This window comes from Pseudoalteromonas sp. SWYJZ12 (assembly GCF_015864395.1).
Lineage (GTDB): Bacteria > Pseudomonadota > Gammaproteobacteria > Enterobacterales > Alteromonadaceae > Pseudoalteromonas > Pseudoalteromonas arctica.
In genome coordinates this window covers 1-115,343 of sequence record NZ_JADYXH010000005.1, presented here as the reverse complement: position 1 = coordinate 115,343, position 115,343 = coordinate 1, and the positions used below count along the sequence as shown (strand labels likewise).

The following is a 115,343-nucleotide window of genomic DNA, read 5'->3' as shown; positions in this document are numbered from 1 at the left end:
CAAAAACAACAGAATAAAAATGATCAAGCTTTGGTTATTTTACAGTCGCTAGACGGACAACTGACTCAACCTGAGCATTTTGCTTGGCATCAGTTTTTAACGGCCAGCATTTACGCATCGCAAAATTTTCCTAAAAAAGCTGCACCCTACTTTTTTAGAGCCTCTGAAACAGCAACAAAAAATAATATAGAAATCCCTCAACTTAATCAAAATTTGTGGGATAACTTAAAGCAACTTTCTTCTTACGCGCTTGAACGCTTTAACCGTGGTTCCGTTATTCAGCAAGGGTGGGCTAACCTAGCGTTATATCATCAAGTATATGCAAGTAGTGGCGTAGAGTTAGATCAAGCGATCAACAATTGGCGCAGACGCTATATTGGGCATCCGGCTTTTACTGTATTACCTGAACAAGATGAAATGCTTACTGAACTTGCTCCTATCAATATAGAGCGCTTAGTTGTGCTGTTTCCACAATCGGGCCCTAACGAACGTTTAGGTGATGCCCTTAAAGCTGGCGTATTAGCTGCACTTGATACGCAAAATATCAACGACACTATTTTTATTGATGAAAACCTAAGTACAGAAGAAATTGCAGCGCAACTTGAAGAAATAAAGCCTGACTTTGTAATTGGTCCTCTACTTAAAGCAAATATTGATAAACTTGCCAATGCACAAACTCTTATTGATACTCCGGTACTACATTTAAACACCTTTGATGGTGAGCGCATTTCGCTTCAGCATTATTACTTTGCACTAAACCCTGAGCACGAAGTACAACAAGCCTTAGAACACTTTTTAACTAAGGGCTATCAAAAACCTATGTTGCTTGCACCAAATAACGCAAATGGCCAACGCTTGGTTGATTACTTTAACTTACAGTGGCAACGCTATAGCGAAACCAAGCCGCAAATAGGTTTTTATAACGATAAAAAAGATATGCCTAATACAATTACCAGCTTGTTAGAAGTTGATAAATCAAAAGAGCGCATAAAAACGATTAAAGCACTATTTAAACAGGAAGTAGAAAACGAAACCCGTTCGCGTAGTGATATAGACGTTATTTATATTTTGGGTGATGCAATAGAAACACGCTTAATTAAACCCTACCTTGATGTAAACGTAAGTACATTTGCAGATCGTATTCCACTTTATGCCAGCTCTAAAAGTCATAGTAAACAAATTGACAGTACTGACAAAGGCGACTTAGACGGCCTATACTTCACTGAATTGCCGTGGATGCTCGATTCGCAAATTAAACAACATAACTTACGCCAGCAGTATGATTCGTTATGGCCAGAGCAAGTAGATATTAGCCAACGCTTATTTGCAATGGCGTACGATGCTGTATCAATATTACATGACATCAGGCAGTTAAGCGTAATGCCAGGCAATCAATATAGTGGTTTAAGCGGTAAGTTATCTGTTAATACCAGCGGCCATATAGAACGCACGCTCGACTGGGCTCAATATACAAACCGTCGCATTAAGCCTGTGCAATTAGAAACACAACGCCCTGTACCATTGTTTATGCAATCAGCGGGTGACATACAAACTATCAATTAAACTTAATTAAGGGGGCGGCATGTCGTGGTTTAAAGAGCTGTGGCACAATAGTCGCGAAAAAGGCCAGTATTATGAGCTTGAAGCGCAAAAATACTTAGTTACTCAAGGGCTAACACCCATAGAACGTAATTATTACTGCCCCTTTGGTGAGCTTGATGTCATTATGAAAGAAGGCGATACCCTTGTATTCGTTGAGGTTAAGTTTCGCAAAAATAATGCTCGTGGCGGTGCCAACTATGCGCTTAGTCCACAAAAACAAGCTCGATTAAAACGTAGTATTTATCATTACTTAGCAGCTAAAAATTTAACTAACCAAGCTCTAAGAATTGATTATGTAGCCATTACAGGAGAAGCATCTCCTAATATTAATTGGCTTAAAAATGTATTTTAAACGCAAATACAAAGATAAATTATTGGTAGGCTATGCAAGACACAATTAAAGAAATTTTTACAGAAAGCATTCAAGTTCAAATCGCTGCTGGTGAAGTGCTACCTAGTGCGCTTGAGTCAGCTGCATTTACTATTGCACAAAGTCTGATCAACGGAAATAAACTCATTTGCTGCGGTACTGCAAATTGCCACATGCTCGCTCAGCATATGGCGGGTGTGTTGGTTAATCATTATGAAACCGAACGTCCCTGCTTACCTGCAATTGCTCTATCGCAAGAAAACGTTAATCTGGGGCAAAGTACTCAAGTGGACGATCACGATACATTTGCTCGCCAAGTCCGCGCTTTTGCCCAACAAGGTGATTTATTGCTTGTACTGGCTATAAACGGTAACGAAAAACATGTTATTTCTGCCGTTGAAGCTGCACTAACTAAAGATATGAAGGTCATAGTTATGGTTGGTGATGATGGTGGCGAGTTGGTAGGCCTACTTGGACCTAACGATGTTGAAATTAGATCGCCATCTAAACGCCCTAGCCGCATTATCGAATCCCATTTAGTTAACTTACATTGTTTAAGCGAACTTGTTGATTTAACGCTTTTCCCTCAGGATGAAAATTATGTTTAAACGCTCTCTTATTGTTTTAGGTACTGTTGTATTACTGCAAGGCTGCGCAGCCGCTGTTGTTGCAGGTACAGCCAGTGCAGTAACTGCAGCGAACGACCGCCGTACTATTGGCTCTCAAATTGACGATAACAATATTGAAATAAAAGCCAGTATTGCACTTAGCGAAGTAGAACGTCTTGAAAAGTTTGCCAATATAAGCGCTGTAAGCGTTAACGGTATTGTTTTACTTGTTGGCCAAGTATCTAACGAAGAAATGAGAAACGAAGCGCAGCGCACCATTGAGGGCGTTTCAGGTATTCGTAAAATACATAACCAAATTCGTATTGGCTCAAATACTGGCATTACTACACAAACTCACGACTCTTGGCTAACTTCTAAAGTCAAAGCCCAGCTACTAACAGCAAAAGACATTAGCAGTAATAACATTAAAGTAGTGACAGAAAATGCTGAAGTTTTTTTAATGGGCTTAGTATCTGACTCTGAGTCAACTCAAGCTGTAAATATTGCCCGCAATGTTTCTGGCGTAGAGCGTGTAATTAAAGTATTTGAATACTTGTAAACACAAAATACAGACATAAAAAAACCGCTTATTCAGCGGTTTTTTTTGGCATTTACTTATTATTTAATAACGCGTAAATGAGAGCCTTTTTTCTTCTCAGGCTTTTCTGGTGGTGTTTCATCAATAAACTCAGCTGATGAATCAACACTTTCAAGCTCTGGCACAAAATCGTCTTCGTCCTCTAAAAACTCATCTGCGGTAAAGACTGTTCCTTCGCCATTTTCACGCGCGTATATTGCAAGCACAGCACCTAGAGGTACATACACTTGCATTGGCTGACCACCAAAGCGCGCACTGAAGCTAAGTTGGGTTAAGTCTAACGAAAACTGTGTGACCGCTGATGGACTTATGTTTAAAACAATTTGTCCGTCTTGAACAAATTGTGTTGGCACTTGTACATTTGCAAATCCAGCGTCTACCACTAAATGCGGTGTACACTCGTTATCGACTATCCAATCAAAAAAAGCACGTAATAAATAAGGACGATTAGGCGTCATTATAAACGGATCTCACGCTCAGCTTCAGTTAAAGAGGCCTGGAATGACTCACGTTCAAATAAACGGATCATGTACTCTTTAAGCTCTTTAGAACCTGCACCATTAAGCTCAATACCAAACTCTGGTAAACGCCATAATAGTGGAGCTAAATAACAGTCTACTAAGCTAAACTCTTCACTCATAAAGTAAGGTGCTTCGCTAAAAATAGGTGCTACAGCAAGCAATGCTTCTGTTAGCTCTTTACGAGCTTGAGCAGCGTCTGACGTGTTGTTACTGATTTTGTCAGCTAGGCTGTACCAATCAGTATCAATACGATGCATCATTAAGCGGCTACGACCACGCATTACCGGGTAAACAGGCATTAGTGGAGGATGAGGAAAACGTTCATCAAGATATTCCATGATGATGTTTGCCTGGTATAAACCAAGCTCACGGTCAATCAGTGTTGGCACTGTACCGTAAGGGTTAATTTCGTGAAGTGCTTCTGGCAAGTTATCTTTTTCAGCCAAATGAATATCTACACTTACACCTTTTTCCGCAAGTACAATACGTACTTGGTGGCTATACATACAGTTAGCACCAGAAAAAAGGGTCATTACAGGGCGCTTATTGGCAGCTACGGCCATGCCTATACCTCCATTAAATAACTAAAACAGCAAAAGGGGCTTAAGCCCCTATTGCAAAATTACCTTTAAAAATGTTCAACCTAATGAACATCTCTCCAGTATTCTTTCTTAAGCATAAATGCCAAGATAAACAGGATAATTAAAAATCCTATTACCTTAATACCTAGCGCTTCCGATTCAAGACGCGAAGGTTCACCCACGTACTCAAGGAAGTTTGTTAAATCACGAGCCGCTTGGTCGTATTCATCTATGCTTAATTCGCCCGTACCATCTGTTTCAGTAGCAATAACTTTAGTCACAGTGTGACCATGCTCTTGTACTTCTTTAGTGATAGGTGTTGGTAAACCTTGTAGTTCCTGAAGAACGTGAGGCATACCTACCGATGGGAAAACAATGTTGTTAACCCCAAACGGGCGAGATTCATCTTTATAAAACGATTTTAAGTACGTGTAAATATAATCTGGTGATTTTACACGAGCAATTAGAGTTAAATCCGGCGGAGCCGCACCAAACCATTTTGCTGCATCGTCTTTTGTAATCGCGTTAGTAATATGACTACCAACTTTAGAACCGTCAAAAATCAACTGCTCTAAACCAACCTCTGTTGGGATACCGATATCACGAAAAGTACGTTCATAACGTTGATACTGCATTTGGTGACAACCAAGACAGTAGTTCATGAACAACTTTGCACCGCGTTGTAAAGATGGTTGATCAGTAAGGTCGTTGTTCGCTTCCATTAAAGGAACCGATGGACCCGCTGCCATAACCATGTTCGGCAACAAGTTTACTGATAAAGCAAATAAACCAATAATAAGCTTCTTCATCATTTCGTTAACCTCTCTGGCAATGGCTTAGTTTTTTCGTTCTTACTGTATACAAACAACAGTACGAAGAACATAAAGTAAGTCACAGTACAGATTTGAGAAATAATCGTTTTCATATCAGTTTGTGGAGTTGCGCCCACCCAACCTAGAAGAACGAAAGTTACAACAAAACCTGCAATGTTCCATTTATGGAAACCACAACGGTAACGAACCGATTTAACTCTACCACGGTCTACCCAAGGTAGTAACGCAAGTACCACAATCGATGCACCCATCGCCGCAACACCGATTAACTTATCAGGGATTGCACGTAAGATTGCATAGAATGGCGTAAAGTACCAAACCGGGAAAATATGCTCAGGTGTTTTAAGTGGGTTAGCTGCCTCGAAGTTTGGACCTTCTAAAAAGAAGCCATTCATCGCTGGCATAAAGAACACAACCCAACAGAACAATATTAAGAAACCAACCACACCCACAATATCTTTAACTGTGTAGTAAGGGTGGAATGGTATCGCATCAACAATATCTTTCTTGTCAGTGTAATACTCATGAAATTTAAATTTAGGCTTATCTTCTTCAGCTACTGAGCCTTTCTTACGTTTAATCTCAATACCTTCAGGGTTATTTGAACCCACTTCATGTAGAGCAACAATGTGTAAGAAAACTAAGATTACGATAACCAATGGTAGTGCAATTACATGTAATGCAAAGAAGCGGTTAAGCGTTGCACCTGATATTACATAGTCACCACGGATCCAAAGTGTTAAGTCATCACCAATAACCGGAATAGCCCCGAATAAGGAGATGATTACCTGTGCACCCCAGAACGACATTTGCCCCCATGGTAATAAATACCCCATGAATGCTTCAGCCATTAGCGCTAAGAAAATAAACATACCAAATAACCACAGTAACTCACGTGGTTTTTGATAAGAACCGTAGATCATGCCACGGAACATATGCATATATACAACGATGAAAAACGCTGATGCACCGGTTGAGTGCAAGTAACGTAATAACCAGCCATATTCTACATCACGCATGATGTATTCTACTGAAGCGAATGCGCCTTCAGAAGACGGAACAAAGTTCATCGTTAACCAAATACCTGTTAGGATTTGGTTTACTAGTACCAACATGGCTAATGAGCCAAAAAAGTACCAGAAGTTAAAGTTTTTAGGTGCTGGATACTGTGCAATGTGCATGTTCCAAACACGTGTCATTGGGATACGGTCGTCTATCCAACCAATAATCTTACCAAACATTAGGCTGCCCCTTTTTCTTCGCCCACTAAAATAGTGGTCTCATCAAGAAAAGTATAAGGTGGTATCTCTAAGTTTAATGGAGCAGGTACCGATTGAAATACACGGCCAGCCATATCAAATTTAGAACCATGACATGGGCAATAGAAGCCATCATCGGTTCCTTCAACTTTCTCACTAAAGTTACCTTGGAAAAAGCCAGGTGAACACCCTAAATGCGTACAAATACCTACAGCCAGAAAGATTTCTGGACGTAATGAACGGTAATCATTTGTTGATGATTCTAATTGTTGTGGCTCTTGCGAATGCGGATCACGAAGTTGACCTTCATGTTCTTTCATTTGCTCAAGCATTTTTGGGGTCCGTGATACAACCCATACAGGTTTACCACGCCACTCGACACGTATTAATTGTCCCGGTTCAAGTTTGCTGATATCTACTTCTACAGGCGCACCCGCAGATTTAGCTCGCTCACTTGGATTCCAAGACGCAATAAAAGGAACAGCAGCCCCAGCCGCACCAACACCACCTACAACAGAGGTAGCTATGGTTAAAAAGCGACGTCGGCCATTGTCTACAGGCGCATTGCTCATCCACTTATCTCCACTATGATTCTCAACACTTGCTATATTGAGAACATCAGTTACAGCAGGTTAATTATTCGAATTTTTAAAATAGAAGCGATCATAATTAAAACCCTTGATTAAAACAAGGTTATTCAAAGCCCTATGCTCGAATAAAACTAACTTGATCAAAATTTGATTAAGTAAGCTCGAGAATAAAGCCGAACGACTATAATAACGCTTCTGTAAAAACAATATACTGACCAAGATCAACACCACTAAGAGGAAACAGTAAAAACTGTACATAGTGCGGTTAAACTCACTCATTTTACTTCAATGCCAATTGTAGCAAAAAATTCCACCAATTAACTGATGGATTTAAACTAATTACGATAATTATTTAACTTTTTTGCAGCTATCTGAGTGTTTTTTAACTTTCGTTTGATTAATACGCAGTTATTAATCAATTTGATCATCATTAATTGCTGCAATCACCCAGTATCACCGTCGATATAAATAACTTTATATTAAGTTGCAAATGTAAACATTTTGATTTGAAAACAAAAAACCCAGCATAAGCTGGGTTTTTGAATTCTTGATAACGTATAGATTAACGTTTTGAGAACTGTGGACGCTTACGCGCTTTCTTAAGACCCACTTTCTTACGTTCAACTTTACGTGCATCACGTGTAACAAAACCTGCTTTACGAAGTTGTGAACGTAATGATTCGTCAAACTCCATAAGTGCACGAGTGATACCATGACGGATAGCACCAGCTTGACCAGTTGTACCACCACCAGAAACGGTGATGTAAAGGTCAAATTTTTCAGTCATATCAACTAGCTCAAGAGCTTGATGAACAACCATGCGTGCTGTTTCGCGACCAAAATACTCTTCTAGAGAGCGTTTGTTGATTACGATGTTACCAGTGCCTGGGCGTAAGAATACGCGAGCACTTGAACTTTTACGACGACCTGTACCGTAGTATTGATTTGCCATGATGGTGCTCCTTAAATGTCTAGAACCTGAGGCTGTTGTGCAGCATGGTTGTGCTCAGTACCTGTGTAAACTTTAAGTTTACGGTACATAGCGCGGCCTAAAGGACCACGTGGCAACATGCCCTTAACAGCCTTCTCGATGATCATTTCAGGCTTTGCAGCTTGAAGTTTATCAAAAGTAGTAGACTTAAGACCACCTGGAAAACCAGAGTGTGAATAGTACACTTTGTTTTTGAATTTGTTACCAGTTACAGTAACTTTTTCAGCGTTGATAACGATGATATAATCACCAGTATCTACGTGCGGTGTATATTCAACTTTATGCTTACCGCGTAAGCGATGAGCGATTTCAGTAGCGATGCGACCTAAAGTTTTACCTTCAGCGTCAACTACGTACCAGTCACGTTTTACTGTTTCTGGTTTAGCAACAAACGTTTTCATTTATAAAAATCCAATGTTTTTCAATTAAAACCACAAGTAGTTAATATTAACTACTGCTCTAAGTTTGCTATAACCCCTTCGAGTTTTAGACTTTTGCGCCGCTCACAAGTGGCTAGACTATATGAGGGCATAGAACGCAACGTGGCAGACGCGGGAGTATACCAGCACTTAAAACACATTGCTACTCGCCGGTTGTTTTTTCCACAAGAAATTTTAGAAATAAGAAGTACTATATATGCACCTCTTATTTTTAATGGCTAACCTATTATACTTTTACCTACTTATTTAAACCAAATGCTCTCTAGCTAAATACTCTAGAGACTGCATTTCTTGCAAACGGCTTATACAGCGCTTAAATTCAAAGTTTAAATTACCTTGGGTATAAAGTTCGGTAATAGGTTTTTCAGCCGATATAATTAAAGTTACATGGCGCTCGTAAAATTCATCCACTAAAGCAATAAAGCGTCTAGCAGCATCATCATTAGTTTGCCCAAGCTGTTTTACGTTAGAAATAATCACCGTGTTATATAAGCGGCTAATCTCCATGTAATCAACCTGACTACGCGCTGTTTCGCACAATTCACTAAACTCAAACATCACCACGCATTTGGCTACTTTTCGCGTTTTGATTAAACGACCTTCTATCTCTATCGGCTCATCTAATTGTCCAGGCTCTGACGATAGCTTATCGAAGTATTCAAATAGGTTTTTATCCGCTTCTTTATCTAACGGACTATGAAAAATTTCGGCTTGCTCTAAGGTACGCAACCGATAATCAATACCTGAGTCTACATTAACTATTTCTGTATTGAGCTTAACCAGTTCTATAGCAGGGACAAAGCGGGCACGCTGCAAGCCATTTCTGTAAAGCTCATCAGGCACTATATTAGATGTAGCAACAAGTACTATACCCCGTGCAAATAGCGCTTCCATTAAGCCACCTAGCAACATAGCATCGGTAATGTCTTGAACAAAAAACTCATCAAAACAAATTATGTCTGTTTCTGCTTTGAAAGTGTCGGCTATTTTTTCTAATGGATTAGCCGTATTGTTTAGTTTTTTAAGCTCATTATGCACTCGGTGCATAAATCGATGAAAGTGCACGCGCATTTTACGTGTGCCCGGTAGTGATTCGTAAAAAGTGTCAACTAAATAAGTTTTACCACGCCCTACTCCACCCCAAAAGTACAAACCTTTTATAGGCGCAGGTTCATCTTTACTAAATAACTTAGCAAAAAAACCTTTTTGTTTTGGCTTTGCCTGAGTTAGGTCATCGTATAGACGTTGTAAATGGCGCACAGCATTTTCTTGTGCTGCGTCGTGTACAAAGTCATCTCGCTTTAAGTCTTGTTGGTATGTTTGCCAAGGAGTCATATCTATTTACAGTTAAAACACAGTTTAATTTGCAAAGTATATTAACACGCATCATAACTCGGGGTATATTACACTTAGTATGATTTATAATTGAATCAAGCATTCGTTAGTTATTTCCCAAAGGGGTAGTTTTTATGGGCACAGTTATGTGGGTAGGTTTGATTGTTATTGTTGCTGTTGTAGCATTTTTTATTGGCGCATTTGTTACTAAAAAACAATTCAAACAAGATGAATTAAAAGAGCAGGCAGAGCAAGCTGAAAATGCGTTAGAGCAGTATCGTCAAGATGTAGCTGATCATTTAGCGAATACTGGCAAGCTCGTAAATAAAATGAAAGAAAACTATGACCAACTGCTTAGTCACGTTGAAGAAACAAACCAACTTCTTTTAGAAGATAGAAATAAAGCACCAGCAGAACCTTATTTTTCTAAAGAAACAACAGAACAACTACAAGCGTCTTTAAAAGAGCGTCGTTCAGATCGTTCTTCAGCCGCAGCACAACCAGCTGATTATGTATCGGGTGAATCTGGTTTATTTGCTGGTCAAAATAAAGTTTCAGAACATTCTAAAGTATCTTGATGAACTTTTTTTAGACCCCATAGTCTTTAGATATAACAGCTTTGTTGTTTTATCTTAATAAACCAAAAAGGGCTGCTTTTAAAGTAGCCCTTTTTGTTTTTGCTTTATCTTAAGTGGAGTTACCCCTGACTATGAAAATGAAATTATCACTTATCAGCGCAGCTATTTTATCTACAAGCTTATTAATGAACCCTGTAGCGTCTTATGCAAAAATGCCAATTGCAGTAAATGGTCAACAACTACCCACTCTTGCGCCCATGCTAGAGAAAATATCTCCTGGTGTTGTAAGTATCCAAGTTTCAGGCTCTAAAGAAGTACGCCGCCGCGCAGATCCTCTCGAATACTTTTTTGGACAGCAACAGCCTCGTAGTCAAAAACGCCAATTTAGTGGATTAGGTTCTGGGGTCATTATTGATGCTGATGAGGGCTATGTAGTGACTAATAACCACGTAATCCAAGACGCCGAAAAAATGGTAGTTACTCTCGAAGACGGCCGTGAATTTGAAGCAACTAAAATTGGTACTGACACAGAATCAGACATCGCTCTTTTACAAATAGACGCTGATGACTTAACTGAAATCAAACTCGCCAACTCAGATAATTTACGAGTGGGTGACTTTGCGGTTGCGATTGGTAACCCGTTTGGCCTTAGCCATACAGTTACCTCTGGTATTGTTAGTGCCCTTGGTCGAAGTGGTTTAAACATTGAGGGCTACGAAGATTTCATTCAAACCGACGCAGCTATTAACCAAGGTAATTCTGGCGGTGCCTTAGTTAACCTTAATGGTGAGTTGATTGGTATTAATACCGCTATTTTAGGTGCTTCTGGCGGCAACGTGGGCATTGGTTTTGCGATTCCATCTAATATGATGAAAAATCTAGTCGATCAAATTATTGAACATGGTGAAGTGCGTCGAGGCTCGTTAGGCATTTCTGGTCGTCCACTTGATGCTGGACTTGCAAAAGCACAGCAACTTGATGTCAAACAAGGTGCTTATGTAATGCAAGTAATGGACGACACTGCCGCAAGTAAGGCTGGAATTGAAGCTGGTGACGTTATTGTTAGCATAAACGGTGGCGACATTAGTGGCTTTCATGAACTACGCAGCAAAATTGCTACGCTAGGTGAAGGCCGTGAGATAAAACTAGGCATTTACCGCGATGGTAAAATTAAAACAGTGAAAGTAACCCTTGATGGTGCATCAGGTGTTACAGCGACCGGTGAAGAGCTGCATCCTGCATTCCAAGGCGCGACACTTGAAAATGTACAAAAGAATAGTAATAAAGGTGTTGAGGTTACTTCTGTAGACCCTCGCTCACCGTCTGCCCGTGTTGGCCTTGAAGAAGGTGATATTATTATGCAAGTGAATCGTCAACGAGTTGAAACGATTCGCGACATGAATAAAATCATCGACAGTACAAAAGGTAATATAGTACTTGGCGTGCAACGTGGTCGTGAGTCTATATTTATTTTAATTCAGTAATAAATAGCACTATTAATGTAATAAAAATAACAGTGGCACTTGCCGCTGTTATTTTTTTTATGTCATCATAAAGAGATTGCTCACTTACATAATAAGAAAATCGTGCTGAAACTAATAAAATTTATTCTTCCCCCTTTATTTGCAGGCCTAAGTATTGCTTTTTTAGTGGTTTTTTTCAGCCCTAATATGCGAGCGGCTTTACTTCCAAATGTTCCCCTACCAAGCGCAATGAGTTCGAGTCACCTGAGTTTTTCTGATGCAGTTAAACGAGCAGCTCCTTCTGTGGTTACTATTTTTTCAGAAAGTATTTCCAAAGAACCTCGTTATAAAAGAAAAAACACGGTACAAGAGCTAGGCTCTGGCGTCATCATGTCGCAAGACGGTTACATTCTTACCAACTACCATGTTGTTAATAATGCAGATCAAATTATGGTTATTCTAACCGATGGCAGACGCTTTTTTGATGTACAGCTAATTGGTTTTGATACTATTACTGATTTAGCCTTACTTAAAATAAATGCAGATCACCTTCCGGTAATTCCTGTAAATGATAGCTATGTATCCAGTGTAGGCGATGTTGTACTTGCCATAGGTAACCCGCTTAATTTAGGCCAAACAATCACGCAAGGCATTATTAGCGCAACGGGTAAGCAAAAAATTACAGACAGTCCGTACAATAACTTATTGCAAATGGATGCGGCTATTAATGTGGGCAACTCTGGCGGCGCATTAGTTAACTCCAATGGTGATTTAGTCGGTATTACTTCTGCGCAGTTTAAAACGCGTGAGAACTTGAATATTCAAGGAATATTCTTTGCGGTTCCTTACTCACTTGCTAAAAAAGTAATGGGTAAGCTCATTCGTCATGGTCGCGTTGTGCGCGGCTATTTAGGCTTTGAGGGCACAGCAGTAGATAGTACCGGCAAGGAAGTAAACGACAGCCTAACCCCAGTTACTGGCATGCGTATTACTAATTTAGACCCTTTGGGACCAGCATGGCAAGCGGGTATTGAAGAGCAAGATATTGTTATTAAAATTGCAGGGCTTTCGGTAGCAAATCCACAAAAAGTGCTGGAAGAAATAGGTAATACAGAACCAGGTAAAGAAATAGAATTTGAGCTTTACCGGAATGGTAAAATAGAAAAAATCATGGTGGTGGTAGCTGAGCTTGAAACAAAGCTTTAATAAAGAATAATACCAACTTTCATAAATCGTCAATAAAAAGGTCGGATAGCAATTTGCGTATCCGACCTTTTTAAAATAGCTTAGCTAGTTAAATATCTACTTAACTACTTCGACGTTTAATATTTGCACCCAACGCACTTAGCTTATCTTCAATGCGCTGATAGCCTCTATCAACGTGATAAATACGGTCAACAACCGTTTCACCCTGTGCCACTATACCCGTTAAGATTAAGCTAGCTGAAGCGCGTAGGTCGGTTGCCATCACTTGCGCGCCCGTTAGGCTCTCAGTCTCACCACAAATTGCGGTATGCCCTTCTAAACGAATATTAGCACCCATACGCTGTAACTCAGGTACATGCATAAAACGGTTTTCAAAAATCGTTTCCGTAATCGTTGCACTACCATTTGCTACTACATTTAATGCTGTAAACTGAGCTTGCATATCCGTAGGAAAACCTGGGTGTGGAGCTGTTTTAATATTCACGGCTCTCAGTTCTCGGCCACGCATATCAAGATAAATACTGTCGTTATGTACTTCTAAGTGTGCATTTGTTGCGCGTAGCTTTTCAATCACAGGCTCAAGAGAATGAAAGTCAGTGTTTTTACAAAGTACTTCACCTCCTGCCATTGCTGCAGCGACTAAAAATGTACCTGTTTCTATTCTGTCTGGTAAAATGCTGTGCTCACAGCCTGCTAAACGCTCAACGCCTTCAACTTCAATGCGGCTAGTGCCTGCACCCGTAATTTTAGCGCCCATAGCAATTAAGCAGTTAGCTAAATCAATTATTTCGGGCTCGCGTGCAGCATTATCAAGTATGGTTTTACCATCAGCGAGGGCTGCTGCCATCAATAGATTTTCGGTAGCGCCTACGCTTACCATTTCCATAAAGATTTCAGCGCCTTTTAAGCGACCGTTTACCTTGGCATTAATATAACCATTTTCAACGTTTATTTGTGCGCCCATGCGTTCCAAACCTTGAATATGTATATCAACAGGGCGAGCACCAATAGCACACCCACCAGGTAAAGACACTTGAGCTTCACCAAAACGTGCAACTAAAGGGCCTAATGCAAGTACAGAGGCACGCATTTGCTTAACTAAGTCGTATGGCGCTAATGTTTTATTGACCGTTGCGCCGTCAATCACTAGCGTATCGCCGTGCCAATTAACTTCAGCGCCTAGAGTTTTTAATAAGGCTTCTGTGGTCACTATATCGCGAAGACGCGGTACATTAGTAAATGTACTTTTTCCATCAGCTAATAATGAAGCAAACAAAATAGGAAGTGCGGCATTTTTAGCGCCAGAAATAGTCACTTCACCAGCAAGTGAAGTACCACCTTGAATTACAAATTGATCCATTAAGAGGCCCTATTTATTGCGGTAAAATAAATTTTTGTTCACGCTTCCACTCTACAGGAGTAAATGCACGAATAGATACTGCGTGAATTGTGCCATCTGAAATTGTATTCATTAATGGGCCATAAACTAGCTGCTGCTTTTTAACTCGGCTTAAACCGTCAAAGCATTCACCTACTGCAACAACTTCATAATGACTACCATTGGCTTTTACATGTACTTCAGCTAATTGAAGTTCTTCGCGTAATAATGTTTCGACTTGGCTAGTTTCCATAACTCTCACTCAAATAGGGTTGTAACCTGACCCAATTGCATTAAATTTTGCAATTGCTCAGGTAGGTTTTGCAATTCAAGGCGAATGCCTTGCTGCTTTAATTCTGCAAAAGAGTGAATTAACCAAGCTAAGCCCGCTGTGTCAACCCTAGATACACCACTTAGGTCGAAATAGATGATTTTATGCTTGGTTAATAGCTTGTTGTTCAGAAGCTGTTCATCGCCAATTGAATTTCGAGTAAGCTCACCGTTTACTCGAAAATGTTGTCCATCAACTTGGCTTATTGCCAATTTAGTCATTCGAGTTACTGCCTCTAAACTGAACTGGTAGCTGACTCTTTTGCTCTAAAAGGTTACTTACATTATCAATACCTTGCTGACGCAAAATACCTTGTAGCTCACTTTGTTTTGCGTCTAGTAAACTAATACCTTCAGCAATCATATCGTACGCGCGCCATTCACCATCACGGTCTTCGCGTACTTTAAAATCGATTCTGATATCAGGTTTACCATCTTCAATAATTTTAGTTTTAACGACAACGACATCTTTGCCTTTAAATGCTTGTTCTGCACCAAACTCAACTTTCTGGTTTGTATATTGAGTGAATACACCTGCATAAGTAGCAACTAAATACTCTCTAAACACACCAATAAAGCGTTGAATTTCTTTAATTGCTTTGGCTTTTTCAGCTTCGTCGGTAATTGCACGTACTTTAGATACTTCACTACCTAGTACGCGAAGTGCTGCATATTTGTAGTCGATATAAGGCATTAATTCTTCTTCAACGATTACGCGAAGATGCTCTTGATTTTTAACAATTAATGGCTGATCTTTTTTAATACGTGCAAATGTATTATCGGCAACTTGGCGTACCATTTTATTTGGATCGATTAATTTCACATCTGCTGCACTTACGCTTTGAGTTAGCGTCATTGTGCCAATTGCTACAATAGCTAAAAACTTTTTCAACATAATAATTACTCACTACCTTGGTTGAATAAAAACTGCCCGATTAATTCTTCAAGTACAATGGCAGACTTAGTGTCAGTAATTGAATCGCCATCACCTAGTGCTTTGCTTTCCACACCAAATAAATCGTCAATTGCTTCATCTTGCTTGTTCTCAGTCACTGTTTCGCCTAAACAACGTTGCTTAGCCGAATCTGGAGAAATGACAGGGTGAATACCTAAGTACTGCTCACCTAAAATACCCGACGTTAAAATAGAGATTGAGCTTGTGTCTGAAAAGCGACATAAATACTGTGCATCAATGGTCATGTTTACCACTGGTAAAAACTCTTGTGGGTGTACATAAATTGATTCAACACGACCAATTACAACACCACCTACTTTTACCGGCGCACGCGCTTTTAATGAGCCAATATTTTCAAACTTGGCATTAAGCGTATATGTTTCGCCAGAGCCACTAATACCTGAATTGGCAACTTTAAGTGCGAGCATCGCAAAAGCTAAAATGCCAAGTGCTACAAAAAAACCAACTAAAATTTCTAATTTCCGTGAATTCATTATCTATACCCTATTAGCTGGTAAACATTACCGCTGTCAAAATAAAGTCAAAACCTAAAACTGCTAATGACGAATGAACAACCGTTTCGGTGGTTGCTTTGCTGATCCCTTCTGAGGTCGGCACACAGTCATATCCTTTATAAAGCGCAATCCAGGTCACCACTATGGCGAATACAAAACTCTTAATAATACCGTTTAGTATGTCTTGCTGAAACGACACTTGTGATTGCATGATTGACCAAAAACTACCTGTATCAACCCCCAGCCAATCTACACCCACTAAATGAGCGCCTATGATTGCTACGGCTGAAAATATCAATGCAAGCAATGGCATGCTTATAAAACCCGCCCAAAAGCGCGGTGCAATAATACGTTTTAGCGGATCGATTGCCATCATCTCAAGTGATGAAAGTTGCTCTGTTGCTTTCATTAAGCCAATTTCAGCAGTCAATGCGCTACCTGCGCGTCCTGCAAATAGTAATGCAGTAACAACCGGGCCCAGTTCTCGCAATAAACTCAGTGCCACTAACGGCCCTAAACTATCCTCAGCGCCATAACCAACTAATACGGTGTAACCTTGTAGAGCCAACACCATGCCGATAAACAAACCCGACACCATAATAATCAGCAACGATTGCGAACCGACCATATAAAGTTGGCGAACAAGTAACGGTGTGCCTTTTTTAAAATTAGGAACATGCGCAAGCGCACTAAATAGCATATAAGCCGAACGGCCAAGAGCCGCAAAACGTCCTAGCGTTTTATGCCCTAGCTTTTGAAATAAATCCAACATTATGCTTTTTCTCCAAGCAGTTCATCTGCATAAGCTTGAGCCGGAAAATGAAATGGTACTGGACCATCCGACAAGCCTTTTAAAAACTGTTGAACTAAAGGAGATTCATGATTGCGCATTTCATCAGGAGTACCACAACCAATTACACCTTGATCGGCGATAATTATAACGTGATCGGCAATACTCATTACCTCTGTCACATCGTGTGTAACAATTAAAGACGATAAACCCAATACTTCGTTAAGCGACTTAATTAGCTTAACCAATACGCCCATCGAAATAGGATCTTGTCCTGCAAATGGTTCATCGTACATGATTAGCTCTGGATCAAGTGCTATAGCGCGCGCAAGTGCAGCACGTCTTGCCATACCGCCCGATAACTCAGAGGGCATTAAATCTTTAGCGCCACGTAGCCCAACCGCTTGCAATTTCATTAATACAACTAATCGGATAAGGTCTTCACTTAGCTTTGTGTGCTCTCTTATAGGAAACGCAATATTGTCAAATACCGACATATCAGTAAACAGCGCACCACTTTGAAAAAGCATGCTCATTTTAGTACGTGCTTCGTATAACTCTTTACGAGACATTTTAGGAATGCTGCCACCTTCAAATAAAATATCACCTGAATCTGGTTTAAGCTGACCACCAATTAAACGCAACATAGTGGTTTTGCCAATTCCGCTTGGCCCCATGATCGCAGTAATTTTACCTTTAGGAACGCTAAAACTCATATTTTTATATATAGTTCTATTGCCTCTCGAAAAGCTAACATCCTTGACTTCTACTATTGATTGCGACAAGTCGCTCTCCATAAAAATGTTCACTAGTGCACCTATTTTAAAGCTTTTTTGTCAAAGATGGAAAAAACAATTCGTAAGATTTTGTAATACACCCATGAAAAGGATTATAAGACTCGCTCAAAACAGCTTAACCCCGGCTTAAATTTTTAAATTAGCTGTTTAAAAGCAGTATTGTTACGTAGTTGACCTTACTCTTTTATTTATACTTTCATCTTGGCTTTTGTTACTATTCGCGCCATCCGTATTTTGTATAACTGGCTTAACACAATGGTTACCTCGTTTGTTATTTTAATTCTTGGTTTTGCAGCTCTTGTTTGGAGTGCAGACAGGTTTGTTTATGGCGCTGCGGCTCTTGCTAAAAACTTTGGTGTACCTACACTTATTGTTGGTCTAACCGTGGTAGCTATGGGCTCTTCAGCACCCGAAATGATGGTTTCTGCCTCTGCCGCTCTGGCTAATAAAACCGACACAGCGGTTGGCAATGCTGTTGGCTCTAATATTACAAACATTTTACTTGTGTTAGGTATCACTGCTCTATTTCGCCCTCTTTCAGTTTCATCTAGTACGTTAAAACGTGAAATGCCATTAGTGATGCTCGTATCTTTAGTTACTTGGTATGTGTTCTCAGATAACTACTTTTCATTTAATGAAGGTGTTGCACTTTTGGTTGGCTTTATCGTATTCATCGGTGGGTTAATTATTGTATCTATGCGTGCGAAAAACCAAGATGATCCATTTGTCTCAGAAGCCTGCGACGACGTACCTAACGATGTACCTACGAAAAAAGCGGTATTTTGGTTAGTTGTCGGCATGATACTCCTACCTGTTAGCTCTCATTTTTTAATAGGTTCGGCTGTCGATATTGCTAAATACTTCGGCTTAAGCGACCTAGTCATTGGCTTAACAATTATTGCCATCGGTACTAGTTTGCCTGAACTTGCCGCTTCGGTTGCAGGTGTACTTAAAAATGAAGATGATTTAGCACTAGGTAATATTGTTGGCTCAAACATATTTAATATTCTAGCGGTATTACCACTTGCCGGTATTATTAACCCTTCTGCCATTGACCCATCATTAGTAAGCCGAGACGTATTAATTATGATTGGCGCAACACTTGCTCTTATTATTATGTCATTGAACTTTAGAGGCACCCAACGTATCAATAGAGTAGAAGGCGGCTTATTGCTAATAGCGTTTTTGGGTTACCAAGGGTATATTTTTAGTCAAGTAGGGTAAATGATGGCAACGCTAAATTTTATTGAACAAGGCCTTCGCGTTTTAGATGTTGAGCGCCAAGCACTTAGTGATATTGCACAATATGTAGATGAAAACTTTCATAACGCGTGCCAATTAATGTACGACTGCGAAGGCCGTATTATTGTCATTGGTATGGGTAAGTCAGGTCATATTGGCAATAAAATAGCGGCAACCCTTGCAAGTACTGGCAGTCCAGCATTTTTTGTTCACCCTGGTGAAGCAAGTCATGGTGATTTAGGTATGATCACTAAAAATGACGTGGTTATGCTTATTTCCAATTCAGGGGAGACCAGCGAAGTTTTAAATATCATTCCGGTTTTAAAACGACTTGGTGCCAAAATGATAGCGATGACTGGCAATACGCAATCAACCATGGCGACCCTTGCTAATGTACATGTGTGTATTAAAGTAGAAAAAGAAGCCTGTTCATTGGGTCTAGCTCCTACATCAAGTACCACTGCAACGCTTGCGATGGGCGATGCCATGGCAGTTGCATTATTAGAAGCTCGCGGGTTTACAGCTGATGACTTCGCGCTATCTCACCCAGGTGGTAGTTTAGGCAAGCGTTTATTACTTACTTTAAAAGATGTTATGCACAGCGGCGCAAATACACCTATTATTAGCGTTTCACAAACAGTTAAAGACGCCCTCATTGAAATGTCTGCTAAAGGTTTAGGTATGACAGCCATTGTTGATGAAAATCAGCAGCTCGTGGGATTATTTACCGATGGCGATTTGCGTCGTATTTTAGAGCAAAGAATTGATATTCATACAACACAAATAGATGTTGTTATGACTAAGTCATGTACTACGGCTACACAAGATATTTTAGCCGCTGAAGCGCTTAACATTATGGAACACAAACGTATAAATGGCTTAATCGTCGTCAATGAGAAAAACCAACCTATTGGCGCATTAAACATGCAAGACCTATTAAAAGCAGGAGTATTATAAATGCAATTTGAAGAACTCTATCAACCGCTGAGCGATGATGCAAAAGCACGCGCTAAAAAAGTAAAGCTACTTATATGCGATATTGATGGTGTATTTTCTGATGGCCGTATTTATCTTGGTAATCAAGGTGAAGAGCTAAAAGCATTTAATACAAAAGATGGTTTTGGCATTAAAGCGCTTATAAACAGTGGCTTTGAAGTGGCTGTAATTACTGGTCGTCTTTCACAAATAGTGCAACAACGTATGAGCAGCTTAACCGTACAGCATATTTATCAAGGCCAAGAAAATAAGCTCATTGCCTATCAAGAATTAAAAGACAAACTCAACCTTAGCGATGAACAAATTGCTTATATCGGTGATGATGGTCCTGACATGCCCGTTATGGAATTAGTCGGCTTTGCTGTTGCAGTAAATGATGCCCATCCACTTATTAAACGTTTATCACACTATGTAACGCAAATGCCTGGCGGCTTTGGTGCAGTAAGAGAGCTCACCGACTTACTTATGCTTGAAAATGGTAAAGCATTGACTACACAAGGCACTAGTTCATGAATGCAGCGCGCATAATATTAAGCGTTTTATTCATTAGCTGTATGGTTTGGCTTTGGTACCCTTATTTTACACAAACAAATATTGTGCCTCAGACTGAGCCTGAAGTTATTGCCAAGCCTGATTACATAGCCATTGAACTCAAACAAACAGCCTATGACGAACAAGGTAAAATTAGCCACAAAGTCACTGCGGCTAAAATGGAGCTATATCAACAATTAGGTTTTACGTTTTTTGAAAAACCTATTTTTACTTTATATAACGAAAAGCAAACGTGGCAAATAAATGCAGACGAAGCAACATTATACGAAGACAAACAATTAATTTTAGAAGGCAATGTGGTTGCCAAAAACTTAACCGATAACGCCATGATAGACAAAATCAATGCTGATAATATTCAGGTAGATATAAAGCTATTAACAATGCGTTCGGAGCAACCCGTTATCATCACTGGACCCAATTTAAAAATCACTGGTAAAGGCCTAGAAGCCGACTTAAAAACCGAAGTGATAAAACTAATTAACCATACGCGAACCATATATTATGACCAATAAAATATTAAAATCACTTATTATTCCTACACTTATACTAGCGTTTAATAGTAGTGCTGCCGAGCAAAACACGCAACCGACTGCAAATCAAATTTCAATAAGCGCCGATAAGCAAGAAGGTCAATTAAAAGCTAATGTCGGGATTTTTGAGAAAAATGTTGAAATTATTCACGGTAATCGCCGTATCACAGCCGACCGCTTAGAAGTACATAAACGCGATGAACTTGGTGATAATAAACAATTATTAATTGCTACAGGTAGCCCTGCGCACTTTGAAGAAAAGCAATCAGATGGCACGACTATGAGCGCCAGTGCTGACGAAGTACGTTATGATGTATCTAAGCGTTTTTTAACGCTTGTTGGTAATGCACAAGTATCGCAAGCGGGACAAAAAATAAATGCTAAAAGCATTACCTACGATATAGAGCAGCAGCTAATCAGTGCCGAAAAAGATGAAAACTCAACTGACCGCGTTCACACAATTTTAGTGCCAATCGAGACTAAAAAAAGTAAAAAAAGCGACAAAGGTCAACCATGAGCACATTAAAAGCAGAGCTATTAGCAAAGAGCTATAAAGGCCGTGAAGTTGTAAAAAACGTCGGCCTTGAAGTCAAAGCTGGCAGTATTGTTGGCTTACTTGGCCCTAACGGCGCAGGTAAAACCACCACGTTTTATATGATAGTAGGACTTGTACCTAGCGACAAAGGTAAAATATCGATAGACGATAACGATATTACTCTTTTACCTATGCATAGTCGTGCTAGATTAGGCATTGGCTACTTACCGCAAGAGTCTTCAATATTCAGAAAGCTGACTGTTTATCAAAACTTAATGGCCATTTTAGAAACGCGCAAAGAGTTAAATAAACAAGCTAGAGAAGACACTCTCGATAAATTATTAGATGAATTTAGCATACAACACATTCGTGATAGCCAAGGTATGGCATTGTCGGGTGGCGAACGTCGTCGTGTGGAAATAGCACGTGCGCTGGCAGCAGATCCTAAATTTATATTACTAGATGAACCATTTGCAGGTGTTGACCCGATTTCGGTATTAGACATAAAGAAAATAATAGAACATCTCAAAAATCGTGGGATTGGTGTATTAATTACCGATCATAACGTAAGAGAAACCCTTGATGTTTGTGAAAAAGCCTACATTGTTTCTCATGGGGAGCTGATTGCATCAGGTACTCCAGAACACGTATTAAATGATAAAACAGTACGCGATGTTTACTTAGGCGAGCAATTTAGGCTGTAACATTTACGCCATGTCTTTAAGCATCTGCTAGTATTAATTATAACAACATAAAAGGATTGTTAGAGATACATGAGGCAATCACTACAGCTGCGCATGGGCCAGCAACTTACAATGACTCCACAGTTGCAACAAGCTATTCGTTTGTTGCAACTCAGTACATTGGATCTCCAGCAAGAAATACAAGAAGCTCTCGACAGCAACCCGCTATTAGAGGTTGAAGAAGCAGACTATTCCGAAGACGCTGCAGGTAAAAACGAGCAAAAAGCAGATACAGATGACATAACTGTTAGCGCATCTGCCGATGATGCTCCAAGCGAATATGAACAAGATAGTGGTGAAGCACTTGCAAAAGACACGCTAAGTGACGACATGGCTATGGATGTTAGTTGGGATGAGTACATGAGTGCCGCCCCAGCAGCATCATCGGGTCCGATGCCTGAAGACGAATCAATATACCAAGGTGCCTCTACTGAAACGCTCCATGAGTATTTAATGTGGCAGTTACAACTAACGCCATTTAGCCCTACAGACGAAGCTATTGCTATTGCTATTGTAGAAGCCGTCGATGATTCAGGTATTTTAACACTAAGCTGCGAAGAGATTTTAGAAAGCTTTAATCAAGAAAACGAAGATGATAACGAAGTCGAACTTGATGAAATTGAAGCTGTATTAAAACGCATCCAACTGTTTGATCCTGTTGGTATTGCTGCACGTAGTTTACAAGAGTGTTTGTGTATTCAGCTTAACCAGTTTGATAAAGAAACACCTTACATTAATGAAACAAAAATGATTTTAACCGAGCATATTGATTTATTAGCTGCTCGTGACTATCGTACATTAATGAAGAAAACTAAGCTCAAAGAAGAAGAGCTTAAAGAAGTAATGACATTAATACATACTCTTAGCCCTAAACCTGCAGATACTATTGTAAGAGAAGAATCTGAGTATGTTATTCCTGATGTGTCAGTTAAAAAAATTAAAGGCCGCTGGGTTGTTGAGTTAAACCCAGATAGCATGCCTAAAATTCGTGTTAATAGCCAATACGCGGCAATGTCTCGCACTGTAAAATCCAGTGGTGACAGCCAGTTTATTCGCTCGCATTTACAAGAAGCTAAATGGTTTATTAAAAGCTTAGAAAGTAGAAACGACACGCTATTAAAAGTAACAAATTGTATTGTTAAGCAACAACAAGGCTTTTTTGAACACGGTCCTGAAGCCATGAAACCAATGGTTTTAAATGATGTTGCTGAAATGGTAGAAATGCACGAATCAACAATTTCGCGCGTAACAACCCAAAAGTATATGCACACACCCCGTGGTATATTTGAGCTTAAATATTTTTTCTCAAGCCATGTAAGCACCGAAAACGGTGGTGAATGTTCATCTACAGCAATCCGTGCGCTTATCCGAAAATTAATCGCAGCAGAAAACTCAGCAAAACCATTGAGTGATAGCAAAATAGCGGATATATTGGCTGAGCAAGGAATTAAAGTAGCGAGACGTACAATCGCAAAATACCGCGAATCTCTGGCTATTCCACCGTCAAATCAACGTAAAAGTTTGATTTAAGACGCAAAAAAAGAGGGTAATGCTTATGCAACTAAACTTAACTGGTCGTCACGTAGAATTAACCGATTCACTAAGAGACTATATTAATACCAAATTTGCGAAGCTAGAAAGACACTCTGATCATATTAATAATGTTCATGTCATTCTCGATGTAGAAAAATTAAATCAAAAAGCAGAAGCCACCATACACGTAAGCGGTGCTGAGCTATTTGCCTCTACAGAACATCAAGATATGTATGCCGCCATTGACTCGTTGATCGACAAGCTCGATCGACAAGTAATTAAACACAAAGAGAAGCTTGCTCGACACTAATATGATGAAATTAAGCTCACTTATATGCCAGGACTGCAGCAAAGCTGCGGTCCTTTTTAATAGCAAAAAAAGAATTTTAGAGTTCATTAGCGAACTTGCTCACGACAAACTTCCGTATTTACCGCAACAAGATATTCTTAATGCTTTAATGAGCAGAGAGAAACTCGGTAGTACAGGTATAGGGCGTGGCATTGCCATTCCTCATGGAAGAATGAGCGGTGCAGAAGAGCCTTTGGCTTTAGTACTCGTTAGCGAAACTCCAATAAATTTTGATGCAATCGATAATCGCCCTGTTGATATTTTCGTCGCACTCATCGTACCAGATGGCGATAACCAGCAGCACTTAAAGACTCTAGCAACCATTGCTGATAAACTAAACAACAAAGATTTTTGTAAACAGTTACGCAGTGCAAAATCAGATACTGAGCTTTACCAAGTTATTGTCAATCAATCATAGTTTTATAAAGGGTGTTAAATGGAGTTAATTATCATAAGCGGCCGTTCTGGTTCTGGAAAGTCGGTTGCTTTACGCGTTGTAGAAGATTTAGGTTATTATTGCGTAGATAATATTCCAGTTAACTTGCTTCCTTCATTAGTTCGCAGTGTGTCTGATAGCTACGATAAAATTGCTGTTAGCATTGATGTGCGTAACATCCCTAAACAACAAGATGAATTTAACGATATTCTTGAATACTTGCCTGGCTTTGCAAAACCTACGTTATTTTATTTAGATAGCGACGATCAAACATTGATCAAACGTTTTTCTGAAACTCGTAGATTACACCCACTATCAATTGACTCGTTGCCTCTTGATTTAGCCATCAAAAAAGAAAAAGAATTACTTGATGTATTAATCACCCGCGCCGACTTTATGATAGACACGACTGATTTGAGTGTTCATCAACTTGCTGAATCTATTCGTGAAAAGATTTTAGGTAAAAAAGATAAGCAACTGATTGTCACGTTTGAATCGTTTGGTTTTAAATACGGTATACCAAAAGAAGCAGATTACGTATTTGATGCACGCTTTTTACCCAATCCACATTGGGAACCTGAATTAAAACCTTTAAATGGGTTAGATCAACCTGTTAAAGATTATTTGGCCAATCACAGCATAGTGCAAAAATTCACATGGCAAATTCAAACATTTGTACAAACATGGTTACCGCACTTAGAGCGAAATAACCGCAGTTATTTAACCATTGCTATTGGGTGTACAGGCGGACAACATCGCTCTGTATATTTAGCGCAAACTATTGGTGAAAGTTTTGCAATGACACATCCCAATGTGAAAATTCGCCATCGCGAACAAGAAAAATAATATAGCTGAATAATCACCTGTTCAGCTTAGGTAGAGTAAGTTATGCATTGTGAAGACACTTTTTTAATAAAAAACAAATTAGGATTGCACGCCAGAGCAGCCACCGTGCTTGCCCAATTGGCAGTGCAGTTTGATGCGACAATTACATTATTTCAAGATGACAAAGAAGCTGCAGGCGATAGCGTACTTGCACTAATGTTACTTGAAAGTAGCCAAGGCAAAGAAGTAAAAGTTGTATGTAAAGGCCCCGATTCTGAGCAAGCTTTACATGCTGTTGGAGAATTAATAGCACAACGTTTTAATGAACAAGAATAAACAGTTATAAAAATAATGCTCGCATTACTAATGCCCCAACTAAAACAGATATATAAAATAAATACGGTTAGTGACGCCAGTTAACTCACCTCTCCCCATAAAGTAATATAAAAATTTATAAAGGACGCCAATGCCTGAAGCTTTTGAACAAGATTACCCACTACAGCAACTAAAACAGGTGACTAAGTCACTCAATAGTGGTCAATTTGTTCAAGTTAGGCGCATGCTCGCAAAAACAGCTCCTTGTGATACCGCATTATTATTAGAATCATCACCACATAAAATTCGCCGACTCCTTTGGCAGTTGGTTGATCCTGATGTGCAAGGTGATGTTCTTGAAGAACTCTCAGAAGATGTTCGTTTAGGCATTATTGCCCAAATGGAACCTAAGCACATTGCAGCCGCAACAGAAGATATGGGCCACGATGACTTAGGTGAAGTATTACGTAGTCTGCCAGACACCGTCTATAAAGACGTTGTTAGCGCGATGGACATTCAAGACCGTGAACGTGCAACACAAGCACTTTCGTATCAAGAGCGTTCTGCTGGCGCGCTAATGAACACCGATACGGTGACCATTCGCCCTGACGTTACGCTTGATGTTGTACTTAGATATATTAGGCTACGTGGCGAGTTACCAGAAGGTACCGATGACTTGTACGTTGTTGATAAGCATAACTGCTTTATAGGCGCTTTATCGCTAAGTACATTATTAACTAACCCGCCAGAAAAAATTGTTCGCGATTTAATGGATGAAGATTGTGAATCAATTCCAATCTCAATGGATGAAAGTGAAGTCGCGCAATTATTTGAACGTCATAATTGGATATCGGCCCCCGTAGTTGATGATAACGATCAGCTCCTTGGTCGTGTCACTATCGATGACATCGTTGACGTAATCCGAGAAGATGCTGAGCATAGTTTATTGGGCTTAGCCGGCCTTGATGATGAAGAAGATACCTTTGCGCCAGTACTAAAAAGCTCTAAAAAACGCTCAGTTTGGTTAGGTGTCAACTTACTAACTGCACTTGCAGCTGCTTTTGTAGCTAGCTTTTTTGAAGGCACTTTAGATGTTTTACCTATTTTAGCTGTACTTAACGGTATTGTCCCTTCTATGGGCGGTGTTGCAGGTAGCCAATCATTAACGCTTGTTATTCGTGGTATTGCGGTAGGTCATATAAATCAAACAAACCAACGTTTCTTGATGATGAAAGAGCTTGCTATTGGCGCGTTAAACGGTGTTTTGTGGTCGTTGTTAATAGCAGGTGTTATTGCCCTATGGCAGTGGGACTTTATGCTTGGTGGCGTACTCGCCTTCGCTATGTTTATGAACTTAGTGGTGGCAGGTGTTGCTGGTGCGAGTATCCCTATTATTCTTAAAAGAATGAATATAGACCCAGCACTTGCAGGGAGTGTGGTGCTAACCACGGTGACAGATATTGTGGGTATATTCGCCTTTTTAGGTACTGCTACTTGGTTGCTGGTTTAAATTAGAAACCTTTGCAAATAACTAAAGTAAAAAACACTTAGGGTAAAGCTGCAACTATGACAACGGATACCAAAAATAAAAAAGACACACCTAACAAAACGCCAAAACAAAAAGGCCTATCAATATTAAAAAGTGTGTTGATATATGGTTTCATATTTTTCGTAATTTATAACGCTGTCAATTGGTGGCGACAACCTGTTATGCCAGCAAATCCTCAATTACAATTAATAGATTATAAAGGGCAAAACATTGATTTAGCAGCAATGAGCCAAGATAAACCAACACTTGTCTATTTTTGGGGAACTTGGTGCCCTATTTGTAGTATTACCTCCCCTGCCATAAACGAACTCGCAAACGAGAATAACTACCCTATCGTGAGCATCGCAGTAAAATCAGGTTCGGATCAAAAGCTACATGAGTATCTAAATGATCATGGCTACAGTTTTATCACTGTCAACGATCAACACGGTGAGATATTTGCCGATTGGCAAGGGCAAGTCACGCCATCTTATATAATCTTAAAAGATAATAAAATGACGCAAGGGCTAACAGGCATTCAGCCGTTATGGTCACTTAAATTACGTTTGTGGTTATCATCAACGTTTTAAGAAAAAACTAACTGCAAGTATATAGACACTAAATACGTGCTATCTCAAGAGGGGTTTCTAAAAGCTCGCTCTTTATCACCTACAATAATATAGATAATAAAGAGCAAGGTTTACTTAATTTACGCATGAAAAGGGCTTAAAAACCCTTGGCGTAATTAAACTAATCTACTAGTTATTAATAGATTGAATCACTAACGTGTACTTTGACGATTACCGCCTACTTTTGGTTTAGTGTTTGCCTTTTTAAATTGGCTAAAACCGGTATGTCGCGTTAGTGCCGGACGTCCGCCTTTACTGCCACCTTTACCTGCTTTTTCATCACGCCCTTCTTCAGGCACTAAACAGTTAGGCCCTTTACCAATTAAATTAGCTTTACCCAGTTTACGCAGTGCTTCACGTATCATCGGCCAACCTGCTGCATCATGGTAACGTAAAATAGCTTTATGTAATCTACGTTGGCGAGCACCTTTAGGTACTGGAACAACTTCTGTATTGTTTTTTATATTACGTAAAGAGTTCATTTCTGTGTGGTAAATAGTCGTCGCATTAGCCATCGGTGATGGGTAAAAATTTTGTACCTGATCAAGCTTAAAGTCGTTTGATTTAAGCCATAAAGCCATGTTTACCATGTCTTCATCTTTTGTCCCTGGGTGAGCAGATATAAAGTAAGGAATTAAATACTGCTTTTTACCGGCTTCTTTAGAATACTTATCAAATAATTCTTTAAATTGATCGTACGCCCCCATACCTGGTTTCATCATTTTTGATAATGGACCATCCTCTGTATGCTCTGGCGCTATTTTTAAGTAGCCACCTACATGATGCGTTACTAATTCTTTAACGTAACGCGGGTCGCGTACAGCTAAGTCGTAACGAACTCCAGAAGCAATCAATACCTTTTTGATACCCTTAACTTCACGTGCTTTTTTATATAAGTCTATTGTTGGCGTATGATCTGTATCCATATGCTTACAAATTTCAGGATACACACATGATAAACGTCTACAGGTACTTTCTGCCTTTTTGCTCGTACAACGCAGTTTATACATATTTGCAGTTGGACCACCTAAATCAGAAATAACACCAGTAAAACCGGGTACTTTATCTCTAATCTGTTCAATTTCTTCAATAATTGATTCTTGCGAACGGCTTTGAATAATACGCCCTTCATGCTCCGTAATTGAGCAAAACGAACACCCACCAAAACAACCGCGCATAATATTAACTGACGTTTTTATCATGTCGTAAGCAGGAATTTTAGAGTCGCCGTAACTTGGGTGAGGAATACGCTGATACGGTAAACCAAACACAGCATCCATCTCATGTGTTTCTAATGGGTATGCTGGCGGGTTTACCCAAATAGAACGATCGCCGTGTCGCTGAAACAGTGCTCTTGCACAACCAGGATTTGTTTCTTGATGTAGAATACGCGAAGCGTGGGCGTATAAAGGTTTGTTAACACTTACTTGCTCATAAGCAGGTAACTTAACGTAAGTTTTTTCCCATGGCTTAGGTCGCGCAGGCTGAACCATAATTGGTTTTGCAGCTTCTGCTTTTAAATCTATACCGGCTTGTTTAAATTCAGATTTACTACAGCCAACATCATCCGCGCCGTATGGATTTGGAATTGGGTCGATTTTACCAATTTTATCTATAGCCGTAGAGTCACTTCCACGCCAACCTGGTAAAGGTTCTCTTCTGATAACAGCCGTGCCGCGAATATCTTGAATAGTATCCATTGTTTCGCCTGCGGCAATACGGTGTGCAACTTCAACTAACGGACGCTCTGCGTTACCGTAAATTAAAATATCAGCTTTTGCATCAAACAAAATACTACGACGTACTTTTTCTTGCCAATAGTCGTAATGAGCTATACGACGAAGGCTGGCTTCAATACCGCCAATAACAATTGGGATACCTTTGTATGCTTCACGGCATTTTTGCGAGTAAATCATTACGGCGCGATCTGGACGTTTACCACCTACGTTATCTGGCGTGTAAGCATCATCGTGGCGCATACGCTTTTCAGCTGTATAGCGATTGATCATCGAATCCATGTTGCCAGCTGTTACACCAAAAAATAAATTCGGTCTGCCTAGTTCCATAAATGCATCTTTAGAGTCCCATGCTGGCTGGGCAATAATACCCACTCTAAAGCCTTGCGCTTCAAGTACACGGCCAATTACCGCCATACCAAAACTAGGATGATCGACGTACGCGTCGCCACTAATTATTATTATGTCGCAGCTATCCCAGCCAAGTGCATCCATTTCTTCACGTGTAGTTGGTAAAAATGGCGCGGTGCCATAACATTCAGCCCAGTATTTAGGGTATGAAAATAAGGCGCGCTTAGCTTTGAGTGTGCTCATAATTGTGGCCGTAGAATAACAAAAGGCGCGAATTATACCCTACTAAATTGTTTATATATACAAAGTAGTCAAAGCATATCGCGCCTTAAATTCTAAATCGTTCATTATCTTGAATAATAAAAATAGCCTTTGTTAAGCGTTTATTTATAAGTTCGATTTTTAAAATAAGTATGCATACATAAAACACTCCCCAAATCTTTAAGTAATTTTACTGATTCTATGCTTCACATCTTATTGGTTCATTTTACAAAACCAAGAAATGTAGAATCAAAACTTTCAACAAGTGTATTTATTTCATAGCTTCATTAAAAATATAGCTCTAACAGTATTCATGCAACTAAGTAACAATTAATAAATTATTTTTGGTTTATAATCTAATTCATACTATAGTCCATTAATAAAAGTTGTTGTATTTTAGCTCAAAAAACGAATAAAGGTGTGCTTATTAAGCTATTAAAAATATTAATTAAAGGCGTACTGTTATTACTATTAGTACTCGTACTGATAGGGCTGATACTCCCTCAAAGCTATAGTGTGAATAAAACAATTGAAATCAATGCAAATATAGAAGTAGTAAAGCCGCTTGTCACCGACTTTAGTCAATGGCAAAAATGGTCTCCGTGGGAAAAAGTAGACTCCAGCATACGCTTTACTTTGGGCGAACCCAGTTCTGGCTTAGGGGCTCATCAGTCTTGGAAAGGGAAATGGGGTTATGGTGAAATGATCATAACTTCGGTAAGCCAAAATAAGGTCAGCTTTAACATACTTTTAAATGCTGAACATATTATCAGAGGAACATTTAATTTTAGTGAGCAAAACGGTATTGTTACTTTAATATGTAATATTGAAGGGCAAACAACCACTCCTTTAATATCTGGCTACACCGCAATTTTGAGCGAGTATGTGCTGCGCAATACAGTGTCTCTGGGATTAAATAACCTTAAAACTGTTGCTCAGCTTAGTCATTCACAAAGGACAATGCACAGCCATGACAATCAAAACAGCACAGGCGAGAATTAATCTTGCCAACATCATCGAATCCTTACTTGGTTACCCTATAACAAAAGTAGGTAATAACGGTGTACTACCTACTAATGAGCAAAGTTACGATATTAAGGGCCAAATTAAGCCGCTTTATCATATTAACAGTGAAAACTCTGTTTTAGCTCGCGCTCAAAAACGCCAAGATTTATTACTTATCAAACAACAACAAAATATAGAGTCAATTTTAGCAATGGCTATGGGGTTTTGCCCTGATGTAGCAAGTAGTAAACAGCCCGATGTTGATTGGGTAGAGCATTTTATAGCGCTGTGTGAAGATACTTCTAATGAATCAATGCAAATTTTATGGGCAAAAATTTTAACAGGAGAAACACTTAACCCTGGTACGTTTTCAATTAAAAGCCTACAAACTTTAAAACATATGACACAGCGAGAAGCAGACTCTTTGCAAAAATGTGTGTCGCTCTCAGGCTATAACGAAAAAGACGACAGCCACTTTATATTACTCGGCTTTTACAAAAAACCGTCCTTGTTTGATTTGCTACGAAAAGGAAATAAAGTATCTTTAAATTTAGGAAAAACGGGTATTAGCTTTCCTGATATTTTAACGCTCATGGATCTTAATTTACTGTATAGAAAAGAAATTGAATCTGCAGTGCTTAAAGCGGGGCAAGAGCTTACCCTTTCATTTTTATCGCAAAAAGTAACGTTAAAAGCAAAGAGTAGTGATTTGGTATTAAGCTATTACAAATTTACTCAAACAGGTGATGAGCTATCTAAACTCATTACTTTTCCTGTCAATAAGGTCTATAAGCAGTTGATTAATAATGCGCTAGAGGGAGAGTTTGATTTAGCGTGGCACGCAATAAAATAATATGCCACGCTTTGTTTAATTAGAAAATACTAATTAAAAATGAACCTGAATACCCGCAAATGGGCCAGATGCATCAATATCAGTAGTAATATCATCTACATCATCAAGTTCTAATACCATAGAGCGGTAACCGGCTTTAACAGCAACATCTACTGCCAAGTTATCAATAAGTTCCCATGCTACGCCTACTTGGTAATCTTGTACTTTACTGTCGTCAATAGCCAAAAAGCTACCTTCAAAAAACACACTTAAACCAGTAAATGGTAAGCCAGCTTCGGCACGGCCGTATGCAAGAGGAACAAAACCAGAGAAGTCTTTTGTTTCTCTTTGAGGAAAATCATCATCCTCGTATTCTACTGTAATTTCACCGTCGAACTGCTTAACATTTAAACCTAAGTCAATTGAGATTAAATCGTTATCAAAAATTTCGTAGTAAAAGATATAATCAATATGCGTTAAATCACTTACAGTATCTACCGTAGTACCTATTGTATATTTAGAACCATTAAAGCTAAATGTATCTGTAAGCAGCGCTGAACCATTTAGCTCAAGCTCTGTATACTTTAATTTAATGTTTGGAACTAGTGGCACAGGGTGCTCAAGCGCCGCGTAGTAACTTACAAAAGTCTCATCTTCAAAATCAAAATCTTGTGATGCTTTGTCTTTATAAGAAAATTGGCCATCGTTATCTGACTTCCATCCATCAACACCTACGTATAAACCTAGTAGAGTGTCAGCTTGCGCCGCTGGTGCTAAACATGCCATTGAAAGGGCTGCTGCTAAACAATACTTTTTCATTTTTTATCCTTGAGCTAGTAGTTCGCTAAGTTCGATTAAAGCCGCATTGGCTCTAGAAATATAATTTGCCATAACTAAAGAGTGGTTAGCAACATAGCCAAAACCATTCCCGTTTAAAATAAGTGGGCTCCATACTGTTTCTTGAGTTGCCTCAAGTTCACGTATGATTTGTTGAACGCTTACACGTGCATTTTTCTTTTCAAGTACATCATTAAAGTCATACTCTATCGCTTGTAAAAAGTGTAGTAACGCCCAAGTAGCACCGCGCGACTCGTAAAACACGTCGTCGATTTCTAACCACGGCGTTCTTACTTGTTGCTGCAGTGGAGCAAGGGTTGCTTGTTTATTAGATGAATTACCTGCTAAATCGGTATTCACTTTTTCTTGGCCTACACTGGCGCTTAAACGCTGGCTTAAACTACCTAAACGTTTTTCAGCTTCTTTAAGCCAACTACGTAAGTTATCTGCTCGTGCATAAAATTGACTATCACGCTCATGCTCGTTAGCAATTTGTCCACGATATACCATTAAGTAGTCAATACCTTTTTGGTACTCACCTTCAGCACTTGGCCATGCCCATGCTTCAGAGCTTATATTAAACTGTGGCTGCGCCTTTTTAAGTGCTTCATGTTCCGTAGACTGTGATTGCGAACGGCTAAAATCTTTTCGCATAGAAAGCGATAAATCACGCACCATTTCTAGCGCGCCATATTCCCACGCCGGCATATCATCCATAATAATACTTGGTGGTATTACATCATTTGATAAGTAGCCACCGGGTTTATCTAGTAAGGTATTTGCTACTGTAATTAATGTAGAAGTAGTTACGTAACCCGTAACTATTTTTTCATTACGAAGCTGCGCTTGCTCTTTGGCGTTTGCAACAACATCAAAACGTGAAGGCTCAGTACTCCAATAAACAGCAATTGCGTAAAATATGATAAGCAGTAAAACAACTATTCCTGCTATTTTTCCTTTGTGTTGCGACATGTGTACTCCTAGTGATGAGCGTGTTGAGTAGATGGTTTTGACTGCGTAGCTTGCGCTTCAAGCGACACGACTTGAGCATTAGTGAACAAGCGATTACCGTCACTAAAATATAGCGTGAGTTTGCGTTCTTGCCCTACTTTTAATGGCTCTTGTGGTTCAAATACCATTAAATGATAACCGCCAGGTTGAAAACTGACACTTTCGTGCGCTTTAATTTCAACTGATTCAACTTGTTGCATTTTCATCATGCCGTCTACATGTGAATGCTCGTGTATTTCAACACGCCCTAAGCCATCAATAGTTGCCTTAGTTAAAGTTGCTGCGGCTCCACTGTGATTTATTAGCGTTAAATAACCTACAGTTGAAGTACTGCCAGGTAAAAACTCTCTAACTTGCGCGTTAGTTACTTCGAGCACAGCCACATCAGAACCATGATCGTGCCCTGAGTGCGCCGCCAACGATGACGAAAAAAAACTAAATATTAATGCAGAAGCCATCGAAAAACATAGTTTCGTCATCATTCTTATCCTTATGAGAACTTAAAATTACAGGCTAAATTTAACATAGTTAACCTATAATAGTCAGTCAAATTAAGGATTAAGAGGCTACTTTTTTGTTATCGGCAACAAGCCAACACAACACTGCAACAAATAGTAACGGCCATGCAATCATTATAGATCCGAATAAAAGCGCTAAAACAGTCCCTGCTAATGCCACTACACCCGCACCAACTAATCCCATAGTAATTAAAGCCACTACAGCAACTACAGCAACAATTGCGGCCAAAGCACCTACAAGCTCAAGCCCAGCCCAGCTAATATCAGCAATCCATAACGGCAACTGCCAAGAATCAATCTGCACAAACGTTATTAAATCAGTAAACAGTAATAAATAGATAATTACACATACTGCCAAAGCTTTCATAGTAATTCTCCTTATACCAACCGGCTTATATATGAGGTCTATTTAACGATAAGAAATTGCGCTATAACTAGGCAAAAATTTTTATATCTAGTTGTTCTAAATGAAAATTTTCAACAACGTTATAGAGTGATTTAATTCGTTAAATTGTTCAAATATTTATGCCTGTTGGTATTAATACTCTTTATTTTCAAGGCAGCAATGCGCTATAAAATAACCAAGTGCAATTGCAAACGGAAAACTCAAAAACAACAAAATAGTAACTACGCGTGTTGCCCATACCGGAAAGTCCAATCTACGAGCTAAACCACTACAAACACCCGATATTTTTTTATTTAGAGTATCTTTATACCAACCTCGTTGACGGTTAAAGCTGTTCATAGCAATCTCCTAAGCAGTGTGTTTTAAATTAGTATTTAAGTTCGCCTTTAAGCGAGCCAACTCAGCATCAATTTTTTCATTTTTAACTAACGACTCAATTTGGGCACTGGTAGAGCTTGCTGTATCAGTCAGCTCATAAGCCTCTACTTGAGCTTCAATACCTTCAACACGCTGCTCTATTTGTTCAAAACGAGACAACGCATGAGCTACTTTATCGCTTTGTAGTTGCGTACTGATTCGCCCTCTAGCAATGGCAACATTATGGCGTTGCATTAACTGAGCTTGCTTAGTTTTAGCCATAGCCATTTTTTGCTGCAAGCGCTCACAATCAGACTTAATTTTTCCAATAGACTCTTGCAATGTTTCTAGTTGAGTTTGCTTATTTTCAATGCTTTCGTTAACGCGCTGCTTTTCAAGTAAGGCAGACTTAGCAAGGTCATCACTGCCCTTCTCAACCGCACGTTCTGCTTTAATTTGCCAAGCTGCTAATTCTGTTTTTTTAGTATCAATTTGGCGATTAATTACTTTCTCTTCACACAATAAAGCGGCTGCTGTACTACGGGACTCATTCAATGCATCTTGCATCTCGGTAAGCATTAGGTTTAAAAGCTTTTCTGGATCTTCTGCTTTATCAAGCATGGCGACAATGTTTGATTGAATTACATCATTTACGCGGTTAAATATTCCCATGGTATTCTCCTGTTGATTTTTAATTAATTTCAACAAGGAGATTCCAAGAGTTGTGCCAAGTTCATAAAAACAAGAATAAAGCATTTAAAATCATTATATTAAATAAAAACCACTCTAAATTTTAGTGACTTTAAGCTGAACAGCATAGAGTGTAATTGGCCAATAAATTATGATTTTGACTAATTTTTAGGATCAAAAAAGCCACTCGAAAGTGGCTAAAATTTAGAATTTTTAAAGCTTAGCTTTATTCTGGTACAAAGCTTAATGCTTTATCCATTACCGATAAATCAGCTTGCTTACCGTGACCACTTTCAGAAAGATGGCGTCTAAAACCTCGCGCACCAGGCTGCCCCTGAAAAATACCGAGCATGTGACGTGCAATATGCCAAAAATTAGCACCCAAACGCATTTCTTCTTCAATGTAGCTGTACATTGAGCGCACTACGTCGTGGCGTGATTGCGTGTTTGCAGCATCACCATAAATTCTCTCATCAACGTCATTGAGCATAAATGGGTTACTGTAAGCTTCACGCCCAATCATTACACCATCAATATGTTGTAGATGTTCTAGGCTCTGCTCAATTGTTTTAACACCGCCATTTAGGCTTAAGTCTAGCTGCGGATAATCTTTTTTAAGTTGATAAACACGTGGGTAATCAAGCGGTGGGACTTCACGATTTTCTTTTGGGCTTAAACCATTAAGCCATGCTTTACGAGCATGAATAATAAAATCATCACACCCTACTTTATGAGACGCTTCAATAAGCGCACATAAAAACTCATACGAATCTTGCTCATCAATACCAATACGCGTTTTAACAGTTACAGGAATACTTACTTCGCTTTTCATTGCTGCAACACACTCAGCAACTAATTGAGGCTCAGCCATTAAGCATGCGCCAAATCGACCATTTTGAACTCTGTCTGACGGGCAACCTACATTTAAATTTATTTCGTCATAACCACGCTCACCTGCGAGCTTTGCACATTGCGCAAGCGCTTTAGGATCAGAGCCACCAAGTTGCAGTGCAACTGGGCCTTCGTGTTTATTAAAATGTAAGTAGTCGCCTCGACCAAATAAAATAGCCCCTGTGGTTATCATTTCAGTATAAAGCACAGTATGTTTAGTCATTTTGCGATGAAAAGTACGACAATGGCGATCAGTCCAATCAAGCATGGGGGCCACAGAAAAGCGTCTATCCAAAGTACATTTATTCAAAGCAAACCTCAGGGTATTAAAGTTATTAAGCACAGCTTAAAAGGCGCTGCATTTTACACAAAAGCCTGGCAGGCATCAATGTTAAGAGAATACCTGCAAGCCAAAATAATGGGCTATGCCATTTAAAATATTGGTAACCGCAACCGAGCTTAAAATAAGCCCCATAATTCTACTTATTATACTTGCACCACTATCACCAATTAATTTATGTACATGCGTTGCAAGCAGTAACAAAACCAGTACAACCGCTAATACAGCAAGCATCATTGAAGACGTTAGTAATTGCTCAACCCAGGTATATTCTTCATTACGAGTCATTAATACGGCGCCTAACATAGCGCCAGGGCTCGCGATAGACGGAATCGCAAGCGGAAAAATAGCGGTTTCAGTGCTGTCGCGTACACTTTTAATCTCGGCTTCAGGCTTACTTTCACCAAATATCATTGAAAGCGCAAAAATAAGTAATATGATACCGCCGGCTATTTGAAAAGCCGAAAGTGGAATTTCAATTGCGTTAAGTAATTGCTCACCTGCGAGTACAAAAAATAAGAGCACTAATGCAGATACGCCTACCGCTTTAAATATAACTTTACGTTTAAATTTCTCATCATCACCACGTGTGACTGCAATAAATACAGGTACAGTGCCAATGGGGTCAATAACCGCAAAAAAGAAAATAAATATAGCCAATAGTTCGTGCATTACTGGGTTTCCTAGGTAAAAAGCGCTTAATAAAAACGCTGCAACTACAACACAGTATGTTAGTATATCACGGTAGCATAAGGATAAGAGTAATGATGAATATAGAATCACTCGTAAGTAAAGCAAAACAAGTTTGTGACAACCGTGGTGCGCGTTTTACGCCTATCCGCGAGAAGGTATTTCGTCTATTAGCCAGTGCACAAGGTGGTGTTGGTGCATACGATTTGCTTGAGCAATTAAAAGTAACTGAAACAGGTGCTAAACCTGCAACTATTTATCGTGCATTAGACTTTTTAGCTGAACTAGGTTTTATTCATAAAATTGAAAGCACAAATGCATTTATGCTGTGCCATCATTTTGATCATATTCACCCGGTACAATTATTAATTTGCGATACATGTGGCTTTGTTAAAGAATTACACTCGAGTGTAATTTCGCATGAGCTTAATAATCTAGCTGCCGAAGGTGGCTTTGTCGTATCAGGGCAAACAATAGAAGCACATGGTAAATGTGAATCTTGTAGAGCATCATAATCCTTCAAAGTTATCCTTAGTGACTATACTCAAACTATATAGTCATTTCACAGAACAAATTTAAGAGTAGCCACTATGAATGTAGAATTCATCAATCCTTTTTTATCTTCTTTAATTAATGTTTTAAGCACTATGGCTCAAACTCAATTGAAGCCGGGTAAACCTCGCATTAAAACTGATGAGATAGCCTGTGGTGATGTATCAGGTTTGATTGGTATGGTTGGCCCGCAAACGCGTGGATCATTTTCAATTACATTTGATGAAGGATTAGCATTAACCATCATGGAGCGTATGCTTGGCGAACGCCCTGATACCATAGATGAAGAAGTTACCGATATGGTTGGCGAAATAACCAACATGGTAACTGGTGGTGCTAAAAATTTACTTGGCGAGAAAGGTTTCGACTTTGATATGGCAACGCCTATTGTGGTATCGGGTAAAGGTCATACAATTACTCATAAAAGCCAAGGTAAAAAAATCATCATGCCATTTAGCTGTGACGCAGGAAATGCAAACATCGAAGTTAGTTTCGATAAACTATGAGTTGGCAGCAAAAGCAAATTATATTAAAGCCTCGCCAGCGAGGTTTTCATATAATTGATGACGAAATATTATCTCAACTTCCTGAACTGGCGAGTTACAAAATAGGCTTGTTACATTTATTTGTTCAGCATACCTCAGCGAGCCTTACAATAAACGAAAATGCAGATCCCACTGTTCGTATGGACATGGAAAGCCATTTCAATAAATTCGTTCCTGAGCGTCAACCTTATTATCGCCACGATTATGAAGGTGACGACGACATGCCTGCACACATAAAAACCAGTACGTTAGGCTGCGAGCTAAGTATTCCTATTTCAAATGGTTATTTAGCGTTAGGTACATGGCAAGGCATTTATTTAGGTGAACATCGTGATTCTGGTGGCTCTAGACGAGTTATAGCAACTATTCAGGGGGAGCTATTTTAACAACAGCTTCAGGTTTCAAAGTATTAACTCTTCTGTACCTCACTCATATCTCATAACTTCAAAGTACGACACCTTTCTTGTAGGCGAAGCGATAGCTTCTAACAACCAAAACTTCAATGCTGAATATTGCACATAGAATAAAGTAGATAAGAGGGATTTTAAATTATAATTTTATTTATGATTTTTAATACAGAAAATTTTGAAAGGATATAAAAAGATTGGAGCGGTACACGAGGCTCGAACTCGTGACCTCGACCTTGGCAAGGTCGCGCTCTACCAACTGAGCTAGTACCGCATTTTTATTTCTGTAGTTATTTACGTTGGTGCGCGACATGTCGCGTTCAACATTCTAGCAACTGAGCTAGTACCGCATTATATTTTCATTCAACACTACAATTTCTTTTGGTTAGAAATTGGAGCGGTACACGAGGCTCGAACTCGTGACCTCGACCTTGGCAAGGTCGCGCTCTACCAACTGAGCTAGTACCGCATTTTTCAGTTATTTTATTGATGCGCAATAAATTGCGTTCAACATCCTAGCAACTGAGCTAGCTTTTATTCACTTCAATTTCTTTTGGTTGGAAATTGGAGCGGTACACGAGGCTCGAACTCGTGACCTCGACCTTGGCAAGGTCGCGCTCTACCAACTGAGCTAGTACCGCATTTTTTATTTCTTCAGTTATTTTACGTTGGTGCGCGACAGGTCGCGTTCAACATTCTAGCAACTGAGCTAGTACCGCATTTTCACTTCTTCAGTTATTTTACGCTTAAGCGCGACAGGTCGCGTTCAACATTCTAGCAACTGAGCTAGTACCGCATTTATTGATGGTAATTCAATCACTCAAACACACTAACCCCGCGTGGGTTATCGTCTTGAGCGGGGCAGGATTCTACAATAATACAGTCTGTTTGCAAGTGTTTTTTACAAATTAAAGAAATTTTCTCTATAGACTTTTAATTCCATAATCGAATCTTTAATGTCATCCAAAGCAAGGTGTGAGCCTTTTTTGTTCACTTTTGCAAGCACTTCTGGTTTCCAGCGACGTGCTAATTCTTTAATAGTACTCACATCAAGATTTCTGTAATGAAAGAAGTCTTCAAGCTCGCGCATATATTTATTCATAAAGCGGCGGTCTTGACCAATTGAATTACCACACATTGGCGAAGTGCCTGCTGGTACCCACTGCTTTAAAAACGCTAAAGTTTGCTCTACAGCATAGGCCTCATCAAAGGTACTTGCTTTGCAGCGTGCTGTTAAACCCGACTTACCATGTTGAGTAGTACACCACTCGTCCATGCCATTTAGTAATTCATCACTTTGATGAATAGCTATAGTTGGCCCTTCGGCTAATATATTCAGGTCTGCGTCAGTGACAACCGTCGCAATTTCGAGTATTTTATCGGTCTCTGGTTCGAGCCCTGTCATTTCAAGATCGAGCCAAATTAAATTTGATTTATTAATAGTCATAATTACCTAAGCGGTGCTTTCCTTTAGATCCAACGCATTTCGATATATCATATTAGCATCAACCGTCGAGCTAAAGCTTTTTTTAGGAAAAGCGACATTTAACTAAGGTTATAGGCCTCCAGTGGCAAAACAAAAAAAATTAAGTAAAGGCCAATCGCGTCAGATCAAGGCCAATCACCAAAAGCGCATTAATAGCGCAGACTCAAGACCGGCTAAAAAAGGGGCGCAAGAATGGCAAACCGATAACTTAGGTCAGGTCGAGAGCGCAATTGTGATCAGTCGTTTTGGCCAACACGCCGATGTCGAAACTGAAAATGGCGATGTACTTCGCTGTAATATACGCCGTACTGTGTCTAATTTAGTATGTGGTGATGAAGTATTATTTCGCCGTGCCAAAGTAAGTGAAGGTGATTTAGCCGGTGTAATTGAAGCCACGCAAGAGCGTCGCTCGCAACTTACCCGCCCTGATTTTTACGACGGTGTTAAAGTTATTGCAGCCAACATTGATCAAATACTCATGGTATCGGCGGTATTACCCGAATTTACACCCAGTATTATCGACCGTTATTTAATAGCCTGTGAAGATATGGGCATTGAGCCAATTTTAGTGCTCAATAAAACCGATTTAATTGACGAAGCAGGCCTTAACGAAATACAAAAAGTTCTCGATATCTATCGTAAACTTGATTACCAAGTACTCCTTGTTAGTAATATATCAGGCGATGGTATTAATAAATTAAAAGAAGTACTTGTTGATAAAAATAATATTTTTGTTGGCCAAAGTGGTGTGGGTAAATCAACCCTCGTTAATACTGTATTGCCTAACGCTGAAATATTAACTAAAGAAGTATCTGAAAACAGCGGCTTAGGCCAGCACACAACAACTGTTTCACGCCTTCACCATTTACCAAGTGGCGGTAACCTAATCGACTCGCCAGGTATTCGTGAGTTTGGTTTGTGGCATTTAGATGTTGAGCGTGTAACGTGGTGTTTTAAAGAATTTAGAGAATTTATAGGCGGATGCCGCTTTAGAGACTGTAAACATTTAAACGACCCGGGTTGCATCGTTAAAGAAGCAGTAGCCGATGGAAGAATTTCTCAATTGCGCTTTGACAGCTACCACCGAATTTTAGAAACAATGGCCGATGGCCGTGCAGGCGCCCGTGCGCCTCGCGTATAATTTAGGAAAAATACTGTGAGTTTAGACAAATTTAAAATCGCAATGCAGTACGCAATGCCAAAACATTTTATTTCACGCGTAGTCGGAAAATTAGCTGCTGCAAAAGCGGGTGCTTTAACAACTACTTTAATTAAACTATTTATTAAGCAATATAAAGTAGATATGAGCGAAGCCCAATACCCAGATCCGGCTCATTATAAAAGCTTTAATGAATTTTTTACTCGCCCTTTAAAAGACGGCATGCGCCCAATGGTAGAAGATAGCAATATCATCATTCATCCAGTGGATGGCGCAATCAGCCAGCTAGGCGATATTGTTGACGGACAGCTAATACAAGCTAAAGGCCACGATTACAGCTTACAAGCGCTACTAGGCGGCTCACAAGATGATACAACACCATTTTTAGGCGGTAAGTTTGCCACTATTTATTTAGCACCTAAAGATTACCACCGTATTCATATGCCAGTTGATGGCACACTAAGCAAAATGATTTACGTGCCAGGTGATTTATTTTCAGTAAACCCGCTTACAGCGCAAAATGTGCCTAACTTGTTTGCACGTAACGAACGGGTAGTCGCAATTTTTGAAACTGAAATTGGTCCGCTTGCAATGGTACTTGTTGGCGCAACAATTGTAGCCAGCATAGAAACTATTTGGGCAGGTACTGTCACGCCACCAGCAGGTAGCGATGTATTTAGTTGGAAATACCCAACCACTGGCGATAACGCTATCACGCTTAAAAAGGGTGAAGAGATGGGTCGCTTCAAATTAGGCTCTACTGTGGTACTAGCATGGGGTGCTGATAAAGCTGAAATACTGGACGATCAACTACCAGAAGTAGTTACTCGCTTAGGTACTGCGTTTGCAAAAATTAACGACTAAAATAAATCGTTAATTAGAAATTAAAAAAACCGCGTTTAATTAACGCGGTTTTTTATTTTTGAAGGCGTAAAGCCTGCTCACGCGAAAAGGGCCGCTTTTAATATTTATAACTGATACTTTATTTACTTATTGGCTTCTCTAAAGCGCAGCACCCTCTTAACCTCTTTGTGAATAAATCACTTAAGATCTTATTGCACAAAGAGAAGCAAAAGAGATGTAAATGAGAAGACACCAAAGCATAGAAATTACGATCTTTGCTCGTCACGCCAGCAAGCTGTGCGTATACAAGTTTGGTGCAGAAGTTTGATATGTTGTAGGCGTGAAGCTTGCTCACGCGAAAAGCGCAGCTTTTAATTCTTTAACGCCACATGTAATAACAGGCACAAGCCCCTCAAAAACCTATTTACCACACTCTTTACACTCTGAATCTTTAATCACTTTAAAGTGCTGCTGCTTTAAAGTAAGCGCATCAAACGTTATAAATACACATCCCTCTGCATGCCCCATTAATAAGTTGAGCGTAAGTTGCGCCTGCATAGAGCCAATTACACCCAGTAGCGGGCTAATCACTCCTGCGTTACTGCAATTGATAACTGGTGTAGCTTCGCTTTGTGGAAAAACACAGCCATAACATGGGCTATCACTTTGCCTAAAATCAAAGCCCATTAACTGCCCTTTAGTTGCCAATGCAGCACCCGAAATTAACGGTGTTTTATTAGCAATACAATAACGATTAACGCAATAGCGAGTGCTAAAGTTATCAGAGCAATCAAGTACGATGTCAGCACCTTTTAGCATGTTAACTGCATTACTCTCATCTAACTTTTGGCAATGCGTTACTATGTCTATTTGATTATTCAGGCTCGCTAATACTTTACCTGCTGCAGCGACCTTGTTTTGCCCTAAGTGATTTATTTTATAAAGCACTTGGCGCTGTAAATTTGAAAGCTCAACCTCATCATCGTCAATTAAAATAAGCGTTCCAATGCCCGCCGCAGCTAAATACAAAAGTGCTGGGCTACCTAAACCACCAGCCCCCACTACTGCAACCGTTGAGGATTTAAGTGCTAACTGCCCTTCAAGCCCAACTTCTTCAAGCAACAAATGGCGGCTATAACGAAGGGTTTCTTTTTCGCTTAGCTCATTCACGTTTACCGGCCTTGTTAGTATTGCCCTTGTTAATATTAATGTGCACCTCTTATGGCCACTTGCAGAGCACTTATAGCCTCTACGTAATTATCAGCCTCGGTAATCGCACGCACTACGGCAACACTACCCACGCCAGTTTTCGCTACCTGCTTTGCACGGCTTAAATCAATACCGCCTATTGCTACCGTTGGATAGCTTTGCATAAGCGGTACAAATTTGATCAGCTTTTCAAGACCTTGTATTTGCCCTGTCATGTCTTTTGTTGTGGTTGGGTAAATAGCACCAAATGCCATATAACTAGGGCGATAATTATGCGCACGCAGCATTTCATAAAAACCATGAGTAGAAAGCCCAAGCCTTAACCCAGCGTCTTTAATTGCCGCTAAATTGGCAATCTCTAAATCCTCTTGCCCTAAATGCACACCATACGCACCATGCTTAATAGCTAGCTGCCAGTAATCGTTTATAAATACCTGTGCGTTGTATTGCTTGCCCAGCTCAACAGCTTGCTTAATGAGCGCATCAAGCTCGTCTTGCGTTTTATTTTTAACACGTAACTGCGCTGTTTTAATGCCTTGTTGTAAGCATTTTTCTAACCAATCTGTGCTATCTACAACCGCATATAAGCCAAGCGATTGTGTTTCACACGGTGCAAAATCAGCAGCCATATTAAAATCAAGCGGCACATCAAAATCAAGCTCATCACCCAGCCAGCTACCTGGCTCAATTACTTGTGGGTAGTCAGCTAAATTAATGGGGAACGAGGTCTGAGCAACTGGCCCAATCCCTTCGCCGTAGCGTACTGACTGTTTTAGCCCTTGGTTTATATATGCTTTAGCTAAAATAAAGGCATCTTTTAATGGGTAGTCTTTAGCTAAACACGCAGCAATTACCGAAGCCATGCTACACCCGGTGCCGTGGTTATGCGGTGTTTGTATTTTTTGATTGCCTAACCAATATTCTTCACCACTTTGCGTATTACTATCAATACAATAATCAATGCAGTAGCCACTTGGGTAATCCCAATGTCCGCCTTTAATAACAACGGCTTTTGCGCCCCAGCTTAATAGCTTATTAGCCGCTTCTTTTATTGCAGCCGGGCCAATTAAATACACGCCGGTTAATAACTGTGTTTCGTGGGTGTTTGGGGTTATTACATCCACCAGCGGCAGTAAACATTCTTTTATTGCGCTTACCGTGTCTTCTTCTGTTAGTAAGTCACCGCTTGAGGCAATAGCGACAGGATCATATACAATAACGGGAGGCACAGGCCACTTAGCTTTATAGTGGCTTATATGTTCGCTGATCAGCTGAATTTGCTGCACATTGGCAAGCATGCCAATTTTTATCACTTTGGCTTTTATGTCTTTTTCAAGCGCTAGTAACTGCGATTCAATAATATCGGTAGACACTGCATTAATGGCCTCTACGCCTAAACTATTTTGTGCAGTAAGCGCCGTAATTGCCGTGCAGCCATGTACACCAAAACTTTGCATTGCTTTTATATCTGCTTGAATACCTGCACCGCCGCCAGAATCAGATCCGGCAATTGTCCACACTACGTTATTCATATTCTTTCCTTCACTGCTGATGCCAAAATGGCATACCCATTGTTGGGGTTGATGGGGCTGCAACGTCTTTTTCTGGCATCGCCTTTGCTTTGTATGCAAAGCGCCCTGCTTCTACTGAAGCTTTAAATGCGCGGCTCATAGTAATTGGGCAACCCGCCCCTGCAATGGCTGAATTTAATAATACCGCATCATACCCCATTTCGAGTGCTTGGCAGGCATGCGATGGCAAACCTAAACCTGCATCTACTATTAATGTGGTATCGGGTAAGCGCTCTCGAATAGTTTTTAAATTATAGCTATTTAACAATCCCTTACCGGTGCCTATTGGTGCCCCCCATGGCATAAGCACCTCACACCCTAGCTCATTTAAGCGCTGGCAAAGTACTAAGTCATCGGTGCAATAAGGCAATACTTTAAAGCCATCATTAATTAATATTTTTGTGGCTTCAAGTAGCGCAAAAGGGTCAGGCTGTAAATTGTAATCATCGCCAATCAGCTCTAGCTTAATCCAGTCGGTGGCAAATACTTCTCGGCACATTTTTGCAAGCGTTATCGCTTCTTTAACACTGTGGCACCCTGCAGTATTAGGGAGTATTTTTAAACCGGTATTTTTTATTAACTGCCAAAAATCATCACCTGCCGCTGCACTTTGTTGGCGCCTAAGCGACACGGTTACAATTTCAGCGCCAGAGGCGATTATCGATTGGGTCATAATGTCGGGCGACGGATAAAGCGCAGAGCCTATTAATAAACGACTCTTTATTTGCTCTCCATAAATAGTTAAACAGTCTTTAGTTTGCATGAGCTTTATCCGCCTTGAATGGGTGATAGCAACTCAACACTGTCGCCTTCATTAAGTACATAGTTACTGTGCCGACTTTGTGGAATAAATTCGCCATTAACAGCCACAGCAAAAGGCGCGACTGCACCAAAACTTTGAAGTACCTCAACGAGTGCTTTGCTATTAACATTAAGTAGCTCGCCATTAATTGTAATATTCATTCTACTCTCACTCTATTAGTGAAACTGCTTGCGCCACTAATGCCGGCGCCAACATATAACCATGTCGATACAAACCGTTAATGCTAATTACATTACCAACTTGTGATACTTCTGGGCGGTTATCGCTAAATGCAGGGCGTAATCCGGTTTGAATACTAAGTAGTCGTGCTTCGGCAAACCCGCTGTGTACGGTATAAGCCGCTGAAAGTAACTCAAGAGTTGAGCGTACGGTTGCGGCACCATTGTCTTGTGACTCTATTTCAGTCGCACCAATTACATATTCATGATTAGGTTTAGGCGCTATATAAATTGGGTAACGCGGGTGCATTAAACGCACGGGCCTGATTAAACTTACCTCTGGTGCGTATAACCTTGCTACTTCGCCGCGCACACCTCTAAGCGGTTTATCATCTTGAGTATTTTTAGCACCAAGCCCACGGCAATCAATAATATAATCGAATGGTCGATTGTTTATTTTGTTGTCGCTAATGGTTACGCGCTGATTAAATACAAATTTTACTTTGCGTTTGTTGAGCTGTGCAAAGCTGGCTTTATAAAATGCTTGGTTATCAATTTGCCCCTCGCAGGGTAAAAATAAGCCTTGATTAAAGCGCCCTGCCAGTTCAGGTTCAAGCATTGTAATTTGTTGAGCATTTATATGCTCGGCAGTGTGATCAGCTAGCGGTTTTATACGCTGTGCAAAGCTTTGTAAATCGCCTTTGTCCTGCTGGTGCGCAATGACCAAAGTGCCTTGCTGCTGAAAAAAAACGTCACTTTCAAGCTCGGCAATAATGCTGGGCCAGCGCTTCATTGAATCAAGACCCATTAAAGCTAAATCAGCCTCACATAACACCGACTCAGCAAGCGGGGCAAGCATTGCTGCTGCCACTTTACCTGCGCTATTTTGAGTATGCTCGTCATCTGCTTCAAAAACAGTGACATGGTGCTGTTTACTCAGCGTAAGCGCAGCTAACCTGCCCGCTAAACCAAACCCAACCACCGCAATGTTATAAGACACGAAAACCTCCAAAGCAGTTATTAGTAGGTGCGAATTTACTTCGCACTTCTTCAACTTTTAAAGAAGCGAGGTATAAAACCTCACCTACGTCTGCATCTAACTTCTAGCGATAATTACTTTATACCGCTTTATGGTAAATCTCTGAGCCTGTTTGCTTAAACTCAGCTGACTTAGCTTTCATTTCGGCTTCTACATCAACCATTTTTATTTCAATAGCGTCGCCAGCGTTATTAGGATCAATACCACGTGTTTCTAAATCTTTAGCGTAATCGCGTACTTCTTGGCTAATTTTCATAGAGCAAAATTTAGGACCACACATAGAGCAAAAGTGAGCCACTTTACCTGATTCTTGCGGCAGGGTTTCGTCGTGATACTCGCGAGCTCGGTCTGGATCTAAACCAATATTAAATTGGTCATGCCATCTAAACTCAAAGCGTGCTTTTGATAAGGCGTTATCGCGCTCTTGCGCGCCAGGATGCCCTTTTGCTAAATCGGCGGCATGTGCAGCTATTTTGTAGGTAATTAAGCCTTCTTTAACATCTTCTTTATTTGGCAGACCTAAATGCTCTTTAGGTGTTACATAGCAAAGCATTGCACAGCCGTACCATGCTATTTGAGCGGCACCAATACCAGAAGTAATATGGTCATACCCTGGTGCAATATCGGTCGTTAACGGGCCTAAAGTATAAAATGGCGCTTCGTCGCAATGCTTTAATTGCTCGTCCATATTGGCTTTAATCATGTGCATTGGCACATGTCCAGGGCCTTCAATAAATACTTGTACGTCGTGCTTCCACGCAATTTTAGTCAGTTCACCTAATGTGCGCAGCTCACTAAACTGTGCTTCATCGTTGGCATCAGCAATCGAACCAGGGCGAAGTCCATCACCGAGTGAAAAACACACATCGTATTGTTTTAAAATTTCGCAAATATCTTCAAAGTGCGTGTATAAAAAGTTTTCTTTATGATGCGCTAAACACCACTTAGCCATAATTGAGCCACCGCGCGACACAATACCGGTTACACGTTTAGCGGTCATTGGTACGTAACGAAGCAGTACACCGGCATGAATAGTAAAGTAATCAACACCCTGCTCGGCTTGTTCAATAAGCGTATCGCGGAAAATCTCCCACGTTAAATCCTCAGCCACACCATTTACTTTTTCAAGCGCTTGATAAATCGGTACTGTGCCAATAGGTACAGGCGAGTTACGTACAACCCATTCACGCGTTTCGTGAATGTAACGTCCCGTTGATAAGTCCATCACGGTGTCTGCGCCCCAGCGGGTAGACCACACCATTTTTTCTACTTCTTCTTCAATAGATGAACTAACCGATGAGTTACCAATATTAGCGTTAACTTTAACTAAAAAGTTACGCCCTACAATCATAGGCTCTGTTTCTGGATGGTTTATATTATTTGGTAAAATAGCGCGACCACGGGCTATTTCATCGCGTACAAATTCTGGGGTAATAAATTCAGGAATACTCGCACCAAACGACTCGCCTTTATGCTGCGCTGCAAGTAATTCTTTACGAATTTCTGCACGTCCCATATTTTCGCGAACGGCTACGTATTCCATTTCAGGAGTAATAATCCCTTGGCGTGCGTAGTGCATTTGCGTTACGTTTTTACCAGCGACACCACGGCGAATTTTTGGAAGGTGATCAAAGCGAATATGATCTAACCCTTCATCTGCCATGCGTTGCTGCGAAAATTGCGACGTCACTGATTCTAAAATTTCAGTGTCACCACGGCTTTCAATCCATTGTTCACGAAATTTTGGTAAGCCTTTGCGTACATCTAGTTCAAAATTAGGATCGGTATACGGGCCCGACGTATCGTAAACACGTAGCGGATCGTTTGACTCATAAACAGGGTTTTCATCTGTACCGCCAATAAACGTATCACTTAATGTGATTTCACGCATACCAACGCGCACGCCAGGTTGAGTGCCTTCAACGTATACTTTATGAGAATTTGGGAACGGTTGACCCGTTAAGTTATAAATATATTCAGACGCGGCAGCACGAGTTTCTCGGCGTGACGCTTTATTTGTAGTATTTGACATGACTTGCCTCATTGCTTAAGGGTTGTCTTGTCAGATATTCCGAGGAATAGAGAAAGATCGTAAAGTAGCGTACATGCTACTTTGCAGCCTAAAATAAACAAAATCACTTTATTGTGCGCATAAAAAAAGACGCACAAGCGTCCCATTTTAGGCAGCTTGTTCCCTACGCAGGTATTAACCTGATCAGGTTCACGGATCCCGCTTTCGCGATCTCAGCCAAAAACTAATTACTTAGCTTTGGCACTCCGACAAGTATTGATATATAAATTCTGTTCGTTAATTTGAAGGTGTTATCCATCAAATCTGCGCTGAGTGTACGTCAGTTAAAAACTGCCCGCAAGGGGCTGTTTTTCAAAAACTTAAAATTATTTAGGGATAAACACAAATGTTTGCTCGCCTTGCATGACTAATTGCTGGTCTTGCATTTTAAGCTCTGCACCTTGCTTTAAGGCTTGTAATAACTGCTGCTCAAACTCATCGAGGTCTTCGCCGCACGACTTGCGCGTCATTCCTAATTTACTTACGGTAAGGTTACTTTCTTCAAGCGAGCCTTCACCAAAAAATTTGTTACAGCCAGCAAAACCGTTTACTTGCAGTGCTTCAATAAAGCTCATTGATGCATTAAACGAAGGTGGAATTGCTAAACCATCAACACGTGATAATTGCCATTGGGTGTATTTAAGCTGCTCACTGGTAACCGTCCCTGTTGATGCGCAACCAACACATAAACCGACTATAAGCATCGGTATTGCTGCTAATTTCATGCTACTACTAACTAATTGTCTAATTAATGTAATTGTAACAATATTTATGCCCTTTATCCGTTAAAAATGCATGTTTTAAATGTAAATTTTTGTTCTATGATAGTTCAAAAGTTATGCGATTAACTACTAAGTTGCAGTTTTAAATACGTTATCTATTTGCTCAGGTAAAAAAGGTCTACCTTTTTCATTAACAGACGTTCCTATAACCAGTGCATTAAGCATTACTTTTTCATCCCTTTTACGTATAACCGTTTGCTTAAACGCAAATTTTAAACGACTAATACGCTGCGGCTCCACAGCCACATAAAATTCATCACCTGGTAATAGTGAATGTTTATAGTCCATTTCGCTGCGCATCACGACTAGGTTAATTTTATCTTTCGCTAATTGAGCAAAATCAATACCGTGTGCGTACAAAAATTCATGGCGAGCATGCTCTAAATAATTAAAATAAACACTGTTATTTACGATACCTTGTAAGTCACATTCGTAATCACGTACTTTGAAGTCAACTTTAAAGGTCATATTAGTAATCCTGATTATTTAACGTATAATTGCCGCGTTTATAGCACATGTGTTTAAATAATTGCTACCATACGAGTCCCTAAAATGGAGTTAAGTAACCCAATGAACTTACGTTTGTCTTTAATTACTGCCGCACTTTTACCGCTGCTTGGTGCACCAATTGCAGCTAACGCTGATGATAGCGACCTAGAAAGAATTGTTGTAACAGGCGATTTTCAGCGCGAAAGCATTCAAACTTTAAGCGCGAGTGCGAGCTTATTCAGCGAAGATGAAATTAATCAACGTGGTGCAAGTTACTTAGACGAAATGTTAGGCAGTGCCGCCAATGTAAATTTTGCATCTGGTGCGTCGCGTGGTCGTTACATCCAAATTCGTGGCGTGGGACTTCGCTCACAATTTGTAGACCCTATTAATCCATCTGTAGGCTTAGTTATTGATGGTATTAACTATTCTGGTCTTGGTGGCAGCTCATTATTATTTGATATAGACCAAGTAGAAATTTATCGTGGCCCACAAGGTACACGCTTTGGCGCAGACGGTATGGCTGGTATGATCCAAATGGGTTCAGCTAAAGCCACGAGCGATCCAAGTTTAAAATTACAAGTAGGTGCTGGCACGTACAACACCCGCGAAGCAGGTATTGCAGCAAGCACTGGTTTAACAGATGACACTAGCGCACGCGTTAGCTACTTTCGCAGAAAGTCAGACGGTTACGTAGATAACTTGTACTTAAATGACGAAACACAAAATCAAGACGAACAAGTAGCCCGCTTTAAAATAAACAGTCAGCTTACAAAGCATTTAAATACTGAGTTAAACCTTCACTATATTGACATAAACAATGGTTACGATGCGTTTACGCTTGATAACAGCCGCAACAGTGTTGCCGATGAACCAGGCCAAGATAATCAAGAAAGCTACGCAATAGGTATTAAGAATACTTACACGGGTTTTGACGCTTTTGATGTAAATCTAAACCTATCGGCTATTGATACCGAATTACTTTACAGCTTTGACGAAGACTGGGTATGTAACGATACAAGTGAGCCAAAGTTATGTGCTGCTGGCTTACATCCAGATGGATACAGCTCAACTGATTTATACAGCCGCGATCGCGACGATCAGTCTGTAGATTTACAGTTTAATTCTAAAACGGGTAACTGGGTTGCGGGTATTTATTACCAAAACCGTGACGTTGATTTAGAGCGCCAATACACATGGTTAGCAAGCCCGTTTTCTTCAACTTACGAAACGAGTAACGTTGCAGTATATGGTCAAGTAGCGACTCCAATTGGCCCTAAAACAACATTAATTACAGGTTTACGTGTAGAGCAATACCAAGGCGACTACACCGATAGCAATGGCTTTATACAAGACACTGACGACGTAATGGTTGGCGGTAAAATAGCACTTGAATATCAAGTGATTGATCGCACTATGATCTACACCAGCATTACGCGTGGCTACAAAGCCGGTGGTATTAACTCAGAAGCGCTTGCTAAAGCCAAAGATGAAGGCTTAAACCTAAGCGCTGATTTTTTCCAGCAACACACCAGTTTCGACCCTGAATATTTATGGAGTGGCGAATTTGGTGTTAAAGGTTCATCACTTGATGACAAATTTACGCTTCGCTTAGCTGCATTTTACATGCACCGCGACGATATTCAGTTAAAAGCATGGCAAGTAGAAGGTCAGCAATTTACCGGTTATGTTGATAACGCAAGTTCTGGTAGCAACTACGGATTAGAAGTTGAAGGTAGTTACCAACTAACTGATAATCTATTTTTAACGGGTAGTGCTGGTTACTTAAACACTGAAATAGATGACTTTGTAACGCAGTCTGGCTTAAACCAAGACGGTCGTGAGCAAGCACAGTCACCTAAATACCAGTATGCGTTTACTGCTCGCTATAACTTTACAAGTGAGCTTTACGGTATGATTGGTGTTGAAGGTAAAGACGACTACTACTTCTCAGATAGTCATAACTCACAGGCACCAAGCAGCAACTTAGTTAACTTAAGCTTTGGCTACGAAGCAGACATGTGGGCAGTTCGCGCATGGGCTCGTAACGTGTTTGACGAGACAGTCCCTACACGTGGTTTTGAGTTTGGTAACGATCCACAAGATGGTTACGCAACGCATACCTACACACAATTAGGTGAGCCTCGCGTAGCAGGTGTTACGTTTACGCTTAATCTGTAAAGCACAGCCGTTGGCTTTCAAATGAAAGCTACAGCAAGCAAATAAAAACACCGCGTTTAATTTAAACGCGGTGTTTTTATTTGTAGGTGAGGTTTTATACCTCGCTTTTTATAAAGTTAAATTACATGAGCGCGAAATAAATTCGCACCTACAGGCTAAGCATTACGCTCTTTGCACATCAAACGCTATTACGTCTTTAATTTTTTCTTTATTTGTTGCGAGCATTACAAGCCTATCTATACCCAAAGCCACCCCTGCGCACTGTGGTAATCCATGCTCCAGCGCTTTAATTAAACGCGTATCCATTGGCACTTGGTTTAAACCGTTTTCAGCGCGATATGCGTTATCTTCATTAAAACGTTTAGCTTGCTCGCTGGCATTTGTTAGTTCGTTAAAGCCGTTAGCCAATTCCATATTTTTGTAATAAAGCTCAAAGCGCCCTGCTACGCGTGCATCATGTTCACAAATTTGTGCAAGTGCTGCTTGAGAAGCTGGAAAATGATACACAAAGCATGGCTTATCTTGTCCTATTGTTGGCTCTACTTTCATACAAAATAATAATTGCAGTAAAGTATCTTTACGCGTTTCATTTTTGGCTATATCAGCAAATCCTTGCTCACACGCTAGTTGCTTTAATTGCTCTATGCTTGCTGTTAACGGATCGAGGCCGAGTGCTTTTTCAAACGCTTGCTGATAGGTAAGTCTAGTTGCCGGCGCGACACCTAAAACAAGCTGCATTAGCTCATCCATTTCATCCATAAGTGCAAATTCATCAAAGCCTGGGCGATACCATTCCAGCATAGTAAATTCGGGATTATGATGGCTACCCGCTTCTTCATTTCTAAATGCTTTACAAAGCTGAAAAATAGCGCCTGAGCCTGCTGCTAACAAGCGTTTCATAGCAAACTCTGGAGATGTTTGTAAAAACAGAGGAAGCCCACCAGCATGCCCTGGACCTACAAATTTGGTATTAAAACTAGCTAAGTGCACATCGGTTACACTGGCAGCACTTAAGCTTGGCGTTTCTACTTCTAAAACATCACGTGCATAAAAAAATTCACGGATGCTACGTAATATCGCTGCGCGTTGTTTTAGTGTTTCAATGCTTGCGCTTGGGGCCCAAAGATCTGCTGACATATTTTCTCCAAAAAAAATCCCAGCGTAAGCTGGGATTTTATAAACAATGTTAAAGCTTACTTAACACGGCTTACGTATTCACCATTACGAGTGTCTACTTTAATTACTTCGCCAATTTGTACGAATAATGGAACTCGTACCACAGCGCCTGTGCTAAGCGTTGCTGGTTTACCACCAGTACCCGCTGTATCGCCTTTAAGGCCAGGATCTGTTTCAGTGATCTCAAGCTCAACAAAGTTAGGTGGTGTAACAGCAATAGGGCTGCCGTTCCATAATGTAATTGTGCATAAATCATTTTCAACTAACCATTTTACTGAATCGCCTAGTGCTTTTTCGTCAGCAGCAATTTGCTCAAATGTTTCGTTGTTCATGAAATGCCAAAATTCGCCGTCTGTGTATAGATACGCTAAATCAGTATCCATTACATCAGCACCTTCAACTGATTCACCCGATTTAAAGGTTTTTTCAAGCACCTTACCAGAGATAAGTTTACGGATACGAACACGGTTAAACGCCTGGCCTTTACCAGGTTTTACCATTTCATTTTCTAAGATACTGCAAGGCTCGCCGTCCATCATAATTTTTAGGCCGCCCTTGAACTCGTTGGTGCTATAATTCGCCATCGTTTCCTCTATTTATATTTTTTCGAGTAATCTACATGCCAATGATACAAAGAAATGAAGCAAATTTGCATAAAAACTGGCAAAAAGAATTAGCAAATGTAGTTACCTGCCCAAAAACCTTGCTTGAAATGGTCGGTTTATCGAGCCAAGTCCATGAAAACGACCTAAAAGCCCGTAGTTTATTTCCGGTACGCGTGCCCATCCCTTTTATAAAAAAAATACGCAAAGGCGATCCAAACGATCCTCTATTGCTACAAGTTATGCCACGCCATCAAGAATTTTTGACTAAATCGGGTTTTAATAAAGATCCCCTACTTGAGCAAGATAACGACCAACCAGGCCTTTTACATAAGTACAAATCGCGTGTTTTGGTGATGTTTAAAACCGGCTGTGCTGTAAATTGTCGTTATTGCTTTAGAAGGCATTTCCCGTATCAAGAAAACCAACTCAATAAAAAAAGTCTGCTTGAAACACTGAGCTATATAAAATCAGATAGCAATATAAACGAAGTGATTTTAAGTGGTGGCGATCCACTGATGGCCAAAGACGATGCAATAAGCTGGTTTTTGGATAAGCTTGAGCAATTACCACAAATAAAACGAATGCGAATTCATAGCCGTTTGCCAGTAGTTATACCGGCGCGAGTTACCGATGAGTTATGTGAACGATTAGCAAAATCGCCATTAAAAATTATTTTTATTAATCACATAAACCACGCCAACGAAATAGACGCTGATTTTAAAGCTGCTATGCAAAAGCTTAAACAAGCAAACGTAACGCTTCTAAACCAAGCTGTAATTTTAAAAGATGTGAACGATACGGTTGATGCGCAAATAAATTTAAGCGAAGCGTTATTTGACGCAGACGTATTGCCGTATTATTTGTATTTGCTAGATAAAGTTGAAGGGGCGAGCCACTTTGATATTAATGAAGCGCAAGCAATTGAAATAATAGCAGAGCTATTAAAAGCTCTGCCTGGATTTTTAGTGCCTAAATTAGTAAGAGAAATCGGTGGTCAAAAAAGCAAAACACCTATCGATCTTAAGCTAATTTAAAACAGCATTTAAACGTATATATTTACGTTGTTACCCAATGATGCTGTTACCGATTTAGCCGGTGTTTGCGCACTTGACGATTGTGCAGCACCTTCAATAAGTGCAAGAGCCGCCGCGCCATCTGCTAACTGCTGCTTTTTAGATAAAGCAGCGCTGTAAAGCTCACTGCCTTGGCCTGAGCCAGAAACAGCGGGTAAACTTGTGCCTGATATATTCATATAACAAACCTGACTTTTAAATGTAATCCAAGTATTATGTCGGCAATGCAGTGCAAAGCTTTAGGAAAACCATGGATTCTATTATTGAACAACTCAATGCCAACTTAAAAATTGTTTACCGTCAGGCACTTGATGCTGACAAAAAACTCGACGAGCTTCAACAGCAAGGTCACGGTAAGTTTAAAGCCTTATTTACTGCCGATTCTGGCTTTAGCTTTGAAGCTAAACGTTTTAAGCCTTACGTACTTGACGTAGCCGCTGATGTTGAAAGCTTATCTAACGATGGTTTTGAAGAAGAAAAACTGAAAACAACCGTTATTAAGTTACAACAAATACTCACGTTGTTAGCTACTTTTAAGTAAAGCTTAAAAATAAAAATGCCGCTATTTAGCGGCATTTTTATTTTCAGTTAATCTAAACTTGGTAATATTTGTTCACCAAACCACTCTGTTAATAAGCGTTTTTCGTAATAAAATGATTCGTCGCGGCCCATTTTAATTTTATCCATAAAGCCCATATCTTTAAGCTCCACATCAGTATCTTTACTTAGCACTGTACCGTCGTTATCGGTTAACGAATAATTTAGCTTAATGCGTGGAAAATAAATTGGTTTTACTACACGAATTTCGTCCATACCACCATAACGCACATCACCTGCTAAATCTAAATCTGTAAACTCTACGTTTAATTTATAATCTTTTGGCAATTGCTCGGCTAGTTTAGCCATATGCTTTTCGAAGCTTGCTGCCACACTTTTGTGATATGAGCTCTTTGTTTGGTTTGACGCTCGCACATCACGATAATCATTAAAGTCATGCCATTTAACAACAGACTCACCAGCATGGGCAAGCGCAGGTAATGCGATACACATTGTTGTTGCTATTTTTTTAACTAAATTCATATCTTTCTCCAAAGAGGTAGACCAATCACAAAAGTGTAGATTGGAGTAAACCTAGCATTAGCTATTACTAGGCTCATTTTAGCACTTGTTTATTAACTATAACTTAATCTTACGTATAAAGTGTTACTTGTACTGAGTAAAATGTAATCAAAAGTACTTAATTTACCGTTATTAAAAAAAGATGTTGTTTAAACTATAGAAATTACAGATAAAGCATGTAAATCACCTCTATTTATGGTGAAATTAACTCAATTGATAAAAGGTACCCACGGAGCTTTCATGACTATTTTAGTAACCGGTGGCGCTGGCTATATTGGCTCGCACACTGTTTTAGAACTTTTACAGCAAGGTAACGATGTTGTTGTTATTGATAATTTAAGTAACTCATCACAAGAATCACTTGCGCGCGTAAAGAATATTACAGGCAAAGAGGCCACTTTTTACCAAGGCGATATTCTCGATAAATTCTTTTTAGATTCAGTATTTGCAAAACATACGGTTGATAGTGTTATACATTTTGCGGGCTTAAAATCAGTAGGCGAGTCGGTAGCAAAGCCCATTGAGTACTATCAAAACAATGTACAAGGTACGCTTACGCTTGTTGATGCAATGCGCGATGCTGGTGTATTTAAATTAGTATTTAGCTCGTCAGCCACAGTATACGGCGACCCTGCAAGCTTACCAATTAAAGAAGACTTTCCTGTAGGCGGTACTACTAACCCCTACGGCACATCTAAGCTGATGGTTGAGATGATGCTACAAGATATCGCTAAATCAGATGAGCGCTTTGCGTTTGCTATTTTGCGTTACTTTAACCCAGTGGGTGCACATGAGTCGGGCTTAATTGGTGAAGATCCTAATGGTATTCCAAATAACCTTTTACCGTTTATCGCACAAGTAGCGGTAGGTAAATTAAAGCAGCTCGCTGTATTTGGTGATGACTACGACACAGTTGATGGCACAGGTGTACGCGACTATATACACGTTGTAGATTTAGCTATTGGTCATTTAAAAGCGCTTGATAAAATTGCCAGCAGTACGGGTGCATTAGTTTATAATCTAGGTACTGGTAACGGTTACTCTGTACTACAAATGGTTAATGCATTTATTAAAGCAAGCGATCAGGCTGTGCCTTATCAGGTTTCACCTCGCCGCCCGGGTGATATTGCAGCGTGTTATGCAGCGCCAGAAAAAGCACTTAATGAACTTGGCTGGGAAGCAGTGCGCGGTATTGATGAAATGATGCAAGATACATGGCGTTGGCAGTCAAATAACCCTAACGGTTATAAAGGATAAGTAAAACAAGCTCCGAGCTTACTATAAGTGCGCGGCATCAAGCCGCGCATACCGAGTATTTTAAACACCGAATTCAATTTTATGGCTGCGTCGTAGGCGTAGAGCTTGCTCACGCGAAGAGCGCAGCTTTTAATTACTAATATTTAATTACTTATATCCAATATTTAATATCGAGCATCTTCGTTATGTCTGCGCCCACTGTCTTAGCAAGTTATGATAAACCCCCGTCAATTGAATAATCTCTGGGCTATCTTCTACCTTGCTGCGCAAACTTTGAATCGACATATCTAAATCAAAGAGTAAACCACGTTTTTCGTCGCTGTTAATCATGCTCTGTAACCAAAAAAATGAGGCTAATCTACGCCCACTCGTTACTGGCATTACACGATGTAAACTCGTTGAAGGGTACAACACCATACTGCCTGCTGGCAGCTTTACACTATGTGAGCCATAAGTGTCTTCAATAACAAGTTCACCGCCCTCATAGTCTTCGGGGTCATTAATAAATAACGTCATTGATACATCTGTACGAATTTTTACTGGCGTACCCGGCACCTGTCTAATCGCATTATCTACATGCACACCAAACGATTGACCACCTTGATAACAGTTAAAAAGCGGAGGAAAAATTTTTGCAGGAAGTGCAGCCGACATAAACAAATTACTACGCGCAAGTGCTGCCATAATAATGTCGCCAAGCTCTTGGCATTCAGGGCTATTTTCAGGTAGCTGTAAGTTATTTTTTGCTTTGGTTGATTGATGCCCTGCGGTAATACTGCCATCGGCCCACTGCGCTTTAAGCAAAACCTCATGACAATACGCCACTTCTTCTTTCGTTAGTAGCTCTGGAATTTTAACTAGCATGTGCGCCCTCTCACATTTTCATCAAATAATTAAGGGCAGAGTTAACTCTGCCCTTTTATGCCGTACTTATTTTACTCTTAGAAAGAGTAGCTCGCTGTTAAGCTAAACTTACGACCATCACCTGGTACAAAGTGTCCACCACCTAACTGATCAACGTAATCTTTATCACCTAAGTTTTCACCATTAAACTGCAGGCTCAAATCTTTTGATATGTCATACGCAACCATCAGGTCAAAAATAGTATAACCTGGCGCACGAGAGCGTGTTGACGTAGTCCCGTTGTAACGCTCACCTACATATTGCGCACCTAAACCAAACGATAATTTATCCGACATATCGTACGTAGTCCAAACACTCGCGCTATTTTTAGGCGTACGTGCAAGCTCGTTACCAATTTGAGTTGCGTCGTCGCCTAATGCTTTAGTTACTTCGCTATCTTGGTAAGTGTATGAAGCAATTACAGTCCACTCTTTAGTAATTAGTCCAGTTGCTGAAAGCTCTAAACCTTGTACACGCTGTTCACCACCGAGTATTTCGTCACTTGAGCTATCTGCAAATGGGTCATCAGTACGGGCATTGGTTTTTTCAGTACGGAAAAGTGCAGCATTAGTTTGCAGGCGACCATCCATTAGGCTCCATTTAGTTCCTAATTCATAACTGCGGCTTTCTTCTGCGTCTAAATCAGCTGCATTTGAACGCGTAGATACCGTTAGGCTTTCCGCTGATGGATTGAATGAATTACCTGCGCCTAAATATACACTGCCGTTTTCTGTAGGTTTATAAACTACAGCTGCATTCCAGCTAAATAAGTCGTCACTTGTAGAAATTAAAGCGCTTGGGTCATTGTAATCGTTGTGATAATCCGTAGTGAAGCTATCAAAGCGAATTCCGCCTGTAACTTCCCATTGCTTGTTAAGTGTCACTGTATCAAATGCATAAATAGCTTGGTTTTTAGCTTTAGCTTCAATGCTTGTACCGTCACGGCCGTACACACCCGTAAATGCAATTGTTGCATCAGGATTGTATAAGTCGTTGCGTATTCCATCTTCAATTAGGTTATCAGGCGTAGTTGCAACAAAGTTATGGCGTGTAAACGTTTCGTTTGCAAGTTCAACACCCACTACAACATCGTGAGTAAAGCCAGCAAATTCATAGTTACCAATTAAATCAACTTGAAGTGCAGCAAGTGAATTTTCTGTATCACGTGTTTTTTCATCTGCAAAGGTAATGTCAGTGTCTGTTGTAACAGAGAAGTAACGCGGTGCAGTTGTTACTGATTCACGTTTTACTTTACCTAAACGACCTTGAACACGTAACGTAGTATTTTGAGAAAAATCATACTCATAACGAGCTGTTGTTGAGTAGGCTTCAATATCTTCGTAATCACGATAAATATTACCGTAAAAGTTATCAAAATCGACAGGAGAAGGTGAGCGCGCGCTATCTGCAAGTTCAGCTACTGGCGTATCACTGTAAACCCACGGAATGCCGTAATCTGGTAAATTGTCTTGGCGTTGATACTCTAGGTTTAAATCAAAACGGCTGTTTGTACCAAGCCCTGTTGCAAATGCAAACGCAACAGCATTTGTTTCGTTTTCAACATGGTCACGACCTGCAACATCACCTTTATCAGTAAGAAGGTTTATACGTAGTGCGCTTGTGTCGTTTACTTGAATGTTAGTATCAAAACGACCACGGTAATCGTTTTCTGTGCCTAAACGTAGCGAAACGTCGTTAAAGTTGTCTAACTTCGCCTTTTTACTTTCTAAATTAACACTACCACCTGTTGCGCCACGACCAGAAACTGCTGAACCTGGGCCTTTTGCAACTTCAACGGCTTCAATGTTGTAAATATCACGTGTGTAACCTGCAACATCACGAATACCATCTACAAAAATATCATTTGTAGCACTAAAACCACGAATCGACATGCTATCACCAGTAGGTGAACCACCCTCACCTGCTGCTAAAGAAATACCAGACACATTGCGTAAAGCATCACGTAAACTATCTACGTTTCTATCTTTCATTACCGCTTGGTTAATTACCGTTACAGTTTTAGCTGTATCGAGTAGCGGTTGAGTGTATTTATGCGACGTTGATTTTTCAACAACATAGCTAGACTCAGTTACCGTTTGTGCTTTTACTACAGCCAGCTCTTGAACATCTTGTGCACTTGCCCAAGTTGAAAGCGTTGCTGTAACAACCGCTGCAATTGGCTTCACGTAGGTATTTACTTTATTCGATGGCTTACTCATGGTTACTCCGTAGTTTTTATTAAGCACTTAACTATTGTTAATTTAAGGTACATATTTAATTTCGGCGAAATCCTACCACTCAAACAACGCAATGTAAACGATAACTGTTATCAATTGCATTGTTATGTGAATTCCTATATTGTATACACACTCAAAAATTAACAGTAATTACGTCCCTGTAATTGCTTGTCGTAACTTTCAGGATTGTTGTTAAGTAATGCGAAGCTTAATTAAACCAATTAGCGTAGTTATCGCGCTTTGTAGCACCATGGCAGTAAAAGCCGACACTGTTAGTGAGCTAGAACAACTCGTTAATAAATGGCTACAAATAGAAAATCAAAACACAGAATTAAATACTCATTGGCTTGAACAAAAAAGCAGTATGGAGCAAACCTTAACGCTTCTTAATGCCGAGCAGCAGCAACTTAGCGAGCTTAATCAGCGTAGAAAAAAAAGCACCAGTGAGCTTGCCCAAAAACGCGAACAGCTTGTAACTCAGCAATCAGAACTTGAAAATGATCAACAGCAATTAAATGATCAACTAGCACGTATTTCTCAGCAATTACTTTCATTACAAGTGCAACTCCCCCCGCCACTTTTAAGTAGTTGGAAAAACACTGGTGATTTAAGCGACTCACAAATCAGTACAACTGACAAATTACAAACAGCGCTAAAAATGCTGACTCTACTTAATGATTTTCAACAACGTATTTCAATTCACGAAATGGCTATTAAGCATCCTGACGGGCAAGAAATATGGGTAAAGCAGCTTTATTTAGGTGCAGCACAAGCATGGTTTGTAAGCGAAGATTTAAGTTACGTAGGTATTGGTTTTCCAAGTGACTTAGGTTGGCAGTGGGAATTTGATTCAAGCATTAATGCTGAGCAAGTTGCACTGGGTATTGCGGTACAGCAAAAAAAGCGCGCTGCTGATTGGGTAACACTCCCAATATTAAGTTATGTAAATAAAAACCAGCAAGGGGCTAAATAATGGCTACTAACAGCATAATTAAAGTATTTAGCGCCACAGTGTTACTTTTAAGTGCAAACATTTCTTTTGCAGCTAGCAGTGATGATGCTAAACAAAGTATTTTAAGTGATATAAAAACAGCGCAACGTACTCTAAATAAAACTCAAAATAGTATTTCAAAAGAGCAAGCGACCCTTGCAAAGCAAATTTTTACCAAGCAGCAATCGCTCAGTAAATTACGCGAACAAGCCGCAGTTAATCGCCGCCTAGCTGACGAAAACACATTAAGCCTCGATCAGTTACAAACCCGACTAGACACTTGGCAACAGCAGCAGCAATACCAATTAAACTTACTTAGCCGTTTTGTACGCCAAAATACCAGCAATAGTGCGAGCAGTAACGAGTCGGCTAATAGCCAAAACGAGTTATTAAACCGTGTTGTATCGCAAATTAATAATCAAGAACAGGCACTTTATCCACAGTTTAAAAAGCAATCGGTTGTGCTAAGTAATGGCGAATTAAGCCAAGCTAATACCCTTCAAGTCGGGCCTGTTGCATGGTTTAGTACGCAAACACCTAAACTTATGGGTTTATTAAATTTGGATGATGAATCTAATGCATTAAAAGTAGCGTTAGTACAATCTACAAGTGACGATAACCCACTCGATAATACTTTAAAGCAAAACGGTGTAGGCTCAACATTACTTACTTTTGATCCTAGTTTAACGCACTTAGTGACTAGCCAAGCCCAACAAGAAAGTCCGCTTGAACACCTAGAGAAAGGCGGTTTATGGGCTATCCCTATTATTTTATTTGCCTGCTTTGCACTAACCATTGCGCTATTAAAAGCCGCGCAACTACTGCGTTTAAGTAAAATTAAAATGCACTCTCAAATGCAATTACAGCAATTTTTTAAAGCTGAAAATAGCAGTGAATTTGCAGGCATGCAGCAGCAGTTATTTAACTTAACGCTGCAAAGCGAAAAAGGCCAAGTACGAGACGATCAATTATTTAATCAGTTAATTCATGATAAGCATAAACTCGATAACTTTATTGGCGCTATTGCCGTTACGGCTGCAGTAGCCCCACTACTTGGGTTATTAGGCACTGTTAGCGGCATGATCGAAACATTTAAAATGATGACCTTGTTTGGCTCAGGTGACCCAGAAGTTGTATCGGGCGGTATCGCACAAGCACTTATAACAACCGAATTGGGTTTAGTCGTTGCCATCCCTGCATTGGTATTAAATGCATTGCTATCACGTAAAGCAAAAGCGTACTACAGCCAGCTCGAAGGCTTTGCATTACAGCTAAGTCAACTAGAAAAAGGAGAGACCAATGTTTGAAAAAATCGTTAGTAACCCTATTTGCTGGTGTATTCTTTTACTCGCTTTATTTGTATACCAGCTGATTTTTCATGACTTACTGCACCTTAAACAATACCAAGCGCAGCGTAAAGGTTACTGGCAAGAGGTAAGCTCTATTTTAACTGCAGCGCTTCCGCTACTTGGTTTATTAGGCACTATTGTTGGTTTGCTTGATACATTTAAAGTAATGGCGCTGGGGCAAAACGAGTTAATGAGTGCAGCCATTGGTGATGCATTGCTAACAACTCAATTGGGCCTTGTGTGCGCTATTCCTGCATGGTTAATGCAAGCGTATTTAGCGTATTCGCAGCGTAATCCTAAATTACATACGTTAAGTAAACAGTTAGGGTAACACTATGCAATCACGATTAAAGCACAAGCTAGAGCAAGAAGCGGGGCAACATATCGATATGTCGCCGCTACTTGATGTGGTATTTATATTGCTAATATTTTTTATTGTTACAACCGTATTTGTACGCGAAAGCGGTGTTGAGGTTGATAAACCACAAGCCGTATCGGCCAGCCGCCTTGAGCAGCAAGTTATATTTTTAGCAATAACCGACTCTCAACAAGTATTTTTTGATGGCAGCCAAATTGGTGTTGCTGGCGTGCGTAGTAGTGTCGAGCAAATGTTAAAACAGCAACAACGCCCTGTGGTTATTCAAGCTGATAAAACAGTACCTACTGAGTTACTTGTTCAAGTAATTGACGAAGCAAAGCTGGCAGGTGCGGCGAAAGTTAACTTAGCTACGAAGCAATAATATGCACACGATTGACTCGTCTCAAAAAACAAAAAACAATCGCCATCCACTTTTTGCATTTGGCCTTAGCCTCATTGTACTTAGTGCTGCATTACTGCTTTTATGGCTTGGACAACTTGCAGAGCATCATATACAAGACAAAGTGGTTGTACGTGAGATTGCCATGGTGGCACTGCCACCTCCTCCTCCGCCATCAATATCGCAACAGCAAACAAGTGAGCCAATGCAAAGCTTAGCGGTAGAAGGTGCAGGCGCGTCTATTCAAGCCGTAAAAATTAAGATCAACAGCAATTTAAGTATTGTAAAACCCGATACATCTAGCGTAAAAGTAAGCGCGCCACAATGGCAATCAATGAGTGTAAATTGGGATGCATTTAGCTTAAATCAACTCGATGGTCTCCCCACTTTGCTTACTCCCGTCAAGGCCGTTTTACCAAAAAGCTTAACCCGCCGAGGTGTTGATGTATTTACTGTAAAACTCGATGTATTTATTGATGAAAGTGGCAAGGTAAGTTTAATTGAGGTAGTACAAAACCCATACCCTGAACTTAAACCAGCTATCGACAAAATTATTAAACAAAGCCGCTTTAGTGCACCTAAAAAAGAAGGTGAAACCGTACGCGCTCGCTTTATTTGGCCAATCGAATTTAAACCTTAAGCCTATTAAAATGAAAAACATGAATATATTTAAAACGCTAAAACCATTAACTTCCGCACTGTTGACGACTGTAATGTGTTCATTACCTTTAGTAAGTGCAAGTAGCGTACATGCAAGCGCTGCCAGTGATACTAATGCGCCACTAAAAGTAACGTTATCGCCTAGCGATCCAACATGGCAGTTGGCTATAAATAATAAATTACTGGGTCCTACAGAGGTCCTTATTGAGCCGACCGAGCGCGGTTTTGCTCGCCAAGTGCAACCACTGTTACAAGCAGGTAATTACAGTGAAGTCGCTGCGCTATTTAAAGGCCGTGATATAAGCCAAGATAGCACTGCTTTAAACTTGTTACGTGCACAAGTTTTGCTTTCAACAAAAGACTTTAATAACGCTGAACAAGCTTACTTAGCGTGTTTAAAAGCTTCACCTGATTTAGTAAAAGCACACCAAGGTTTGAGCCTTTTATACATGCAACAAGCAAAGTATGACAAAGCACAAACACACTTAGTACGCACTATTGAACTTGGTCAGGCTGATGCACAAAGTTATGCGCAACTTGCTTATATACACGTGCAGCACAGCCAACCTTGGAGCGCAGTAGCGGCGTACCGCCAAGCACTGATGCTAGCGCCAGAAACAAGCCAATATCAACAAGGGCTATTGTTTGCGTTAATTGAATCGGGTGATTTAAGCCAGGCAAGTGCATTACTAAAAGAATTACTTAATAAAAGCCCTGATAAAGCTGAACTTTGGCTGCAGCGTGCACAAATAGCGTTACAACTTGATCAAAAAAAGCAAGCGCTTGCTGCTATTGAAGTGGCCTTAAAACTCAACCCTAAAGATACCAGCAACCAGCTTTTAGCCGCTCAGTTGCACTTAAGTGAAGGTAGCAGTGAACGCGCTGTTAGTTTATTAAAGCAAGGTTTAAAATACGCCACTAAACAGCAGCAAGTTGAGGTTATTAATACCACGATGCAAACTTTAGGCTGGCTTGTGTCTCAACAAAAATGGGATTTAGCTAAAGATCTAATAGGCAGCGCAAAAAGATTAACTAAGCAACTACCCCGTGATGAACAAGCCCAGTTTTCTGTATACAGCGCACAAATTGCTATGCAACAAGGTAATACTAAACGTGCTCTTAAAAGCTTAAATAACGCACTTAAAATAAACCCGAATTTAGGTGATGCCCTACTTAGTTTAGCGAGTATATATCGCAGTAAAAGCCAACTTACCCAAGCAAAACTTATGTACGTTCGTGCACAAGCCCTACCTGATTACCAACTATCGGCGTGGCTTGGATTATCGCAAATAGCGATTGATTCTAAAGACTACCCGAGTGCGCTAAAGCATCTTAGAAAAGCATTACAAGCTAACCCACAACGCCAGGACTTAATTACTAATATTCGCGCCCTTGAGAATATAGTGCGCCAAGAAGGATAAGTTTAACACCGTGGTAAAACTCACTTGTAGCCGCGCAGCTTGCTGGCGTGTAAAAACGCAGTTTTTAAAATGGCTTTATAATTAGAAGCTACGCTTCCCACATGAGCAAGCTCGTCTACAATATATATCAACCAAAGCGTTACCAATTTTGCATTTCGACTATGCGTGATTGCGTGCGTGCATATTCAAAGCTCAACTTTTTACCTTTATACAAGTGTTCAATGTCGGTTTGCGCATTTATTACCAGCAATTTATGGCAATCGTAAAACTCATCTACTAAGGCAATAAAGCGCCGTGCTTCGTCGTCAAAGGTGTGCTCATCAAGCGTTTGTTTTTCGCGCTGATAACTATCTTCTATACCGTGAACAATAACTTTACCCGTTGCTTTAACACCCATTTGCGGTACGTTCGATACATATAACACATCAAATTGCGTTGCCAAAAACATATAATCGTTAGCACTGCGTGGGCCTGAGCATAGCGCCATAAAATCAATCATCAAGGCGTTATCTGCTTTTAATAAATAAGGTAAATCGCGCCCATGCACGCTAATTTTATTACTGCATGTTACAGCCGGATACGAAGCTAAAAACTCATTTTTAAAATCGTGATTAGATAAATTAATAAAATAGTGACGACTGTTTTTACCGTATCTAAAACGGTGATCGTCCTCCCCCGCCACGTTAATTATATGGCAATGACTATTAATTAAATCGATAGTAGGTAAAAATCGCGCTCGTTGCAGGCCGTTGTAATAAAGCTGCTCTGGCTTTGCGTTCGATGTGGCCACCAGCACAACACCTTGTTCAAACAATGCATTGAACAATCTGGCCATAATCATAGCATCGCCAATGTCGCTCACAAAAAACTCGTCAAAACACAGTACTCGAATATTTTTAGCCCACTGTTTTGCAATTAGGGTTAATGGATTTTTTTGACCTTGTAACTGCGAAAGCTGGGCATGCACTTGCGCTATAAAATGATGAAAATGCAGCCGCTGCTTTTGCTCAATGGGTAGGTTTTTATAAAATAAATCCATCAACATCGATTTACCACGCCCTACGGGGCCATATAAATAAACGCCTTTTATTAAAGGCGCTTTTTGCCACCATGATGTGTTAGCTTGAAGTTGCTCGCTTAGCGTATTTAAAGCTTCCACCGCATTTTGCTGCGCAGCATCAAAACACAGTTCACCCGTGTCTATTTTTGCTTGGTAAAGGCTTAAAATTTGTGTGCTGTGCACTGTCATGGTATTTCACTATCGGCTATAATCGCGCCCATTGTAGCCGACTAAAAATGTGAACCAAAATGAAATTCCCTTGCCGCTTAGATAAATTTATTAGCCACTTAGCTGAAATACCGCGTACCCAAGCTCGCGCGAGTATTAAGCGAAAAGAAGTTAGCGTTAATGGCGAAGTAATTACCTCACATAATTTTCAGCTAGCTCAGCAAGATGAAGTACTGTACCAAGGTACGCCTTTGGTATTTTTAGGTAAGCGCTATTACATGCTAAATAAACCTGTTGGCTATGTATGTGCTAACAGTGACGAGCTACATAAAACTGTTTTTGACTTACTTGATGAGCCAAATATGAGTGACTTTCATGTAGCAGGTCGTCTTGATATAGATACCACAGGGTTAGTTATTATTACTAATGATGGCGATTGGTCACATAAAATCACGTCGCCTAAAAGCAATAAATTTAAAACCTACCTAGTCGAAACCCAAGAGCCTATTACCGATGAAGCACTTGAGCAATTACGTACAGGCGTCATGCTGCATAACGAAAAAGATTTAACCCGCCCAGCTATAGCAGAGAGACTTGCTAATTACGGCCTGCGTTTATCAATAAGTGAAGGTAAATATCATCAAGTTAAGCGTATGCTTTACGCGGTAGATAACAAAGTAGTTGAGCTGCATCGCGAGCAGATTGCAGGGATTACCCTAGATGAAAACTTGGCTAGTGGTGAATATCGATTATTAACAGCGCAAGAAATTAAGCTATAAAAGTGCTTTAAAGGAGCTAAGGCTTGGATTATTAGTTAAAACAATATAGCCAAACTTTTACTTGAGCCTGTTGGCTTGCTCTACTAAAATAGCGACCTTCAAAATTACTAAGGTCGGCCGTGTTAGTTAACTACAATCCCCCTATGAGTCCGTATTTAACGATACTTTTTCAGGATGACGACTTACTGATAGTTAATAAACCAAGTGAGTTATTAACTGTCCCAGGTAAAGATCCTAAACATGCCGACAGCTTAATTAATCGTGTTAATCGTGTTTTTCCAACAGCAAGAATAGTGCACCGCTTAGATATGGCGACTTCTGGCATACTGTGCCTTGCCATGAATAAAGCAGCGCACAGACATTTAAGTATGCAGTTTCAAGAGCGCGAAACAGCTAAACGTTACATAGCACGTGTATACGGACAACTTGAAGCTGAAACAGGATCAGTAGATTTACCCCTTATTTGTGATTGGCCTAATCGCCCAAAACAAATGGTTGATCACGACAGAGGTAAACCTTCGCTTACGCATTTTAAAATACTTGAGCGTGAAGAAAATGCAACCCGTGTAGAGCTAACTCCCATCACTGGTCGCTCGCATCAACTACGTGTGCATATGTTAAGCCTTGGTCATCCTATTTTAGGTGATAGACTTTACGCCCACAAAGAGGCACTTGCTGCCGCTCCTCGCTTACAATTACATGCACAAATGCTGCAATTAAAGCACCCTGTAACTGAGCAAGTACTTACTTTTGAAGCCGAATTAGAGTTTTAACAGGTTCAAATTCACTAGCTAATTCGCTCTATCTATTAAACTTTTAGATAACCTTGCCGATACCTAACTAATTGTCATTAGTTAGGTGCGTTATGCTATTTCCACGGTTTTTAAAAGGGGCTTTTTATATACAGCTCAGCTGTGCGCTACTTTTAGCTAACCCTATCAGTGCGGCGGAACATATTGCTCCACCTAATCTATCAAGCATTGAAAATAGCGACATTGAGCGACTACTTCCAAGTGATGAAATAAAGCCTATATTGGCGGGTGAAACAGAATTTTTAAGCCTTTACAGCGAGTATATGAGTAGTAATTTTAGAGGTATCGTAATACTTATACCCGATTGGCACTCTTCACCTACCAATAACTCAGGTATGAGCTACTTGCGTAAAGAGCTTAATAACTTAGGTTACAGCACCTACGCAATGACAGTACCCGACATTGATTGGCAAGCAAGTAAACTGGCCGAAGCAACGCCCAGCGAAACCGAAGCTGCGCCTAGTAAAGCCGAGGAACCTGCATCACCCGACATAGCAACAAACGCACAACCGCAGCCTGCAAAAATAAAAGAAGAACCTCATTACGTTAATGCAATTGAAAAAGTAACTGACGACATACTTGATAACTATAAAATAAATCTCATTTCTCGTTTTAATGCGCTGTACCAAACCGCTATGGAAGATTCGAGTAATATAGTGGTTATTGCACAAGGCACGAGTGCGGGTGTGTTGTTGGAGTACTATGCAGATTTTCCGGACGAAAGAGTTGAGGCATTTATCAGTTTAAGTAGTTACTTACCTAATACTAAGCGTAACGAAAGCTTGAGCCAAACAGCATCACTTGTTACACCCGCCTTACTTGATATTTACTATGCAAATGACAGCACAGACATTTTAATGAGCCTTAAAAATCGTCAGCGCTGGGTGGACCGAAATGCAAAATTTGATTACCGCCAACGCCAGTTGTTTGGCCTGCGCGATCAACCCGATCAACACGCACGCCTAACAAAAGAAATAGACGGTTTTTTACGCCGACTTTTTTAAATACTCATAAGCAGCTTGAATATCTTGGCTCTTTTTAACAGCCAGTTCCATCATGTGCTTTGGTAAACCTTGCGATACTAATTTATCTGGATGATGTTGCGACATAAGTTTACGGTACGCTACTTTTATATCACGCTGCGTTGCATCGCTACTTAAGCCTAATAACGCCAATGCTTGCGCACGGTTCATATTATTATTTGGCGGTACATGGTGGCCAGAACCTTCACGGTAACTACTACTTTGACCTTGGTTTTGTTGCTGCTGATTAAAGCGCTGTTGTTGCTTTCTAAAGTTAAACTCAGCTTGATAACGCTTTAATACAAATGCAAAGTGTGTTTTAGAAATGCCTAGCTGTTTACTTACTTCTGCTAATAATTGCTTTTCTTGTTCGGCTAGCACTCCATCAGAAAACGCCATTTGAATTTGTATTTCTAAAAATAACTGTATTAAATCGTTTCGTTTAGCAAAGCGTTCTTTAAAATCGTGTACTGTTTCTTTAAGTGAAAAGTCGCTCTCTTTACCTGACTGAAATGCATGCTGTGCTTCACGGCGTTCTTCGCCTTTTAAGCCCATTTCATCCATAAACAAGTTAGCCGCTTTTATATGTACTTCGCTGACTCGACCGTTCGACTTGGCAATGTGCCCCATTACGGCAAAGCAACTTGAAAAGAATAAGGCTTGGCGCTCGTGAACATCGTCACCACTAAATAAGCTAGAAAAGCCGCCTGCTTTATCAAAGTTATTTTTTAAGCTTTTATCAAATAAATGACCTAGGTATAAACCTAAAATGGCACCAAATATTTTGCCAAACATAAAGCCAAAACAAAAACCGAGAATTTTTCCCCACATCTATAATACTGCCTTCTTAAAAATTGAGTTGTTACGCCTCAAGGCGCGTGTTTAATTGGTTTAAACGCTCTGGTGTACCAATGTCATCCCACTGTCCTATATAGAGCTCAGTAGAGACTAAATGTTCATTTAGCTTTTCACGTAAAATAGGCCCTAAAGGGCGAATACCTTGCGTTAACCCTTTAAAAAAATCAGCCTGATATCTGCCAATCCCCGAAAATGTATATTTTTCACTCTCGGCCGACAAATGGCTTAATGCAAAGTCGCCATCTGGATTGTGTGGCGGGTTTTCTATAAGCACTATGTGCGCCTCACCGGGTTGTAAATGAAGTTGCATTAGCGCACTTACATCATAGTCGGTGTATACATCGCCATTTACTACAATGAACGAGTCGCCCAACAGCGGTAACGCTTCAATTATACCGCCAGCCGTTTCAAGGCCACCTTCAACTTCTTGGCTATAAAGTATATTTACGCCAAATTGACTGCCATCTTTAAAGTAGTCTTTTATTTTATCACCCTGCCACGCAAGGTTTATTACAATATCGGTAATGCCGGCAGCTCTAAGGTTATTTATATGGTGCTCAATAAGTGGTTTTTGTGCCACTTTTAACATTGGCTTTGGCATATTTTGCGTTAGCGGCATCATTCTTTGCCCGCGCCCTGCAGCTAAAATCATCGCTTTCATGAGCGCTCCTTTGCCAACTTTTCAGTCACTTTTGGCACTATGGTATTTTTTGTCCACTCACTCAATGCTTTAAGCTCTGGGTAATTTGCCGCTACTTCAATAATGTAATCAAGAGTCGGTAGAATATTATCTAAATAACCTGTTTTACCATCGCGTAAATACAATCGACAAAATATACCCGCAGCTTTTAAGTGGCGCTGTAATCCAGTTAAATCAAACCAATATTTAAACTCATCAAATGAAGTATTAGCCAGTAAATTTTGAGCCGTAAATTCCTGATAAGCAAAATCAAGCAAGCTTGTTAACTCTTTTTGAGGCAGTTTAAAGTAGCAATCGCGTAGTAGCGAGGCTAAATCGTAGCAAAGCGGCCCGCGTACAGCATCTTGATAATCTATAATTGCCCACTGGCCGTTACTGTTCATAATATTACGGCTATGGTAATCGCGATGAACGGTAACAGTTGGCTGCTCAAGCATGGCCTTTATTAATAGCGCTGAACTTGTTTGCCACATTGTTTTTTGTTCTGCACTGAGTGGCTCATTAATAAAGTCGTTTACTAACCACTGGCTAAATATATCAAGTTCTAGTGTTATAAAATCTTCGTTGTACGCTTGCATAGCAGGAGCTGCCGGCGTTTTAGCCCATTGAGCGCTTAAACTAATTAATGCTTGATAGTGCTCGGTGCGGTTTGCATCATCAAGCATGTCAGCTAGGTGCGTACTCCCTAAATCACTCAGAACAAAAAAGCCTTGTTTCTCATCACTTGCAATAATAGTAGGAAGTAAAAAGCCTTGCTCAACAAACACCCGATTTAGCGAAATGTAAGGTTCGTTATTTACTTTTTTTGGATCTGAGTCCATCACTATTAAATGCTTATTATCGTGATTTAAACGGTAATAACGGCGAAAGCTAGCATCACCCGTGATCGCGTTTAATGTATGCGACTTGGCATTAAGCTGTGTGTTTATAAATTGTTGTAAATTCTCAAAGCGTGTCATTTTATAAGATATCTATTTTTCACTAAGTTAATTAGGTCAATTACTGTAATTGCCATTATTTTCCTTTATTATGTGTATATTATATTAAACACACAGTATTAAGGTCGATAAATGAGCAAAACCTGGGGCATATTGATGCTAAGCGTAGTTAGCGCACCATCGCTTGCCGAAACTGAACTGGCACACAACCTTTGTGGCATTTCAATGCAAACCAGAGCTTGGCAACCACTTGAAGGCCTTAACCTTGGTGAAGTTGATATTCAAGCTGATGATGTTGAGCTACTTGGCACTCAAAGCGCTGAATTTACCGGCAATGTTGATATTAACACCCTTAAGATGAGTTTGTCCGCACAAACTGCGTTGATAGACAAACAGCGCGGTTTATTAAATGCAACGGGGCCAATTACTTATCAAGATTACGTAAGTAAAGTAAACAGCACCGGATTAAATGCCGATTTAAATAATTCAGAAGTCAGTTTGTTAGGCGCCGACTACAGCCTAACCGAACAACAAGGTAAAGGCGGCGCTGAAAAGCTCACTGTTAATCAGTCTGGCCTATTACTCATGAATGCAAGCTTTACTACTTGCCCAAGTGGCACCCCAGTATGGGAAATTGAAGCTGACGAAATAAACCTTTCACGCGAAGAAGGCTGGGGCGAAACATATAACGCCGTATTACGTATTCTCGATACACCGGTTTTATATTTACCTTATTTTACATTCCCGCTGGATGAGCGCCGTAAATCGGGTTTACTTACCCCGACTATTTCAAGCTCTGACAAATACGGCCTTGAAACAATTACGCCGTACTATTTAAATATTGCACCTAATTTTGATGCCACTATTACGCCTCGTTATATGTCTAACAAAGGGCTGCAATTACAAACAGAATTTAGATACCTAACAGAGCAACACGAAGGCTTAGTAGGGATTGAGTATTTAGATAGTGATGATTCTGAGCCAGACTTAAATGAACGCTATATGTTTCATTGGCAACAACAAAGCTACCTAGGTGAAAACTGGCGCGCAAACGTTGATATAACCAATGTGAGCGATGATAACTACATCACCGACTTAACTTCAAACTACGCAAGTAAAACCGATACTCAGTTATATCGTACTGGTTCACTTACTCATTTGGGTGATACATGGCGCACCGATATAAAAGTGCAAAACTTTGAAGTACTGGGCGATCACTTAGAATCATACACTGCAATACCACAAGTTAATTTTACGCAAACTGCGCCTTGGCGTTTTGATAATTTTGACTTTAGTGTGTCGGGCGAGATTAGCCATTTTACTAATGACTCATCTGAAGTAGCGATAGACAGCGCAACTCGTGTACACGTAGAGCCTAAAGCACGCTACAACTATGCCACTCACGCGTGGTCATTTTTATCTGAAGTGAGCTTATTACAAACTAATTATAAGCAAAGCGGAAACTTAACCGGCACGCAATACAGCGATACTGTATCGCGTACTATCCCAAAAGTACGTTTGTATTCTCAGCTTAATTTTGAGCGCGACGCATCTTACTTTTTTGAAGATGCTATACAAACCCTAGAGCCGCAAATTCAATATTTATATACACCTAATAAAGACCAGTCAGACATTGGCTTATTTGATACAACTAAGCTACAAGACGATTATTATGGTTTATTTAGAGACGTGCGCTTTTCGGGTGTTGACCGCATAGCAGCAGCTAATCAGTTTACTTTAGGTGCTACAACGCGCCTATTTGATAAAAAACAAGAAGAAGTATTTAATTTTAGTGCCGGCCAAATATTTTATTTAAGTGACGATGCCAAGCCAACAGAGCAAGGCTTGAACTCAGACACTAATTATAATGCACTATTTGCAGCTCAAACCATGTTACATTGGCACCGCCGTTGGTACCTCGCTGGAGGTATTCAATACGATACAGATGGCAAGCAAATGGTACAGTCAAATGTAACACTTGATTATAAAGGTGATAATAATCAGCTAGTACAATTGAACCATCGCTATGCAAATGATGTCTCAGGAAATACAATCGAGCAAGCAGGTGTATTTACAAGTATTCCTATTAGCGACGAATGGCAATTTATTGCGAGCTATCATCGAGATCTTGAAAACAACAGAAGTATCGAAGTATTGAGCGGATTACAGTATGAATCATGCTGTTGGGCTATCCAAATTACTGGGCACCGCCAAATTGAAACAGATTTAAATCAATCAATAGGCCAAGAACAAGCAACTTTTGATTCAGGTATTAGTTTGAATTTTGTATTAAAAGGACTTGGCAGTAAAAGCCGTTATGATGCACAAAAATTATTACAACAAGGTATTTTTGGCTATCGTAGACCGTATTTTCTTAGTAACTAGTATCACAACAGTACTATCAGCAAGAGTAGTAAAAAGAATATGAATTTAAAAAAATTATTAACATCAGCAGTTTTAAGTGTCAGCCTTTGTCAAAGTGCAATTGCTGCACCAGTAGAAATAGATAAAGTGATTGGTATTGTAAATGAAGGCGTAATTTTAAAAAGCGAAGTAGACACCATTATTAATCGTGTTAAAAAGCAAGCCGAAGAACAAAGCCAAGAGCTACCAAAAGATGAAACACTTCGTGTGCAAGCTATAGAGCGTTTAGTAAGTCAAACGCTTATGATGCAAATGGCTGAGCGTATGGGATTACAAATCTCAGACAGCCAACTAGATCAAACTCTTGCAAGCATGGCAAAAGAGCAAGGCGGAACAATTGCCGATTTACGCCGTACTATTGAAGGTGCCGGTGAAAGCTTTCAAGCTTACCGTGAAGAAATTCGTAAAGAAATTACTACACAACAAGTAACACGTGCCAATGTCGATCGCCGTATTTATATTAGCGAGCAAGAAGTTGATAATCTTTTAAAAATAATGGAAACCCAAGGACAAAGTGCTGAAGAGTACGACATTGGTCATATTTTAATAGACATTCCTAATGATGCGACAGCCGACGAAATAGCTAGCGCCAAAACACGTGCTGATAAAGTTATTGAACTGTTAAACGATGGCCAAGAATTTAAGCGTATTGCTATTTCATCATCAAGCGGCTCTAAAGCACTTGAAGGTGGACAGCTTGGTTACATGGGTATTAACGAAATGCCATCGCTTTTTGCTGAAGCAGTAAAAGGCCAAAAGAAAGGCGCTATTGTTGGCCCTCTTCGCTCTGGTGCTGGTTTTCATATCATTAAAGTACAAGATGTTCGTGGCCTACAAGTTGTAGAAACAACTGAAGTGCGTTCACGTCATATACTAATTAAACCTTCAATTATTTTAAGTGAAGAAAAAGCACGCTCTATGCTTGCTGGCTTTGCAAAAGACTTACGCGCAGGCACTGCTGACTTTGGAAAGTTAGCTAAAGAGTACTCAGAAGATCCTGGTTCTGCACTTAAAGGTGGCGAGTACGATTGGACAGATCCAACTACCTACGTACCTGCGTTTAAAGATACATTGCTTTCTCTTAAGCAAGACGAAATAAGCGAACCGTTTAGAACACAGTTTGGTTGGCATATTGTGCAGTTACTTGGTAAACGTGTAGCTGATAAAACTGAGCTAGCCAAACGTAACCGTGCTCACGGTATGTTATTTAACCGTAAGTTTAAGGAAGAAAGTTTTAACTGGCAGCAAGAAATGCGCGAGCAAGCTCACGTTGATATTTTCCCAACAGATTAATAAATATGACCTTAAGAATTGCGATTACACCGGGTGAACCCGCCGGTATTGGCCCAGATTTGCTACTCACGCTTGCTCAGCAAGCGTGGGATGTTCAACTTATAGCGATTGCCGATGGCAAGCTATTAAAAGAGCGTGCAAAACATTTAGGCTTAACAATAAACTTAATTAAATTTGATGATAATGCACCCGCCATCGCGGCACCTGCTGGCAGCTTGTATATTCATCAAGTTGATTTAGGGGTTGATGTAGAACTTGGCGTACTAAACGACGGTAACGGACAATACGTGTTAGATACCTTGCGTATAGCAAGCGAAAAAAACATGGATGGCACCTTCGATGCTGTTGTTACAGGCCCTGTCCACAAAGGCATAATTAACAAAGCAGGTATTTCGTTTAGTGGGCACACTGAGTATTTTGCGCAGCAATCAAATACTGCTGATGTAGTTATGATGCTTGCAACAGAGGGCTTACGCGTTGCACTTGTAACCACTCATATTCCACTAGCATATGTATCGCGTGCAATTACACCTGAGCGTTTAACTAAAGTAGCGGGTATTTTAAATCACGACTTACAAACTAAGTTTGGTATAGAAAAACCACGTATTTTAGTGTGTGGCTTAAATCCGCATGCCGGTGAAGATGGCCATTTAGGTCGTGAAGAAATAGAAACAATCACGCCAACGCTTGAGATACTTAGAAGCGAAGGTATGAATTTAATTGGCCCACTACCGGCCGATACCTTATTTCAAGATAAATACCTATCTGAAGCAGATGCAGTACTTGCTATGTATCACGATCAGGGATTACCTGTGCTAAAATACAAAGGATTTGGTAAATCGGTAAATATTACCCTTGGCTTACCATTTATCCGCACATCAGTTGACCACGGTACTGCACTCGATTTAGCAGGGACTGCTACAGCTGACGTTGGCAGTTTTGAATTAGCGATCCGCGAAGCAATTAAGCTCGCCCAAGAAAAAGCACAAAATCAATGACCGATAAAGTACATTTAGGACACCGCGCTCGTAAGCGTTTTGGGCAAAACTTTTTATTTGATGAATCTATTATCGATAAAATAGTCTCTGCGATCGATCCTAAACCAGAAGACAACCTAGTAGAAATTGGCCCAGGCCTTGGCGCAATTACTGAGCCAGTAGCCGAATTAAGCGGCCATTTAACGGTTGTTGAATTAGATAAAGATTTAGCGCAACGATTAATTGAACACCCATTTTTGGGTCCTAAATTAACCGTTAACCAAGGCGATGCAATGACGTTTGACTTTGCAAGCTTGGTTCGCGACGACAAAAAATTAAAAGTGTTTGGTAATCTACCTTACAATATTTCGACACCGTTATTGTTTCATCTTTTTGAATTTTCAGATCATATTGAGCACATGCACTTTATGCTTCAAAAAGAAGTAGTAAAACGCATGGTAGCAGGCCCAGGTAGTAAAACATTTGGCCGCTTAAGCGTAATGACTCAATACTACTGTAATGCAATGCCGGTTGTTGAAGTACCACCTGAGTGCTTTAAACCAGCGCCAAAAGTTGACTCTGCGGTTATACGTTTAATACCTAAGAAGCCAGAGCAACGTACAGCAAAAAGCGTTAAGATATTAAACACAGTGTGTTTAGAAGCCTTTAATCAACGCCGTAAAACACTGCGTAACAGTTTAGGTAATTTACTAACTGCAGAAGAGCTTACTAGCATTGGCATTGATATAACGCTGCGTGCTGAGCGCTTATCTTTACAACAATTTATTGATATAGCTAACTGGATTTATGACAACAAGCAGTAATATTGGATCGCCTGTAAAGGTATCTGTAGAAACATTTTACGTAGAAGGCCAATCTCAACCTGAGCTTGAAAAATACGTATTTGCTTACTCAGTAACGATTAAAAACCATAGTTTATGTAGTGCAAAATTACTGAGCCGCTATTGGTTAATTACCGATGCAAATGGCAAAGAAGTGGTAGTAGAAGGTGAAGGCGTTGTTGGCGAAATGCCAGACATTGGCCCAGGCGAGAGCTATAAATACACCAGCGGTGCAATTTTAGATACACCTGTAGGCACTATGCAAGGCCATTACACGTTACGCAATGAGTTTGGCTCTGAGTTTCAGGCGCCTATTAATGTGTTTCGTTTGGCTTGCCCTAACATTTTGCATTAAGCAATTAGATGGCAGATTATGCGATAGGTGATTTACAAGGGTGTTTTAGTGAATTTAACACCCTTTTGCAACGTGTTGATTTTAACCCAAGTAAAGATCACCTTTATTTAGTTGGCGACATAGTTGCCCGCGGGCCAGACTCCCTAGCCTGCTTAGACTATATTTATCAACATCAAAATAGCATGACCATCACTTTAGGCAATCACGACCTCCACATGGTTGCCTGCTACTTTCTTAACAAACCTACTAATCCAAAAGATAAACTAAACCCAATATTTGAAAGCCCAAAATTAGCGCGTTACATCGCCTTTTTACAAACCCAACCATTGGCCTTAGAGCTTATAAAACATAACTGCTTTATATCTCATGCCGGATTAAACCCCGATTGGTCTATTGAAGATGCGCTAAAACAAGCACAATTTGCACAAAACTGTTATCAATCAAACAATGCTAAAGCGTTTTTTGAACACATGTATCAGCCTCATCCTATTGAGTGGTCAAGCAATCTTGATGACTTTGCAAAATTTAGATACATAGTTAACTATTTTACCCGCATGCGCTTTTTAACAAGTGATAACAAACTTGAGCTTAATGCAAAGGGTGCAATAACCGATAGCCAAACACTAACTCCTTGGTTTAACCATCCGAATATAGCTAAAACGAAACACGATATTATTTTTGGCCACTGGGCAGCACTTGAAGGTAGGACAGGTAATCCACGAGTTCACGCCTTAGATACAGGCTGTGTATGGGGTAACACCATGACTCTAATGGAGCTAAGTACTAAAAAAATAATTGTTGAAAAATCCCACCTTTCGTCTAAATAAACTGAAAAAAACTAATACATCTGTTAGATTTATAAATTAATAGTTAGAATTAGTTAAAGTAATTGATTTTAATTACTTAACTTATCTGAATTAAAGCCGATAAGTCTTAATTGAAGTACTTTTGAGTGGAAATCTTATGAACCTGACAGTAAGCCAACGTATTTGGGGTGGTTTTATATTTATCACCTTATTATTATTAATAATTGGTGGTAACTCCTTAATAAAAATTGCAAATATTGACCGTTCCACTCAAAAAGTGAATCAACTATCACTTCCAGCACTGAATAAAAGCTCAGAACTACAAGCCGAATTTATTTTAATGAGTAAAGCAGCCCAAGCGAGCTTTTACACCACATCGGCCAATGAGCTTGCGCCGATAAAAGCACATGTTCTTGAACAAAAACAGTTATTCAATACCCTTCATCGTGAACTTCAAGACGTAGTAAAAAACGATACGGCACTTAATCAAAGTAGCCAAAACGTAGAAAAAACCTATTTAAGCTTTTTAAGTACTGTTGAAAATTTATTAGAAGACAAAAGCAAACAACTTGCGCTTAATAAATCTTTGAATGCACAACTCGAAAGCATTGAGCTTACAGCTGAGGATGCCAATTCAGTTGTACTTGATATTATTGATATAGATGGGTTTGAGCAGAACTATCCACGTGCTTATCAAGCTGCAAATAATTTAGAAAACAACTTTATGTCGGTAGTTAGTAACAGCACCGACATGCTAACCGTTAAAACGCTTAATACACTCGACATCGTTAAAAACGAGCAAACGTATTACTTAGAAGAAGTAATACGTACCGTTGCGTTAATTCAGCCCGCAATAGAACAAACGCACAGCGACTTATATTCAAGTCTAAAAGAGTATGTTGATATTTTAGAAAGTAATATCAAGGGGAGTAATGGCTTAGCTGCAAACAAAAAGCGTTTAATTGATTCTATTACGCTTACGCAATCAGAGCTTGCACAGTCAGAGCAAGCTACCAAAATGGCACTTAACCAAATTGATGAGTTAGTTAATCAAGCAAGTGACGTTGCGTTCAAATTACAGCAAGGTGTACGTAGCGACGTAGACTCAGCTAATTTATGGACTTGGGTTGGTATGGTTATAGCAACTATTTTAGCTATCGCGATTGCTATTATTACTGTTAGTCGCATTACTAAGCCTCTTGCTGAAGTTAACCGTATTTTAGATATTGTTGCCAGTGGCGACATGACACAACGATTAGACGACAGCGCTAAAGACGAATTTGGCGAACTATCTAAAAGTTGTAATACATTAATTGATAGCTTACGCAGCTTAATTAAAGGCATTATTTCACGCTCGACTCAGCTTGCAGCAGCATCAGAGCAAACATCAGCCATTACCGCCGAATCAAGCCAAGCAATTCGTAACCAACAAGCACAAGTTGAGCAAGCCGCAACTGCAACGACCGAAATGAGCAGTACATCGCAAACGGTTAGCAACAGCGCTCAACAAGCACTTAGCGAAATTAAAAACGCTGACAAAGAAGCTGAACGTGTTAAAGGTATTTCGAATAACAACAAAGCCACGATTGAGCAATTAGCGCGTGAAGTAGATGACGCTTCACAAGTTATTAATAAACTGCATCAAGATAGCGCATCAATTGGCAGCATATTAGATGTAATACGTGGCATAGCGGATCAAACTAATCTACTTGCACTGAATGCCGCAATTGAAGCTGCACGTGCAGGTGAGTATGGACGAGGCTTTGCGGTTGTAGCAGACGAAGTACGCTCTCTAGCGAGTAAAACTCAAGAGTCGACCCAAGAGATACAAGCAATGATTGAGTCGCTACAAACAGGCGCTGAAGCTGCAGTAACGGCAATGAGTAAAGGTAAGCAACGTGCGGTATCGTGTGTTGAGCAAACCGACCTAGCAAGTAGCGCACTTGATTCAATTACATTTGCCGTTTCGCAAGCTCACGATGTAAGTGAGGAGATTTCGACTGCGGCACTTGAGCAACAACAAGTAGCGCAAGAAATTAGCGAACGCCTTGAGTCGATTGTAGCCATTGCGGAGCAAACAGCCGAGGGTGCAAACCAAACTAATATTTCAAGCTCAGAAGTAGCAAAACTTGCTGAAGAGCTTCGCTTGTCGGTAGACGAATTCAAAGTTTAACTTTACTAAAACGATTAAAAAACCCCGATGATACGGTGTATCATCGGGTTTTTTGTTTATAGTTACTTTAGACTTGAATCTGCCAGGTATAAAACCTCATCTACAAAACATTTTTACCACCGAGAGCACAGAGGCGCTACGCGCTACACCGAGAAGTGACTGGATCTTACTCTTTCACTTCTCATTGCCTTCTCAGTGGTGATATCAATCACTTATTTTATGTGCGAGGTATAAAACCTCACCTACATAACATACAACCTGTAGGTGCGAATTTACTTCGCGCTTATACAACTGAAAATACTAGCTTTTATTTATAAAATCTTTATACCACTTAATAAGCTCACTAACGCCTTGCTTGACACCAACTTGCGCTTTATAACCTGTCGCATTAAATAAATCTGTAGTATCAGCATAAGTTTTATAAACATCACCCGCTTGCATTTCACGGAAGTTCTTTTTAGCTTCAGTACCTAGTTCAGCTTCAATGGCTTCAATAAATTTCATTAAATTTATTGGGCTACCGTGACCAATGTTATAAACGGCATACGGAGCAGAACTAGATGCTGGCGAACCGGTTTCAACTCTCCAATCTGGGTTTGCAACAGGTATAACATCGGCTGCACGTACCACGCCTTCAACTATGTCGTCTATGTAAGTGAAATCACGCCACATATCGCCGTTGTTATTTATATCAATCGTGTCGCCAGCAAGTATTTTTTTAGTAAAAATATACGGTGCCATATCTGGGCGACCCCATGGACCATAAACAGTAAAAAAGCGCAGTCCTGTTGTAGGTAAGCTATATAAGTGAGAATAGCTATGCGCCATTAGCTCATTTGCTTTTTTAGTTGCAGCATAAAACGACACTGGGTGGTCAACACTATCAGTTGTTTCAAACGGTGTTTTCTCGTTTAAGCCATATACGGAGCTAGATGAAGCATAAACTAAGTGTTTAACTTTATTATTACGACACCCTTCAAGCACGTTTAAGTGCCCTACTAAATTAGAATCGGCATAAGCATCGGGGTTTTCTATTGAATACCTAACACCTGCTTGCGCTGCTAAATGTATTACTTTATCAAACTGCTGTGCTTTAAATAACTCGCTCATTGCTGGGCGTTCACTTATATCAAGCTTAATAAATGTAAACGCTTCATGGCTTTCAAACTGCGCTAAACGAGCTAGTTTTAAATTTACATCGTAATAGTCGTTAAGATTATCAATACCGACTACTACATGGCCGGTCGCTAACAACTTTTGGCATGTTGCCGCACCAATAAAACCAGCAGCACCCGTTACTAAATATTTCATAAACACCTTAATTTTTTTAGGTCAAAGGTCAAAAAGCCTAATCCCAAGTTTCAATAGTTTTCATTAAGGCAGATATCATTTTTGATAACTGCCTAGACTCTTCTATCCTAGCCCGTATTTTTACCTAAATGTCTTTAACTTTTAAAGCTATGCTTATTTGCTAACGTCAACGCGCTAACAAGGCGCCTACAACAATAACACCGCAATTATACGGCTGAGTCGTAGATACAAGGCGTGAAGCTTACTCACGCACAAAAAACCTAGTTTTTAACTGTAAGCCTTTCAGCTAGTTGCTATTATTTCAATCAATCACTACCAAACAAATCACGCGTATAAACTTTATCTGCAATATCGCTAAGCTCATCAACCATACGATTAGATACAACAACGTCCGATATTTGCTTAAACTCATTTAAATCTTTAATGACACGAGAATGATAGAATTCATCCTCTTCAAGTACTGGTTCGTAAACTACAACCTCAATACCTTTGGCTTTAATACGCTTCATTATGCCTTGAATAGCAGAGGCTCTAAAGTTATCAGATCCTGTTTTCATTACTAAGCGATAAACACCAACCACTTTGGGGTTACGTTTAATTATTGAGTCAGCAATAAAGTCCTTACGTGTGGTATTGGCGTCAACTATCGCACCAATAATGTTATTAGGTACAGTTGCATAGTTTGCACGTAACTGCTTAGTATCTTTTGGTAAACAATAACCACCGTAACCAAATGATGGGTTATTGTAATGGCTACCAATACGCGGATCTAAGCTAACACCTTGTATAATTTGTTTACTATTTAAACCATGGGTTTCTGCGTAGCTATCGAGCTCATTAAAATAAGCGACGCGCATTGCTAAATAAGTATTTGAGAAAAGCTTAATCGCTTCAGCTTCTGTTGAGTCAGTAAAAAGAACTTCAATATCTTCTTTTATAGCGCCTTGTTTAAGTAAGTTGGCAAACACACCTGCACGCTCGCTTTGCTCACCAACAACAATACGCGATGGGTATAAGTTATCGTGCAGCGCTTTACCTTCACGTAAAAACTCTGGCGAAAATATTAAGTTATTAATGCCAAGTTTTTCTTTAATACTTTGCGTAAAAGCAACAGGTACCGTCGATTTAATGACCATAACTGCATTTGGGTTATGCGCTATCGCATCTTTAATTACCGCTTCTACAGAACTTGTATTAAAGTAATTGTTTTCTACATCGTAATCAGTGGGTGTAGCTATAATGACAAAATCAGCATTTTTATAGGCTACCATTTTGTCTGCAGTGGCTGTAAAGTTTAAGTCACTTCGTGTTAAAAACTCACTAATTTCGATATCAACAATAGGTGACTTTTTATCATTTAAAAGTGCTATTTTTTGCTCATCTATATCTAATGCAACTACTTCATTATTCTGCGCCAAAAGCATTGCGTTAGAAAGGCCTACATAGCCCGTACCGACCACAGCAATTTTCATATTAATCCTTTATATTTAAAAATATTTTTATTATTTTACCAGAGCGAGCAGAGAAAACGAACAAGCAAAAAGTTTATTATTTTCGTAAATATCCGAGCAACCACACCTAGCAGAGTGAATTCAATCAAGTGAAAATGATCTCAGTTTTTTACTGTAGATATTATGCACACAAAGACCCCTTAATGACTGGCAAAAATTGATTGGGCAGTAACAAACCAGCAGCTTATTTATTGACGCGTTTTGTAGGGAAAACAAGTTACCAACTTCAAAATTTTATAAATATCGGTCTAAATATAAGAGGCTGTAAAAGCACCTAAATTAGTCAAAGTGAAAAACAAAGCCATTCCTCATGAAGTCAATACCTCAATTTCGTTATGTAAGTTCTTTATCTAATAATAGTTCCTGCTATTAGAAGAAAACACTCCCCTCCCCGCCAGCCCTTATATAGCAAGACTTTACGCCCTATTTAGCTTTTTTCATGAGACATAAAAATGTCTGAATTTGGCTCTTTGAGACACTTCCACCTAGCAAATGGCTGAGATAAAAATGTGTAAAAATACACATTTTATCTGCCAACGTACCCAATAATGCACCTAAAAAGATACTCGCCGTGTCTGAATATGATTGTTCTATAGGGGGTTACCTTGGGCCCCCTTACGAAGTAACTATTAACATAAAAATAAGAAGAGTTATAAGTATAAATAGGCACCCAGTATAATCTCCTGGTCCAGGGCCTTCTAGTTGCTTTCTTCTTTTCTCACTCTCCTGTTCACATACAGCCTGAAACTGACTTGTAAAGGCTTCAATTAATTCCTTAATTAGTTTAACACTTTCAGCCGCTTCTTCTTTTATATCACACGGTATACGCTGAGTAACGATTGCAAAGTCACCCTTAAAAGCATGTACAGAATATTGGTAGTTTCCGGATGAAAATGTGTCTTTCTCATATTTTAAGTTAAGTATTGCATTACAACCGGCTTCAACAGCAAGCTTTTTTATATGCTCCCTCCCTTCATCAGGGTTTTCGAAAAATTGAGTGCTTAGGGGCAACCTTTTTTCCACGTGACCATGTTTAGGGTTGGGGTATTTGCTCATAAAAAATTTAACGGGCTCACTTTTAAAATAAACACGAGGGACTATGATTTTTTTTGCAGCTAACCCTTTAGGGGTAGGTATAGGAGTGAATTCAACTACAACGCCCTTAACAAGCTTAGCTTCATCTGCGCTATTGAGTAAATTTGTAAAGTGAAGAAAATAGCTTTCATCATCATCCCCATTAATAAATCCATATTTTTTACTTTTTATATATGATACAACTTTACCTTTCACTACTATTCCCTATATTTATGTTTAAATAATGGTTGTTTCTGCATTCCCGTAAAGCAGAGGCAATTAGCGCTAGCTCCAAACGCTTTTGAAAGAAAATTAAGACTTGCTTGATTTGATAATCCCCCTTTAACATCTATCGAAAATCAAGGCTATATTTGCTATTAACTAGTTGAACATTTATAAAATAAAACTAAGCCCCCTCCTTTATTATCAATAAAAGATATTTCAGAAATGGCTTTTATAATACAGTCTTGGATGTAGTATTTTTGTAGTTAAAAATGTTCAGCTCAGATGCAGTATGAACGTATAGAGTTAAGAATAGCCTTCGTAGCAAATCTTATGTACTTCATATATTGTTAATCCTTTGTAGAGGAATATAGACCTACCAGTAAGCTACACTTTTCGCCTATAGACCTTTGAACACTTAACTTTGCTCAGAAACACAAAACTTTTTTACTAGGGTATTTCAGACAATAGGACATGTAATCTTAATGACTATTTCGTCTAGACTAGGGAGAAATTCGTCCCTATTTAAAAAGACTTACTGTTTAATGTACCCTTAAGGTCGCTCACCTAAAGATAAGCCACTTTTTTCTTCATACTCAAGCATTGTTTTTTCACTGTTTGGACCTGTTATCCTGTATTTAACAGCAGCGCCTAACCTATACTTTTTCATTAAGTCATCTTTTGTAACTGTATAGAGGGCCATGTTTTTTCTAAAATTTTCAAATCTATGAAGTGATCTTACTGATCGATAAGTATGAGGGGAAAGTTGCATATTTATATTACTATAAGTAGATACATCGTTATTTATATAAATTGATAGTGACATCAAATCTATAAAGCTATCAGATTTATTCTCTATATATAACGTTTGATCACCGCCTGACGTGTAGAGCACTATATCTTCATTGTGGTAGCGGGGAGTGAAATCGAGTAACCTTTTATTTTGACTCTCAATTGAATACACCACTTGGTGCTTTGCTATTTTTTGATCCAACCTCCACGTTTTGGTGCAATTATCAATTTTTGTCTGCCAATTATTGATTGGATAACACGTCAGTGAAAATTTTACATCGTTTCCTAATTGCGTAATATACGCATTAAATAATGCATCCATTTCCCCAGTACTTGCCCATGCTTTACTTATGCCCGAACTCGGATTCTCTGGTTTATTTTGAATGCTAACGCGTACTTTTTCTTCACCCACACTCTGTGTATAGATCTTACTATTATCAACCGTCTTTATGCTTACGTTTTCTCTAATAACAGATGTAGTTTTATCTAATTTTTCAATTAAGTGCGTATATGCAGATCCTGCTCTCTTATTATGTGTCGACAGTGCTAAAAACATATTTTCAAGATCGACTTTTTTCACGGCTTCACGAGCAGCTAAAGCATAAGCGCTCTCATCGAACTCAGTGCCATATATCCCTCGCGCTATGGGTGACAACAATCCTAGACTAAATGCAGTGCCAATAACCCCCATCGCACTTGCTACACCTTCTTCAAGGGATACTGTCATCGTTCTAAATAAGGGGCCGTCTGTATCACACAATCCGGTGTTATTTCCTTTTGAGCCCGTTAAGCTATCTGTAGAGCAGTAGTTTTCTTTGGGGCTAACATTAAACGCCGGCGACATATCATTTAACTTCACCCATGGCCCCGAAGTTGGTTGCAACCTGAACTTAGAAAATACGTAGCCCTCATCTATTTTCTCAAGGTAACCATACATAGTGGGAAAGGCTGAGTAATTTGATGAATGTGTTTCAAATGACAAAGGTTCTGGCGCTGTATGCATTGTAGTGTTACAAGCAATGAGGGTGCACGAAAACATTATTACTGAACATTTATTGAACATTAAAATTCCATATAATTTAGAGTCCTATCTCGTATATATTTTACTTTTTACATTCTAGATTTCAATGCTTTTGCAATAATAAATAACTAATATTTATTTAAAGAGTAAGCATTTATAATTGCAACTTTATCCTATTTGGCACAAGTCAGACTTAGATGAATTCATGAATAGTTAAGTTACCTACTTCACCACTGAAGTTATGTATGGGGTATCCGTGCGTTCAAAAAGGGCTGTAATTAACAGGAGTTAATAAATCTCTCAATTGGTTTATACCATCAAAAATTTAGGGGCTGGAAGGATAAAATAAAAACACCCAATGCTCTTCTAGAGCGCTACAATAAGGTTTATATAATGGGCTTATATAGGGGATTAAAATGACGTGTAAATATGAAAGGTTTTTTATCGACGTTCTAAATTTAAAAAGCGTAAACGAGGCACCAACAAAACAACATGAAATTTATTTTAATGAGATAAATAAATTTACAAAACACTTATTAATACTTACACCGCAACAAGTCATAGACTACCTATCACTAGACAAACTATACACTCAGAGTGATCTTGAGCTTATGGAAGAAGATAAAATCCTTTTTTCTGTCACACAAACAAGCGAAAAATCCAATCATGGCTACCCTGCCTTTCAATTCGATGCAGGTGTTGTAAGACCTGTTATAGCCCGTATTTTAAAAATACTCGATGGCGATTATAAAAACTGGGATTTAGCGCTTTGGTTTAATTCCTTCAACTACGATCTAGATATGAGTCTTATTGAAGCTTTAGATACAGTTCCTCTTGAGCAAATATTAAAAGAAATCGATAAAGAAAAGAACCCGTATCAATAGGATTACCAATACAGCTACGCTTTTTTAGCCGTTGAGTCATTTTAGATCACACTTTCTCTATGTTCGTGTCTAAAATAAGGTTACAAGTCACGTTTTCTCGCAGCCACTGCTTATAATTCTTATGACCTTTGTTAGATTAACGCCTATTGCTGACTAGTGCGCTCAGTCGATTAAAACTTAAATTTCCCCATCGAGTTTTCTCTTGCATCATTTAAAAGCCAATATCACTTAATATTTAAGCTATTGAAAATAAATGTACCAAAAATAGACAACGTATAAATCAACAATATAATCAAAAAGTATAGAAAACGTCCTCAAGCTACATCAAATGTGATGAGCTTAAAAAATAGGTGAACACTATGCTATATAAACAGAAATCAATCCCATTATTCAAAGCTAAGTTAAAGGCGCACCCATTGCTTAATAAGCTTATAGAAAATGATGTACTGAAATTAAGTCCCTCACTGTGTATTAATAAGTTACCAATTCAAGAAATACAAACGTTGCTAGATTTACATCCACTGCCAGTGAGCCAAGTTGCTAATGATGATACCTACTTCGCACTCGCGCCCAGTGGAGTGCTTGAACGCTTTAAAGCTCATCCATTATACGCCGAGCTTAACTTAAAGTTATTGGTTTATCCAAGTGACGCTGTTGAGCTTGTTTTGAGATCGACCTTACTTTGTGACCCCGCATTTACATATTCTTTAAAAGCAAATTTTAATAAAAATTTACGCAATCGCCTCACCTGCTTTGATGAGCAAGGGATCTCACGTCCTAAAAAATCATTATTGGCAAACTTAGCTAATACGTCGTCTTCAACTTTTCGATAGTGCAGGAGTTCCTATGAGTTCATTTGAACATGTGGCAAGAAGCAACCGTTTAAAAAATGCAGGCGGCTGCTATCCAGATGCAGTTGGCCACGCTGTAACATTGGCTATTTTATTAAAAAAATTGGCGAAGGTTGATAAGAAAGAGCGAACGGCAATGAGCATTGTTGCCCTGTTTATATGGCTAACTCAAGATTGGGGGAGTATTGATGATCCAAGAGATATACCTGACTTTATTAAAATTTCAGGCTCAACACCTTGCCAAGAGCACGCTTTTAGAACCTATTTTGATGGTACGGAATCTTGGGCTGAGTATGCAAGGCTATGTAAAGACAAAAATAATACAGTGTACTTATGGCAGCCACTTCCGCCTCAGCTTAATAAGTTTTTTCAAAGCTTTATTGCGGCTCAAAGTTACGATACCCCTTTTTTAACAAAAAAAGGAAAAATAACATTATTCGAGTTGATGCATGCTACATGGAAAACGCCACGGGCTTTAGCCGCAGAGCCTCGAGTCAGAAAAAATAGCTTTTTTCGTTACTTTACTCAATGTGTCCAAATAGATAATACCCTTGGTCCTATTACTACAGTACAGCTCATTGAAGCTCAGCAAGCACACCACAAGAGTGCAATGCACTATCAAACGCTTGATAGTGATCGTATTCGTTATAAAATATTTGAGGCACAAGATCGCTACCTATCTCGCCTTATTGATGCAACACGTCGAGCCAAATTATACCGCTATTACGACCTGTTTCAAAAAGACCACTCAGTAAACCTTATAGACCCCCCCACCAAAAAAGCGGAATACTTGTTATCGCAGCAAGGCCGTATAAGTCAGTTTCAACTTGATAACACAAACCACAGTCGCGATAAAGTCTGCAGCAAAGCAATTAAATTTGGAAGCAGACGCTCGATAGAAGATACCTACGTTAGTGAGTTTTTTTCAAAATTAGATAAATTAACTAGGCACCCTAAAATACTGTCTACGCTGAATAACGATATTGATAAACACCCTCTTATGTATAGATCTGACTTATACGAGTACTATAAAAATGCGACTTATCGTATTGCGTTTTTATTTATTGTGCTTACAGGCGCCAGACCCACCCATAGTATAAGTATACTATCTGACCATTACTCTGGCGGTGATATTGTATTTATTAAAGATAAAGGCCGTTATAGGCAACTCATACTTTGCGACTATTTGCAGAATGAGATCAGACAGTATTTAGTATTCCAATCGGCTGTTCGTATCCAATTTAATTCGCACTTCGACATGAATGAATTGTGGTATGAAATTGATATTGGTGGCACTCAAGAAGCACTAACCAGCCGTAAGTTACGCTTATTCATGCATCAACTTTGGCCGAATGTGGTGCCTTATCAATTACGTCACTTTTTTTGCTATTGCGCTAATAGTCATACAGCCTCAGAAAAGTTATTTGATCAAGATATTGATCGCCTCATGGGCCATGAAAAGCTAGGTGAGCACCTCGGTAGTGACTTCCTTTCTCCTGCTAAATTTAACGAATTAAAGACCTACCTAAATACACTTCCAAAACGCTTAAAACTAAAGGTAATGACTTATGTGTAAGCAACTAATACCTGATTATGCTGAGACTATTGACACTTTTTTAACTCAGTCCTGGCCTTTAAGTACTTCACGAGATGATATTACCTGGGTATTGAAAAATAGCTCATTTATAGAAAAGCAAGCGCGTACAGTAGAGGCCCAAGACCTTCGACTTATAAAAAAGTTGATCAATACCATACCCACAGGAAAAAAAGAGCTTATCGGCTTGCACTTGATGGTGTCCTCTTTTACTTAGGGAGTGCGTGTCAATGGCAAGTACCCGGGAAAATTGAATCAGCAATAAATGATGCAAATAATAAGTGGTTTGAAGATATTGCAAAAGGATCAGCACAGGCACAGCGCATTTTTTCCCACTACACAGATGAAAAACAACACTTCATTAAAACAAGAATACCGTTAACGCCATGTTTTATGGCCTTAGTGTTAGGATATGACGTTGCTCCATTGTCACTCACACATATTACTGCAATTTTGAATAACCCCGATTCGATTACTAATGAAGCTCCTTGCCCTCGCCTTCGCGTTAACCATATAACCTCTGGTTCAGATGAACAACGCGTAACACACTATCACTTACCACTCATGACCTATCGCATACTTAAAGATTATTATGCACAATCGCTTGAGCCAATAAGCACTAAAGCACTCTGTACAAGCTTAAGTCAATACTTACACTCACCTGGCTTACCCTATACGAATGAGTTTTTATGGCCAAAACTTTTTCAAATAAGCTGGTACCTTCGCTTTAAACTTCCCCCCATTTTTATTAAGGATTTGGCTTACCCTGAGCGGCATGTAGGCCTGTCAAACAGCATGACTGTATCAAATATAAAAGAAGCAGATATTTATGCTATCAATTGGAATACCAATTGGTTTGATTCATTAACTAAATTACAAAAAAGAATATACTGGACGCATGAAATTTTACTTAAAGACTCAGAGAACTGGGATTCTGTCGAAACACCTCTTTGGGATGCCAATAATATTCTACCGCGCTTACTGTTTGATTACACAAAACAACTGCTTTTGAATGGGGGAGTTAAAAAATTCCCCCTCGCACTAGGATCTATTAAAAACTACACCTCACTTAAAAGTAAACTTGAGCCCTATCCGCTATGTTACGCAGATGCGATTAGCGAAAATGCAGTTAATACATGGGCTAAAAAAGTTTATGACTCTATAGATTCTAATAATGTTAAGGCAACTTTTTATAGATTTTTGCGCTTTTTAAGCTACCAAGAGCAAACAGATACGCTTGATTTAGAACTTTTTAGCCCTCCCTTTGTGCCGCCTTCGGTGAGCCCTGCACGCTTAGATGTTGATGAATGTGATCTGCTAATTAAGTCACTTATAGATAACCAAACAAACCACCCTTTGCGTAGTTTATTTTGTGCAATTGCTGCTCTATTGGGCTTTTACGCTATGCTCCGCCGCGGTGAAGTGCTGAGACTACGCCGTAAAGATATTCACTTTACCGTTAAGTCAGGGCTGTTAACCGTAACTGTTACTAACACCGCTGAAGGAACAACTAAAAGTAAAAAATCTCGAAAGGTATATACCGTCGTCCCTCAGCAATATCGTCCCTTATTTATATACCTTTTTGAGATAAAAAAAGGCTCACCGCGTAATCACCCACTTTTAGGGTTTGAAGGTGAAAAGTACCAGTCACGGCAACTCTATTACCTATTACCTGTGTCACGTGCGTTGCGTTTTTTCTTTGGTACACACCTTAATTTTCACCATCTTCGCCACAGTGGCGTGCATATATTTATGCTGCAAACTCTACATTGTGTGAGTGATACACCTGATGAACAACGTGGACAAACCCCACTTGAGCGTGAAGTCCTATCAAGTAAATCTGTCGCTAGAAGGTTTAATTATTGGCTTGAAGGCAGAGAAGTGCGCGAAGTAAATGACGCCGTTTTTTTAGATCAAATGGGCCTACAAATTGGTCACATTCATTATAGCACCACACGTTGGTCGTATTTACACGACATCGATTGGCTACTACCTATTATCAGTCGTGCTCATACATCGTATACACAGCGAAACTATACGCACAGTGAGCTGCGCTATTTATTAGGGCTAAAACCTGACTCTAACGACCTACGTCGTAAATCAATCAAGCTTAGGCGTCATTACGATAAAAATGCACTCGATCCAAAACATAATGAACCCATTTTACCATGTGAAAATGATCTTAGAAACGAGGTATTTGTCAAAGAGATACAAGCGAACATAACGCGCCCAACCGTTGACCACGCTTCAGCTTGGATGAAATCAATTAACACCAGCAATAACACATTATTAGGCTTTATTTTAATAAGCATGCACAAAAGTAAAGCATTTGACCTGAGCGCGCTGAGCTTCATTTGGGATAAAGGAAGCCGACACCACGACCTATCAATTACGAAAGAACAATGCACCGCTTTAAAAAACTTACCTCCCTTTGCTCTGTCTAAAGATGGCCAAGCACTGCAAGTAGCGCTTGCCTGTAATAGCAAAAACGCAGATGCATTTTCTACAGTATTTAGGGAGGCAATGTGGAAATGGTTAAATGTTGAGTTTGCGTTGTCGGTAAATAGAAAAACTAACAATGAACAAAAACTAGCACTGCTTAAAAGGGTGTTCGCTCAAAAGAACGAAACAATTACGCTTAGTAAACACCCTATCGGCAAAACAAAATTAACGATTTTGCTAAGCCCTAAAACACAACTTCCCCCCAACGTACTCAAATTTACATTGTTATTTATACAATCTATTCAATCTCAAAAGGATAAAACATGAAAATTATCATCTCTCATAGTAACCATGCTCAACTTAAAGAGCTTGCTAGCAAAATCGATACACGTACTCCACAGAATAAGGTCACCGTTATAGTAAGTAAAAAAGAGCAAAAGATAGTATTTATTGAAGGTAAAAAACCACTGTGCAATCAGTTCAATTTTAAGCTTAGCAATCAATCAACGGGGATAAAGGATAAAAAGTATGCTATTGACGCAAGCTTTGTAAAACAACTTCCCGATTATTTTACGACCAAAGCCGATATAGAATTAAATATACGTACAGATTCCAAGCAAATCCTTTATATGGAACTACAACATATAAATACAAAACATAATGCAGTCGCACTGCGTCGTTGTACATGCAGTGCTGCAGAACCTGAGCATTTAGAATACCTTAAAGATAATAAAAAAATGAAGCCCTCAAAAGTGTCCAAAACGCTTATTACCAAAGTGGTTGAAGAGGCAACAAAAAACCTGCCCTTTGAGCTGCTTGAATTCAGAAAAGATTGCATACGAATACAACGCGATGGTGAAGTAAGGGATAAGCCTTTGCCCGATACTCTAGACCTTACTACACCGCTGATAATTACAGAAAAAATCACTAAGCACCTCGCGGCTTTGTGTGAGACCACAAACAGTAGTGATATAGAAATAGATCAGGTAGGCGAGGTACTCACGTTTAAAACAGACGAGTGTACGGTCACACATTCATTGGCTGGTATTGAAGAATTTCGGGCAAAAACACCTACAAAAATGAAGACCCTACTTCATTTTGTATTAGATTTTTATACATTTAAAGAAGAACTCAGACACTGTTTAAAGGCATATAAAATTATCAAAAAAGAAAACCGTGCAATGCTATACCTCAATAAAGAACAAGCGGCGGTAGCATTTTTTACAGAGCCTTATGAGTTTGTTCTCCCAATTGAAGTATCCGAAATAATCGGTGAAAACACTGAAATAGACTCGGTGTATCACTTCTCACCTAAAGATTTAATTAACATCAAAATTAAAGATTTAGTCGGCGCGAAAACAGCGCAATTCGATATTATACAAGAGGCAGGTAGAAAACTTAAACTGGGCGTGTATTACGCAAAAGATGACATACTGCCATCCCATACCATTTCAATTGAAAGAGATGATAGCCAATATAAAAAAGTAGCATCACTGCTAGCGAGCCTCAATAAAAATGACAAAAATAAAGGATCGAGTGAGCCAGAAGAACTAATAGAAAAGAATGGTTTTTTTAACAGTGACTTTGAAGATGAGTATTAAAAACAGAAAGTACTGGACAAATAAACAGCAGTCATTATATTTGTTAGTAAGATTAAAAGAACATGGCTTTTTACTACTTATAACACAGTGGTATAAAACACAACCCAGAAATAAAATAAGCAGTTGGGGTAAAGAGGCGGCAACCTCCCTACCCCGTACCGGCTGCGAGCTGTTTAAACCCTACCCAGCCGATGGCTTAATTCTAACGAATTCCATTGGTGAGGGATAGATCTATTTATAGATCGACTAACTAATGGAGGCCATTATGGCTCACATTCGCATTCGTCCAAATGGACGTATTCAATTTGATTTACACCTTTATGGGCAACGCTTTCGTGAAGGCACCAAGCTCATGGCAACACCGGCTAATTTAAAAAAAGCCAATGCCACTCTCAAAAAAATGAACGCGGAAATTGACTTAGAAACGTTTCAGTACCGTGATTATTTTCCTGATAGCAAAAAAGTCGCGAAGTTTGAGACACTGCAACGCACTAAAGACCCTGATCGCCTCTATCCGTTTTTTAATGATTACGCCAATGAATGGTTTGACAGACAAAAAGCCAAATGGAAGAAGAGCTATCAAAGCGTAATGCGCAATACGCTCGATAAATATTTAATTCCTGAGTTTGGGAATATCCTCGTGAGTGAAATTACACTCGCCAATGTGGATTATTTTCGTGAAAGCCTAACGATGATAAAAAAGAATGGTCGACGAAAGCTCACCAACAAGCGTATTAATGGCATCTTGTGGCCACTTATTGCGATTTTAAGTTTGGCTGCTGAAGAGCATGACTTTGCTTACCCTATGCGTCGATACAAAACACTTAAAGAAGAGCGAGCTGATTCTAACCCGCTAACGGCTGATGAAGTGCAATGCTTTTTAGAGGCGGCACCTATTGAGTGGAAAGATTACTTTAAAGTACGTTTTTGGACAGGAATGCGTAGCTGTGAGGTTCACGGTTTACGTTGGGGAGATATAGATTTCAACCATAGATTGATTCGAATTCGCCATAACTGGGTCAATGGTGAGTTGTGTGATGTAAAAACACCTAAGTCACGCCGTGAATTAAAAATGTGCGATACACTCTATGCATTGTTCAACCGCTTAAAAAGCCAAACGAGTAATGAGTTTGTATTTACTCATAAGACCAATCCACTTGATAATCACTTTGTGAGTAAGCAGCTTTGGTTTCCCACTCTAAAAAAAGCGGGCCTGGCACGTAGACGCCCTTACGAAACACGCCACACTGCGGCTGTGCTGCATATTGCTGCGCACGAAAACCCGCTTTATATTTCACATATGTTAGGGCATAGCGATACACGTTTACTGTTTGAAGTATATGCGCCTTATGTTGCTAATGCGTCAAGGCAGGATGGGTTTGCGTTTAATGAAATGATGGTTGAGCGTGGGATTATTTGAGCAAACTAGATACCCAGTAAATACGAGATATATTGCGCTAAATAACAAGCTTAGTGCCAAATAGGCGCGACATAAAATCGCGCTTTTAAGAACTAATACCTTGCTAATTTTAGGGTGCAGCATTAATTAACAATTGCGGTAATATCGGCTCTCGAGGCGCTGTACACTTAAGAAGGCTCTACCATGTTGGAAAAGCCAATAGCTTATTCAATAATATTCGAGCTATTTTGTGTAAAATATTACCTTGAAGGCAGTATACTTTCATTTTATACTTGTAAAGTAGAGCTTATTTAAAAGTAAGAACTACGGGTAATATGGCCCGGGAAAAGGCGACCCGAATCATTAAGTTATAAACCTCACACTATTTAAGTTTTAAATAATTAAATTTCTAGGTGAAATTTAAACGCCTTACTCACCTGCAACTAGGAATTTAAAAATGTTATTTAGTCGCCAAAACCTTGATGCGTCTGTGAACTTATTTAGAGAACAAATAAGCTCCGCACGTGAGTTACCTTTTAAAAAACTAGCTACTATCGATTGTCTTTTTTCATCTATATTTTTTGAAAAAGAAATCGGTTCAATAAAAGCATTAGCCAATAAACAACTCGTTCATGGTAACTTTACAATACCTAAAGCAAAAAAAGAGTTTGCAAGTCGCGGATATGACATTCCGCTAGAGATACTTAAAACTATCATATTCAAAAGTTTAGCCCCCCTATTTCATGAAATAGAGCCGTCATCTGTAGGCTTTAATTATTGCAATAAAAATAATAAAGGCTTTTACTGGCTTCAATGTGATTTTGATCATAACAGTCACCAATTAGAAAATAGTGATACTAAAACCGGATATCTCCGTCTCATGCACACAGGTGGTGTTAAAAAAATTCAGAGTCTTGCTGGCTACAAAGAAATATGTCCAACTTTTGATATCAATACCGCAACACTTTATTGTGACTTATTTAATTACTCAATAGGTATTAACAAGGAAGACCTACCTACATTTGGTTATTTAGGAAAACCTTTAGATATAAATAAAAGCGCATATGTAAGTATATTCGAGTCAGCTCATATTCAGAGCGAATTATCTACCTTAATAACATCGATGCTCATGAGAGAGCTAAGTAATGAGTTTATAAACATAAATTTTTCTAGTTTTACATATGAAGAGTATTTAGAACTCGCTATAGACGAATTTGGTGCTGAAAGGTTCTCGTACCTCATTGAAGAAGCTATGTCTGACTCTTTATGGGTAATAAAAAGAAAGTTTTATTTATTAGGTAACGACTCTTTGAGCACGTCTACAATCTGGGATGCCATCACCATGGACTTCATAATCAAGCTTACTATCCCTAAGCGAGTTATGCATATCGAAGATATTGATCTCAATAGCCCTGCAACAGATTTTATTAAAGCTGTTGTCATTGACGTTATCGAAGAAGCTCAACGCTGCATTTACTGTAAGTAGTGAGCAATAACATATGACACTGCCTCACACATTGTGAGGCAGTTTTCCTATGAGCTATAATATTCTCGCTCTAAAAAGTAAACTCTTTTACAATAACGCTTTTATTGCCGTAGCAATATGCTCAGCTTGCGCTTGAGATGCGACAGAATCAGTTGACTCGACCATAACACGTATCAATGGTTCAGTGCCTGATTTTCGTAGTAAAACACGGCCTGTATCTGCCAATAGTGTTTCAGCTTCTACTACTGCTTGCTTCACTGAATCAGTATTTAAAATCTCATTCGCATTATTTTGTGATAAACGCACATTTAAGAGTACTTGAGGTAATTTTTGCATTCCGGCCACATAGTCTTTTAGTGATTGCTTTTGCTTAATTAGCGCTGTTAATACCAATAAAGAAGCTACAATACCATCACCTGTGGTTGCATAATCTAAGTGTAGAATATGGCCTGAACCTTCACCACCAAGTTTCCAACCAGTATTTTTAAGCTGCTCTACAACATAGCGATCACCTACTTTAGCGCGCTTAAATGGTATATCCATTTCTTTAAGCGCTAGCTCTAACCCGAGGTTAGACATTAGTGTACCAACAACACCTCCTTGTATTTTTCCTTGCAGCTTTGCTGCTTTAGCTAAAATATAAAGTATTTGGTCACCGTCAATCACAGCGCCACTATCATCAACAAGCATTAGTCTGTCAGCATCACCATCAAGCGCAATACCTAAGTCTGCTTTATGTTCAAGTACAGCGGCTTGAAGGCTATCTAGATGCGTAGCACCACATTGCTCATTTATGTTTAAACCGTTTGGTTTATCGTTAATGCTAATAACATCAGCACCCAGCTCTGCATAAACATTTGGTGCTATGTGATACGCAGCCCCATTTGCACTATCGACAACAATTTTTAAACCTTCAAGTGTTAAATCTTTAGCAAATATGCCTTTGCAAAACTCAATGTATCGTCCAGCAGCATCGTTAATGCGTCTTGCTTTACCCAAGCGTTCTGAGCTAACACACTGCATAGCGTTATTATTTAATGCTTGCTCAAGTAAAGCTTCAATTTCTAGCTCTTGCTCATCGTTTAACTTCGTACCAAAATTATTAAAAAATTTAATACCATTATCGTAATATGGATTATGTGATGCGCTAATAACAACACCTGCATCCGCTCTAAAGGTTGATGCTAAATAAGCAACTGCAGGGGTAGGCATAGGGCCAACAAAAGCAACATTAACACCCGCAGCAGAAAGGCCTGCTTCCATTGCTGACTCAAACATATAACCACTATTACGTGTATCTTTACCTATTAAAATCTCTTTTGTACCACTAGAGGCTAAAACAGTACCCGCAGCCCAGCCTAATTTCATTGCAAAATCAGGCGTGATAGGAAAAGTCCCTACCTTACCTCTTACTCCATCGGTACCAAAATACTTACGTGGCATAATTATTCCTTTATAAATTTTACAAACGCGCTATACGCGTCATTGGTCTTAGTTAACTCTATTATTCTAAAAATAAAGCTTTACTACAAAACACAAAAAGCGCGAGTTAAACTCACGCTTTAAATTTAATTTAATATATAAGGCTAAATACATACCTTTACATCAACAAAGTGCGAAAAAATTCTTAATTTATATTCACAACCTTTTGTTTATCTGCGCTTGGCTGTCTTATTTTAGCATTCCATACCAAATCGCATATACCATCAGTTGGATTAAAACCTGTGGGTGCATCTAACAACAATTGGCGAATTGTTTCATGATCAAAGTTATGACATGCAATATCTAACGCTTCTATAAACACATTAAGCTCAGCTAAAGGTAGCATTACTTCACTGGCTGTCATTATACGTTCGTGTGATGTTTCACCCACATTATCGCCTATTAATAACTCTTCGTAGAGCTTTTCACCAGGGCGTAAGCCGGTACACAGTATTTCAATATCGCCATGCGGGTTAGTGTCACTTTTAACTTCAAAACCAGAAAGCCGAACCATTTTAGTCGCCAGATCTTTAATTTTAACTGGTTCGCCCATGTCGAGTACAAATACATCGCCGCCTTTACCCATAGCACCAGCTTGTATAACTAATTGCGCCGCTTCAGGGATCGTCATAAAAAAGCGTGTTATATCAGGATGTGTTAGCGTTATAGGGCCGCCTTCTTTTATTTGCCTGCGAAATAGTGGCACTACAGAGCCACTCGACCCCAATACATTACCAAAGCGTACCATACAAAAACGTGTTTTATGTTTTACACCTTGCTCTTGCGCTAACCCTTGCAGTGCAAGTTCTGCCATACGCTTAGTCGCGCCCATTACATTGGTCGGGCGAACTGCTTTATCAGTTGATATAAGCACAAAAGTCTCAACCTTTGCATTTACCGCGGCTTTTGCCGCGTAATAAGTACCGAACACATTATTACGTACACCTTCTACTACATTATGCTCAACTAACGGCACATGTTTATAAGCTGCAGCGTGGTAAACAGTTTGCACACCAAAGACTGTCATTACAGTTTCAATTCGGTTAATACGTTGCACCGAACCCATTATAGGTACCAGTTCAATATCAAGGTTATTATTAGCAATGTACTCACTAAGCTCCTTTTCTATTGAATATAAACCAAACTCACTAAGCTCAAATAAAACAAGCTTTGTTGGTTTTTGTTTAACTATTTGTCTACACAGTTCAGAGCCGATAGAACCACCGGCTCCTGTTACCATAACCACTTTATTAGCAATGTTAGCGGTCATTAAATCAGTATTTGGTTCAACAGGGTCACGACCTAGTAAGTCTTCAACACCAACCTCAGCTATTTCAGCAAGCTTTGCTTTGCCCTCTACTACATCAGCCATACCTGGTATTGAGAGTACGTTAATTGTTAAAGGTTCTAATTGGGCGAGTATTTCTTTACGGCGGGCGCGAGTTGCGCTTGGGAGTGCTAATAAAACTTTACTTACTTTGCGTTTATTTATTAGCTCGTAAATACCTTTAAAACATAAAACGGGTATACCCTGAATGATTGAGCCATGTTTAGTTACATCGTCGTCAATGAACGCTCTAACAAAATACTCTGGGCCAGCACCTAATGCCGTCGCTAATTGTCGCCCGGCAGAACCCGCCCCATAAATAATTACTGGTTCTTTTTTGCTTGTCGTCATTCTGCCAATCATCGCGCGTACCAATACGCGAGAACCACCCACAGTTAATAAACACAACCACGCAAATATAAATGGCATCGTGCGCGGTATATCTATACCTATAAAGAAGGCGATTAAAACCAAACTGATCGTTGTTATTACAGTGCCTAATACAATTGCCCAAATAGCTTGTGAATTCATATACCTAAGTACTGCGCGATACAAGCCTAAACTTATAAATGTATATAAGCTAACCGGTATTAACACGGCTAATAAAAGCCAATTATCCAAACGCTGCAGCGACTCAAAGCTATCAAGCCTGACAATAAGCGCTAACCAAAAAGCCAGCACAATAAATAATGAATCAATGCACAATGTAATAATGCGTTTTTTGGCACGCGATGCGTTTAAAATAGAGCGAATGAAACTATCCAAGACACGTTCCTTTGTGATGTAAATACAGGGTCAACCCCGTATCGCATTTAGAATTAACAATATGGTTACTATAGCAAAAATAGGCTAGTGTAATTAGCTTTTAATGTAGTTCATTGTTGATTAAATAGTAATAAATTACAATATTAGAGCCCGATAGGGCCGGTTGAAAATTTCAGATATGTCACTATTGATGTAATAAATGGTGGTAAAATGTGTCTCAGAAATGTCTCAGCCTGAGACACATTTTAAAATAACTGCTTTTTGATTAATGGGTTAGAAGCATCAAAAAACACCGCCTAATAGGCTAGGCGATTGAATGATGAGCTTACGTTCTATAAAATTCTTTACTAGGTAATGAATTCCACCACCCACTTTGCCCCAACCCACACTTCATGAACAAGTATTCATGCATAAACCCTAAACAGTGAGTGCAGCTTATAACTATGATTTTTTAACTCACAATTATAAGCTGAGAGTTCGTCACACCTTTAAAATTTAGACGCCAATGAAAAAACTTCTTTCATTACTTGTGTTTTTTTAGCTATTTCAGCTTCAGTAAGTGTTGGGTGTACTAAAAACATCAATGATGTTTCACCAAGCTCTACTGCATTTGGTAAACGCTTTTCTGGGCGCCAAGGAGTGTTATCAAATGCTTTTTCAAGATAAACTTCTGAGCAACTTCCTTGAAAACACGGCACACCGCGCTCTACAATAGCATTAACGATACGGTCACGATCCCAATCTTCAGCTAATTGCTCTGGCTTAATAAACATATAATGTTTATATTCTGCATGTTCACTGTATTCAGGTACTTCAACCAATCGAATACAATTAAACTCTTTAGCTGCATTGTCTAGGTGTGCAGCATAAGCTTGACGCTTTGCAGTCCACTCACTCATACGCGTAAGTTGAATACGGCCGATAGCGGCTTGCATTTCGGTCATACGCCAATTAGTACCAAAGCTTTCGTGTAGCCATCTAAACCCCAGTGGGTGCTCACGGTTATAAATAGCATCAAAGCTTTTACCGTGATCTTTGTAGCTCCACATAGTTGACCATAACTCTTTTGAATTAGTGGTTACCATGCCGCCTTCGCCACCGGTGGTCATTATTTTATCTTGGCAAAAACTCCAAGCACCAACATGCCCAATAGAGCCAACACTTTTGCCTTTATATTTAGCACCATGCGCTTGCGCACAGTCCTCTATTACATAAAAGCCATATTTTTCACTTAGCGCCATAATGGTATCCATTTCAGCAGGCATACCCGCTAAATGCACAACAATAACGGCTTTTGTGTTAGGTGTTAATACAGCTTCTATTGATTCAGCAGTAATATTCTGGCTATTTAAATCAACATCGGCAAAAACAGGTGCAGCACCAGCAGTAACAATACTTGAGGCAGACGCTAAAAAAGTACGTGGCGTGGTAATCACTTCATCGCCCGCACCTACATTAAGTGCTTTTAATGCGATATCAAGCGCTAGCGTACCATTACCTAAAGCAATGGCGTAGTCACTATCGGCCCATGTGGCGAATTCTTTTTCGAATTCACGACCTTCTGTACCCGTCCAATAATTAACTTTATTTGATAAAACAACACGACTGACAGCATCGGCCTCTTCTTGAGTGAAGCTAGGCCATGGAGAAAATGGGGTATTTAACATGTAATTCCTATAAGGTTTAAAAGGCTTAAAAGGCTTAACTATTCTCTGAAACTTTAATGCAGGGAGAGCCATAAGCAATTACACCAGATGGTATATCTTTGACAACCAAACTACCTGCACCAATTAATGTATTATCGCCAATATTAATAAGTTGTTTTACTTTACTTCCAATACCTACCCAACTACTTCGTCCAACACTAACTCCGCCAGCTAATACTGTTCCTGGGCAAATATGCGTAAAGTCATCTATTTTGCAATCATGCTCAATTATAGCTGAAGTATTAATTATACATCCACGGCCTATTACTGCGAAGGCGTTAATGACAGCATTAGCAGCTATAACAGACCCAGAATCTATTTGAGCATATTTACTTATAATTGCACTTGGGTGTATTAGGATTGGAAGGGTGTAGCCATTTTTGGCTAACGTTTTCATTTTTACTTCTCGGGTATTATTGTGTCCTATAGCAACAACAACATTTATGTTAGTGCTAGGTACATTAAGCATATCTGAAAATGTACCTATAACAAACCAATGCTCTATTTTTTTTTTATTAGGATAGGCATCATCATAAAAGTTAACTGTGTATCCAAGTTGTTCAGCAATATCAGCAATCACTTTTCCATGACCGCTTGCACCAACTATGGCCAACTTTTTAATCATTATTAGAACCTTTAAATGGCTTAATGGTCACATGCCCGTCAGCACTTATACCTTCACGTACAAACACTTTTTTTACGGTAAGTAACAATATTTTTAAGTCGAGCCAAAAGCTTTGATTATCAACATACCAAACATCGAGTTTAAACTTTTGGTCCCAGCTAATTGCATTGCGACCATTTACTTGTGCCCAACCAGTAATACCCGGGCGCACATTATGACGACGTGCTTGCTCTACGCTATAGAGGGGTAAATACTGAACCAATAAAGGTCGTGGCCCAACTAAGCTCATATCACCTTTCAATACATTAAATAAACCAGGTAGTTCATCTAAACTAGTAGAGCGTAAAAATGTGCCAAAACTTGTCATACGCTCATCATCTTCCAATAAGTTACCTTGCTTATCTTTACTCTCAAGCATAGTTCTAAACTTCATCATTTTAAATACTTTACCATTCAAGCCTGGACGTTCTTGAATAAATAAAATAGGCGAACTTAAATTAAAACGAATGAGTAAAGCTACAATTGTTATTACAGGTAATAAAGTTAATAAGCATATTGTAGAAGCTAAAATGTCAAATATTCTCTTCATCACAAATTACTTTTATTGTAGAAAGAAACCATTCGTTCCCAATGCTCATAACGCTCATATTTGTCTATGATATTAGTCCTAGCTTCTATTCCCATTGAATCTAACTTATCAGATAACATTGCTTTTTCCATTTCACTGAATAACAAAAGTGAGTTTCTAGGCTCTACGAGCCACCCATTTAAATTTGGTTTGATTATTTCGTTACAACCGTTTATGTCAGTTGCGATAGCGGGCAGTGACATAGCCCCAGCTTGTAGAAGCACATTAGGAAACCCTTCTCGGTAGCTTGGTAAAACTAAAATGTTAGATAATGCTAATGAAGGCCTGATATCTTTTTGAAAACCTAATAAATGGATTCTTGGATGCTCAACTAATTTTTTATATACCACTTTACTTAATGGAGCTGTTTTATCCATATTCCCTAAAACCAATAGACGAGCATTCTCATCCAATAGGCTAAATGCTTCCACTAGTTCATTTAAGCCTTTATCTTTATTCAACCGACCAACAAAACAAAATACAAAATCTTGAGGGCTCAGGTTTAAGCTATCCTTCAACTTTAGAAAATCTTTTGAATCGGTACATTGGTTTCTATTGAAATACGAACTATCTACTCCTGCTATATTACCATAGCCTATAATATCAAGCTTTTTTTTCGTGATATTATAACGGAGCAGATCATTTTTCACTCCATTTCCTTCCGGTATAATTACAGTTGCGCACCGACAAATTAAGCGGTCTATGGTAACTAGTAATCTTTTTTTAAATCCCGACGAAGTAGGAAATATTAAACCAGTGAATGAGTGAATTCGGACTGGGACTCTACATAACCATGATGCAAGCATAGAAACAAGACCTGCTTTAGGAGTATAAGAATGAATAATATCCGGTTTAATTTGGCGTAGTAATCTAATCATTTTATAGATGGAATAAAGATCATAAAACGGATTAATTCCTCTTATCATCGGAATAATATTAACACTAATACCTTCTTGACTTTCAACACGCTCAACCCCTGTCCCTGGAGAGGTAGCGAGATAGACATTAAAATAATTATTCAAGTGATTAGGTTGTTTAGTTAAAATAGTATCTAGGGTCTCTGCAACCGTTGTAACAATTAGCAATTTTCTCATAATTTAACCACACTCATATTAGCGATCCGAAAGCCAATTTTTACTATAACCTTGAACCATTCTATGTAAGCTAAATGTATTTTTAATTCTATCTGAGCAACCTAGTTCTCTCTTTCTCCAAGATAAACCAAGTTGCTTTTCTCTTAATGCTAAATCAATTGCAATTGCTAGTTTACCAGGATCTTTAGGCGGTACAACCCATCCAAAGGTTCCAACGATTAAGGGGGCATCCCCTACCTCGGTAACAATGCATGGAGTTCCTGAAGACATAGCTTCAGCAACAACATTAGGAAAAGCTTCTCCACATGAAGATAGTACGTGTATATCCAAAGCATTCATAATTGCTGGAATATCATTCCGTCTCCCTAATAACATAATATTCTTTTCTATACCCAAGCTTTGAATCTTAGATATTAGATCAATATTATCTGTATCGCACCCTGTACCGATCAATGCACAACATACATTAGGATAACGAGTTTGAATTATTTGAATCGCGAGTAACAAATTTTCATGATCTTTTTGCGGGTCCCACCTAGCAACAAAACCAACTAAAGGAGTATCCTCCGCCAAGTTAAACTCACTTCTAGTTAGCTTTCTTAAAGTTAAATTAGGGACAAACTTAGTGGTATCGTAACCATTGGGTACAACAGAAAAAGAGCCTCTATAACCAAACTTTTTATGTACTAGAACCGCTTCTTCAGCACAGCTTATTATTTTTGTCGGTATCCAAGGTGATAACCAAGCACATAATCTAGCGAATATTATTGTTGATTTACTATTTACATCCATTGATAAATTTGAATGCCTAATCCCCCAAAATATTTTTTTACAACCACTTAGCTTTGCAATAACACCACCTAGAAAGTCTGCATGATACATCCAAGTCTGGACTACGTCGGGTTTCTCTCTTTTTAACTCAGCATAAAGTAACTTCAATGCTTTTAATGTAACTTTACCGCGCGGCATGTTCAGCGTAACAACTTTAATACCTAATGAGATTAACTCATCACCATACTTTCCATTATCCATTAATGAGATAACTATATGATCAAATTCACTGGAACTAGCTGTTACTAGACGGAATAACGCTCCTTCTGCACCACCATCATTGAGCCCAGTAATAATATGTATAACTTTCATTCTATTTCACTTTTAGTATTCACATAAATTTATTAGTAACCATACAAGGCTATTCTTTATTTGATTCTCTACTTGAGATATACGATATTAGTAAAAAAATTAATATCGGAGCAAACATCCATTTTTGACGAACAGAGATACCTAAATTAGCAGTTGTACTAGCTAAAATAAACCACGACATTCCAATATATGACCACATGAACATTCGGTTGCCAATAAGACTATAACCATTAGCTACTGGCCTATTGTTAACCCTCAAAAGAAAGTAATAAATAATTAAAATTAGTAATATTAAATTATCTATCGAAGCCGCCAAAGCAGGAATACTCTGAGCTTCATATGGAAGGGGCCTTAACAAATAAGTAAAAAGCTGCATAGGTAGTGACATTGAGGCGATGTCTACCCCCCCCCCTCCTGACTGGTTATAACCCTGACGTTCATCAATATATGCTTCAATATCATTAATATTATTTGCTTGCCCTAAGCCCGCGTATTTAAGTGCAAATGGCACCATAACCACAGCGATTCCTACTATTAATATACCGATAAACATTTTTTTTATTACTGTAATTTTTTCACTAAAATATATACCCATGCCTATCGCAATTATTAGCATACCAGCCATATGGGGTCGAACGAATAACATAATAAGAATTGCCGTAGTCATAAGCAACACTCTTTTATCCAGAGCCAGTGCTGACCAAAGAGCTAATCCGATAGCCAAGAAAGATAATGAATCTTTACCTATTGCCGATGACCAGAAGCTTACTGAGGGTAATAGAACAATAAGTAAAGCCACTCGACGTAAAAGGATAGAATTGAAAATTACAACTTGGTTTAAGCTAGCATAAAAAGCTAATAAACCAATACTCCCGAATATATTAAAAACTAAAAAAACACCAAGGTATGAAAGCTCGAAAAATCTGAAAATATAAACTAAATACTCAACGGCACGCGTACCTAAAGAAAACGAGTCGGGAGCAAACTCACCTTTAATGTAATACAAAGTTGAGTCAGCAACATTTTCTAATGAGTAAAACATATAACCAATACAAATTAATGTATGCCAAGCATATAAAAACAAAGCCCTAGATTGGGCAACTTTAAAATAATTAGTTACTCCTAAGGTACAGAAAATACCGAAAACAAAAACTATAAACGCACTGATTAAGTGCCAAGTATTACTAATTACTTCCATTGCAACTCTCTAAAAAAGTATAAATAATACTTAAAATTAATATAACAAAAACCCTGTCCGTAGAAAATTAGCTAATAACATTAAAAGAACTTCATTCATTACTTTACTATATAATTCAATTTAAAGTAAATTACCCAGATTTTTAAAGTTTGTTTATCGTTCTAATTTAGCACCGCGCTATAGACAAAACTTCTATGCACAATGCGTACAATTCAATTGATAGTTCAAATGCTAATCATATGCACTTAAATCTTTCCTATAAACGCTGAATTTACCTTTTAAACACATTCCTAGCTAAAACGTATAAAGCACCATACCCTGCACCTTCAAAAGTATTGTAGTAGTCAGTAAGCGTATTAGATAAATTTATACCATCAAGCTTGGGTAATTTTTTGCTTTGAATAAAATTATCAAGCGACGCTAACCAAGACACGACCTCATCAAGTTGGTTATTACCTACGCCCTCAGCTCTTTTCCAATTCAAAGCAAGTACATCTAAGCTATTATTATTGAAAACACCAATATCACGTATATTAGCGCTTTCTTTCACCAAGAACAACAAAGCCCTTTTTTTGCTCGCTTGTTAACTCAAATATATCAAGAAAAATATCTCTTCCAATTAATACACCTTTAATTTTTGGATTTTTATCTCTTGCTCTGCATATCGTTTGTATAAAAGTTTTATGATCTTTAGCCGGTACAAAACGTCCGACGGAAAATACGGCTATATCATCCGAAGAAATATTAAACATGCTACGATATTTAGTTCGATACTGGTGAGAGTAACTATACTTATCGATATCAAATCCATTCCCTATAACAATACAATTGCTTTTATTAAACCCAGATTTCAAGTGTTCCCTCTGAGCTGAATAAGAAACATAAATAACTTTTTTAGGTATTATATATGATAAAAAACCACACAACCGCCTAAAAATATAATTTACAGCTCCATTACCTTTTAAATAAGTATCTCTAACGTTCCAAATAATATTTTTTATACCTAACGTTTTAGCAGCTAGGCCCTATCTGCCTACCATTCCGAACTGTATTCGGTAATCAGTTACTACTTTATCTGGGAGTGTTTTTTCACAATTAAACTGGTTAAAATCATATCCATTTCTTATCACTAAAAGCTTTTCTTTAGAATAACCTAATTTTTTATGACTTTGTAAAGCTGACTCTGCACAGCAAATTATTTTTGATGAGATGATATTTGAAATCACTGAGCATGCTCGGGCAACTAACTTAGTTGAGAAGCTTTCTGATGAAATATCTGATGTCCTAACACCCCAACAAATGTTTTTTACCCCAGCCAAACGCGCGGCAAGGCCACCGATGAAGTCAGCATGATACATCCAAGTTTGAACGACATCGGGTTGTCTCTTTTTTATAATTCTAATTAATTTTAAAAATGCTTTTATGCCAAACTTATTCTGTCCAAGTCCTAGACAAATAACCTCAACACCACCATCCCTTAAGATAGGTCCATATTTCCCGTCTCCCATAAGTGAAATAACGGTATGCTTGGAACTATCATCAAATAAACACAACCGAGATAAAACACCTTCAGCTCCACCATCACCTAATCCTACTATTACATGTAAAACTATCAACTATGTAGCCTCAAAAGTTACAATTAATTTTTATCTTGAATATTAGAATACTACTTACCCTATATTTAAGCATATTTATTCTATTTCCGATTGTTTCTAGGATGTTTTTTCCATATTTTGATATGCAAAACATCTAAAAACTTTGTTATATGATAATACAGCAAACTAAAACTAAAATTTTCATCCGGCATCGTTACTATATTTAAGTTGTCCATTAATTTGGAGCAGTTTTGATTTGTAAATGGATGAATACAATTCGCATGTTCAGCTTTGAGCGCTATTATATCTTTTTTATTTAAGGTAACGAAGTTAATGATGATCTGCTCAACATCAAAAGTGGGTAAGTTTAGACCTAATATATTATACTCATATTGATATACTTCAGAAAAAAAGCCATACGTAACAGGGTTTGCTGTTTTTTCTATGCCAACTATAGAGCATACTCCTAACGAAGATGCTTGTATTATTGCGGTACCGCTACCTATAAATAAATCATAATTAGCGACAACGTCATTAAAAAGAGAATATGGTAAATTTCCCTTAAGCTTAATATGCTTTTCCAAACCAAGATCTTTGATTTTTTGCAGCATCTTATTCTTAAAGTCTCCTTCACCATAGATATGATATTCAATATCATATCCTTTATTTACAAGGCTATGTATGACATTTATCATATAGATGTTATATGTTTTATATTCAACCAATCGACCTACTGAGCAAATTTTTAATGTTTTCTGTAAAGGCTCGTCACAATTTAACTTTATAGGCGTTGGCTCTATAACTCCTAACCTAAAAGTATTTGCGCCCGTTAAATCTATACCTAGCACTTTATTATATAAATCTAAATTCCCTTCAGAAAATAAAGATAGTGACTTTTTAGGTAAATATTCTAAAACAAATTTCCTATTAATTTTTTCATAATACTTAACATGATCTCCCCCCCATAGAAATTTAACTGGATTATAAAAACCTACCGTTAATGGAGTAGAAATATTAAGTATTCGAGCAAATCTATAACCAAGTAAAGCTAATTCACCATCAGTTACATGGATTTGATCAATCTTCTCAAATATTTTTTTTAATTTTTCTTTTTTTATAGAAGTTAATAAAGGCATGCTTTTCACTAAGAAAAATGGGCCTTTAAATATATCCTTATAGAAGTATACATCCGCGTATTCTTCCATCTCTTTCAATAACTCAGTGTTACTACTTTTTCTATCAGTAAGTAATAAAACAGTTGTCACAAGACCACTCTTTTTTCTTTCCTTAGCCATTCGAACAAAGAAGGTTTCTATACCACCAATAGCTAAAGCTCCATAGATAAATAACATTTAATTCTCTTTTCCAAAATAGATTTTAAAAAAATTAACGGATTCAATTAGTCTCTTAGCAAAGAAACCACAAGTTAATAATAATAATATTAACCAGACGATATAAAAATTAGATATATGTGCTTTAGCTAACACCACTACACAAGTTGCAAACATATAAAAAACCAAAATAAAATAAATTTTAAACCTTGGGAAGGGACGCCAAAGAAAAGCACTTGCTTCTGTTTTAATTACAAAAAACATAAAAAACGAGGCCATTGAAGCTAAAGCAGCACCCGATGAACCATAAACTGGAATGAGTAAATAGTTTAAAATAGCATTAATTAAAAATGCAACTATTGATGCAAACATAGCAAAACTTGTTCGGCGAGTTATTCCGATCCCTACCCCCGTAGTTTCACTAAGTAAATAAAATAAAGGCATCGAAACACATGCAACAATTAAGTATTCAATAGCTAGGTATTGAGGTGGTAAAAAGAAAGGTACTATAAATGATAGTAAACCAGCTAATGACCAGAACGACGCTACAACAAGGATCATATTTTCGATAACTCTCTGCACCTTGTTTTCATCTATCCCCTCTTTTGTCCATTTATATAGAACGGGATGCCACAAGCTAGAGAATATCGAAGTAAGAACTGAAACAACTCCCGCCAGAGCCACAGCTAACGCATAAACACCTAATTCATTAAAGCCTGATAAACTTCTTAGAAAAAAACGATCCATTGTCGTTAACCCCCAATAAGCTAAACCACCTGCAACTAGTGGTAAGCTAAATAGCAACATTTGCTTCAAGAGGACAAAATCTACACTTTTGGTAATAGAAATTAACCATGAATCTCTCGTTAGCCAAGAGAATATAAATAATGAGAAGACAACAGAGAGTGTATTCATCAGCATTAACGTTTTAAATTCTGCAGCCCAGTTTAGTGACATTATTAGAGATATTAATATCAATAAAAATATTTTTGGAGCAATTTGAGTTGCAGAAAAAGCTAAACCACGCTCTTGCATTCGAATCACATGAGCTAAAAAATTTATAAAAAAGGTAGCAAACAAACCTGTGAATAATAAAAAAGTTATTAAGTTAGAATCTATTCCAAATAAGATACTTGAAATCGAAAATGGTAACACTAAAATAAAAAGAGAAATAAAAATCAACAACACAAAACCTGGTATTATACTTAATTTAAGTAACGCAGACTTGTCTTCTTCTTCATGGTATTCACGAACATATGCTTGATGCATAGCTAAACTAAATAATGATACAGCTAAACCAAGAATAACTTGTAACATAGTTAAACGGCCAACATCCTCAACCGAAAAAAACCATGCAACAAAAGGTAAAGTAATTAAGCTCAATATAGCTGCACCAACAGGTCCCATTGAAAATTGTAAAATGGTTTTGGCGTTCAAGCAAAAAACTCCAATGAGACATTTATTACTTTATTTTGATCAGCTTTAATCATTCCATAATACAAAGGTAAGCGTACTAACTTTGAACTTTCTTGCGTTGTGTAATGGTCATGGCCTATAAACCCACCAAATTGCTTACCCGCTGGACTTGAGTGCAGTGGGATATAATGAAAAGGTGTCGTAATATCCTGCGCTTTCATATAACTAATAAATTCACTTCGCTCTTCATTTGAGCTCAATTTTATATAAAACATATGCGCGTTATGCGTTAATGAATCCGGAATATGAGGTAGCTGTTCAGCCTTTAGTTTTAGGCTCAGTTTATTGTAATAACGTTCCCATATTGATAAACGGAAATTATTTATCGTGTCTGCTGCTTCAAGTTGAGCATATAAATATGCAGCTTGTAATTCGCTTGGTAAAAAGCTCGAGCCTATGTCTTGCCATGTGTATTTATCGACAATACCATGTAGGAATTGGCTACGGTTTGTTCCTTTCTCACGTATAATCTCAGCTCGTTCAACTAGCTTAGGGTCATTAATTAAAATAGCCCCACCTTCACCACCCGATGAGTAGTTTTTAGTTTCATGAAAGCTATAACAACCTATATGACCAAGAGTTCCTAGTGCTTTACCTTTATAGGTAGACATTACGCCTTGTGCTGCATCTTCTACTACCCACAAGTCATGTTTTTCTGCGATAGCGAGTATTGTATCCATTTCACAAGCTACACCTGCGTAATGCACGGGTACAATAGCTTTGGTTTTATTCGTAATAGCAGCTTCAATTAATGACTCATCTATGTTCATAGTATCTGAACGAATATCTACAAATATTATCTTTGCACCTCGTAATACAAATGCATTTGCTGTTGATACAAAAGTATACGAAGGCATAATAACTTCATCACCTTCCTTTATATCTATTAATATCGCAGCCAATTCTAATGCAGCCGTACATGATGGAGTTAATAATGCTTTAGCTGTATTAAAATTTTCTTCTATCCAAAATTCGCATTTTTTTGAAAATGGACCGTCACCGCATAACTTATCAGATTGGATAGCTTGCTTGATATAATTCAGTTCATTGCCTGTTTTAGGAGGAATATTAAAAGGGATCATTATTATTTGAACCTAACTCTAAAAAGTTTAAAAGGAATAAGACTCTTATCGTTTTCATCTGACATATTTGTAATTTTTATTAATCCATTCGCACAAATCACAACTGGACACCCATCTTCGATAATTAGAACCTTCCCTATATGCCGCTGTTCTATAGCCAAGTCACTATAAACTTCCGCCGTATGGATTTTAACTATCTCTCCGTTCATAAAACTTTTGGCTGGTTGATATGGTGCACCAAGTAAATTAATCTTATTAGCAATATAGTCTGAATCCCCCTCCCTCCAATCTAGAAAGTAATCTTCAGAATCCAACCAAACACTATAAGATGCATCATTTTCATTTTGCTTTTTACCTATAAGTTCAACTCCAGCAGCCAAATCAGTTAGAACACTGATAGTCAAATCTATATAACAGGATGTGATTTGCCCTATTAATTCACCAACTCGAATAGGATAAGTCACCTCTAATGATCTTTGGGCAATTATTTCCCCTTTATCATACTCCTCAGCCCCAAACAAAGCAGTAACACCAACTTTATCCTCTTTATTTAATGCTGCATTAACCAATGGTGCGAATCCACGGTATTTAGGTAGAAGTGAATCATGAAATATTATCAACTTACTATCTACAACACCTTTTATTAACCAACGCCAACCAATCGCAAATACATAATTATATTCTCGATAATTATGTATTTCAGCTCTGTTATAACTTGTAATTTTTTTTGTTTCGCATAGGTTTTTTATTTCTTTAGAATAATCATTTGTTATAGATTTATCAGTAGCTATTACAACTGTAATTTCTAACAATTCATTAAACCGATTATTTATAATTTCCTCAAGACAAGAAAAACCCTTAAAGCCAAGTAAATTTAATGCTAATTTCATTTTTTATCGACCAATTAAATCAATTAAATACTGGCCATAGCTGTTTTTCATAAACGGCTTTGCTAGCACTTTCAGGTCATGTTTACTTAGCCAACGATTGTTGAAAGCGATTTCTTCTAAGCAAGCTATTTTGTAACCCTGGCGTTTTTCAATTGTTTCTACAAATTGTGCAGCTTCAAGCAAGCTTTCGTGGGTGCCGGTATCGAGCCAAGCAAAACCCCTACCAAGTATTTCAACATTAAGTTTGTTTTGCTTTAAATAAATTTCATTTAAGCACGTTATCTCTAACTCCCCCCTGTCAGAAGGCTTAACTTGTTTTGCTATTTCTACAACTGAATTATCGTAAAAGTATAAACCAGTTACAGCAAAATCAGACTTTGGTCTAGCTGGCTTCTCTTCAATGGAAATAGCCTTTTGGTTCTCATCAAATTCAACGACACCAAAACGCTCCGGATCTTTTACTTGATAACCAAATACAGTCGCCCCTAGCCCGTTTTTAGCGTTCTCAACCGCATGCTTCAACTTAGGTGAAAACCCTTGCCCATAAAAAATATTATCGCCTAGCAATAAGCAAACGTCGTCAGAGCCAATAAACTCTTCACCTAAAATAAACGCTTGAGCCAAACCATCTGGGCTTGGTTGTATTGTGTAACTAAGCTCAACACCAAAGCGTGAGCCATCACCTAACAATCGTTTAAATGACGCTTGATCTTCAGGTGTAGTAATAATTAAGATTTCACGTATTCCCGCTAACATTAATACAGAAAGCGGATAGTAAATCATTGGTTTATCATAAATTGGGAGTAACTGCTTGGATACACCCATAGTAATAGGATAAAGGCGTGTACCGGAGCCTCCGGCAAG

118 protein-coding genes, 3 tRNA genes and 1 riboswitch (1 of these 122 running past the window's edge) are annotated in these 115,343 nt (G+C 39.0%); of the genes, 55 read left to right on the top strand and 66 right to left on the bottom strand.

Features of this window, described 5'->3' with window-relative positions; all coding sequences use genetic code 11:
- The 4 genes in view from I6F42_RS08525 to dolP are tightly spaced (at most 32 nt apart) and all read left to right on the top strand, a layout consistent with a single transcriptional unit that may run on beyond the window.
- Window positions 1-1,563, top strand: partial view of a penicillin-binding protein activator gene (locus I6F42_RS08525; RefSeq protein ID WP_007582872.1) — the 3' portion only. It extends 315 nt beyond the left edge of the window; only the last 1,563 of its 1,878 coding nucleotides appear in the window; the start codon falls outside the window, past its left edge; its stop codon occupies window positions 1,561-1,563.
- A gap of 19 nt (window positions 1,564-1,582) precedes the next feature.
- Complete coding sequence (locus I6F42_RS08520; protein ID WP_010554278.1) at window positions 1,583-1,954, top strand: YraN family protein; 372 nt, start codon at window positions 1,583-1,585, stop codon at window positions 1,952-1,954.
- A 32-nt stretch (window positions 1,955-1,986) separates the two neighbouring features.
- Entirely contained in the window at window positions 1,987-2,580 is a 594-nt protein-coding gene (locus I6F42_RS08515) for an SIS domain-containing protein (protein ID WP_002957968.1), read from the top strand.
- Window positions 2,573-3,139 (top strand): division/outer membrane stress-associated lipid-binding lipoprotein, encoded by a 567-nt coding sequence (gene dolP / locus I6F42_RS08510; RefSeq protein ID WP_007582867.1) that lies wholly within the window; start codon window positions 2,573-2,575, stop codon window positions 3,137-3,139. Before I6F42_RS08515 ends, dolP begins: the two co-directional genes overlap by 8 nt.
- A gap of 59 nt (window positions 3,140-3,198) precedes the next feature.
- Here dolP and I6F42_RS08505 read toward each other — a convergent pair whose 3' ends face one another.
- The 8 genes from I6F42_RS08505 to zapE (I6F42_RS08470) form a co-directional block, all read right to left on the bottom strand.
- Window positions 3,199-3,636 (bottom strand): ClpXP protease specificity-enhancing factor, encoded by a 438-nt coding sequence (locus tag I6F42_RS08505; protein WP_007580339.1) that lies wholly within the window; start codon window positions 3,634-3,636, stop codon window positions 3,199-3,201.
- On the bottom strand, window positions 3,636-4,262 hold the full coding sequence (gene sspA / locus I6F42_RS08500) for a stringent starvation protein SspA (protein ID WP_002957965.1): 627 nt from the start codon (window positions 4,260-4,262) through the stop codon (window positions 3,636-3,638). Before sspA ends, I6F42_RS08505 begins: the two co-directional genes overlap by 1 nt.
- 80 nt (window positions 4,263-4,342) lie before the next feature.
- The gene (locus tag I6F42_RS08495; RefSeq protein ID WP_007580337.1) at window positions 4,343-5,092 is read right to left on the bottom strand and encodes a cytochrome c1; all 750 of its coding nucleotides are present in this window, start codon (window positions 5,090-5,092) and stop codon (window positions 4,343-4,345) included.
- Window positions 5,089-6,354: a cytochrome b N-terminal domain-containing protein gene (locus I6F42_RS08490; protein ID WP_007580335.1), complete on the bottom strand. Its 1,266-nt coding sequence runs from the start codon at window positions 6,352-6,354 to the stop codon at window positions 5,089-5,091. The genes I6F42_RS08495 and I6F42_RS08490 overlap by 4 nt, the downstream gene beginning before the upstream one ends.
- Entirely contained in the window at window positions 6,354-6,944 is a 591-nt protein-coding gene (gene petA / locus I6F42_RS08485; RefSeq protein WP_007580333.1) for a ubiquinol-cytochrome c reductase iron-sulfur subunit, read from the bottom strand. The genes I6F42_RS08490 and petA overlap by 1 nt, the downstream gene beginning before the upstream one ends.
- 580 nt (window positions 6,945-7,524) lie before the next feature.
- The gene (rpsI, locus tag I6F42_RS08480) at window positions 7,525-7,917 is read right to left on the bottom strand and encodes a 30S ribosomal protein S9 (protein WP_024590200.1); all 393 of its coding nucleotides are present in this window, start codon (window positions 7,915-7,917) and stop codon (window positions 7,525-7,527) included.
- 8 nt (window positions 7,918-7,925) lie between these two features.
- A complete protein-coding gene (gene rplM, locus I6F42_RS08475) occupies window positions 7,926-8,354 on the bottom strand; it encodes a 50S ribosomal protein L13 (RefSeq protein WP_007378318.1) in 429 nt (142 codons plus the stop codon).
- Between the two features lie 285 nt (window positions 8,355-8,639).
- Window positions 8,640-9,728 carry a cell division protein ZapE gene (gene zapE, locus I6F42_RS08470; RefSeq protein WP_010554277.1) on the bottom strand — a complete coding sequence of 363 codons (1,089 nt, stop codon included), beginning with the start codon at window positions 9,726-9,728 and terminating at the stop codon, window positions 8,640-8,642.
- A 134-nt stretch (window positions 9,729-9,862) separates the two neighbouring features.
- Here zapE (I6F42_RS08470) and I6F42_RS08465 point away from each other — a divergent pair, with 134 nt between their 5' ends.
- From I6F42_RS08465 to I6F42_RS08455, 3 genes are all read left to right on the top strand, one after another.
- Complete coding sequence (locus I6F42_RS08465) at window positions 9,863-10,306, top strand: YhcB family protein (protein ID WP_197151794.1); 444 nt, start codon at window positions 9,863-9,865, stop codon at window positions 10,304-10,306.
- Between the two features lie 131 nt (window positions 10,307-10,437).
- Window positions 10,438-11,790 carry a Do family serine endopeptidase gene (locus I6F42_RS08460; RefSeq protein ID WP_197151791.1) on the top strand — a complete coding sequence of 451 codons (1,353 nt, stop codon included), beginning with the start codon at window positions 10,438-10,440 and terminating at the stop codon, window positions 11,788-11,790.
- 102 nt (window positions 11,791-11,892) lie between these two features.
- The gene (locus I6F42_RS08455) at window positions 11,893-12,975 is read left to right on the top strand and encodes a trypsin-like peptidase domain-containing protein (RefSeq protein WP_007580320.1); all 1,083 of its coding nucleotides are present in this window, start codon (window positions 11,893-11,895) and stop codon (window positions 12,973-12,975) included.
- A 100-nt stretch (window positions 12,976-13,075) separates the two neighbouring features.
- On the opposite strand, the gene murA is transcribed toward I6F42_RS08455, so the two are convergent.
- Genes murA through I6F42_RS08420 form a run of 7 tightly spaced genes read right to left on the bottom strand, consistent with a single transcriptional unit; the run spans window position 13,076 to window position 17,740 of the window.
- Window positions 13,076-14,335, bottom strand: coding sequence for a UDP-N-acetylglucosamine 1-carboxyvinyltransferase (gene murA, locus I6F42_RS08450; RefSeq protein WP_010554275.1), 1,260 nt, complete (start codon window positions 14,333-14,335; stop codon window positions 13,076-13,078).
- 13 nt (window positions 14,336-14,348) lie between these two features.
- A complete protein-coding gene (locus tag I6F42_RS08445) occupies window positions 14,349-14,606 on the bottom strand; it encodes a BolA family protein (RefSeq protein WP_002957953.1) in 258 nt (85 codons plus the stop codon).
- 5 nt (window positions 14,607-14,611) lie between these two features.
- Window positions 14,612-14,905, bottom strand: coding sequence for a lipid asymmetry maintenance protein MlaB (locus tag I6F42_RS08440; protein WP_010554274.1), 294 nt, complete (start codon window positions 14,903-14,905; stop codon window positions 14,612-14,614).
- Window positions 14,898-15,578, bottom strand: coding sequence for a phospholipid-binding protein MlaC (locus I6F42_RS08435; protein ID WP_007580315.1), 681 nt, complete (start codon window positions 15,576-15,578; stop codon window positions 14,898-14,900). The genes I6F42_RS08440 and I6F42_RS08435 overlap by 8 nt, the downstream gene beginning before the upstream one ends.
- A 5-nt stretch (window positions 15,579-15,583) precedes the next feature.
- Complete coding sequence (mlaD, locus tag I6F42_RS08430) at window positions 15,584-16,132, bottom strand: outer membrane lipid asymmetry maintenance protein MlaD (protein ID WP_002957950.1); 549 nt, start codon at window positions 16,130-16,132, stop codon at window positions 15,584-15,586.
- A gap of 13 nt (window positions 16,133-16,145) precedes the next feature.
- Window positions 16,146-16,925 carry a lipid asymmetry maintenance ABC transporter permease subunit MlaE gene (mlaE, locus tag I6F42_RS08425; protein WP_002957949.1) on the bottom strand — a complete coding sequence of 260 codons (780 nt, stop codon included), beginning with the start codon at window positions 16,923-16,925 and terminating at the stop codon, window positions 16,146-16,148.
- On the bottom strand, window positions 16,925-17,740 hold the full coding sequence (locus I6F42_RS08420; RefSeq protein WP_076915496.1) for an ATP-binding cassette domain-containing protein: 816 nt from the start codon (window positions 17,738-17,740) through the stop codon (window positions 16,925-16,927). The genes mlaE and I6F42_RS08420 overlap by 1 nt, the downstream gene beginning before the upstream one ends.
- Window positions 17,741-17,995: 255 nt before the next feature.
- Between I6F42_RS08420 and I6F42_RS08415 the strand changes: the two genes are divergently transcribed.
- The 13 genes from I6F42_RS08415 (at window position 17,996) to I6F42_RS08355 (ending at window position 27,914) form a co-directional block, all read left to right on the top strand.
- Window positions 17,996-18,964 carry a calcium/sodium antiporter gene (locus tag I6F42_RS08415; protein ID WP_010554272.1) on the top strand — a complete coding sequence of 323 codons (969 nt, stop codon included), beginning with the start codon at window positions 17,996-17,998 and terminating at the stop codon, window positions 18,962-18,964.
- 3 nt (window positions 18,965-18,967) lie between these two features.
- Window positions 18,968-19,939 (top strand): KpsF/GutQ family sugar-phosphate isomerase, encoded by a 972-nt coding sequence (locus I6F42_RS08410; RefSeq protein WP_007580312.1) that lies wholly within the window; start codon window positions 18,968-18,970, stop codon window positions 19,937-19,939.
- Window positions 19,940-20,491: a 3-deoxy-manno-octulosonate-8-phosphatase KdsC gene (gene kdsC, locus I6F42_RS08405; protein WP_197151789.1), complete on the top strand. Its 552-nt coding sequence runs from the start codon at window positions 19,940-19,942 to the stop codon at window positions 20,489-20,491.
- On the top strand, window positions 20,488-21,042 hold the full coding sequence (gene lptC, locus I6F42_RS08400) for an LPS export ABC transporter periplasmic protein LptC (RefSeq protein WP_007580308.1): 555 nt from the start codon (window positions 20,488-20,490) through the stop codon (window positions 21,040-21,042). The genes kdsC and lptC overlap by 4 nt, the downstream gene beginning before the upstream one ends.
- Window positions 21,032-21,577, top strand: a complete 546-nt coding sequence (gene lptA, locus I6F42_RS08395; RefSeq protein ID WP_007580307.1) for a lipopolysaccharide transport periplasmic protein LptA — start codon at window positions 21,032-21,034, stop codon at window positions 21,575-21,577. Before lptC ends, lptA begins: the two co-directional genes overlap by 11 nt.
- Window positions 21,574-22,299, top strand: a complete 726-nt coding sequence (gene lptB, locus I6F42_RS08390; protein ID WP_007580304.1) for an LPS export ABC transporter ATP-binding protein — start codon at window positions 21,574-21,576, stop codon at window positions 22,297-22,299. Before lptA ends, lptB begins: the two co-directional genes overlap by 4 nt.
- A gap of 69 nt (window positions 22,300-22,368) precedes the next feature.
- Complete coding sequence (locus I6F42_RS08385) at window positions 22,369-23,868, top strand: RNA polymerase factor sigma-54 (protein ID WP_007580303.1); 1,500 nt, start codon at window positions 22,369-22,371, stop codon at window positions 23,866-23,868.
- Window positions 23,869-23,893: 25 nt separating this feature from the next.
- Window positions 23,894-24,181 (top strand): ribosome hibernation promoting factor, encoded by a 288-nt coding sequence (gene hpf, locus I6F42_RS08380; RefSeq protein ID WP_007580301.1) that lies wholly within the window; start codon window positions 23,894-23,896, stop codon window positions 24,179-24,181.
- A 4-nt stretch (window positions 24,182-24,185) separates the two neighbouring features.
- A complete protein-coding gene (gene ptsN, locus I6F42_RS08375; protein ID WP_024590190.1) occupies window positions 24,186-24,638 on the top strand; it encodes a PTS IIA-like nitrogen regulatory protein PtsN in 453 nt (150 codons plus the stop codon).
- An 18-nt stretch (window positions 24,639-24,656) separates the two neighbouring features.
- Window positions 24,657-25,502 (top strand): RNase adapter RapZ, encoded by an 846-nt coding sequence (gene rapZ, locus I6F42_RS08370; RefSeq protein WP_010554269.1) that lies wholly within the window; start codon window positions 24,657-24,659, stop codon window positions 25,500-25,502.
- 42 nt (window positions 25,503-25,544) lie between these two features.
- Complete coding sequence (locus tag I6F42_RS08365; RefSeq protein ID WP_002957937.1) at window positions 25,545-25,817, top strand: HPr family phosphocarrier protein; 273 nt, start codon at window positions 25,545-25,547, stop codon at window positions 25,815-25,817.
- 130 nt (window positions 25,818-25,947) lie between these two features.
- Window positions 25,948-27,306 (top strand): magnesium transporter, encoded by a 1,359-nt coding sequence (gene mgtE / locus I6F42_RS08360; protein WP_010554268.1) that lies wholly within the window; start codon window positions 25,948-25,950, stop codon window positions 27,304-27,306.
- A gap of 56 nt (window positions 27,307-27,362) precedes the next feature.
- Window positions 27,363-27,914 carry a protein disulfide oxidoreductase gene (locus I6F42_RS08355; protein WP_010554267.1) on the top strand — a complete coding sequence of 184 codons (552 nt, stop codon included), beginning with the start codon at window positions 27,363-27,365 and terminating at the stop codon, window positions 27,912-27,914.
- 191 nt (window positions 27,915-28,105) lie between these two features.
- Here the strand turns inward: I6F42_RS08355 and I6F42_RS08350 are convergent, their stop codons facing one another.
- Window positions 28,106-30,283, bottom strand: coding sequence for a YgiQ family radical SAM protein (locus tag I6F42_RS08350; protein ID WP_010554266.1), 2,178 nt, complete (start codon window positions 30,281-30,283; stop codon window positions 28,106-28,108).
- 438 nt (window positions 30,284-30,721) lie between these two features.
- On the opposite strand from I6F42_RS08350, the gene I6F42_RS08345 reads away from it, so the two are divergent.
- Together I6F42_RS08345 and I6F42_RS08340 are read left to right on the top strand one after the other, a co-directional pair.
- Window positions 30,722-31,303 carry an SRPBCC family protein gene (locus tag I6F42_RS08345; protein ID WP_010554265.1) on the top strand — a complete coding sequence of 194 codons (582 nt, stop codon included), beginning with the start codon at window positions 30,722-30,724 and terminating at the stop codon, window positions 31,301-31,303.
- A complete protein-coding gene (locus tag I6F42_RS08340) occupies window positions 31,272-32,159 on the top strand; it encodes a TIGR03899 family protein (RefSeq protein WP_010554264.1) in 888 nt (295 codons plus the stop codon). The genes I6F42_RS08345 and I6F42_RS08340 overlap by 32 nt, the downstream gene beginning before the upstream one ends.
- Before the next feature lie 33 nt (window positions 32,160-32,192).
- On the opposite strand, the gene I6F42_RS08335 is transcribed toward I6F42_RS08340, so the two are convergent.
- The 8 genes from I6F42_RS08335 to I6F42_RS08300 all read right to left on the bottom strand — a co-directional run bounded on the left by I6F42_RS08335 (window position 32,193) and on the right by I6F42_RS08300 (window position 37,860).
- Window positions 32,193-32,957, bottom strand: coding sequence for a TIGR04219 family outer membrane beta-barrel protein (locus I6F42_RS08335; RefSeq protein ID WP_010554263.1), 765 nt, complete (start codon window positions 32,955-32,957; stop codon window positions 32,193-32,195).
- Between the two features lie 3 nt (window positions 32,958-32,960).
- Window positions 32,961-33,947, bottom strand: coding sequence for a DUF2333 family protein (locus I6F42_RS08330; protein ID WP_010554262.1), 987 nt, complete (start codon window positions 33,945-33,947; stop codon window positions 32,961-32,963).
- Between the two features lie 8 nt (window positions 33,948-33,955).
- The gene (locus tag I6F42_RS08325) at window positions 33,956-34,465 is read right to left on the bottom strand and encodes a copper chaperone PCu(A)C (RefSeq protein WP_010554261.1); all 510 of its coding nucleotides are present in this window, start codon (window positions 34,463-34,465) and stop codon (window positions 33,956-33,958) included.
- A gap of 79 nt (window positions 34,466-34,544) precedes the next feature.
- The gene (locus tag I6F42_RS08320) at window positions 34,545-34,871 is read right to left on the bottom strand and encodes a hypothetical protein (RefSeq protein ID WP_010554260.1); all 327 of its coding nucleotides are present in this window, start codon (window positions 34,869-34,871) and stop codon (window positions 34,545-34,547) included.
- Between the two features lie 171 nt (window positions 34,872-35,042).
- A complete protein-coding gene (locus tag I6F42_RS08315; RefSeq protein ID WP_010554259.1) occupies window positions 35,043-35,249 on the bottom strand; it encodes a PspC domain-containing protein in 207 nt (68 codons plus the stop codon).
- 9 nt (window positions 35,250-35,258) lie between these two features.
- Window positions 35,259-35,939, bottom strand: a complete 681-nt coding sequence (locus I6F42_RS08310) for a PspA/IM30 family protein (protein ID WP_010554258.1) — start codon at window positions 35,937-35,939, stop codon at window positions 35,259-35,261.
- Between the two features lie 244 nt (window positions 35,940-36,183).
- Window positions 36,184-37,116 (bottom strand): tRNA dihydrouridine(20/20a) synthase DusA, encoded by a 933-nt coding sequence (gene dusA / locus I6F42_RS08305; RefSeq protein ID WP_231616331.1) that lies wholly within the window; start codon window positions 37,114-37,116, stop codon window positions 36,184-36,186.
- 123 nt (window positions 37,117-37,239) lie between these two features.
- The gene (locus I6F42_RS08300; protein WP_024589771.1) at window positions 37,240-37,860 is read right to left on the bottom strand and encodes a MarC family protein; all 621 of its coding nucleotides are present in this window, start codon (window positions 37,858-37,860) and stop codon (window positions 37,240-37,242) included.
- 95 nt (window positions 37,861-37,955) lie between these two features.
- On the opposite strand from I6F42_RS08300, the gene I6F42_RS08295 reads away from it, so the two are divergent.
- The 3 genes from I6F42_RS08295 (at window position 37,956) to I6F42_RS08285 (ending at window position 39,361) form a co-directional block, all read left to right on the top strand.
- Window positions 37,956-38,393 carry a transcriptional repressor gene (locus I6F42_RS08295; protein ID WP_007580267.1) on the top strand — a complete coding sequence of 146 codons (438 nt, stop codon included), beginning with the start codon at window positions 37,956-37,958 and terminating at the stop codon, window positions 38,391-38,393.
- 75 nt (window positions 38,394-38,468) lie between these two features.
- Complete coding sequence (locus I6F42_RS08290; RefSeq protein ID WP_007580265.1) at window positions 38,469-38,936, top strand: chemotaxis protein CheX; 468 nt, start codon at window positions 38,469-38,471, stop codon at window positions 38,934-38,936.
- Window positions 38,933-39,361 (top strand): secondary thiamine-phosphate synthase enzyme YjbQ, encoded by a 429-nt coding sequence (locus I6F42_RS08285; protein ID WP_197151784.1) that lies wholly within the window; start codon window positions 38,933-38,935, stop codon window positions 39,359-39,361. Before I6F42_RS08290 ends, I6F42_RS08285 begins: the two co-directional genes overlap by 4 nt.
- Window positions 39,362-39,580: 219 nt before the next feature.
- Here I6F42_RS08285 and I6F42_RS08280 read toward each other — a convergent pair.
- The 4 genes from I6F42_RS08280 to orn form a co-directional block, all read right to left on the bottom strand.
- A tRNA-Gly gene (locus I6F42_RS08280) sits at window positions 39,581-39,656 on the bottom strand.
- A 119-nt stretch (window positions 39,657-39,775) separates the two neighbouring features.
- Window positions 39,776-39,851 (bottom strand) — tRNA-Gly (locus tag I6F42_RS08275).
- Between the two features lie 96 nt (window positions 39,852-39,947).
- Window positions 39,948-40,023, bottom strand: a tRNA-Gly gene (locus I6F42_RS08270).
- Window positions 40,024-40,283: 260 nt separating this feature from the next.
- Window positions 40,284-40,829 carry an oligoribonuclease gene (gene orn / locus I6F42_RS08265; protein ID WP_007585019.1) on the bottom strand — a complete coding sequence of 182 codons (546 nt, stop codon included), beginning with the start codon at window positions 40,827-40,829 and terminating at the stop codon, window positions 40,284-40,286.
- A 121-nt stretch (window positions 40,830-40,950) separates the two neighbouring features.
- On the opposite strand from orn, the gene rsgA reads away from it, so the two are divergent.
- Both rsgA and asd read left to right on the top strand, forming a co-directional pair.
- The gene (rsgA, locus tag I6F42_RS08260) at window positions 40,951-42,009 is read left to right on the top strand and encodes a small ribosomal subunit biogenesis GTPase RsgA (protein WP_024589774.1); all 1,059 of its coding nucleotides are present in this window, start codon (window positions 40,951-40,953) and stop codon (window positions 42,007-42,009) included.
- Window positions 42,010-42,024: 15 nt separating this feature from the next.
- On the top strand, window positions 42,025-42,891 hold the full coding sequence (gene asd / locus I6F42_RS08255) for an archaetidylserine decarboxylase (protein ID WP_024608018.1): 867 nt from the start codon (window positions 42,025-42,027) through the stop codon (window positions 42,889-42,891).
- 399 nt (window positions 42,892-43,290) lie between these two features.
- Here the strand turns inward: asd and I6F42_RS08250 are convergent, their stop codons facing one another.
- The 8 genes from I6F42_RS08250 to I6F42_RS08215 all read right to left on the bottom strand — a co-directional run bounded on the left by I6F42_RS08250 (window position 43,291) and on the right by I6F42_RS08215 (window position 50,991).
- Entirely contained in the window at window positions 43,291-44,040 is a 750-nt protein-coding gene (locus I6F42_RS08250; protein WP_197151783.1) for a HesA/MoeB/ThiF family protein, read from the bottom strand.
- A 35-nt stretch (window positions 44,041-44,075) separates the two neighbouring features.
- On the bottom strand, window positions 44,076-45,611 hold the full coding sequence (thiE, locus tag I6F42_RS08245; RefSeq protein ID WP_197151782.1) for a thiamine phosphate synthase: 1,536 nt from the start codon (window positions 45,609-45,611) through the stop codon (window positions 44,076-44,078).
- A 10-nt stretch (window positions 45,612-45,621) separates the two neighbouring features.
- Complete coding sequence (locus tag I6F42_RS08240; protein WP_197151781.1) at window positions 45,622-46,413, bottom strand: thiazole synthase; 792 nt, start codon at window positions 46,411-46,413, stop codon at window positions 45,622-45,624.
- Window positions 46,414-46,418: 5 nt separating this feature from the next.
- Complete coding sequence (gene thiS, locus I6F42_RS08235; protein ID WP_002960781.1) at window positions 46,419-46,613, bottom strand: sulfur carrier protein ThiS; 195 nt, start codon at window positions 46,611-46,613, stop codon at window positions 46,419-46,421.
- Window positions 46,614-46,620: 7 nt separating this feature from the next.
- Complete coding sequence (locus I6F42_RS08230) at window positions 46,621-47,631, bottom strand: FAD-dependent oxidoreductase (protein WP_197151780.1); 1,011 nt, start codon at window positions 47,629-47,631, stop codon at window positions 46,621-46,623.
- A gap of 118 nt (window positions 47,632-47,749) precedes the next feature.
- On the bottom strand, window positions 47,750-49,702 hold the full coding sequence (gene thiC / locus I6F42_RS08225; protein ID WP_231616327.1) for a phosphomethylpyrimidine synthase ThiC: 1,953 nt from the start codon (window positions 49,700-49,702) through the stop codon (window positions 47,750-47,752).
- A gap of 143 nt (window positions 49,703-49,845) precedes the next feature.
- Window positions 49,846-49,960: riboswitch (TPP riboswitch) on the bottom strand.
- A gap of 107 nt (window positions 49,961-50,067) precedes the next feature.
- Window positions 50,068-50,466, bottom strand: a complete 399-nt coding sequence (locus I6F42_RS08220; RefSeq protein ID WP_010555269.1) for an META domain-containing protein — start codon at window positions 50,464-50,466, stop codon at window positions 50,068-50,070.
- Between the two features lie 126 nt (window positions 50,467-50,592).
- On the bottom strand, window positions 50,593-50,991 hold the full coding sequence (locus tag I6F42_RS08215; protein ID WP_165729224.1) for a thioesterase family protein: 399 nt from the start codon (window positions 50,989-50,991) through the stop codon (window positions 50,593-50,595).
- Between the two features lie 84 nt (window positions 50,992-51,075).
- On the opposite strand from I6F42_RS08215, the gene I6F42_RS08210 reads away from it, so the two are divergent.
- Entirely contained in the window at window positions 51,076-53,193 is a 2,118-nt protein-coding gene (locus tag I6F42_RS08210; RefSeq protein WP_197151778.1) for a TonB-dependent receptor, read from the top strand.
- A 162-nt stretch (window positions 53,194-53,355) separates the two neighbouring features.
- Here I6F42_RS08210 and epmA read toward each other — a convergent pair whose 3' ends face one another.
- Both epmA and efp read right to left on the bottom strand, forming a co-directional pair.
- Entirely contained in the window at window positions 53,356-54,330 is a 975-nt protein-coding gene (epmA, locus tag I6F42_RS08205; RefSeq protein ID WP_197151775.1) for an elongation factor P--(R)-beta-lysine ligase, read from the bottom strand.
- Window positions 54,331-54,386: 56 nt separating this feature from the next.
- A complete protein-coding gene (gene efp, locus I6F42_RS08200; protein ID WP_010555265.1) occupies window positions 54,387-54,953 on the bottom strand; it encodes an elongation factor P in 567 nt (188 codons plus the stop codon).
- A 41-nt stretch (window positions 54,954-54,994) separates the two neighbouring features.
- On the opposite strand from efp, the gene epmB reads away from it, so the two are divergent.
- The gene (gene epmB, locus I6F42_RS08195; protein WP_197151896.1) at window positions 54,995-56,008 is read left to right on the top strand and encodes an EF-P beta-lysylation protein EpmB; all 1,014 of its coding nucleotides are present in this window, start codon (window positions 54,995-54,997) and stop codon (window positions 56,006-56,008) included.
- Between the two features lie 8 nt (window positions 56,009-56,016).
- Here the strand turns inward: epmB and I6F42_RS08190 are convergent, their stop codons facing one another.
- Window positions 56,017-56,226 carry a hypothetical protein gene (locus I6F42_RS08190; protein WP_002960797.1) on the bottom strand — a complete coding sequence of 70 codons (210 nt, stop codon included), beginning with the start codon at window positions 56,224-56,226 and terminating at the stop codon, window positions 56,017-56,019.
- 71 nt (window positions 56,227-56,297) lie between these two features.
- On the opposite strand from I6F42_RS08190, the gene I6F42_RS08185 reads away from it, so the two are divergent.
- Window positions 56,298-56,588 carry a hypothetical protein gene (locus I6F42_RS08185; RefSeq protein ID WP_007585044.1) on the top strand — a complete coding sequence of 97 codons (291 nt, stop codon included), beginning with the start codon at window positions 56,298-56,300 and terminating at the stop codon, window positions 56,586-56,588.
- Between the two features lie 47 nt (window positions 56,589-56,635).
- Here I6F42_RS08185 and I6F42_RS08180 read toward each other — a convergent pair whose 3' ends face one another.
- Window positions 56,636-57,127 carry a DUF3016 domain-containing protein gene (locus I6F42_RS08180; RefSeq protein WP_010555263.1) on the bottom strand — a complete coding sequence of 164 codons (492 nt, stop codon included), beginning with the start codon at window positions 57,125-57,127 and terminating at the stop codon, window positions 56,636-56,638.
- 279 nt (window positions 57,128-57,406) lie between these two features.
- Between I6F42_RS08180 and galE the strand changes: the two genes are divergently transcribed.
- Window positions 57,407-58,423 (top strand): UDP-glucose 4-epimerase GalE, encoded by a 1,017-nt coding sequence (gene galE / locus I6F42_RS08175; protein WP_007585049.1) that lies wholly within the window; start codon window positions 57,407-57,409, stop codon window positions 58,421-58,423.
- 183 nt (window positions 58,424-58,606) lie between these two features.
- Here the strand turns inward: galE and I6F42_RS08170 are convergent, their stop codons facing one another.
- Both I6F42_RS08170 and I6F42_RS08165 read right to left on the bottom strand, forming a co-directional pair.
- The gene (locus I6F42_RS08170) at window positions 58,607-59,287 is read right to left on the bottom strand and encodes a Fe2+-dependent dioxygenase (RefSeq protein ID WP_165729231.1); all 681 of its coding nucleotides are present in this window, start codon (window positions 59,285-59,287) and stop codon (window positions 58,607-58,609) included.
- A 77-nt stretch (window positions 59,288-59,364) separates the two neighbouring features.
- On the bottom strand, window positions 59,365-61,545 hold the full coding sequence (locus I6F42_RS08165; RefSeq protein ID WP_197151773.1) for a TonB-dependent siderophore receptor: 2,181 nt from the start codon (window positions 61,543-61,545) through the stop codon (window positions 59,365-59,367).
- Between the two features lie 217 nt (window positions 61,546-61,762).
- On the opposite strand from I6F42_RS08165, the gene I6F42_RS08160 reads away from it, so the two are divergent.
- The 6 genes from I6F42_RS08160 to I6F42_RS08135 are packed head-to-tail and all read left to right on the top strand — an operon-like array spanning window position 61,763 to window position 66,742.
- Window positions 61,763-62,536, top strand: a complete 774-nt coding sequence (locus tag I6F42_RS08160) for a DUF3450 family protein (RefSeq protein WP_197151771.1) — start codon at window positions 61,763-61,765, stop codon at window positions 62,534-62,536.
- A complete protein-coding gene (locus tag I6F42_RS08155; protein ID WP_169044130.1) occupies window positions 62,536-63,861 on the top strand; it encodes a MotA/TolQ/ExbB proton channel family protein in 1,326 nt (441 codons plus the stop codon). Before I6F42_RS08160 ends, I6F42_RS08155 begins: the two co-directional genes overlap by 1 nt.
- Window positions 63,854-64,234 (top strand): MotA/TolQ/ExbB proton channel family protein, encoded by a 381-nt coding sequence (locus I6F42_RS08150; RefSeq protein WP_197151769.1) that lies wholly within the window; start codon window positions 63,854-63,856, stop codon window positions 64,232-64,234. The genes I6F42_RS08155 and I6F42_RS08150 overlap by 8 nt, the downstream gene beginning before the upstream one ends.
- Window positions 64,235-64,238: 4 nt before the next feature.
- Entirely contained in the window at window positions 64,239-64,643 is a 405-nt protein-coding gene (locus tag I6F42_RS08145) for a biopolymer transporter ExbD (RefSeq protein WP_007585059.1), read from the top strand.
- A 1-nt stretch (window position 64,644) separates the two neighbouring features.
- Window positions 64,645-65,301 carry an energy transducer TonB gene (locus tag I6F42_RS08140; RefSeq protein ID WP_197151767.1) on the top strand — a complete coding sequence of 219 codons (657 nt, stop codon included), beginning with the start codon at window positions 64,645-64,647 and terminating at the stop codon, window positions 65,299-65,301.
- Window positions 65,302-65,320: 19 nt separating this feature from the next.
- Window positions 65,321-66,742, top strand: a complete 1,422-nt coding sequence (locus I6F42_RS08135) for a tetratricopeptide repeat protein (protein ID WP_197151765.1) — start codon at window positions 65,321-65,323, stop codon at window positions 66,740-66,742.
- Window positions 66,743-66,881: 139 nt separating this feature from the next.
- Here the strand turns inward: I6F42_RS08135 and zapE (I6F42_RS08130) are convergent, their stop codons facing one another.
- Window positions 66,882-67,991, bottom strand: a complete 1,110-nt coding sequence (zapE, locus tag I6F42_RS08130) for a cell division protein ZapE (protein WP_197151764.1) — start codon at window positions 67,989-67,991, stop codon at window positions 66,882-66,884.
- A 59-nt stretch (window positions 67,992-68,050) separates the two neighbouring features.
- On the opposite strand from zapE (I6F42_RS08130), the gene rsuA reads away from it, so the two are divergent.
- From rsuA to I6F42_RS08115, 3 genes are all read left to right on the top strand, one after another.
- On the top strand, window positions 68,051-68,749 hold the full coding sequence (gene rsuA, locus I6F42_RS08125) for a 16S rRNA pseudouridine(516) synthase RsuA (RefSeq protein ID WP_197120183.1): 699 nt from the start codon (window positions 68,051-68,053) through the stop codon (window positions 68,747-68,749).
- A gap of 119 nt (window positions 68,750-68,868) precedes the next feature.
- Window positions 68,869-69,522: a bifunctional tRNA pseudouridine(32) synthase/23S rRNA pseudouridine(746) synthase RluA gene (gene rluA, locus I6F42_RS08120; protein WP_024589793.1), complete on the top strand. Its 654-nt coding sequence runs from the start codon at window positions 68,869-68,871 to the stop codon at window positions 69,520-69,522.
- 92 nt (window positions 69,523-69,614) lie between these two features.
- On the top strand, window positions 69,615-70,565 hold the full coding sequence (locus I6F42_RS08115) for a DUF3530 family protein (RefSeq protein WP_197151763.1): 951 nt from the start codon (window positions 69,615-69,617) through the stop codon (window positions 70,563-70,565).
- Here I6F42_RS08115 and djlA read toward each other — a convergent pair.
- The 3 genes from djlA to I6F42_RS08100 are packed head-to-tail and all read right to left on the bottom strand — an operon-like array spanning window position 70,548 to window position 73,100.
- A complete protein-coding gene (djlA, locus tag I6F42_RS08110) occupies window positions 70,548-71,414 on the bottom strand; it encodes a co-chaperone DjlA (protein ID WP_007585079.1) in 867 nt (288 codons plus the stop codon). The two genes, I6F42_RS08115 and djlA, sit on opposite strands and share 18 nt — an antisense overlap.
- A gap of 31 nt (window positions 71,415-71,445) precedes the next feature.
- Window positions 71,446-72,102: an N-acetylmuramate alpha-1-phosphate uridylyltransferase MurU gene (gene murU / locus I6F42_RS08105; protein ID WP_197151762.1), complete on the bottom strand. Its 657-nt coding sequence runs from the start codon at window positions 72,100-72,102 to the stop codon at window positions 71,446-71,448.
- A complete protein-coding gene (locus I6F42_RS08100; RefSeq protein ID WP_197151761.1) occupies window positions 72,099-73,100 on the bottom strand; it encodes an aminoglycoside phosphotransferase family protein in 1,002 nt (333 codons plus the stop codon). The genes murU and I6F42_RS08100 overlap by 4 nt, the downstream gene beginning before the upstream one ends.
- A 111-nt stretch (window positions 73,101-73,211) precedes the next feature.
- Between I6F42_RS08100 and lptD the strand changes: the two genes are divergently transcribed.
- The 7 genes from lptD (at window position 73,212) to I6F42_RS08065 (ending at window position 81,949) form a co-directional block, all read left to right on the top strand.
- Window positions 73,212-75,464, top strand: coding sequence for an LPS assembly protein LptD (lptD, locus tag I6F42_RS08095; RefSeq protein ID WP_010555250.1), 2,253 nt, complete (start codon window positions 73,212-73,214; stop codon window positions 75,462-75,464).
- 39 nt (window positions 75,465-75,503) lie between these two features.
- Entirely contained in the window at window positions 75,504-76,796 is a 1,293-nt protein-coding gene (gene surA / locus I6F42_RS08090) for a peptidylprolyl isomerase SurA (RefSeq protein WP_197151760.1), read from the top strand.
- A gap of 5 nt (window positions 76,797-76,801) precedes the next feature.
- The gene (gene pdxA, locus I6F42_RS08085; protein WP_010555248.1) at window positions 76,802-77,794 is read left to right on the top strand and encodes a 4-hydroxythreonine-4-phosphate dehydrogenase PdxA; all 993 of its coding nucleotides are present in this window, start codon (window positions 76,802-76,804) and stop codon (window positions 77,792-77,794) included.
- Entirely contained in the window at window positions 77,791-78,597 is an 807-nt protein-coding gene (rsmA, locus tag I6F42_RS08080) for a 16S rRNA (adenine(1518)-N(6)/adenine(1519)-N(6))-dimethyltransferase RsmA (protein ID WP_007585090.1), read from the top strand. The genes pdxA and rsmA overlap by 4 nt, the downstream gene beginning before the upstream one ends.
- The gene (gene apaG, locus I6F42_RS08075) at window positions 78,581-78,970 is read left to right on the top strand and encodes a Co2+/Mg2+ efflux protein ApaG (RefSeq protein ID WP_007585091.1); all 390 of its coding nucleotides are present in this window, start codon (window positions 78,581-78,583) and stop codon (window positions 78,968-78,970) included. The genes rsmA and apaG overlap by 17 nt, the downstream gene beginning before the upstream one ends.
- A gap of 8 nt (window positions 78,971-78,978) precedes the next feature.
- The gene (locus tag I6F42_RS08070) at window positions 78,979-79,797 is read left to right on the top strand and encodes a symmetrical bis(5'-nucleosyl)-tetraphosphatase (RefSeq protein ID WP_010555247.1); all 819 of its coding nucleotides are present in this window, start codon (window positions 78,979-78,981) and stop codon (window positions 79,795-79,797) included.
- A gap of 136 nt (window positions 79,798-79,933) precedes the next feature.
- A complete protein-coding gene (locus tag I6F42_RS08065) occupies window positions 79,934-81,949 on the top strand; it encodes a methyl-accepting chemotaxis protein (protein WP_197151759.1) in 2,016 nt (671 codons plus the stop codon).
- 300 nt (window positions 81,950-82,249) lie between these two features.
- On the opposite strand, the gene I6F42_RS08060 is transcribed toward I6F42_RS08065, so the two are convergent.
- The 4 genes from I6F42_RS08060 to I6F42_RS08045 form a co-directional block, all read right to left on the bottom strand.
- Window positions 82,250-83,260, bottom strand: coding sequence for an NAD-dependent epimerase (locus I6F42_RS08060; RefSeq protein ID WP_197151756.1), 1,011 nt, complete (start codon window positions 83,258-83,260; stop codon window positions 82,250-82,252).
- Between the two features lie 305 nt (window positions 83,261-83,565).
- Window positions 83,566-84,732, bottom strand: coding sequence for a nucleotide sugar dehydrogenase (locus tag I6F42_RS08055; RefSeq protein ID WP_197151754.1), 1,167 nt, complete (start codon window positions 84,730-84,732; stop codon window positions 83,566-83,568).
- 654 nt (window positions 84,733-85,386) lie between these two features.
- Window positions 85,387-86,061: a cold-shock protein gene (locus I6F42_RS08050; protein WP_197151748.1), complete on the bottom strand. Its 675-nt coding sequence runs from the start codon at window positions 86,059-86,061 to the stop codon at window positions 85,387-85,389.
- Between the two features lie 559 nt (window positions 86,062-86,620).
- Window positions 86,621-87,718: a hypothetical protein gene (locus I6F42_RS08045; protein WP_197151747.1), complete on the bottom strand. Its 1,098-nt coding sequence runs from the start codon at window positions 87,716-87,718 to the stop codon at window positions 86,621-86,623.
- A gap of 578 nt (window positions 87,719-88,296) precedes the next feature.
- On the opposite strand from I6F42_RS08045, the gene I6F42_RS08040 reads away from it, so the two are divergent.
- From I6F42_RS08040 to I6F42_RS08005, 8 genes are all read left to right on the top strand, one after another.
- Entirely contained in the window at window positions 88,297-88,764 is a 468-nt protein-coding gene (locus I6F42_RS08040) for a hypothetical protein (RefSeq protein WP_197151746.1), read from the top strand.
- A 359-nt stretch (window positions 88,765-89,123) separates the two neighbouring features.
- Window positions 89,124-89,597, top strand: coding sequence for a hypothetical protein (locus I6F42_RS08035; RefSeq protein ID WP_197151745.1), 474 nt, complete (start codon window positions 89,124-89,126; stop codon window positions 89,595-89,597).
- Between the two features lie 13 nt (window positions 89,598-89,610).
- Window positions 89,611-91,191, top strand: coding sequence for a hypothetical protein (locus tag I6F42_RS08030; RefSeq protein ID WP_197151743.1), 1,581 nt, complete (start codon window positions 89,611-89,613; stop codon window positions 91,189-91,191).
- On the top strand, window positions 91,184-91,426 hold the full coding sequence (locus I6F42_RS08025) for a hypothetical protein (RefSeq protein ID WP_197151741.1): 243 nt from the start codon (window positions 91,184-91,186) through the stop codon (window positions 91,424-91,426). Before I6F42_RS08030 ends, I6F42_RS08025 begins: the two co-directional genes overlap by 8 nt.
- A gap of 176 nt (window positions 91,427-91,602) precedes the next feature.
- On the top strand, window positions 91,603-93,978 hold the full coding sequence (locus tag I6F42_RS08020; RefSeq protein WP_197151739.1) for a site-specific integrase: 2,376 nt from the start codon (window positions 91,603-91,605) through the stop codon (window positions 93,976-93,978).
- Window positions 93,975-95,252: a hypothetical protein gene (locus I6F42_RS08015; protein ID WP_197151737.1), complete on the top strand. Its 1,278-nt coding sequence runs from the start codon at window positions 93,975-93,977 to the stop codon at window positions 95,250-95,252. The genes I6F42_RS08020 and I6F42_RS08015 overlap by 4 nt, the downstream gene beginning before the upstream one ends.
- 265 nt (window positions 95,253-95,517) lie before the next feature.
- Complete coding sequence (locus I6F42_RS08010; protein ID WP_197151736.1) at window positions 95,518-96,672, top strand: Arm DNA-binding domain-containing protein; 1,155 nt, start codon at window positions 95,518-95,520, stop codon at window positions 96,670-96,672.
- A 436-nt stretch (window positions 96,673-97,108) separates the two neighbouring features.
- Window positions 97,109-98,137 carry a hypothetical protein gene (locus I6F42_RS08005; protein ID WP_197151735.1) on the top strand — a complete coding sequence of 343 codons (1,029 nt, stop codon included), beginning with the start codon at window positions 97,109-97,111 and terminating at the stop codon, window positions 98,135-98,137.
- An 87-nt stretch (window positions 98,138-98,224) separates the two neighbouring features.
- On the opposite strand, the gene glmM is transcribed toward I6F42_RS08005, so the two are convergent.
- The 16 genes from glmM to rfbA form a co-directional block, all read right to left on the bottom strand.
- Window positions 98,225-99,580 carry a phosphoglucosamine mutase gene (gene glmM, locus I6F42_RS08000; protein ID WP_197151734.1) on the bottom strand — a complete coding sequence of 452 codons (1,356 nt, stop codon included), beginning with the start codon at window positions 99,578-99,580 and terminating at the stop codon, window positions 98,225-98,227.
- Between the two features lie 184 nt (window positions 99,581-99,764).
- Window positions 99,765-101,711, bottom strand: a complete 1,947-nt coding sequence (locus I6F42_RS07995) for a nucleoside-diphosphate sugar epimerase/dehydratase (protein WP_197151733.1) — start codon at window positions 101,709-101,711, stop codon at window positions 99,765-99,767.
- 488 nt (window positions 101,712-102,199) lie between these two features.
- Window positions 102,200-103,378: a DegT/DnrJ/EryC1/StrS aminotransferase family protein gene (locus I6F42_RS07990; protein WP_197151732.1), complete on the bottom strand. Its 1,179-nt coding sequence runs from the start codon at window positions 103,376-103,378 to the stop codon at window positions 102,200-102,202.
- Window positions 103,379-103,412: 34 nt separating this feature from the next.
- Window positions 103,413-104,042: an acetyltransferase gene (locus I6F42_RS07985; RefSeq protein WP_197151730.1), complete on the bottom strand. Its 630-nt coding sequence runs from the start codon at window positions 104,040-104,042 to the stop codon at window positions 103,413-103,415.
- Window positions 104,035-104,631 (bottom strand): sugar transferase, encoded by a 597-nt coding sequence (locus tag I6F42_RS07980; protein WP_197151728.1) that lies wholly within the window; start codon window positions 104,629-104,631, stop codon window positions 104,035-104,037. Before I6F42_RS07980 ends, I6F42_RS07985 begins: the two co-directional genes overlap by 8 nt.
- A complete protein-coding gene (locus I6F42_RS07975; protein WP_197151725.1) occupies window positions 104,631-105,764 on the bottom strand; it encodes a glycosyltransferase family 4 protein in 1,134 nt (377 codons plus the stop codon). Before I6F42_RS07975 ends, I6F42_RS07980 begins: the two co-directional genes overlap by 1 nt.
- 18 nt (window positions 105,765-105,782) lie before the next feature.
- Window positions 105,783-106,907, bottom strand: coding sequence for a glycosyltransferase (locus I6F42_RS07970; RefSeq protein ID WP_197151723.1), 1,125 nt, complete (start codon window positions 106,905-106,907; stop codon window positions 105,783-105,785).
- Between the two features lie 49 nt (window positions 106,908-106,956).
- Window positions 106,957-108,105, bottom strand: a complete 1,149-nt coding sequence (locus I6F42_RS07965; RefSeq protein ID WP_197151721.1) for a hypothetical protein — start codon at window positions 108,103-108,105, stop codon at window positions 106,957-106,959.
- Between the two features lie 271 nt (window positions 108,106-108,376).
- Window positions 108,377-108,655: a hypothetical protein gene (locus I6F42_RS07960; protein ID WP_197151719.1), complete on the bottom strand. Its 279-nt coding sequence runs from the start codon at window positions 108,653-108,655 to the stop codon at window positions 108,377-108,379.
- Window positions 108,639-108,959: a hypothetical protein gene (locus I6F42_RS07955; protein ID WP_197151718.1), complete on the bottom strand. Its 321-nt coding sequence runs from the start codon at window positions 108,957-108,959 to the stop codon at window positions 108,639-108,641. Before I6F42_RS07955 ends, I6F42_RS07960 begins: the two co-directional genes overlap by 17 nt.
- Window positions 108,960-109,130: 171 nt before the next feature.
- Window positions 109,131-109,721: a glycosyltransferase gene (locus tag I6F42_RS07950; protein ID WP_197151717.1), complete on the bottom strand. Its 591-nt coding sequence runs from the start codon at window positions 109,719-109,721 to the stop codon at window positions 109,131-109,133.
- Window positions 109,722-109,801: 80 nt separating this feature from the next.
- Entirely contained in the window at window positions 109,802-111,052 is a 1,251-nt protein-coding gene (locus I6F42_RS07945) for a glycosyltransferase (protein WP_197151716.1), read from the bottom strand.
- On the bottom strand, window positions 111,053-112,468 hold the full coding sequence (locus I6F42_RS07940) for a lipopolysaccharide biosynthesis protein (RefSeq protein WP_197151715.1): 1,416 nt from the start codon (window positions 112,466-112,468) through the stop codon (window positions 111,053-111,055). It lies immediately after the preceding gene.
- The gene (gene rffA / locus I6F42_RS07935; RefSeq protein WP_197151714.1) at window positions 112,465-113,589 is read right to left on the bottom strand and encodes a dTDP-4-amino-4,6-dideoxygalactose transaminase; all 1,125 of its coding nucleotides are present in this window, start codon (window positions 113,587-113,589) and stop codon (window positions 112,465-112,467) included. Before rffA ends, I6F42_RS07940 begins: the two co-directional genes overlap by 4 nt.
- 2 nt (window positions 113,590-113,591) lie before the next feature.
- Entirely contained in the window at window positions 113,592-114,479 is an 888-nt protein-coding gene (locus I6F42_RS07930; protein ID WP_197151711.1) for a formyltransferase family protein, read from the bottom strand.
- 3 nt (window positions 114,480-114,482) lie between these two features.
- The coding region (gene rfbA, locus I6F42_RS07925) for a glucose-1-phosphate thymidylyltransferase RfbA (RefSeq protein WP_197151709.1) at window positions 114,483-115,343 on the bottom strand (861 nt) is incomplete at its 5' end.

Coding starts and splice junctions, on each gene's coding strand:
- rsuA (WP_197120183.1), top strand. CDS start 68,051: ATGAAATTCCCTTGCCGCTTAGATAAATTTATTAGCCACTTAGCTGAA.
- I6F42_RS08210 (WP_197151778.1), top strand. CDS start 51,076: ATGGAGTTAAGTAACCCAATGAACTTACGTTTGTCTTTAATTACTGCC.
- I6F42_RS08420 (WP_076915496.1), bottom strand. CDS start 17,740: ATGGAGAGCGACTTGTCGCAATCAATAGTAGAAGTCAAGGATGTTAGC.
- rapZ (WP_010554269.1), top strand. CDS start 24,657: ATGGAGTTAATTATCATAAGCGGCCGTTCTGGTTCTGGAAAGTCGGTT.
- I6F42_RS08300 (WP_024589771.1), bottom strand. CDS start 37,860: ATGCACGAACTATTGGCTATATTTATTTTCTTTTTTGCGGTTATTGAC.
- I6F42_RS08060 (WP_197151756.1), bottom strand. CDS start 83,260: ATGAAATATTTAGTAACGGGTGCTGCTGGTTTTATTGGTGCGGCAACA.
- petA (WP_007580333.1), bottom strand. CDS start 6,944: ATGAGCAATGCGCCTGTAGACAATGGCCGACGTCGCTTTTTAACCATA.
- mgtE (WP_010554268.1), top strand. CDS start 25,948: ATGCCTGAAGCTTTTGAACAAGATTACCCACTACAGCAACTAAAACAG.
- epmA (WP_197151775.1), bottom strand. CDS start 54,330: ATGTCAGCAGATCTTTGGGCCCCAAGCGCAAGCATTGAAACACTAAAA.
- I6F42_RS07990 (WP_197151732.1), bottom strand. CDS start 103,378: ATGTTAAATACCCCATTTTCTCCATGGCCTAGCTTCACTCAAGAAGAG.
- I6F42_RS08215 (WP_165729224.1), bottom strand. CDS start 50,991: ATGACCTTTAAAGTTGACTTCAAAGTACGTGATTACGAATGTGACTTA.
- I6F42_RS08385 (WP_007580303.1), top strand. CDS start 22,369: ATGAGGCAATCACTACAGCTGCGCATGGGCCAGCAACTTACAATGACT.
- I6F42_RS08520 (WP_010554278.1), top strand. CDS start 1,583: ATGTCGTGGTTTAAAGAGCTGTGGCACAATAGTCGCGAAAAAGGCCAG.
- I6F42_RS08335 (WP_010554263.1), bottom strand. CDS start 32,957: ATGAAAAAGTATTGTTTAGCAGCAGCCCTTTCAATGGCATGTTTAGCA.
- rsmA (WP_007585090.1), top strand. CDS start 77,791: ATGACCGATAAAGTACATTTAGGACACCGCGCTCGTAAGCGTTTTGGG.
- I6F42_RS07930 (WP_197151711.1), bottom strand. CDS start 114,479: ATGAAATTAGCATTAAATTTACTTGGCTTTAAGGGTTTTTCTTGTCTT.
- apaG (WP_007585091.1), top strand. CDS start 78,581: ATGACAACAAGCAGTAATATTGGATCGCCTGTAAAGGTATCTGTAGAA.
- I6F42_RS07975 (WP_197151725.1), bottom strand. CDS start 105,764: ATGAGAAAATTGCTAATTGTTACAACGGTTGCAGAGACCCTAGATACT.
- lptB (WP_007580304.1), top strand. CDS start 21,574: ATGAGCACATTAAAAGCAGAGCTATTAGCAAAGAGCTATAAAGGCCGT.
- I6F42_RS08160 (WP_197151771.1), top strand. CDS start 61,763: ATGCGAAGCTTAATTAAACCAATTAGCGTAGTTATCGCGCTTTGTAGC.
- epmB (WP_197151896.1), top strand. CDS start 54,995: ATGATACAAAGAAATGAAGCAAATTTGCATAAAAACTGGCAAAAAGAA.
- zapE (WP_197151764.1), bottom strand. CDS start 67,991: ATGACAGTGCACAGCACACAAATTTTAAGCCTTTACCAAGCAAAAATA.
- I6F42_RS08285 (WP_197151784.1), top strand. CDS start 38,933: ATGAGTTGGCAGCAAAAGCAAATTATATTAAAGCCTCGCCAGCGAGGT.
- pdxA (WP_010555248.1), top strand. CDS start 76,802: ATGACCTTAAGAATTGCGATTACACCGGGTGAACCCGCCGGTATTGGC.
- orn (WP_007585019.1), bottom strand. CDS start 40,829: ATGACTATTAATAAATCAAATTTAATTTGGCTCGATCTTGAAATGACA.
- I6F42_RS08465 (WP_197151794.1), top strand. CDS start 9,863: ATGGGCACAGTTATGTGGGTAGGTTTGATTGTTATTGTTGCTGTTGTA.
- I6F42_RS07980 (WP_197151728.1), bottom strand. CDS start 104,631: ATGAAGAGAATATTTGACATTTTAGCTTCTACAATATGCTTATTAACT.
- I6F42_RS07970 (WP_197151723.1), bottom strand. CDS start 106,907: ATGAAAGTTATACATATTATTACTGGGCTCAATGATGGTGGTGCAGAA.
- I6F42_RS08020 (WP_197151739.1), top strand. CDS start 91,603: ATGGCCTTAGTGTTAGGATATGACGTTGCTCCATTGTCACTCACACAT.
- I6F42_RS08340 (WP_010554264.1), top strand. CDS start 31,272: ATGACAATCAAAACAGCACAGGCGAGAATTAATCTTGCCAACATCATC.
- thiC (WP_231616327.1), bottom strand. CDS start 49,702: ATGTCAAATACTACAAATAAAGCGTCACGCCGAGAAACTCGTGCTGCC.
- I6F42_RS08240 (WP_197151781.1), bottom strand. CDS start 46,413: ATGCAAACTAAAGACTGTTTAACTATTTATGGAGAGCAAATAAAGAGT.
- I6F42_RS08495 (WP_007580337.1), bottom strand. CDS start 5,092: ATGATGAAGAAGCTTATTATTGGTTTATTTGCTTTATCAGTAAACTTG.
- murU (WP_197151762.1), bottom strand. CDS start 72,102: ATGAAAGCGATGATTTTAGCTGCAGGGCGCGGGCAAAGAATGATGCCG.
- djlA (WP_007585079.1), bottom strand. CDS start 71,414: ATGTGGGGAAAAATTCTCGGTTTTTGTTTTGGCTTTATGTTTGGCAAA.
- I6F42_RS08185 (WP_007585044.1), top strand. CDS start 56,298: ATGGATTCTATTATTGAACAACTCAATGCCAACTTAAAAATTGTTTAC.
- I6F42_RS08180 (WP_010555263.1), bottom strand. CDS start 57,127: ATGAATTTAGTTAAAAAAATAGCAACAACAATGTGTATCGCATTACCT.
- I6F42_RS08325 (WP_010554261.1), bottom strand. CDS start 34,465: ATGACGAAACTATGTTTTTCGATGGCTTCTGCATTAATATTTAGTTTT.
- I6F42_RS08290 (WP_007580265.1), top strand. CDS start 38,469: ATGAATGTAGAATTCATCAATCCTTTTTTATCTTCTTTAATTAATGTT.
- kdsC (WP_197151789.1), top strand. CDS start 19,940: ATGCAATTTGAAGAACTCTATCAACCGCTGAGCGATGATGCAAAAGCA.
- I6F42_RS07985 (WP_197151730.1), bottom strand. CDS start 104,042: ATGATTAAAAAGTTGGCCATAGTTGGTGCAAGCGGTCATGGAAAAGTG.
- glmM (WP_197151734.1), bottom strand. CDS start 99,580: ATGCCACGTAAGTATTTTGGTACCGATGGAGTAAGAGGTAAGGTAGGG.
- rffA (WP_197151714.1), bottom strand. CDS start 113,589: ATGATCCCTTTTAATATTCCTCCTAAAACAGGCAATGAACTGAATTAT.
- I6F42_RS08330 (WP_010554262.1), bottom strand. CDS start 33,947: ATGTCGCAACACAAAGGAAAAATAGCAGGAATAGTTGTTTTACTGCTT.
- hpf (WP_007580301.1), top strand. CDS start 23,894: ATGCAACTAAACTTAACTGGTCGTCACGTAGAATTAACCGATTCACTA.
- zapE (WP_010554277.1), bottom strand. CDS start 9,728: ATGACTCCTTGGCAAACATACCAACAAGACTTAAAGCGAGATGACTTT.
- I6F42_RS08310 (WP_010554258.1), bottom strand. CDS start 35,939: ATGGGAATATTTAACCGCGTAAATGATGTAATTCAATCAAACATTGTC.
- thiE (WP_197151782.1), bottom strand. CDS start 45,611: ATGAATAACGTAGTGTGGACAATTGCCGGATCTGATTCTGGCGGCGGT.
- I6F42_RS08220 (WP_010555269.1), bottom strand. CDS start 50,466: ATGAAATTAGCAGCAATACCGATGCTTATAGTCGGTTTATGTGTTGGT.
- I6F42_RS08315 (WP_010554259.1), bottom strand. CDS start 35,249: ATGAACAGCTTTAACCGTCAACGAGGTTGGTATAAAGATACTCTAAAT.
- surA (WP_197151760.1), top strand. CDS start 75,504: ATGAATTTAAAAAAATTATTAACATCAGCAGTTTTAAGTGTCAGCCTT.
- I6F42_RS08070 (WP_010555247.1), top strand. CDS start 78,979: ATGGCAGATTATGCGATAGGTGATTTACAAGGGTGTTTTAGTGAATTT.
- I6F42_RS08165 (WP_197151773.1), bottom strand. CDS start 61,545: ATGAGTAAGCCATCGAATAAAGTAAATACCTACGTGAAGCCAATTGCA.
- I6F42_RS08505 (WP_007580339.1), bottom strand. CDS start 3,636: ATGACGCCTAATCGTCCTTATTTATTACGTGCTTTTTTTGATTGGATA.
- dusA (WP_231616331.1), bottom strand. CDS start 37,116: ATGCTTGATTGGACTGATCGCCATTGTCGTACTTTTCATCGCAAAATG.
- I6F42_RS08190 (WP_002960797.1), bottom strand. CDS start 56,226: ATGAATATATCAGGCACAAGTTTACCCGCTGTTTCTGGCTCAGGCCAA.
- I6F42_RS08170 (WP_165729231.1), bottom strand. CDS start 59,287: ATGCTAGTTAAAATTCCAGAGCTACTAACGAAAGAAGAAGTGGCGTAT.
- I6F42_RS08320 (WP_010554260.1), bottom strand. CDS start 34,871: ATGAAAGCTTTGGCAGTATGTGTAATTATCTATTTATTACTGTTTACT.
- ptsN (WP_024590190.1), top strand. CDS start 24,186: ATGAAATTAAGCTCACTTATATGCCAGGACTGCAGCAAAGCTGCGGTC.
- I6F42_RS07945 (WP_197151716.1), bottom strand. CDS start 111,052: ATGTTATTTATCTATGGAGCTTTAGCTATTGGTGGTATAGAAACCTTC.
- I6F42_RS08010 (WP_197151736.1), top strand. CDS start 95,518: ATGGCTCACATTCGCATTCGTCCAAATGGACGTATTCAATTTGATTTA.
- I6F42_RS08115 (WP_197151763.1), top strand. CDS start 69,615: ATGCTATTTCCACGGTTTTTAAAAGGGGCTTTTTATATACAGCTCAGC.
- I6F42_RS08295 (WP_007580267.1), top strand. CDS start 37,956: ATGAATATAGAATCACTCGTAAGTAAAGCAAAACAAGTTTGTGACAAC.
- I6F42_RS08150 (WP_197151769.1), top strand. CDS start 63,854: ATGTTTGAAAAAATCGTTAGTAACCCTATTTGCTGGTGTATTCTTTTA.
- I6F42_RS08445 (WP_002957953.1), bottom strand. CDS start 14,606: ATGGAAACTAGCCAAGTCGAAACATTATTACGCGAAGAACTTCAATTA.
- I6F42_RS08030 (WP_197151743.1), top strand. CDS start 89,611: ATGAGTTCATTTGAACATGTGGCAAGAAGCAACCGTTTAAAAAATGCA.
- sspA (WP_002957965.1), bottom strand. CDS start 4,262: ATGGCCGTAGCTGCCAATAAGCGCCCTGTAATGACCCTTTTTTCTGGT.
- I6F42_RS08440 (WP_010554274.1), bottom strand. CDS start 14,905: ATGACTAAATTGGCAATAAGCCAAGTTGATGGACAACATTTTCGAGTA.
- dolP (WP_007582867.1), top strand. CDS start 2,573: ATGTTTAAACGCTCTCTTATTGTTTTAGGTACTGTTGTATTACTGCAA.
- mlaE (WP_002957949.1), bottom strand. CDS start 16,925: ATGTTGGATTTATTTCAAAAGCTAGGGCATAAAACGCTAGGACGTTTT.
- thiS (WP_002960781.1), bottom strand. CDS start 46,613: ATGAATATTACAATTAATGGCGAGCTACTTAATGTTAATAGCAAAGCA.
- I6F42_RS08490 (WP_007580335.1), bottom strand. CDS start 6,354: ATGTTTGGTAAGATTATTGGTTGGATAGACGACCGTATCCCAATGACA.
- mlaD (WP_002957950.1), bottom strand. CDS start 16,132: ATGAATTCACGGAAATTAGAAATTTTAGTTGGTTTTTTTGTAGCACTT.
- I6F42_RS08065 (WP_197151759.1), top strand. CDS start 79,934: ATGAACCTGACAGTAAGCCAACGTATTTGGGGTGGTTTTATATTTATC.
- I6F42_RS08145 (WP_007585059.1), top strand. CDS start 64,239: ATGCAATCACGATTAAAGCACAAGCTAGAGCAAGAAGCGGGGCAACAT.
- I6F42_RS08460 (WP_197151791.1), top strand. CDS start 10,438: ATGAAAATGAAATTATCACTTATCAGCGCAGCTATTTTATCTACAAGC.
- rplM (WP_007378318.1), bottom strand. CDS start 8,354: ATGAAAACGTTTGTTGCTAAACCAGAAACAGTAAAACGTGACTGGTAC.
- I6F42_RS08350 (WP_010554266.1), bottom strand. CDS start 30,283: ATGAGCACACTCAAAGCTAAGCGCGCCTTATTTTCATACCCTAAATAC.
- I6F42_RS08135 (WP_197151765.1), top strand. CDS start 65,321: ATGAATATATTTAAAACGCTAAAACCATTAACTTCCGCACTGTTGACG.
- I6F42_RS08435 (WP_007580315.1), bottom strand. CDS start 15,578: ATGTTGAAAAAGTTTTTAGCTATTGTAGCAATTGGCACAATGACGCTA.
- lptC (WP_007580308.1), top strand. CDS start 20,488: ATGAATGCAGCGCGCATAATATTAAGCGTTTTATTCATTAGCTGTATG.
- I6F42_RS08005 (WP_197151735.1), top strand. CDS start 97,109: ATGTTATTTAGTCGCCAAAACCTTGATGCGTCTGTGAACTTATTTAGA.
- lptD (WP_010555250.1), top strand. CDS start 73,212: ATGAGCAAAACCTGGGGCATATTGATGCTAAGCGTAGTTAGCGCACCA.
- I6F42_RS08040 (WP_197151746.1), top strand. CDS start 88,297: ATGACGTGTAAATATGAAAGGTTTTTTATCGACGTTCTAAATTTAAAA.
- I6F42_RS08035 (WP_197151745.1), top strand. CDS start 89,124: ATGCTATATAAACAGAAATCAATCCCATTATTCAAAGCTAAGTTAAAG.
- I6F42_RS08155 (WP_169044130.1), top strand. CDS start 62,536: ATGGCTACTAACAGCATAATTAAAGTATTTAGCGCCACAGTGTTACTT.
- I6F42_RS07965 (WP_197151721.1), bottom strand. CDS start 108,105: ATGGAAGTAATTAGTAATACTTGGCACTTAATCAGTGCGTTTATAGTT.
- I6F42_RS08365 (WP_002957937.1), top strand. CDS start 25,545: ATGCATTGTGAAGACACTTTTTTAATAAAAAACAAATTAGGATTGCAC.
- lptA (WP_007580307.1), top strand. CDS start 21,032: ATGACCAATAAAATATTAAAATCACTTATTATTCCTACACTTATACTA.
- I6F42_RS08415 (WP_010554272.1), top strand. CDS start 17,996: ATGGTTACCTCGTTTGTTATTTTAATTCTTGGTTTTGCAGCTCTTGTT.
- I6F42_RS08140 (WP_197151767.1), top strand. CDS start 64,645: ATGCACACGATTGACTCGTCTCAAAAAACAAAAAACAATCGCCATCCA.
- I6F42_RS08100 (WP_197151761.1), bottom strand. CDS start 73,100: ATGACACGCTTTGAGAATTTACAACAATTTATAAACACACAGCTTAAT.
- murA (WP_010554275.1), bottom strand. CDS start 14,335: ATGGATCAATTTGTAATTCAAGGTGGTACTTCACTTGCTGGTGAAGTG.
- efp (WP_010555265.1), bottom strand. CDS start 54,953: ATGGCGAATTATAGCACCAACGAGTTCAAGGGCGGCCTAAAAATTATG.
- I6F42_RS08015 (WP_197151737.1), top strand. CDS start 93,975: ATGAAAATTATCATCTCTCATAGTAACCATGCTCAACTTAAAGAGCTT.
- I6F42_RS08410 (WP_007580312.1), top strand. CDS start 18,968: ATGGCAACGCTAAATTTTATTGAACAAGGCCTTCGCGTTTTAGATGTT.
- I6F42_RS08515 (WP_002957968.1), top strand. CDS start 1,987: ATGCAAGACACAATTAAAGAAATTTTTACAGAAAGCATTCAAGTTCAA.
- I6F42_RS08025 (WP_197151741.1), top strand. CDS start 91,184: ATGTGTAAGCAACTAATACCTGATTATGCTGAGACTATTGACACTTTT.
- I6F42_RS08355 (WP_010554267.1), top strand. CDS start 27,363: ATGACAACGGATACCAAAAATAAAAAAGACACACCTAACAAAACGCCA.
- I6F42_RS08055 (WP_197151754.1), bottom strand. CDS start 84,732: ATGAAAATTGCTGTGGTCGGTACGGGCTATGTAGGCCTTTCTAACGCA.
- galE (WP_007585049.1), top strand. CDS start 57,407: ATGACTATTTTAGTAACCGGTGGCGCTGGCTATATTGGCTCGCACACT.